Here is a 113,984-nt window from a genome sequence, read left to right as displayed (position 1 = left end):
GACGGTGATGGGCATCCTGAACGTCACCCCCGACAGTTTCCACGACGGCGGCGAGTACGAGGCGCTCGAGGACGCCGTCGCCCGGGCGGAAGCGATGGTCGAGAACGGGGCCGGCATGATCGACGTCGGCGGCGAGTCGACCAGACCCGGTGCAGAGCCCGTCTCCACCGAGGAGGAGATCGACCGCGTCGTCCCCGTGATCGAGCGGATCGCCGACCTCGACGTGACGGTCTCCGTCGACACCCGGAAGGCCGCCGTCGCCCGCGCGGCCATCGAAGCCGGTGCCGACGTCGTCAACGACGTCTCCGGACTCGAGGACCCAGAGATGCGCTTTGTCGCCGCGGAGTACGACGTGCCGCTGATCGTCATGCACAGCATCGACGCGCCGGTCGTCCCCGACCGCGACGTGACCTACGACGACGTCGTCGAGGACGTGATCGACCAGCTCGCGGAACTGGTGTTGCTCGCCGAGAAGGCGGGCCTCGACCGGGAGCAGATCGTCGTCGACCCCGGACTCGGGTTCGGCAAGTCGGCCGCTGAGAGCTTCGAACTGCTCGACCGACTCGAGGAGTTGCGCGCGCTCGACTGTCCCGTCCTCATCGGCCACTCGCACAAGTCCATGTTCGGTCTCGTCGACCGCGACGCCGGCGAGCGGGGCGAGCCGACCGTCGCCGCGACGGCACTCGCCGCCGATCGGGGGGCCGACATCGTCCGCGTCCACGACGTTCCGGAGAACGTCGCCGCCGTGAAGACGGCGCTCGCGACGCGAGATCCGCGATCGTTCGACGACGAGCAACGAGAGTAGGTCCGCGAGGTCGGGCCGATCCGATCACGACCGCGAGTCGTCTCCGTCGTTCCTCGTCTCGAGTTCGTCGACGCGACGCTCGAGGGCCTCGATACGAGTTGCACGCGCGTCTCGTCGTCTCGCCCAGGCCCATCCAAGACCGGAGACGATCGCACCGCCGACGCCGCCGAGCGGACCGGCGACGAGGACGCCGACGGTGCCGCCGAACAGGACGACGAGAAGCGAGACGAACGCCCGTACGATCCAGGGAACGTCACTCATCGGTACGATAGCTAGAACAGTCCACGTTCGTCTTGTATCTCCCGGTAGCTCTCGACGTACCGTTCGATCACCCGGTCGCGGTCGAACTCCGCGAACCGCTCGTCGTCCGTCCGGTGCTCGAGGTCGCCCGCCTCGACGATCGCGTCGACGAGTTCGTCCTCGTTCGTGACGCGAAACCCTCGTTCGCGGCCCTCGACGAGTTCGTGGGCGCTCGAGTCGACGTGGTACTCGACGACGCCGACACAGCCCGACGCGAGCGCCCACAGCAACTCGGTCGGGAAGACGCTGTGGCGGGCCGTCTGGACGAAGACGTGTGCGCTCCTGTAGGCTGCGATGCGCTCATCTCTCGTCGTCTCGCCGACGAACGTGACGCGATCGTCGATCCGCAGGTCCCTCGCCAGTCCCTCGTAGGTCTCGCGTTCGGGGCCGTCCCCCAGGATCGTCGCAGACCACTCGCGGTCGCGCAACTCGGCGAGCGCGAGCAGGAGGCTCTCGACGTTCGCCTCCTCGTCGAGGCGGCGCGCGTAGACGACGTCGGCGGCGTCGCCGGGCGGCGTCTCCCGGATTCGATCCATCTCGACTGGGTTCGGGATCACCTCGATCCGGTCGCCGTCGACGCCGAGTTCTCGCACCCACGTCTGGACGAGTCGAGACGGCGTGACGATCCGATCCGGCCGACCGGTCGCCCACTGGCGCAGTCGCCCGTCGTCGACGCCCTCCTCGCCGTACCACTCGACGACCAGCGGCGCTCGCGTGAGCGTCGACGCGCCGCTGGCGGCGAGTACCTGTCCCGCAGGCTGCGCGCTCGCGTGGATCACGTCTGGACCGATCGACCGCAGCACCGACGGCAGCCGAAGGCAAAACGAGCGACGCGACTCGAGGTCGGGCGCGACGCCGTGGTAGACGACGTCGTCGCGCTCGAGGCGACGCTCCTCGCCGGTCCAGAACCGGGCACAGAGGACGTGAACGTCGTGTCCACGCGCCGAGAGCCCCGAGATCACGCGCTGTAGACGGACGTTCGTCTCCGTTTCGCGGTGGTGGACCGTTTCGAAGGAGACGAACGCGATGCGCATGTGGTGTCGGCACGCAGTCGCGGGTTAAAAAGTCACTTTTTCCGGTTCGGCGTCGGCACCCGTCGGGAACTTACTCGTCGTCTTCGTCGTCATCGTCGTCGTCGTCATCATCGTCGTCGTCATCATCGTCGTCGTCATCATCGTCGTCGTCATCATCGTCGTCGTCGTCGTCTTCGTCCTCACTAGCAGGTGGTCCAGCATCGTCGGGCGGGCCGGCGTCGTCGGGCGGCCCGGCGTCGTCCGGTGGCCCGACGCCCTCGTCCGGTAGCTCGACGTCGTCCGGCAGACCCGTCTCTTCCGCGAGGTCGTCTCCGTCGGGCAACTCGAGTTCGTCGAGTACGTCCTCGCCGTCGGGTACGTCGACGTCGAGGCTGTCGTCCGCTGACTCGTCGACTGGCGAGTCGTCGCCGTCTCCCGGCTCGTCCGCTTCGTCGGGCGCTGTGGCACTCTCGGCGTCCGCTTCGTCGGACGCTTCGGTCGTCGGTTCGTCGTCCGTCGGGCGCTCGCTCGTCCCGTCTTCGCCGGACTCGTCTGCATTCCCGATGGGGTCGTCGTCCGCGGCTGGCTCGTCACCGCCGCTATCCGCGCCGTTTCCAGCCGCGTCGTCCTCGAGTCCAGCGTTCGGATCGTCGTCGGCCGACGTGCTCGACGGAGGCGGTTCGTCGTCGGACGCCTCCGACGGACCGGTGCCCGTCCACACGTCCGGTCCGACGAACGCCGCAACCCCGCCGAACGTCACGAGGATGGCGACCACGATGGCGAGTACCGCCATCGTCGACGGCTCCTGGTACTCGTCGCGTCGCATTGCGTCTCGCTCTCTTTCCCGCGCTGGAGGCGCTTTGTTAGGCACGGCCCACAGCACCTGGTCGGCGGCCCTATGGACCGAAGGCCCGGCCTGCAGCGCCGACGACCGACGGCTCGAGACGAAACCGTTACCATTTCGAGTCGATATCTCTGTGTCATGGGCACGTACGACATCGAGCGATACCTGAACGTTCGCAGCGCCTACGGCGCGTCGTTCGGACCGGACGGCGACCGACTCTCCTTTCTGATGGACACCACCGGCGTCCCGCAGGTCTGGACGCTCGAGTCCCCGCGCGGGTGGCCCGAACAGCGAACCTTCTACGACGAGCGCGTGACGTTCGCGTCGTGGTCGCCCGAGCGGCCAGAGCTCGCGTTCGGCATGGACGAGGGCGGCAACGAACGCGCACAGCTGTTCCGGCTGGACGCCGAGTCCGGCGAGATCACGAACCTCACGGCGATGCCCGACGCCAAGCACCGCTGGGGCGGGTGGGACCACGACGGCGATCGGTTCGCGTTCACCTCGAATCGTCGCGACGAGGCGGTCTTCGACGTCTACGTCCAGGACCGCGACGCCGTCGGCGACGAGGCCGACCTCGTCTACGAGGGCGACGGCTGGCTCACCGTCGGCGGCTGGAGTCCCGACGACTCCCGACTGCTGGTCTCGCAGGCCTACTCGAACTTCGACCAGGACCTCTACGCGCTCGACGTCGAGACCGGCGAGCTGACCCACCTCACGCCCCACGAGGGCGACGTCCGCTACCAGAGCGCGAACTGGTCACCCGACGGCGACGGGCTCTACCTCGTGACCGACGAGGGCGCGGACACCCTTTACCTGGCCTACCTCGATCTCGAGACGCTCGACCTCGAGACGGTCGTCGACGGGAACGGGTGGAACGTCGACGGGATCGCGCTCGACGACGAGATGGGCCGGTTCGTCTACTCGCGAAACGTCGAGGGGTACACCGAACTGACGGTCGGCGAACTCGACGGCGACGATCCGACCGCGTTCGAGATCTTCCCCGAACCCGGTCTCCCCGGAGGCGTCTCCGGCGGCGTGAGCTTCGATCCCGACGCCGAGCGCTTCGCGGTGTCGACGACCGGCGACGACGTCAACGCGAACGTCTTCGTCGTCGAGATCGAGACCGGCGAGACCGAACGGTGGACCGCCGCACCCACCGCCGGCATCCCGCCCGAGACGTTCCGCGAGTCAGACCTCGTCCACGTCGAGAGCTCCGGCGTCGACGGGCAAAGCTCGTCCGCTCGCGGGACGTCGTCCCGTGCTGCCCTCGAGGTGCCCGGCTTTCTCACCCTCCCCGAGAAGTGCGACGCCGGGTCGACGCCGGTGATCGTCGACATCCACGGCGGCCCCGAGAGCCAGCGCCGGCCGTCGTTCTCGAGCGTCAAGCAGTACTTCCTGAACCGCGGCTACGCCTACTTCGAGCCCAACGTCCGAGGCTCGTCGGGGTACGGCAGCGAGTACGCGAGCTTAGACGATGTGGAAAAACGGATGGACTCGGTCGCCGACATTCGCGCCTGCGTCGAGTGGCTCCAGGCCCACGACGCGATCGACCCCGACCGGATCGTCGCCTACGGCGGCTCCTACGGTGGATTCATGGTGCTCGCGTCGATGACCGAGTACCCCGACCTGTGGGCCGCCGGCGTCGACGTCGTCGGCATCGCCAACTTCGTCACCTTCCTCGAGAACACCGGCGAGTGGCGACGCGAACTGCGCGAAGCCGAGTACGGGTCGCTCGAGGACGACCGGGAGTTCCTCGAGTCGATCTCGCCGATCAACAACGTCGAGAAGATCGAGGCCCCGCTTTTCGTCCTCCACGGCGAGAACGACCCCCGCGTGCCGGTCGGCGAAGCGGAACAGATCGTCGAGGAAGTCCGCGAACACGGCGTGCCCGTCCGAAAACTGATCTTCGAGGACGAGGGCCACGGCTTCTCGAAACTCGAGAACCGTATCGAAGCCTACTCGGCGATCGCCGACTTCCTCGACGAGCACGTCTGATAATGATGCCTGTGGCTGGTTGCCGACGTAGCCGCAAGACGGTTCGCGGTTGCGGTGGTAACGACTCACAGCCATCGTTATGAGCGCTCGAGTGGTCTCTTCGTGAATCGACCCCTCACTACTCCGCCGTTCTCGTTGCGATGTCGTGATATACCTTCTCGCGTGTATCGTGGACACACACCATCAGAAAAATATACAGCACACCAACATGATTTGGCAAGTATGTCTGCTATCCAGACATCCGCCCTGACAAAACGGTTCGGCGACGACGTCCTCGCCGTCTCCGACCTCGACCTCACCGTCGAGTCGGGGGAGGTGTTCGGCTTCCTCGGCCCGAACGGTGCCGGCAAGTCGACGACGATCAACATGTTACTCGACTTCGTCCGCCCGACTGAGGGGTCGGCTACGGTCCTCGGCTACGACACCCAGGAGGAGATCGAGGCGATCCGAGACCGAATCGGCGTCCTCCCCGAAGGTGCGACGCTGTACGACCGGCTCACCGGACGCGAGCACGTCGAGTGGGTCATCGAGACCAAAGGAACCGACGACGACCCGGACGCAATCTTAGAGCGCGTCGGCCTCTCGCCCGACGACCGTGCCCGCCCTGCAGGCGGCTACTCGAAGGGGATGAGCCAGCGTCTCGGCCTCGGAATGGCGCTGGTCGGCGATCCCGACCTGCTGATCTTGGACGAGCCGTCCTCCGGTCTCGATCCGACCGGTATCCAGGATATGCGCTCGCTGCTGCGGTCGGAAGCCGACTCCGGCACGACCGTCTTCTTCTCGAGTCACATCCTCTCGGAGGTTGAGGCAGTCTGTGACCGCGTCGGGATCATGAACGAGGGCCGACTCGTCGCGCTCGACTCCATCGAGAACCTCCAGGACGAGGCTGTCGGCGACGCCACCATTCAGATCGAACTCGAGTCGATCCCCGACTCGCTCGCCCTCGAGTCGATCGACGGCGTCCGCCAGGTCTCGCTCGAGGACGACGTCGTCACCGCGACCTGCGTGGCTCCCTCGGCGAAAGTCGACGTCGTGCGCTACCTGGACGACCGGGCGACCGTGACCGACATCCTCTCGGCTGACACCTCGCTCGAGGAGCTGTTCAACCAGTACACGGGTGAGACGGCCGAGTCTCCAGACGAGATGCAGCCGGAGGAGGTGGTTGCATGAACGTCGTCTCGGTCGCAAAACGGGACTTCCTCGACGTGCGACGGGCGAAACTCGTCTGGGCTCCGATGGTGTTGTACGTCCTCTTCATGCTCCTGTTTTACTGGGGCCAGAGCAACTCGACGAACCCGGACTTCTACATGATCCTCTGGGGTCTCGCCGGGCTGGGTGGTGCGCTCGTGATCCCACTCGCCGCGCTCGTCGCGGCCTACCTCTCGATCGCGGGCGAGCGCGAGTCGGGCAGCATCAAGTACCAGCTGAGCCTCCCGGTCTCGCGGACGGACGTCGTACTCGGGAAACTCCTCGCGCGGGCGGCCGTCGTCGCCGTCGCGTTGCTCGTCGCGTTCGCCGTCGGCGACGTCGCCGGACGGCTGCTCGTCCCCGACATGACCGTCGAGTACGACGTCTACGGCGCGTTCGCCGTGCTCACGCTGCTGTACGCGCTTTCCTACGTCGCCGTCGCGGTCGGCATCTCGGCGGCCACCTCGAGTCGCTCGCGGGCGATGAGCGGTGCGATCGGCTTTTTCTTCGTGTTCAACATCGTCTGGAACTTCCTGCCGATCGGTCCCGTCAGGATGGCCGAGTTCGTCCTCACCGAACTCGGCGTCAGCTACAGCGACGCACTGCTGGATCTGATCTTCAGTCTCAGCCCGACCGGAGCCTACCTCAACGGGATGAAACTCGTCTTCCCGGACAGCTTCCGTGCACTTCAGTCCACGACGACCGCGAGCGACGTCTTCTACGTGCAGGGCTGGTTCATGCTCGTGATCCTCGCCGGCTGGATCGTCGTCCCGCTGGCGGTCGGGACGTGGCAGTTCGGACGGACCGATCTCGGGTAGTCGGTCGACGCACCGCCCGAAACGGCTTCAGGAGATGACACCGGTTTTCTTCGCGACGTCTCGAGCGGCCCGTTCGTCCATGCCGTCGCCGAGGATCGTGTACCGGTCGCGAATTTCGTGGCAGGTCGACAGCGCCGCGACGACCGTCTCGTCGTCGATGCCGAGTTCGGCCGCGGTCGTCGGGGCGTCGATGCTGTCGAGTGCGTCGCGGATGTCCCGCCAGATCCCCCGGTCGCCGCCGTGGAGGTAGGCGGTCATGATCGACCCGATGCCAACCTGGTGGCCGTGCAGAGCCGCGCCGGGTTCGAGCCGATCGAGCTGGTGTGAGAAGAGGTGTTCCGCGCCGCTTGCCGGTCGCGACGAACTGGCGATGCTCATCGCGACGCCGGAGGACATGAGCGCCTTGGTCACAACCCAGGCCGACTCCTCGAGTCCCGGCCGGATGAGGTCGGCGTTGTCGACGAGGATTTCGGCGGTCATCTCCGAGAGCGCGGCGGCGTACTCGGAGTACTCGACGTTTTTCAGCCGGTGGGCGAGCCGCCAGTCCATCACGGCGGTGTAGTTCGAGATGATGTCCGCACACCCCGCCGTCGTGAGCTCCCACGGCGCGTTGGCCAGGATTTCGGTGTCCGCGACGACGGCGAGTGGCGGCTCGGCCGCGACGCTGTGTCGAGTGTCGCCCTCCGGTACCGAGCCGCGGTTGCTGACGATGCCGTCGTGACTCGCGGCCGTCGGCACCGAGAGAAATCCCATCCCGAGGTGGTGGCTCGCCATCTTCGCGATGTCGATTGCCTTTCCGCCCCCGATCCCGACGAGATAGGCGACCGCCTCGGTTTCGGCGGTCTCGATCACTCGCTCGACGGCGTCGAAACTCGCCTGCTCGACCGTGACGACGGCGGGTTCGATGCCTGCCGCTTCGAAGTCGGCGGCGATCGGATCGGCCGCGACCGCTCGAGGCGTCGGACTCGTCACGAACAGCGGTCGGCCCTGCAGGTGGAGGTCGTCGACGACGTCGACGGTCTGGGACAGGACATCGTGTCCGACCACCACGTTTCGCGGGAGCCGAATCCACGTCGACTTCTCGAACATATCTCTGAGGATGGCAGCCGCGATATAAAGGCGTTCTCGTCGCCGGAACCGATCGCGTTCGGATGAGACTCGAGCGTCTCACTGTCCGTCTCGAGGCGAACAGGTGGCACGCTGCGTCGAACTCCGGTGCGGTCGGCCACGCGACCGCCAGGGCCGCGACCGGACGGATCGTCAGTGCATGGGCCGTCTGGTCGCGTCTTCGTACAAAAATCCTGGTACCCTTCCGAGCGTCGACTGCAGTGTCGAATCGGCCCGCCCCGCCGGATTCGATCCTGCAGTTCATACTGCCGGACAACACGGTTCAGCCATCGATCGCACTCGAGACGCTGTCGCCAGCGGCGACAGCCGGCGAGACACGATCGAGTATTCACTGACTGTTGTCCAGTAGTATGAGGACCACTGGAGGTACGGCAGGCAGGATCAGTCCGTTCGCTCGTCGTCGAACTCGAGTGAGACCGAGTTGATACAGTACCGTTTGCCGGTCGGCTCGGGACCGTCGTCGAAGACGTGTCCGAGGTGGCCGCCGCAGTTCGCACACAGGACTTCGGTGCGGATCATCCCGTGGCTGGTGTCGCGGTGCGTCTCGATACGCTCGTCGTCGACGTCGTAGAAACTCGGCCAGCCACACCCCGACTCGAACTTCGTGTCGGCGTCGAACAGCGTCGCGCCACAGCCCGCACAGGCGTAGGAGCCGTCGGCTTCGTGGTCGACGTACTCGCCGCTGAAGGGCGGTTCGGTGCCGGCCTCGCGGAGGACGCGGTACTCCTCGTCGGAGAGTTGCTCACGCCACTCCGCGTCGCTCGCCGGAAGGTCGTCGGACTCCGGACTCATACGACCGCGTACGGTCGAGAGGCGTAAGTGTCTGTCTGCTCTCGTCGTCGGGGCGCTCGACTCGTCGGCTACCTGCCGGTGATGACGTTCGTACTGTTACAGTTCGGACACTGGGTCATCCGACCGAGCCCCGGTACGTCGATCCGAACCCAATCGTTGTCGCCACACGGGGCCTCGAAACCGCAGTTCAGACACCGAGACATCTCGACAGTGGTCGATTCGCTGGCCATACCCAACATCATGTTTCGTGGTACCATAGAACTTTTCACAGGATTTCGCTCCCGTCGCTCGAGCGATACACCCACAGAAGCGCGACCAGCCCGAAAAGCACCAGCGTGTACGCGCTTGCAGCCAGCAACGCGTCTGTGGCGGTGGCGTACTCGCCAGTCCGAAACGTGATGATCTTCCGGACCATCGCGATGATGCCGGTGTAGGTGACGAGCACGACGATCCGGCTCGTGTTCGATTCCTCGACGTATGCGATGACCGTCTGGTATACCTCGACGATGATCAACAGGAGCAAGCCTGTGTCGATGAAGCCGATCACGACCAGTGGATCCGTGATCGCGCCCGTCATGGTGGCCCGGACGATCTGTAATACGAGATCGCCGACGCCGATCGCGAACAGGACGGCGAATACGGCTGCCGCGAAGATCTCGACGGCGTGAACGAAGCACCCGATCCGTTCGATCGACTGCTCGGCGCGATCCGTCACAGCGTCGTCGGTCTCGGCCATCGGTCTCGAACGGAGAGCAGGCCCGGTACAAACTACGCGTTGTGGTACCGAGCAATGTTGTCTCTACCGTCGCGCCACTACCGACTGGCTTCGAACGTTACCGGCGATTGCGTTCTGTCTCGACATCCAGATCAGTACGGGCGGCCCGAACGGTGACGACGCGCTGGGTCGTCTGGCGATCGGTCCGTCGACCGATCGTCGAACTCGAGCGTCGACCCCTCGCTCTCCTCGCGGACCAGCACCTCGAGTCGTTTCACGCGTTCGATCGCGCGCTCGTGGCTCGGCCTCGCGACCGTCGGCGCGAACGAGCGGATCCAGAGCTCGATCGTCGTGATTGCTGGGTTGTCGTCCGGCACGTGTGACCTCCGTCAGTCTGTCCACGGACGCCACAAAAAGCGTTGCTGGCACCCTCACGCTCGATTACGAGTTCGATCCGACCGGCTCCGATCACGGCGACGCTCGTCCGACCGGCGGCCCACTGTCGCCATCTCTGTCGAATCGTCTGACAAAAACGATAGTTTCTAGAAAAGAACTTTGAGCGTGGCTCGCGTCATCGACCCACATGGCCGAACGAAGAACGTACGAGTTCGAGGGTGCGACGCCGTCGGTCCACGACGAGGCACACGTCAGTCGCGAGGCGACGCTGGTCGGCTCGGTCACCGTCGAGGCGAACGCGAGCATCTGGCCGGGCGTGGTCTGTCGCGGCGACGTCGGCTCCGTCGTCGTCGGCCGATCCGCACACGTCGGGGACAACGCGACGTTGCACGCCTCGACGCTCGGCGAGCACGTGATGTGTGGTCACGGTGCGGTCCTCAACGACGCCGTCGTCGAGAACGAGTCGCTGATCGGCTTCAACGCGACGCTCAACTCCGGGGTACACGTCGGCGAGGGAAGCATCGTCGCCTCGGGAACGACCGTGCCCGAGGGGTACGACATTCCGCCACACTCGTTCGTCAGGGGCGTCCCGGCGTCGGTCACGCCGCTCTCGGAGACGACGATCGACCCGGACGCGATCTTCGAGGAGTACTCCTCCGGCGCGTACACGAACCTGGCCGAGCGACACGGCGAACTGTTCGAGTGAGCGACGGCGCGCTGGAACGAACGGCCGGCTACGGCCGCCCTCATACTACCAGACAACAGTCAGTGAATACTCGACAGCGTCTCGAGTGCGATCGATGGCTGAACCGTGTTGTCCGGCAGTATCACTCGAGGTAGGTCATCGCCTCCTCGTCGGACACCTGGCCGAAGTTCCGGTAGAACTGCCCGACCGCGCCGAAACTCCGCGGTCGCTCGAGTGCGACGATCTCGTCCGCCTCGGTCGAAATCTCCTCGAGCGAGTCGGGTGGACCGACCGGAACCGCGAGGACGACGTGGTCGGCACCGGCCTCGCGGACCAGCCTGAGACACGCCCGCGCGGTCGCACCCGTCGCCACGCCGTCGTCGACGACGACCACCCGTTTCCCCTCGAGGTCGGGGACGTGACCGTCGTCTCGGTAGCGTTCGGCCTTCTCACGTGCGTATTCGGCCTCGTTCTCTCGTTCGCGCTCGAGGTAGTCTTCGGGGACGCCCAGTCGCGCGATGAGGTCGTCGTTGCGCCAGACGCTGCCGTCGCTCGCGACGGCCCCGACCGCGAGTTCGGGGTTGCCCGGCGCGCCGATCTTCGACGCCACGACGACGTCGAGGTCGGCGTCGAGTTCGTCCGCGACCGGTCGGGCTACCGGGAGCGCACCGCGCGGAATCCCGAGGACGACGTCGGCCTCGACGTCGCGACGACCGAGGTCCTCAGCGAGCCGTTCGCCGGCTTCGGTTCGATCAGCGAACATGATCAGCGACTACGACGCCCATCACCTTTGTTGTTACACGCCACGTGTCGTTCCCGACGGGACGAGACGACGAGATCGGCGACGCCCGGGGATTAACCGGCTGCGAAGCGAACACTCGACGGTACCGATGCTGGTCCTCGGCGACGCTCACGCTTCCGACCCGGAGAACCGCAACGCCCTCCTCGCGGCCTACGAGGCGGTCGACCCCGACGCCGCGTTGCACGTCGGCGACCTCGAGTACTACGACCTGCCAGCGCCGACGTGGTTCGTCGCGGGCAACAACGAAGACCTCGACGTCGTCGACGCGCTGCGGGACGGCGACGAGTCGCCGGACGTCCGGAACGCCCATCTACTCGCCAGCACGGCGGCGACGGTCGAGGGAGTGCGCGTCGCGGGTCTCTCGGGCAACTACGCCCCGACGAAGTACGACTGCTCGCGGTCGGAACTCGAGGGCGACCGGCGGCGACACTTCACCCGTGAGGACGTCGACCGGGCGGCCGAACTGGACGGCGTCGACGTCTTTCTCACCCACGAGGCCCCGACGGGGCTGCTCTCCTACGGCTACGACCCCGGCTGTGAGCACGTGAACGGCCTGCTCGAGGCCACAGCGCCCGACCTCTGTCTCGTCGGTCACCACCACAGACACCGCGAGGCAGAAATCGCCGGCGTGCGGGTCGTGAGCCTCGCGCCAGTCTGGGAACGGTACTACACGCTCGAGCCCGCGGACCTGGCACTCGAGTCTCACCCGACGCCCGAGTAGCCTCGCGCCGTCGAAACGCGTCCTCGAGTACTGCACGAAAACCCGACTTTCGAGGGATGAACGTCGGGAAGTTTGTCTGTCAGGTAAATTCGCAATACGACTTTATTCGAGATCGCGTCGGAGCTAGATCTATGGCGAAAGCTGGTACTCACGCGGGGGCGGACGCGTTCGGCGAACTGCCGGAAGCACAGGTCAGAGCGTTCAGGGGACTGTTCCGGGGTGAGGTGCTCACGCCCGACGACGACGAGTACGACGAGACGCGACGGATCTGGAACGGGATGATCGACAGGTACCCGGCGATCGTCGCCCGGTGTCGCGGAACCGCCGACGTGGTTGACGCGGTGACGTTCGCCCGGGAGTCCGACCTGCCGGTCGCGGTTCGCGGCGGCGGCCACAACGTCGCGGGCAGCGCGGTGTGCGACGGCGGCATCGTCGTCGACCTCACGGAGATGAACGGCGTGCGCGTCGATCCGGAAACGCAGACGGCTCGAGCGGCGGGCGGCGCGACCCTTGGGGACGTCGACCGCGAGACGCAACTGTTCGGCCTCGCGGCACCGCTCGGCGTCGTCTCGGAGACCGGAATCGCGGGGCTGACGCTCAACGGCGGCGTCGGCCACCTCCGGCGGAAGTACGGTCTCGCCTGCGACGCCCTCGAGTCGGTCGACGTGGTCACCGCCGACGGCGAGGTTCGCGTCGCGAGCGAGGACCGGAACGCGGACCTCTTCTGGGCGATCCGCGGCGGTGGCGGGAACTTCGGCGTCGTCACGTCCTTCGAGTACCGCCTCCACGAGGTCGGCCCCGAGGTGGTCGCGCTCTTTCCGTGGTATCGCGGCGACGACGCAGTCGAGGTGCTGACCCGGTTCCGCGAGTGGGCCACGGACGCGTCCGACGAGGCGACCGTGATCGCGTTCACCGCGTTCGTGCCCGAACTCGAGGAGTTTCCGGAGTCGGCGTGGGGCGAGCCGGCGGTCGCGTTGCTGGGCTGTCACGTCGGCGACGAAGACGACGCCGACGCGGAGTTCCGTCCGCTTCGGGAACTGGCCGAACCCATCGTCGACCTCAGCGGGCCGATGACGTACGTCGACCTCCAGCAGATGCTCGACGAGGACTACCCCGACGGCCGGCGCTACTACTGGAAGTCGGTGTACGTCGACGACCTCACCGATGACGTCGTCGATCTCGTCGTCGGCCACGGGACGAAGAGCCCCTCCGAGCTGTCGACCGTCGACCTCTGGCAACTCGGCGGTGCGATCGACGACCTCGAGCCGACGGAGACGGCGTTCTGGCACCGCGGCAGGCGCTACATGCTCACGTTCGAGGCGAACTGGGACGACCCCGACGGCGACGACGAGAACGTCGACTGGGTCCGCGAGGGCATCAGTCAGGTGCGAGCGTTACCCGCCGTCTCGGGCGGCTACGGTAACTTCCCCGGCTTCAACGAGGACCCGGCGCGCACCGTCTTCGGGGACAACTACGACAGGGTAGTCGAGGTGAAAACCGAGTACGACCCGACGAACACGTTCCGGCGCAATCAGAACGTCGAACCGCGCGGTGACTGAGCGTCGCTCGTCCTCCGTCCGACAACGGCCGCGAGCAGGCTACGGCCCGACGAGTACCACGGTGGCGACCCCGAGCAGCAGGCCGAACGAGGTGTTCGTGAGCAGCCACGACTCGAGCGACAGACTCGAGGTGAGTACGAACGTCGTGCCCGCGAGCACCACGGCGACGACCGGGACGACACCGCGTCCGAGGGCCTTCACCCGTCGTCCCACCCTCGCGAGCGCGTCGAGCCGACCGGCGTACATGGCAAGCCACCCGAACCCGAAGCCGACGCCGATCGCCCACGCCGAGACCGACTCCGCCCGTGCGAGCGCCGATCCGACGGAAAACAGTCCGAGCAGGACGGCGACGAGCACGAACACCGAGATCGGGTCCTCGAGCGGCGAGCTGGTCCTCGACATGTCTCCGTGTCACTAGACCGGAGGAACGAACAAAGCGATTCGGACCGTTCTCAGAACCGACGAAGAGTTACGGACGCACGCTCATGGATCTGTATGGCGAGCGACGAGATCTCTCACCCGCTTTTCGCGGCGCTGTACGACAGAATGGGGGCGATGGAACGGCTGTTGAAACCACACCGGGAGTACCTCGCCGCTGATCTCGAGGGGCGCGTCCTCGAACTCGGTGCCGGGACGGGCAACACGTTTCCCTACGTCGCGCCCCCGGCGGACGACTTCGAGTACCACGCGATCGAACCCGACCCGCACATGCGAACGCGAGCGCAAACGCAGGCGAACGAGACCGGACTCGCGGTCGACCTCCGCGGGGCGCGGGCGGAGTCGCTACCCTATCCCGACGACGCCTTCGACGTCGTGCTCTCGGGGATGGTCTTCTGTACGGTCGACGACCCCGCCGCCGCCACTGACGAGGTCGCCCGCGTCCTGAAACCCGGTGGCGAGTTTCGCTTCCTCGAGCACGTCCATGCCGACGGCTGGCGAGCGACCGGGCAGGCGGTGCTCAACCCACTGTGGGAACGCGTCGCCGCGGGGTGTCAACTCGACCGCCAGACGGTCGAACGATTTGTGGCCCACGACGCGTTTCGCGTCGACGAGGTCGAACGCCTCGAACTGGGCGTCTTCCCGGCGACGCCGTTCGTTCGCGGTCGACTGTACCGACGGCGAGGCGGCGGCTTCTCGAGGGAGTGACGTGCGGACCGGTACGAGTCACGTGTTCGTCACTCAAATACATTGGTGATCGTTCACACGTGTCTGTGTGTTCCCGGCAGAACGATACGTCAGTAGGTGGTACTTTCCTATTATGATGGTGATCGGTGTCGGCAAGCGATGCGCCGACGACACCAGACGCGACGACGATTCCTGAGCAGCACGGCCGCGACCGGACTCTCTCTGGTCGCGATCGGAACGGTGACTGCGAGCGGGCAGACGCGCTATCTCGTCACTGCGAGCGGAGCAGACGTTCGGAGTCGACTCGAGCGCGAGGGCTTCGAGGTGACCGCCGAACTGGCCGACAGGGACGTACTGCTCGTCTCCGGGCCCGAAGACGCCGAGAGCGACCTCCAGCGGATTCGTGGGGTTCGCGCCGCTGCCGCGGACGTCCGGTTCGAGGTCGACCTGCCGGAACTGCGGGCGGCTCCGGACGAGTCGACACTCGAGGAGATAGACGATCTGTACGACCTCCAGTGGGACAAGCAGGTCCAGGACGTCCTCGAGGCACACGAGTACGCGACGGGTGTGGGAACGACGCTGGCGATTCTCGATACCGGGATCTACTCGGATCACCCCGATCTCGCGCCGAACGTCGACGAAGAGCGGAGTCGACTGTTCAAAGACGGTCAGACGGTCACGGACGGGGAACCGACGGACGTAGACGGCCACGGAACGCACGTCTCGGGGATCGCGGCCGCGACGCCCGATCAGGGTGCCGACGGGTACGGGACGGGCATCGTCGGCACCGCCCCCGACGCGACGCTCGTCTCGGCCCGGGTGTTCTGGTTCGAAGAGATCGACGGCGAGGAGGTGCTCACGACCACGACCGCCGACATCCTGCGGGCGATCGACTACGCCGCCGAAATCGGTGCCGACGCGGCGAACATGAGCATCGGGACGCCGCCGCTCCCGCCGCAGGTCAACGCCGAGGGGATCCGCGTCGCCTACGAGCGGACGATCCAGCGCGCCACGAGTCTGGGCACCGTCATCGTCGCGAGTGCGGGTAACTCCGACGCCAACCTCCAGCAGGGCGGGTTCTTCACCGTTCCCAACAGCACCGCAGGCGCGATGAGCATCAGCGCGACCGGACCGAACGACCTGCGAACGTTCTACTCGAACTACGGCACGAACGAGATCGACGTCGGCGCGCCGGGTGGCGGATACGAGACGCTCGAGAAGTCGCTGGCCGACGACACGGCGTGGCCGTACCCGACGAACCTCGTCCTCTCGAGCGTGCCGCCGGAGCTCTACGACATGCCGTACGACCACTTCGCCGGCACGTCGATGGCCGCCCCGCAGGTGACGGGGCTGGCCGGACTCGTCCGCGAGCGACGGCCGAGTGCGAACGCAAACCAGGTCGAGCAGGCGATCAAACACGGTGCCGAACTCGGGACCGGGCAGAGCGATCCGGATCTCGGGGCGGGTCGAATCAACGCCGCCAGAACCGTCGAACGGCTCTGATCGCGTCACCGACCGAACCGGATTCGTCACTGCTCGAGGCTGTCCGTTCGACGACGGACGGAGGCGAACGGACGGCGTCGCCTCGAGTGGTTTTATGCGCTCGCGGACTGGCGTCTCCGGTATGAGCGACGACCGACTGCGAATGACGCCCGGCCCGACGGAGATCCCCGACGACGTCCGGGAACGGATGAGCGAACCGACCTGGAACCCCGACGTCGAACCCGAGTTCGTCGAGTTCTACCGCAAGTTGACCGACAAACTCGAGGCGATCTACGGGGGCGACGACGTCGCGATCCTCGGTGGCGAGGGCATCCTCGGCCTCGAGGCGGCCGTCGCGTCGCTCGTCGACGAGGGCGACCGCGTGCTCTGTCTCTCGAACGGCATCTACGGCGACGGCTTCGCCGACTTCGTCGACCTGTACGGCGGCGAGGCGGAGACCTGCAAGTCGCCCTCGACGGGGCCGCTCGACCTCGAGGCGATCGAGGAGACGCTCGCAGACGGCGCGTTCGACGTCGCGACGATGGTCCACTGCGAGACGCCCACCGGCACCCTGAACGACCTCGAGCCGGTCCTCGACCTGCTCGCCGAGCACGACGTCCTCAGCATCGTCGACGCCGTCTCCTCGCTCGGGGGCGCGCCGGTGCCGACCGAGCAGATCGACGTCTGTCTCGGAGCCTCCCAGAAGTGTTTCAGTGCGCCGCCGGGACTGACTGTCCTCTCGGTCAGCGACCGCGCCTGGGAGCGCATCGAGGAGACCGAGACGCGCTCGTTCTACGCCGACCTCGAGCCCTGGCGCACTGCCGCCGACGAGGGCTGGTTCCCGTACACGCACCTGACGTCGAACCTGGTCGCGCTCGACGCCGCGATCGACCGCCTGCTCGAGGAGGGACTCGAGGCGGTGTTCGACCGCCACGAGGAAGCCGCGCGGGTGTGCAGAAAACGAGCCCGCGAACTCGGCCTGTCGCTGTACCCCGAGAGCGACGACCTCGCCTCGCCGACGGTGACGGCGCTGCATGTCGAGGGGCGGGCAGCCGACCTCCAACAGCGGGTCCAAGCGGAGCACGGGATCGTCCTCTCGACGGGGCTCGCCCACCTCGAGGACGACGTCCTCCGCGTCGGCCACATGGGACACAACGCGAGGGTGGAGCGCGTCGAGCGGACGATGGACGCGCTCGAGGCGGTCCTCGAGTAGTCAGGCAGGCGGTACGCGGTCGCATACCACTGCGGCGGCGGACAGTAACCCGTTTAGGCGACAGGTGCCGAGAGAGGGCAATGAGTTACCGGATCGGACTCGTCGGCAAACCCTCCGTCGGCAAGTCCTCGTTTTTCAACGCGGCGACGATGAACGACGTGCCCGAAGGGGCCTACCCGTTCACGACCATCGACCCGAGCGTGGGCGAGGCGTACGTCCGCGTCGAGTGTGCAGCGCCCGAGTTCGACGAGGAGTGCACTCCGAACGTCGGCTTTTGCGATCACGGGATGCGGTTCGTGCCGACGAAGCTCGTCGACGTGGCGGGGCTGATCCCCGGCGCACACGAGGGGAACGGCCTCGGCAACCAGTTTCTGACCGACTTAAACGAGACAGACGTGCTCGTCCACGTCGTCGACTTCTCCGGGAAGACGGACCTCGAGGGCGAACCCACCGAAGGGCACGACCCCCGGGAGGACGTCGCGTTCCTGGAGGAAGAACTCGACCAGTGGTACCTCGACGTCCTGGAGAAGGGGATCGAACGCTACTCGTCGGGCTACACGACCGAAGACGACGCCATCGAGGAGGAACTCGCCGAGCAGATGAGCGCGTTCAAGACGAACGAAGACGAGATCAAACTTCTCATCCGCCGGGTGGACGTCGGCTTCGACCCCGAGGAGTGGGACGAGGAGGACAAACTCGAGCTCGCCCGCGAGATCCGCAAGGCGACCAAGCCGATGGTGATCGCGGCGAACAAGATGGACACGCCCGAGGCACAGGAAAACTACGAGGAGATCACGTCGGATCCCGACTACGACCACCTGACGATCGTCCCCTGCAGCGCACACGCCGAGAAGGCGCTCAAGTCCGCCGAGAAGGCGGGCGTCGTCGACTACCGTCCCGGCGACGACGACTTCGAGATCACGGGTGACGTCTCCGCCGATCAGGAGCAGGGCCTCGAGCAGATCCGCGACTTCCTCGCCGAGTACGGCGCGACGGGCGTCCAGGCGGCACTCGAGACGGCGCTTTTCGACGTGCTCGGCGTGACGCCGGTGTTTCCCGGCGGCGCAAACGGGCTGGGTAACGAACGTGGCGAGGTGTTGCCCGACTGTTACCTGATCCCGCCGGAATCGACCGCCGAGGACTTCGCCTACAGTCTCCACTCGGACATCGGCGACGGCTTCCTCCACGCGATCGACTGCCGGACGAACCGCCAGCTGGGGAAAGACTACGAGGTCGAGCCGCGAGACGTGATCGAAGTCGTCACAACGAACTAGTCGGCGGCGTCGCATCGAACGGCGGTACAGGCCGGAGGTCGGTCACGCTCGATCCCGATCACGATCGACGAAAGCGGCGTTCCACTCGTCGATGAGATTTTGCAGCCGGTTCGTCTGTCCGTACGAGAACGTCGCAGGCGAACGGTCGGTCGGCGATCGATCGGCCATCGGCGTCGACAGTCGTTCGTTCGCGGGCGATTCGGGCGTCGATTCGGTCTGGGTTGGCAAGTTTCGGGTGCTCATCGTCGGTCGCGTTGGTGTCGTGTGAAGATCGTCGGGCGGTGCGCTGCGAGGAGAGTCAGGCTGCTACGTCTACGTGTACGACCGACATCTGTACCCGCACGTTCTGCCCCATATATAATAAAAGTTCATGTTTTACCCAGTGGTGACACGTACTACCGTCTGTCACGAATCCGACGGTGCACTGCTGGCCGATCTCGAGTCGAAAATCCTGTCTGCAGGCCGAAAACCGGAATTCGCGGTTCGATCCCTCGAGAACCGTATCGTGTCAAGCGCTAGCGGCCCCCACCAATCACTTAAACGTGTGCTCCACGTAGATAGCGTGTGAGTGAAGAATCCGAGCGGAAGAACCTCCGCATGCCTTCCAGCGACGAACTGTTCGCTGTCGTAACGGAACACAACGGCGGCAACCACGTCCGCGTTCGCTGTGAAGACGGCAAGAACCGCATGGGACGAATCCCCGGTCGAATGAAGTACCGAACGTGGATCAACGAGGACGACGTCGTGCTCGTCGAGCCCTGGGATTTCCAGGACGAGAAAGCCACCATCGAGTGGCGCTACACGGGCCAGGACGCCGCCCAGCTGCGTCGCGAAGGCCACATCGACTGATTCGACGCCTTTCTGGTAGTCGCTTGCACTAGCGCAGCGATCGTCGATTCTCGACCTCGAGACCACGATTCGAGTAGCGTCGTCGACGGTCGAGCATCGTCGACGGATACAGCGAAAACGGCTACTCCGCCGGCTCTTCGGGCTGTCGTTCCGTCGCATTCTCGCTGACGACGACCGACTGGATCCGGGTACCCTCGACGTCCTTGACGACGACGACGTAGCCGTCGACGTCGACCTGGTCGCCGGCCTCGGGGGCACGACCCAGTCGATCCAGCACCAGCCCGCCGATCGTCCTCACCTCGTCGCTCTCTATGTCGGCGTCCAGGGCGTCGTTGACGTCCGAGAGGGAGACGGCCCCGTCGATGGCGTAGGTGCCGTCCTCGAGCCTGTCGATCGACGGCTCGCCTTCGTCGACGTCGAACACGTCTCGAATGTCGCCGACGAGCACCTCGACGACGTCCTCGATCGTCGCGATCCCCTCGAACGAGCCCCACTCGTCGATCACCGCCGCGAGCTGGCACTCCTCGTCCTGGAACTCCCTGAGGAGTTCGTCGAGGCGGCCAGTTTCCGGGACGATCGCGACCTCGCGAGCGACGTCACCGGCAACCACAGAATCGGCGTCGCCACCGACCTCACTCACTCGCAGAACGTCCTTGACGTCGACGAAGCCGACGATCTGGTCGTCGTTCTCGGCGTCCAGGACGGGATACCGGGTGTGACCCGCCTCGACGACGAGCGCACGGAGTTCCGACAGGGGAAGGTCGGACGGGACGCTCACCACGTCCGGACGTGGGATCATGACGTCGCGAACCGTCGTGTCGTCGAGTTCGAAGACCCGTTCGATGATCTCGACTTCCTCCATGTCGATCTGCCCTTTTCTCCCCGACCGCGTCAGCACCATCAGGATCTCCTCTTCGGTGAGGGTCTCTTCGGTCTCGGAAGCGGGGGAGACGCCGACGAGTCGCGTAAAGAAGTTGGCAGTGCCGTTGAAGACGATGATACCGGGAACGAACAGGTAATAAAAGAGCTTCATCGGTGGCGCGACGAGGAGCGCGATCCGTTCGGCTTCCTGGATGGCGATCGTCTTCGGCGCGAGTTCCCCGAACACGACGTGCAGGAACGTGATGACGCTGAAGCCGACCGCGAAGGACACGAGGTGGATGACGCCCTCGGGGAGTACCGGCGCGAGCACCGGCGTGAGAAGCGCCGCCACGGCCGGTTCGCCGATCCACCCGAGACCCAGCGAGGCGATCGTGATGCCGAGTTGCGTGACCGCGAGGTAGTCGTCTAGATTCTCGACGGCTTCCGCGAGCGTGTCCGCACCCGCCTTCCCCTCGTCGACGAGCGTCTCGACCGACGTCGAACGGATCCGGACGAACGCGAACTCGGAGGCGACGAAAAAGCCGTTCAGGAAGACGAGAAAGAGCGCGACGAGCACTCGAGTGATCGAGAGCGCGACGTCTACCATCCGTTCCTCCGTCGCCGCTGCAGATCGTTCCGGACGCGAGACCGGAAGGCGCTCGTCGCGTCACCGACGGTGCCAACGCGACGACCCTCCACGTGTAGACTGCTATCGGGCATACGTGACAGTAGCGAGTGAACTCAGAAAACGATAGCGCCTCGAGTCCCGTTTTCGAGGGCGACGACTCGATCCGTCGTGAGTTCGAGCGACCCCCAAGAACGAAGCGACTGCTCGCGGTAGGTCGTGGGTCGGGTGATCGAGGTGGAACGAACGCGGAGACGAATGCTTCGAACGGCGGCCGTCGCGGGATTCGCGGGCGTCGCCGGCTGTACGATGCCGTCGACGACGCAGGACGACGCGGACGACTTCGACACCGTTCGCGTTCCCGACGACCAGCCGACGGTACAGGACGGCGTCGACGCCGCCGGGGCCGGCGACCTGGTCCTCGTGGAGCCGGGAACCTACGAGGAGACCGTCGACGTCACGACGCCGGGGCTCACGATCCGGGGCATCGACCGCAACGACGTCGTCCTCGACGGCGCGTTCGAGCGAGCCTACGGGATTCACGTCGAGGCGGACGGGGTCGCCCTCGAGAACATGACCGCCCGCCACTACACGGGCACCGCCTTCTACTGGACGGACGTCGAGGGGTTCCGGGGTAGCTACCTCACAGCGTACAACGACGGGACGTACGGGATCTACGCCTACCGATCTCGAGACGGCCGATTCGAACATAGTTACGCCTCGGGCCATCCCGACGCCGGCTTCTACCTCGGGCGAAACCACCCGTTCGACGCAGTCGTCTCGAACGTGGTCGCCGAGTACAACGACATGGGCTACTCGGGGACGAGCGCGGGCGGGAACCTGACGATTCGGGACTCGACGTGGCGACACAACAGGGTCGGAATCGTCCCGAACACGCTCGACGAGCGCGACTCGCCACAGCGGTCGGCACACGTCGTGGGCAACGAGGTGTACGAGAACGACGAACTCGACGCCCCGTCGATCTACGCACCGTTCGGCGCGGGAATCCTCGTCTGGGGCGGTCGGGAGAACCTGATCGAGGACAACGAGGTCCGCGACCACGAGCACTTCGGAATCGTCGCCCAGCACAACGTCGTCGAACCGGCGGGGAACGCCGTCCGGGGAAACGACGTCTCGGGATCGGGAACGGCGGACCTCGCACTCGGGACGCCCGCCGGCGACGACAACCGGTTCGTCGACAACGAGTTCTCGAGCAGTCTCCCCGAAAATATCGAACGCGACGCGAGCGACGGCGACGAGCGAGTCACCGAGGTGTTCGAGAGACAGGAGCGCCGCGCCGAACGCGGCGACGTCCCCGTCGGTGACTGGCGCGAGGCGCCGATTCCCGACGACCGGCCGACGATGGCCGATCCGGAGGCACCGCCCCGTCCCGCCGACAGGAGTACGTCGTGGGAGGAGTAGCCGACGGCACGTCGCTACCGCTCGAATCCGTACCGACCGATCAGCGGGACGAACCGCACCCGCCCGTGTGGTGTCCGCTCGAGTCGCCCGTCGGCACGCTCGACGAGGTGGAGTTCGTGTGGCCCCTCGCGAGGTCCAAGCGGGATCACCATCGTCCCGTCGTCGGTCAGTTGGTCGCCGAGCGGATCGGGTACCGACGGCGCGACGGCCGCCACGCTGATCCGGTCGAACGGGCCGGCGCGAGGGAGCCCCAGCGAGCCGTCGCCGACGATCACCGTCACGTCGCCGTACCCGGTCCGCTCGAGGGCGTCCCGCGCCCGCGTCGCGAGGTCGGGGAACCGCTCGAGGGAGAAGACGCGCTCCGGGCCGACGATCTCGGCCATCACGGCCGCGTGATAGCCGCTTCCCGTCCCGACCTCGAGGACCCGGTGGCCCCGATCCAGTTCGAGCAGTTCGGTCATCTGGGCGACGAGGTGTGGCGCGGTGACGACCTGTCCCCGGCCGATCTCGAGCGGCCGGTCCTCGTAGGCCCGGTCGCGGGCCGACTCCGGAACGAACTCGTGGCGAGGGACCGCCTCGACCGCCGCCGCGACGCTACTCGAGTGGATTCGACCGGTTCGCCGGAGGTGGTCGACGAGGTCGCTGCGCGCTCGCGACGTGCGCTCGTCGTCCATACGCGACCCGACGAGGACCACGAGTATCCTTCTTCGGGGCGAGATGCCAGACACCGATCGAGGGCGAGTCACGACGTAAAGCGAGGAGTGAGGCAGGCGAACCGTTATCCCGACGCTGTCGTGACTCCCGCACACGCTTCGATATGCATCTCGACCAGCAGTCACAGGACGCCGACTGGAACGGCACCGTCCCGAGCGCACACGACGCGAGAGTCGTCGCGCTCGTCGTCGTGATCGCCGCCGTCGCGGCGTCGTTGAACCTTCCCTACGGCGGGCCGGTCGTGGCGGTCGTCGCCTTCGGCGTGCTCGCCGGCGGCGGAATCGGGAGTCACCTCCTCGGCGAACGCCGGCTTCGCCGGCTCACCGACGGACTCGTCGAACGGTGGGCGGCCGCAGACGCCCAGATCGACGACGTCACGCGAACGTCGACCGGGCTCCGAACCGAGTGGGTCGTGCACACGGCCGAGGGACCGATCACCGTCAGTGGACTCGCACTGGCACCGATTTCGAAGCTCTCCATCGAGTGGAGCGGAACGGGCGACACGTTCTCTGCCTCGAACGTCGAACGGGATCTCGACCGGATCGCGGCGGAGTGGCGTCGCGAGGTCTTCGAACTCTAGCGACGAACGGATACCGTCGACTGTAGTCAGTTCCGCCGTACCCGCGACCCGTCCGGCAGGCTCCGGGAGACGGGGACAGCAGACAGTATATACGTCACCAACCCGTACTCTCTGGGACGATGGTGGTGTCACGAGCCGAGATCGATCGGCTTCGCACGGAGGCGGACACCATATTCACCCGCATCGAGACCGTCACGGACGCTCTCGAGCGCGCCCGAAACGAGTCGGGCGACCACTGGGAGACCGGCGAACTCACGCTGGCGCTCGAGACGCCGACCGGCGACGAGATCGAGGTCACGCTGGATCTCGACCGGGATGCCGCCGAGAACGCCCAGCGACGCTACGAACGCGCGTCCGAACTCGAGGACAAACTGGAGGAGCGAGAGGCCGTCGCGGGCGAACTGGCGCAGGTTCCGCCCGAACCGCTGGCATTTCTGATCTGTTATCACCTCAAGGACGTCAAAGGCGACTACCCGCGGTCGATGGCGGGCCACCTGAACGCCGACCGCGAGCAGACCGCCGAGACGTGCACGGAACTCGAGGACGGCGGCGTGATAGAGCGCATCGAGTCCGGGATGCTGAAACGGCGAGACGTGAAACTCAAGCGTGCACTCGAGACCCACCAGCACCACACCTACTATCGTCTCTCTCGCGAGGGCGATCACCTGCTGCGCTTTCTCGACGAACGCGAGGGCAAGGAGAACTTCCTGCGGTGGATCGAGGACGCCAGGACGCTCGCTCGTCGCCTCTCTCGTGGCGGCCCCGACTCCCGCGGATGACCGCGAACGAACTCGAGATGGACTTCGAGTACGTCCGGCGGCTCTACGCGGCCATGCAGCGGGTCGGCCTCGTGCGAACCTACGAGGGGTCGATCATCAAGGGCACCGAGCGGAAACTCAAGCCGAAGACCGAGACCCACCGCAAACACACCTACTACGTGACGACAGACGAGGCGGATCGGATCCTGCGCGACCTCGAGGACGAGTGACGCCCTCTTCCGTCCTCCTCGAGTGAACCGGCCTGGATCGTCGGAACACCCATTAGCCAGTCGGCCGACGCGTCTCTCGATGAGCGACGAACTGCCTCCGATCGGACTCGGAACCTACCAGAACACCGATCCCGAGGTCTGTGCGGCGAGCGTCGAAACCGCGCTGAACCTCGGCTACCGGCACGTCGACACCGCCGAAATGTACGAGAACGAAGCCGCCGTCGGCGAGGGCATCGCCGCCGCTGACGTCGACCGCGAGGACGTCTTCGTGGCGACGAAGCTCCACTCGAGCAACCTCGCGTACGACGACGTCCTCGAGTGCGCCCGCGCGTCTCGTGACCGACTGGACGTCGACGTCGTCGATCTCCTGTACGTCCACTGGCCGCTGCGGACGTACGACACAGAAGAGACGCTCGCGGCGTTCGACCGGCTCTACGACGAGGGCCTGATTCGCCACGTCGGCCTCTCGAACTTCACGCCCGAACTGCTCGAGGAGGCACTCGACCACCTCGACGCGCCGCTTTTCGCACACCAGGTCGAGTGTCATCCGCTGCTCCAGCAAGAGGAGCTGCGCGCGTATGCTCGCGAGCACGGCCACCACCTTGTCGCGTACTCGCCGCTGGCGAAGGGGTCGGTGGCCGAAGTTCCGGAGCTGGTCGAGATCGCCGAGAAACACGGGGCGACGCCGGCGCAGGTCAGCCTCGCGTGGTTGCTGTCGAAAGACGAGGTCGTCGCCATCCCGAAAGCGACCTCGGAGGCCCACATCCGGGAGAACCGCGAGGCGCAACAACTGTCGCTGTCCGACGAAGACCTGGCGCGGATCGACGCCATCGACCGCGAGCGACGGCAGGTCGACTTCGAGGACGCGCCGTGGAACTGATCGGGTGCCGGCGACACCGAAAACGCCGACGACGCTCGACGATGCTCGGTCACGTCCCGTCGAGTGCCAGCCGTAGCCACCAGTATACTTGTCTTCCCGGGCCGTCGTCCGAAGCGTGACCGACTCGAGTTTCGAGACGTTCGACCACGAATCGCACATGCGTCGGGCGTTCGGACTGGCGCGTGAGGCCGTCGCTCGCGGCGACCGACCCTTCGGCTCCGTGCTCGTTCGCGACGACGAGATCGTCATGGAGGCGTCGAACCGCGTCGTGACCGAAGACGACGTTCGCCGCCACCCCGAACTCCACCTCGCGTACCGCGCCCGGCGGGAACTCGAGCCCGAAACACGCGCCGAGACCGTCATGTACACGAGTACCGAGCCGTGTCCGATGTGCGCCGGCGGGCTCCGGTATGCCGGTCTCGGGCGGATCGTCTACAGCGTCGGTGGCGACGAGATCGCCGCGTTCACCGGGCGGGAGACACAGGTCCGCGCCAGGGAGATCCTCGAGGGCGTCACCGACGTCGTCGGGCCGGTGCTGAACGACGACGGGCGGGCGATCCACGAGGAGTTCGACTGGTGAGCGCGGACGCGACGGGAACTCGGACGGCTCGAGTCACGTCCGTCGCCTGTACCAGACTCGTTCGCCGACGGGCGTTTCGTCGGGCTCGAGGTCGAGCCGACGGACGAAGAGGTCCCGAAGCTCGAGCGAAACGATCAGCGTCACTCGCTGTCCGTCTGGTGTCGAAACGTCGACGGCACAGTGGCCGTCGCGGTCGTCGACGCGCTCGATCGTTCCGACCTGCCACGCCTCGAGGTCGTGCGTCGGTCGTTTCGCGCGGATGCGGTCGTACTTCACCGTCGTAGAGAGGACGGCCGTCGTCGTTACAGCGTCGGTTCCGCCGGCCAGGGTTCATACTACCGGACAACAGTCAGTGACTACTCGATCGCGTCTCGACGGCTGTCGGCAGCGACGACAGCGTCTCGAGTGCGATCGACGTCTGAACCGTGTTGTCCGGCAGTATCAGTCGCGATCGGCACTCCGTCCGAGCCCCGGAATCGCGACCGCCTGCTCGAGTTTGCCCATCGCGAGCGCCGTCGTCAACACCAGCGCGAGGTAGAACAGGGCCACGATGACGTAGACGTCCGTGAACTGGAACGTGTCCGAGCCGATGTTTCGGGCGCGGCGGAACAGTTCGGGAACGGTGATGAACGCCGCCAGCGAGGAGTACTTGATGAGGTAGACGAACTCGTTGGTCCACCCCGGAATCGCGAAGCGAAGTCCCTGCGGGAGAACGACGTACCGGATTCCCTGGAGCTTCGAGAGCCCGATCGAGCGCGCCGCGGTCAGCTGTCCGGGGTCGACCGACTGCAGGGCGGCCCTGATGTACTCCGCCTGATAGGCCGAGGAGTTGATCGTAAAGCCGACGATGGCGACGAAGACGGCCGCTCGCGGGACGCCGCCGCTGCCGACGACGCCGAAGCTGTCGATAAACCCTGCAAGCGGCAGCCCGAAGTAGAGGAAAAATAGCTGGGCGAGCAGGGGCGTCCCCCGGATGAGTTCCGTGTACGCGAGGGAGATGCGACTGAGGACGGGCCCGCCGTAGACCCGGGCGACCGACAGCGGAACGGCAATGAGCAGGCCGAAGAACATCGACAGGACCGTCAGGTAGACTGTGACGAACGCGCCGGCGGCCAGCTGTGGACCGATCGTCGTCGCGAACGCCGCGAGGTCGAACAGCCAGGCGAGCCACTCGAGCAACACGCTCGCGGGGCCGAGCGACGCGGCGACGTCGGCGACGCCGTTGGAAGCGGCCTGGAACGGTTCGGCCGGGAGCCACGGCTCGCGCTGGCGGACGCCCAGTTCCGACTGGACGAGATTCGGCGCACCGAGGGCGGTGAACAGCCGGTCCAGCAGCGTGTTGTGGGAGGCCCAGCGGGCAAGCAGCCACGCCCAGAAGACGACGCCGACGACACCGACCACGAACCGCCGACGCCCAGGGAGTTCGCCGACCGCAGTCTGGTCTACGTCCGTCGTCGTCATTGGATGCCAGCCAGTTCGCCGAGGAACGCGCGCGTTCGCTCGTGTTCGGGGTCTTCGAACAGCGTTTCCGGTGGTCCGCGCTCGACGATGCGACCGTCGTCGAGGAACGTGATCCGCGAGGCTGCCGATCGGGCAAAGCCCATCTCGTGGGTGACACACAGCATCGTCGTGCCCTCGTCGGCGAGGTCGCGCATCACGCTCAACACCTCGCCGATGAGTTCGGGGTCGAGCGCGCTCGTCGGTTCGTCGAAGAGGATAAGTTCCGGCTCCATCGCCAGCGCGCGGGCGATGCCGACCCGCTGTTGCTGGCCACCGGAGAGTTCGGCCGGGTACGACTCTGCCTGGTCGGCGAGGCCGACGCGCTCGAGGTAGTCGTCGGCCGTCGCCTCGGCCTCCTCGCGGGGCATGCCGAGCACCTGACGCAGGCCGAGCGTGACGTTCCCTCGAGCAGTGCGGTGGGCAAACAGGTTGAAGTCCTGGAACACCATGCCGACGCGACGGCGGAGTTCGTTCTCGTCGAGAGCGTGGATCTCCTCGCCGTCGAGGTAGATCGCCCCATCGTCGATCTCGGTGAGACGGTTGACACACCGCAGCAGCGTCGATTTGCCGGAGCCGCTGGGGCCGACGATCACTTCGACGTCCTGTCGTTGCATCTCGAAGCTGACGTCGTGCAGTACCTCCTCGTCGCCGTACGACTTGTCGACGTGTTCGACGCGTAGTAGAGTCATTCGTTTCCTCCAGGAACGGCGTAGACCTCGTTGAGGTAGTCGAGCGTGCGATTCGTGGTGAACGTGAGCACGAAGTACACCGCACTGATAGTGATGAGAACCTCCATGACCGCGGTACCGCGACCGGGCTGGAGGTAGAGCTGTTCGGCCCGCGTGAGCAGTTCGGCAAGGCCGATCGCGAAGGCGACGCTCGTGTCCTTCAGGACGATCGTAAACTCGTTCTGGAAGCCGGGAATCGAGCGTCGAACCGCCTGCGGGAAGATGACGTGCTGGATCGCCTGCCGTTCGCTCATGCCGATCGAACGGGCGGCCTCCATCTGTCCCTCGCCGATCGACTGGATCGCCCCGCGGAACACCTGCGCCTGGTAGGCTGCACTGCGCAGGCCCAGCGCTAGCGTCGCCGCGACGAACGCCTTCAGGTCGACCTCCAGCAGCGGTACCGTGCCGAGTCGGGGGAGAGGCAGCCCGAAGAAAAACAGCACGATCAACACGACGATGGGCGTCCCCCGCAACACGACGCCCGCGGTGCTGACGGCCGCTTGCAGTCGTCCGGAGCCGTACACTTCGATGGCTCCGGCCGGGAATCCGGTGAGAAAGCCCAGTCCGAGACTCGTCGCGGTCAGCAGTACCGTGACGGCTGTCCCGAGAAGCAGGAACTGCCAGTTTTCGAGCACGAACTGCCAGTCACTGGCTTGCAACAGGACGGGGTCCATCTATCTCACTCGAACCACTGATCGACGAGGTCGTCGTACGTCCCGTCGTCCTGGACCTCGGCGAGTGCGTCGTTTACGTCCGCGAGTCGGTCGTCGTCCTGTCGCATACCGAAGCCGAACACTTCGCCGGTCTCGATGACGAACGCGACCTCGACCGCCCGGCTGTCGGCGAAGTTGTTCGCCACCGGAACGTCGACGACGACGGCGTCGACGTTGCCGTTCTCCAGGTCCTGGACGGCGAGCGTGTAGTTGTCGTAGCGGCGGAAGTCGTCCCCGGAGACGGTTCCCTCGTCGACGAGGGTTTCGACCTGTCCCTCGCCGGTCGTGCCGGACTGGGCACCGACGCGGACGCCCTCGAGGTCGTCGACGCTCTCGGGGGCGAAGTCGCCGTCCTCCGTGACGAGGACGGACTGATCGGACTCGTAGTAGTGGTCCGAGAAGGCGATAACCTCCTCGCGATCCGGCTCGATCGTCATCGCCGCAGCGATGAAGTCGATGTCGCCCTCGGTCAACGACGGGATCAGCGAGTCGAACTCGATGTCGGTCCAGTCGCCGACCTCGTAGCCAGCACGCTCGATGACTTCCTCCGCGAGGTCGACGTCGAAGCCGACCAGTTCGCCGTCCTCGGTGAACTCGAACGGTGGGAAGCCAGACGCCGTCCCGGGGACGATGACGTCGTCACCGCTCCCGCCGAGACAGCCGGCGACGGCAGCGGACGCTCCCGCGACGCCGACGGTCCGCAGATACGCGCGACGATCCATGCTAAACCTTCGTTCCATACCCGTGCGTTGTCCGAGCCGGTTTTCAACGTTTCGACGTGAGTTCGATAACCACACGCGAATCGACAGTATCAGTGAACGTTCGTCGAATCAGATCACGAATTATAATTAATATAAGCAGCTTGAAGAGACCGCGTGGCAGTTCTCGAGGTCGGTCGGACGACGCCACCCCTCGTAACGATGGTTGCGAGTCAGTTCCGGGACACCCGTGACCCGTCGTGCGGTTGCCCTGGTACACAGTCGCGACCATCATTGTCACTCGAGCGGCGAAGACGTACGGGTCGTAACCGACCGGTTACCAGGCGGTGCGAACGAAGTGGGCTGATCAGGACGCCTTCAGAATCCGCCCCACCGGATGGACACCATCACGACGACGATCGTCAGTTGAAAGACACCCTGGACTCCGCTGAGCTTCGCATTTCGCATTCCGTACCGGCTGATGACGTCCGGATCGGGATCGGCAGCCGTCATCTCGAGGTAGATACGGGCTTCGCCGGGCAGCAACACGCCGAACCCGAGTACGGTGAGGACGGTGACGATCACGAGTGCGACCGCGATCGACGGCGTCGTGAGCGCGAATTCGGGCAGCGTCGCGGCGAGGTAGGCGACGTGGGCGACCACCGCGACCCCGAAGACCGCCTGCCACCGTCGGTCGCGAAACGCGTCGAACTGCGCGCCGATCAGGAGGAGTGCCGGAACGACGGCGAACGTCGAAAACAGTGCGATCCACGACTGTGCGTGGGGAAAGATCGCGAGCCGTATCGCGAGTGTGATCCCACCGAAAATCGTGACGAACGCCAGCGTCGGCATCAGAAACGTCATCTTGGGCGTGAACCGCTCGAAGACGCTGGCGCGTTCCGAAACCGCGAGACTGCCGAGGACCGGCCCGAGAACCATCGCCATGAACAGGTCGATCCCCGTCCAGAGCACGCCTGCCATGACGTGGACGTAGGTGTGGAGCTGGATCGATCCGAACTGGATCGCGTACAGCAACGCCGCGACCGGAGCGACGACCACGCCGACGGCAAAGGCCGGATTCGCTTGGTTCCCCATCCCCTGAACCGTACCAGTGACTGTCGTTGCCATCGAACTCAACACGTCGCGGAACGGACAAAAATGCTCGCGTGCGGCACGGGCAGAGCCCGACCGCTCGAGCCCAGCGAACGCCACCCGAAGCGGTGACGCGTCTCTCGAGTCGATCGTCGAAAGAAACGAAGGGACGCGATGCCGTCTCGAGACGGCAGTACGACCTCGTTATATGCCGTTATACGCGGACGACGTTCGTCGCGCGCGGGCCTTTGGGGGCCTGTTCGATGTCGAATTCGATTTCGGTCCCTTCCGTCAGATCCTCACCGCCAACGTCCTCCATGTGGAAGAACACGTCGTCGTCTGCATCGTCCGTCGAGATGAAACCGTAGCCGCCAGTGTCGTTGAAGAAATCAACCTTACCGTTTGCCATTGCAATTAACTCGAGACCGGGTACACGCTTAAGAGTTCCGCATTCGTACTCCAAAACAGTATCTTCGAGTCCGATCGTTTTTATAAAATCTGTTTTTGTGAACATTCGACTACAATCGTTGGGTCGTGGCGGCTGTGAGTTCCGATTCGTCACAACGCGTGGGAACTCTCGCAGAAGCCACACTTCTCGAATCGAATTCGTGGCCGGCCGCAGGGGGCTACCGACGGCCTTCAGGGGCCGGACGACGTCCGACGAGACTATGCGTGTACGCGAAGAGTTACTAGTTGTGAATTCTAACGAGGTTCGCCGGCAGTGGGCAGAGCGGTCTGGAGAGTACTCGCCGGAGTATTACGCCTACTACGGTCCGGACGAAACGAGCGAGACGATTCGCGCTCTTCTCGAGCGGTTCGTCGACAGGGACGCAACCGTCCTCGAACTCGGCTGTAGCTCGGGCCGGCACCTCTCGCACCTCTACGAACACGGTTTCGAGAATCTGGCCGGGATCGAGGTCAACGACGACGCGTTCGACGTGATGGAAGAAACCTACCCCGACCTCGCCGCCGACGGAACGTTCTATCTCGAGGCGATCGAAGACGTCGTCGGCGACTTCGACGACGGCCAGTTCGACGCGGTCTACTCGGTGGAGACGCTCCAGCACATCCACCCCAACGCCGAGTGGGTCTTCACGGACCTGGTCCGGATCGCTGACGACCTCCTCATCACGGTCGAGAGCGAGCGCGAACGCGAGACTGACGCGGCCGAACCCGACGTGAAATACGTCAACGACGACGTCCCCCTGTACTACCGCGACTGGCATCGCATCTTCACCGACCTGGGCTTTCTCGAGGTCGACACCAGGTCGGGCAAGCGGGATACCATCCGGACGTTCCGCTCGGCGCAGGATCGCTCCACCCGCTGACCGGCGCGAACGGCCGGCGAGGCGAACGTCTCGACCTCGAGTGATCTGAAGCGTCGAAGCAGAACAGTTCGTGGGGCGTCCGACGACCTCGGTCAGTCGTCCGCAGCGGGGACGTCGTCGAGGGTGTCCGCACCTGGGGAGTCGTCGGCGTCGTCCGTACTCGCGTCGTCGTCGACGGCGTCCGCATCGGAGGAGTCGTCGGCCACGCCGGGAGCGACACCGCCCGCGTCCGCACGCGGGAAATTGTCGATAGTGTCCTCGCGGAACGCCGACTCGTCGAACTCGTACTCGCCGTCGAGGAACTCGACGATCTTGTGGGTGTCCCGCATCGCGTTCTTGAGACACGTCGAGGCACCCGGCGACGGCGTGATGTTGAAGATGATGTCGTCGCCGACGATCTTCGCCTCGCCCATGTCCAGCGACTTGTTCTTGAGGTCGACGATCTGCGGGCGGACGCCACCGTAGCCTTTCGCACGTTCGATGTCCTCGAGGTCGACGCTCGGGACGACCTTCTGGACGTGCGGGAGGAACTCCTTCGCGCCGACCTTCGGGACGTCGTAGACGAGGTTCCGGAGGACGTACGGCAGGAGGATGCGGTCCGCGAGGATGTTCCCGTAGCTCAGGAACGACGCGGCGTTCAACCCGAACACGTCGAGGAAGTCCTTGACTGTCGAGAGGCGACCGCGCTCGAGGGCGGGGACGAGTTTCGCGGTCGGACCGAACCGGGTGATCGAGGAGTCGTGGACGTCTGCGTCGCCGTGGACTGCGGCGAACGGGAGCTTCTTCATCTGGAGCGTGTAGACTTTCCCGTTCAGGAGGTCGTCGGCGAGGAAGAAACTGCCCGCGACCGGGAGCAGGACCTTGTCCTGCCCGTAACCGAGTTCCTGTGCGATCTGGAGGCTGTGGGAGCCAGCAGCGACGACCGTGGCGTCACAGTCGAACCGGCCGCGGGTCGTCTCGATCGTGTAGCCGTCGAGCGTCGGCGTGATGTCCGTCACTTCCGTTCCGGTGTAGACGTCGACGCCGTCGACCGCCTCCGCCTGTTCGACGAACGATTTGGAGGCCTCGCCGTAGTCGACGACGTAGCCGTCCGGCGTCTGGAGCGCGAGCAGGTCCTTGCTCGGGTCACGACCCTCGACGACCTTGGGCTCGAGGTCGGCGATCTCCTCGCGGCCGATCGGCTGAAGTTTCGGGAAGAGGTCGCCAAAGCCCTCCTCGTCGTAGCGGCGCTCGAGTTTCGCGACCTCCTCGTCGCCGACCCCGAGGACCATCTTGCTGCGCTTTGCGTGCATCTCCCGGTCGGGGTCGTAGTTCTCCAGATAGCCCGCCAGGAGCTCTGCGCCCTCTTTGACCTCCTCGGCCTTCTCGAGGGTGTAGTTGGTCTCGATGTCGCCGAAGTGAAGCGTCTGGGAGTTGTTCGTGTGGTGGGAGTTGATCGCCGCGATCTCGGATTCCTTCTCGATCAGTGCGATGGAGTCGATGTCGGTAAACTTCGCGGTCGTGTAAAGCAGGGACGCACCGCTGATACCGCCCCCGACGATCACGAGGTCGTACTTGCCAGACATGGTTGTTTTTCGGTAGCTATCTCGACCACTGCGCTCCTGACGGATAACTCATCTTCTTTCGATCGCATTCTCGATAATCGACGAACCGGCTATCGACGGCCGGAGGATCGAACGGAAATCGGGACACGGGAGGCGGTTCGACGGGACGACAGCAGGTCAGTCGAATAACGTGTGGTGTTCACGTATAACATTCTCGAGGCGACCGATCGGGCCGGTCGAGGCGGACCGAGGTGGCTGCTCGAGTCGGCGTGCGTCGACCCTCCAGGACCGTGCCTCTACTACTCCATCTCGGTGCGGCCAACTGGAAGTGACGCCCAGACTGCAACGCAGGAATCGGTGGCCTCGGCACTCGAACCAGTAACTATTACCGACTCATGAAACTATTTATAGGAGATGCGTCGATTCTCGCCCAAATCGATAGACATCGCAGGGATACACATCGAGATGCTCCCTATGTTGTGGAATGCTCGACGGCTGCCTACAACTGAACTCGCTTCCCAAACGAAGTAACTCAGATTGCGCGCTTTTTGAACGAACACGCACTCGAACCAGTAACCATTACCGACCTACAAAACTATTTATAGAAGAATGCTCGATTCATACTTAAACCGATAGACGGCGCGGCGGTCTACTCAGGGGTCCTCTGTAGCAGAAGTGTCGATAGCATCGCTAATCCTGATAATTGATTCAGAAAGCTGTTCCATGATGTTGCAGTAGGCCTCGCGGTAGTTCGCCGTATCAGGAGAGATGCCGAATGAGTCCATTCCTCGCTCCCATTTACTAGACGCACTCCGATGGTCTGCTACGACCCTCAGGTCATATACTCCGTTTATTGGCTCAAACACTTCTCCCGCCTCCTCATTACCCAGATGGTCAGCTGCAAGTTCAAACAAGGCTGATTTCGACCCCTCGACATCCTCCTTCCGTTCCTCGGGGAGAATTTCTCGAATACTCTCCGTATCAATTCTCTCAAAAAACACCTTATTTAGTGCATCCATGCTGTCTAAAAGGGCATCTTGCTCGTTCCGTGAAGGCATAATTACGAGATGAGTTGGGTCGGACTCCTCTAAAGCTTCAAAAATTGATTTGTTGTATTCCTCTCCAACTATCTCGTTTAATGATGTAACCGCATTTAGTACCTGGTCGCTGTATGACTCTGTGTCGACAAATTCGCCCAATACAAAATTTGTAATTCCCTCCTCTGGAATACCACCGGACGGGGCAATATTATGAGTCTTCCAGTGAGGAATCTCTTGGTCAGGAATGTGCGCTAAGTCGTCAAGTAGTAACGCGACTTCGAACTCGTCGTTCCGATAAACTCGTTCAGAGAAGATATCCTTCCAAGCAACGTCCCCTCCTTGCCGAGACCACCAATTCACATGTCCGTCATCGGCCTGGATGTATTTTTCCAGCACGCTCATATCGAAGAAGTAGTTGGATAGCGATTTGCCGTCAGACCGATTTCGTAGCAGTCTCATGAATGGTCTCTCAATGGTGAACCAAGTGTGTCGCTGGGGATTGGCGGATCGCCGGAATCGATAGATTCCGCGATCCGCACCGAGAACAGTACGCATCTCCGCCAGCAACTCGTAGTCCAGAAGCTTGAGAACCGTCTTCTCCGTCGCCAACTCGCTGCACAGCAACAACAGATCGAACAACTTGAGACTCGCCTCAAGAGGTACGAAAACCCAAACACACCACCCAGTAAGCAGGGTGGTGCGGCTGGATCACCTGGCAACGACGACAGCGACGAGGAAAAGGACGAAAACCAGGAAGACGACGCTGGCGGCGACGCTGACGCCGCCAGCGACTCATCCCCAGGACGTAGCGAAGGTCACGAAGGAACAACTCGACCGCCACCTGAACCAGAGGAGACTATTCGAGTCGATCAGGGATATTGTCCAGATTGTGAGCAAAGCCTCTCTAACCCGGACAGCTACGTCTCACGAACTGTTATCGACATTCCTCTTCCCATTCCAACCACTGTCATCGAGTACAAACTCGGCAAACACCGCTGTTCCTGTGGAAACGAGGTCGTTGCTGAACATCCTGACTGCCCGGAAACCGGGCGGTTTGGGCCGAATATCATGGCCCAAACCGCCCTCGGTAGGTTCCATCAGCGACTTCCGAACCGTAAACAGGCGGAGCTGTTTGATTGGGAACTCGATATTCCCATCTCTCATCGGACGATCTACAACCTGACCAAGCGGGTCGCAGACCGGCTGCGACCCGCGTATGACGATGTCAAAGCCCGTATTCAGGAAAGTGACGTCGTCTACTGCGATGAAACGGGATTTCCTGTTGACGGAGAGCAACACTGGGCGTGGACGTTCGTTACTGACGAAGAGGTGCTGTTCTGGGTTGATGAGAGTCGTGGAAGCCAGGTGTTAGAGGACGTCCTCGGCGAGGAATTCGCCGAGGACTCGACGCTCAGCTGTGACGGTTGGTCAGCGTATCCGAGCTATCACACGAAGCTCCAGCGGTGCTGGGCACATCTGTTGCGGGAGGCGGAGTACGTTGCTGAACGGTACGAGGAAGCAGAGAAGTTATCTGCGGAGTTACACGCTCTCCATGACGATTTAACGGCGTTCGACAAGGAGGATCCATCCGCCTCCGCCCGCGAGCAGAAGCGGGCGGAGGCGTCGTTACATCTGGAAGGCCTGATCAGGGAAGACTATGAGGCACAGGAGGTCCAGAAGCTGATCGAGAAGATCAGGAACGGGTTAGGCCACTGGCTGACGTTCGTCACAGAGCCAGACGTCGATTCGACGAATAATCGCGCAGAGCGCGCTCTGCGCGAGCAAGTTGTGCTGCGGAAGATGTTCCGGACCCTCCGCTCAGCCGAAGGGGTCCAGATTCACGAGACGATCACGACCATGTTAGCCACGTGGAAACGGCGAGGACTAGATCCGCCTGAACAGCTCCAGTCCATCCTCGGTGGGAAAGAACTCAGTTCAGGATGAGAGGTATCACTGATCGGTGAATCCTGGTCACGCTATCCAACTACTCGAAGAAGACCCAGTCATAGAAGCTCATTGCCTCTTCTAAGCTCTGTGCCCCATGTGCTGGACGTTTTAATCCAGCATCCTCAAACCCGCGCTGGTTTTCCACATCATCCGGTGAGTAGGAATCCCCACGAATTGTTCTAAAGGGAATTTGTCGATTCTGGCTAGCCTCTTCCTCTGCACTCCGGTTTGCTGAAGAAGGCAAAATCGCATAGAAACAATGTAATTCTATATGTGGATATCGCTCATCTAGCCCATCAACATACCGTGAGAGCTTCTTTGCTGGAAATCCATCTACTTCTAACTCGGTCCAACCGTCATCGTCGATGTCGACTTCTATAGTTGATTCGCGGAGACTCCGTGATTGAAAATATGCTAGAACGAGCGCTGCATTTCGAGCATCAAGATAGTCTAATAGATATCCGGTCTGGATATCCATTGACAGTAGATTGTCTGTAATGAATCCAGATTGTTCCGCCCGTTCCTCCCAAGCATCCTCATCAAACCGGATGACATGGTCGTCAGTTTCATGGGAGCGAAAATTCCTCAGACCATCTTCTACGAGTGTGTGGAAGCTCAGAATTCCGTGCTCGACTCGAGGCGCATCATACCGGAGTTTCGTGAGAAAACGGCGTGCTTCTACTCCGTTGACGGACTTCGTAGATTCGTCGTCCCAGTGGTCCCCCTCTTCAGAACTCCAAGCAGGAGTTCCTCCTGAGAATATCAGGCGAGGGGCTTGCGATTTGGGGTCCCCATCAAGGAATTCATCAATATCGTCTAAGTCAACTAGCACAGGCTGGACATTGTATGCTTGCCGGAGTCTGCCGTAATCTGTCTCAAAGCTCTTGTCGCCTGATTGATATACGCGCGTCCAATTTCCCAAGATAGGCGAAAACGAACTTGCGTCTTCGAATTCTAGCCATCGAGAAAGGGCATCACGAGGCACGGGAGACGAACGAATGGAGAACATTGCTATAGATGACCACTATCGTACGAGCCTATTAGAATCTTTTCTGGGAATCTACAGAGAAGGAGCCTTGCCGCTGGCTACCTACGACATCAGGTGATTCGAGCTAAGGCCAGACAGATATCTCGTCTTTACTTTCAGTTCGGTCAGATTATCTTTATTAAGGGAGGTTGACCAATCACTATTGGACAAATATGCCATTTGGATTCATCGGGCAGAACTTAGGAACCATCTTAACCGGCTTGTCGATGATGGTACTCGGAGGATGGCTCTATGAAGCGAGAGACGGGTTCTTCCTATCTGGTGGTTCGTTCCGGAACAAGTACGAGTCCCTCATCATTCTGCTCGTTTCTGTAGTAGCTGTCTCGATGACTACACCCTTCATTGAGCAGTTCTGGTCGTCAATCGTTAATCAATACGGGTCAACCAGAATTCTCGGTGTCGGCCTCATCTTGGGGATGATTGCCGTCAATGATGCTGCTGAGTGGACATTCACGGATGCCAAATCGTTGTCCGTGTACGTTTTGGGTATCATCTTTATTTTCAAGCCAGGGTTAATTCAGGGGATGCTATAGAGAACAATGTCGTCCGAGTTCCCGTCTCACGAGATACTTAATGCCCAACGTGGTAGAGAGTTCGCTGCGTATACAGCAAACCTAAGCCTGTTCGAGAAGGAACATTTCTCGAACATATCTGAGTGGCTCTCAGAGCAAAACCTTGCTCCGAGGTCAGAAACTGCGTATCTTGCTACCTTCTCCTACATTGCAGGAGGATGGACGACCGTGACTCCGTATGAGATAGTGGCCAATCAGGGAATTACTAGTCTTGTCGACGCTGTCTCAGCTGCTGAACGCGGTGACCTAGATGATTTCTCAGCCTACAATACCAGACACTCGCACAGAAAAGTGAATGCTTCCTACGTCGCTGAATCATTCCAATCATTAAATTCTCTATCGGTTGCAGGAGAACAAGTAGAATCGTTTGACGAGTTCTTTGAGACTCTTCGGTATCGAAAAAACAGCCTCCTTGATAATGGAGTCGATGATTCAGAAGCTGCTCACAAGACGTTCAAAACTGCATGGAACTCTTTGAAGTCCATTTCGTACTTCGGACCTCTATCAGCGTTTGACTGGCTAGAAGTGGTCGTATTCGTCCATGGGGACGAGTGGATTGCTCCAAAGGAGATTCGGCCAGAGTACTTCGATACTGGGAGCAATCCATCAAAGGGATTTGAGGCAATATTTGGGAGCGGGATTGAGTCAGAAGAGGCGACCCAGTATACCGATATTCTCGAAGATTATGCGTACAACATTCTCGGGAAAGATATGCCAAGTGCAATGTTCGATATGGAGTCTGCACTTTGTGTCTTCTACAAGGACTTGGATGAGGTTGAAGAATTAGTGAAGGAGACATCTACAGTCGATACAGACTGCCTTCCAAACCGTAGCGACGACTGCTAAGAATTCTGCGAATCTGCTTTGATGCAGAATGTAGATACGGAAATAGCTTTGACCAAGTTCTGAGGGTGTATCATTATGATTGACCCATCTGATGAGTACTGGAATATCAACCTTGAGTTAGAAATCGAAGGGGTATCTCGACCCGTGCAGTTTTCTATCACGGAAGCAGGGCTACTTGAATTGAGGGTAGATTCAAGCTTTGAGTATCAGCAGCATCCTAATGAGGCCTATCACCAAGTCAAGGGGCAGACTGACGACGGGAGTGAAATCATTTTAAAGAATGTATTTGCTAAGAAGATTAGTGCACAGCATGTTACAGGGAAGCCTTCTGAGTACGAGATAGTTGAGTTAGAGGGCCCATCAGAAGCGACAATTGACGGATGTGATGGTTACACATTTGTAGATGAGTCGACGACATTTGAATTCGACCTTCTTTGTTTCAATCCAGACATCGGGACCTCTCAGACAGATGCAAGGACGTTAATTAAGAGAGTGGACTGGGAAGCTACTGCAATAAACCTTGCTACGACGGATGAAAGAATTAAATTCATCAAAACCCACAAAACACCGGTTCTTACGGCGAAAATTCAAATTGAGCAAGAGGTCAACGGAGACATTGAACGTCAATTACGAACGGCAAAACGAAAGCTGCTTAAGATACTTGAGCTACTCTCATTTGTCCAAGGTGTCAAAGGAGCGCCAATAAAGGCAGAATTGGTACAGGTAGATGGAGAATCTATTGAGACCCACGAAGAATCACTTGACTTCATTCGTGTATTCAATTCACGAGGAGCCTGCGATATTGGCGGTAGTTTTACTAGTCATCGTTTAGTCCACCCAATCTTCCAGACGGATTACTTAGAAGAAGTCTACGACTCGTACACTGCCTCCGTGCGAAATGACTTGCGATTAAAACAGATTATCGGATACTATGTTGATACAATTAATTCAACCCGTACGGTAGAGGGTGAGTTTATGACCTTGGCAAATGCCATTGAGCTGTTCGCTCTTAGAAATGCAGGAGGGAACACACCTTCAGGCGGAACAAAGGCAAAAATAGAGAAACTTGTCAACGACCTCCAAGTAGATGTGACTGATTTAGTTTCAATCTCTGGCACCTATGACCCTAAGATGGGAAATACTGTCCCGGAGTATTTTTATTATAAATCTCGGAATTATTTAGCTCATGGCGCTCCAGATGTCAGCTCAAGTGACCTCTGGGACGATTACCGAGCAACCCTAGTTCTGCTACAAAGAGCGATTCGGAACCAACTCTTCGGTGGAGGTAACTGTCCAGACTATGTCAAGGATATTGAACCGATGGAACTAGTTTAATATTAGATATTCAAAACAAGTTACCGGCCGTAGCATAGGGTTGATAAGTCTAATATTAGACTAAATTACCAATGAGCAAATACATCGGTGTTGACTGGGCTTCTAATGGTTGGTTTGCTTTCTGTCTAACTGATAGAGACGACGCTAATATGGACTTCTATCCCTCGATATACAACCTTTGGCACCATCAGCGTGATGCGGATAGGCTACTCATCGATATCCCAATTGGGCTGAGTTCAAATGGAAAAAGAGCGTGCGACATCGAAGCAAAACAAGCTCTCGGCTCAAAAAGAGGGAATAGCGTCTTCTACACACCCATACGCGAAGGTGTCGAAGCTCAGAACATCAAAGAGGCAAAACAGGCCCAGAAAGCCCTAGATTTCAGCGTACAAAACCAGGCGTGGGCTATCGTTCCTCGAATCCAAGAAGTCGACGAGTTCTTTGAGATGTTCGCGGGAAAAATAGGGGATACCGATATCAGGGAAACACACCCCGAGATTTGTTTTTGGGCTCTCAACGATGGAGAACCCATGACGCACGGGAAGAAGACAGAGGAAGGAATCGAAGAGCGACTCGGCTTACTCTCGAACCATCTTACTGATGCCCGTGGTCTCTATGAGGAAGCTGTGGAGACATTCACAGAGCCTGAGTGGGCTCCGGTAATCGGGAAGAGTGGACGAGACGATATTTTAGATGCGATGGTCGCAGCACTCACCGCCAGAGAATGCGGGGAGAATCCACCACGGCTTCCGAAAGAATCCAGCCCAGAATACGATGACGTTCGGGGAAGAGAGATGGAGATTATATTCTGGCCCAATATCGATTAGCTTGGAATACTCAGTTCTCGTGCCCTTTCGGGATTCTCTTGTATTCGTTCGAGGTCCTGCTGATTCACGATACTCTGGGCCAAAGTGAGTAATTCTCTCCCTCGAAGTTCAAGCCACGTTGTCCCAAGTTGGCTCCGCTCAGACTCGGTTGCAGGAATCCAATAGCAGTCCCCGATGTACTCTCTGCTCCCCTTAGACGCGAATGCAAATGCAGCCGTCTCTTCCGGCAATGACGTCAACGCTTCCTGAGCAGCAATCAGATACTTGGTTCCCAATGCGACGAAGACCAAGTCATAGCCTTCGGCAAAGATTTGCCGGAGGTCTTGAGGGATATTCTTCTCTCGACTGACGGCAGCTACCAACCCGTTGTTGGTCAGCTCCTCTGCGTCTAGCCCAAATCTTTCTGCTCGTTCTCGAACCTGCTCGATTTCGTTAAACGTGCACTCATAGGAGGGAATCTCTGTACTCGAGGCAAGCACCCCAAATCCGGCGGAGATGATACGCCAATCGACGTTGGCGACCTCCGAAAGCCGTTCTAAGGCAGACTGGATATGGCCGTGTTCTCTTCCCGTATACATCTCAGCCGCCGAAGCGACAGACTCGGGGAACTCCTCATTCAATGCCTTCCTTGACTTCTCGTCGACTCGTCTACAGTCAGCTACTGCGTCGTATCGCTTGCTGCCAGAACAAGGTGAGACGACCAGTACGTCCGGTTCCATAGTTCCCGATGTCTCCCGATGAATCGTATATCCTACGAGATGACCGTGCTATCAAGTTAAGTTGTTCATCACCAAAGGAACCTCTATGGACCTGACACGCAACAAGAAAATCAGAAAAGCATGGCCTGGAGGTGGCTATGCAAGCGTCTACAGGTACAATCTAAGCGACGAGAAGGGCGATGAAATTCTCACCAGACTCCGGAACTCGGTTGACTCCGACTCTAATGACTACGACCAGCATCCTCAATCAGTTAGCCGAGAGTACTGGGTAAAGTACTACCTCGAGGAATTCGGTGGTGAAATTGGCATCAACATTCACGCCAATCTCGATAAGAAAGTATCCGGAAAGCGTGGAGACTACGAAGTAGTTCACGACAGCGAGCAGAAAGTACTCGAAGTTGAGAAAGACGTTAGCGATTTCCTCAAGCACGGCCACTCAACGGACGGGAAATCTGGATGGAGTGACCCCGCGAGCATCGACCTCGTGTTTGCAGCCACCGACAGGAACGAGCAAAAGTCCGAAATCGATGTTCCTGTCATTGTCTCTGCCGAGCAGGACTACGAGAATGTCGACGCTCCCGCGTTCTCCCAATGGTACGACCGGGTGAATGATATCAAATCAGCCAAAGAAGCCCTCTATTATCATCTCCTCAACGCGGTCTATAGCCACTATTGCAAAGGCGTACCGAGTCTCCCAGATTTTACTCGTCTCGCCGGGGACCTCGATGAGTATAGTCTAAAGATGAACCGACGCTATCTTACTGCGATTCACTCGGTGATGGGGGACCACGCGAAATTACACACCGATTCAGTGCTATTCGATTCAGATACCGAATCAATCCGAAGTGACGATTCGTTCTCTGATATACAAGGGAGGGTTATAGACTCAGTCGAGGAGTCGTACTCCGAAGGGAAGAGTTGGGATTGTCCAAAATGTAATCAGCCGACGGTAGCTCTCGGTCAGAACCGGTTCACGTACGAACCAGATATGCAGGAAATGACCGAGGGGCAGTTTGCTGAGCAAATTGCAGCCCAACAAGGAGGATTCTTTGAAGAAGGAATACACGGAGAGACGCTTACTGTCTCGTACTGCTTCGGCTGCCTCGTCGTTGGTGCGAAGGCTCCTCGAGATTCAGAAGCAATGTACATCGACAACACAGAACCATTTCAATTGCCGAACGAAGAGAACTGAACAGATATGACGAGAGAAGAGGATATCGAGCGTCTGTATTGGCTTCTCGAAGAGCTAGAGGAAACAGTCGGAGGCAAACAGAAGCTCAAGGATTGCACTGGCTACATGGACTGGCCCGACCGGGGCGTCTACATCTTCTTCGCACCGGACGAATACCGAGAGTCTGGCGACCAACTTCGAATTACTCGCATCGGGACTCATGCCGTCTCCGAAGGAAGCAGTACGTCACTTTGGAACCGACTTCGGACGCACCGGGGAGCGATGCGCGGAACCTACGAAGGAGGTGGGAACCATCGAGGCTCGGTATTCAGAAAGCGAGTTGGTGAGGCCTTCGTAGAGCGTGACTCCTTGCACACCGAGTATCCCCACTGGGGCGAGGGTTCGAGCGCGAAACGGGAACGGCGACTCAGCGAACTCGAGATGGAGCAGCGAGTGAGCGACTATCTTCGGGACCTGCCGTTCCTCTGGCTGAATGTCGACGATGAACCGAGCGCCGATAGCCAGCGGGCCTACATCGAGCAAAATACGATTGCACTCCTCAGTAACTACCAGCGAGACGCCGTTGATGCTCGCTCAGACGACTGGCTCGGCAAACACAGTCGGAGCGAGAAAATCCGCAAATCGGGACTGTGGAACGTGAATCACGTCGATGAGGACTACGACCCTGCATTCCTTGATGATGTGAGTGCGGCTATCGAGAACACGGAATCGGTATAGCGTAATCAACAGTCACCAACGGGAGTATTTTAGTGCTGGGTCACGCCAGTATCGGGTCAATGAGTTTTCAATCTAAAACCATCGCCAATGCCATTCAGGAACTCAATACGGCGACCTTCGTCCCTGCTATCCAACGGGAATTCGTCTGGACCGAAGAACAAATCATCCAACTCTTCGACTCCATCCTCCGAGACTATCCAATCGGTTCCCTCCTCTTTTGGCGGGTTCGGGGCGACCTCGCTCAAGAGCAAATCAAATACAAGTTCGTTCAGCACTACGTCACTGACCCCGTCCACCCGGAGAGCTTAGGAAACGTCCACCACCGTAACCCTGAGGTCGAAGACTACGAGGACGTCCCCAACGGGGTTCAGTTAGTCCTCGACGGCCAACAGCGACTCACCGCGCTCTACATTGGATTACAGGGAACGCTGACGACCAAGCAAAAACACCGCCATCGGACCAATCCGAACGCATGGGACCGAAAGCAACTCTATCTCAACGTTCTCTCTGACCCCAACGAGGTTAGCGACGACGACCTCAAGATGCGGTATGAGTTCGAGTTCAAAACTGACCCCGAGATGTCCGAGAACGAATATTGGTATCGGGCTAAGGACATCCTCGAACTCAACGAATACGATGGCATTCACGATATCACCGAAGAGATTGATGCCGAACTCTCTGAGCAGGATATCGACCATCCCTCGCAGTGGAAGTTCATCAACAAGAATCTCACTGCCCTCTATCGCGCTGTTCACGAACGCAGTCTCATCAACTACGACGAGAAAGAAGAGGACGACTTGGGGAAGGTTCTGGATATGTTCATCCGGACAAATCGCGGCGGAACCCAACTCAGTACCTCCGAAGTCCTGCTCTCCATCGCAACTGCTCAGTGGGCGAATGGAGACGGTGCGGACGCCATCAATGCCCGAGAGGAGATTACAGAGTTCATCGACGACCTGAATCGTCGACGCCAGGACGCTGGGTTTAGCTTCGATATCGACTTCGCGCTTCGCAATCTCCTGATGTGCTCCGACCTGCCGACCTCTGAATCAGTCCGTCACTTCAACCAGTCGAACCTCCAGAGGATGAAGCAGACTTGGACAGACAACGGAAAAATGCAGCAGGCAGTACGAAACGCCGTTGACCTCATTGTTGACTTCGGTCTTGACTCTCGCAGTCTCACGAGTCGGAATGCCCTCGTTCCGGTTGCATATTTCTTCTATATCAACGACAATCCGAACCTCGAATGGAGTAGCGGTCACGAGGAGATTTCGGCTAGAGAAGAGATTCACCAATGGCTCTGTACGTCAATTCTCAACGGCACGTTCTCTGTCGGTCGAGGAGCCATCGAACGAGCGCGGTCACTAATGCAGACTGCGCCTGCTATGACGTTCCCCGGCGACGAGATTCACCGTGAACTACGAAGCGATGGGCGTGTCTCCAGATTCGACCGCGACCTACTGGAACTGCAACTCGACAGCCTCGAATACGGGAGTCGAAAGACCTTCTCGTTCCTCTCGCTGCTTTACCATCCCGGACCAGCCCGGAGTAACACACGCCATGATGTCGACCACATCTTCCCACAGGACCAGTTCGATACGGAAACGCTGGTTCAAGACTACGGACTAGACCCTGTTGAGGCAGACCGATATGTGGAACTCAAAGACCGAATCGGCAACCTCCAGCTTCTCAACGAGAACGAAAACCGCTCAAAGAGTGGCCATTCCTTCCTTGACTGGCTGGAATCCCAGGATGACTCTTACTTCGAGAAGCATCACATCCCCCAGGACGAGGACCTCCACCGCTTAGAGGACTTCCCCGAATTCATCGAGAAGCGCGAAGAACTCATCATTGAAGACCTGTTGAATAAATTTGGCCCCGAGGAGACTCAAGACGCGTAATCTCAACCGAGCAGTATCATTAATATCCTGACAACCATCCGACCAAATGGCGATTCTCGATGACTGATGCACCATTAGCGCCCCGTCGACCGATGGACGACAACAAGGGATTAGGCGAAGGAATGACCAGCGTCGATATCTACTGTCACCGCCAGCACAAAGGCCAATGGCAGCAAGAAGCCGACGAACAGGGAATCAGCCTGAGTCGCTATCTAGTTGAACTCGTTCAAGAAGCTCGCTGGCAACGCCATAACAACGGTTGAGACGAAGCAGTCCGAACCATCGTTTTCCTCTAAAATAGGGACATAGACCGCGTTTCTACCGGTAATATCTTTAACCTAACAGCCCAATTACCATTTGGAGATTATAGCATGACAGAGACGTCTATGGACAGCCCTAGCGACGAACGGGACTTTCAAACGCTTCACGAGAACACGACCCGAGCAGAGCTCTTCCCCGCCAAACAGCACAAAGAGGAATGGTGGGAAGAAGCTGAACACGAAGGGTCCAGCCTTAGCCGTTACCTCTACGACCTGATTCAAGAAGCCCGGATGTACCGAGACAGCGGCGCACCCTTCATCCAAACACAGGACCAGACAGTCAAGCAGCTCCAGAACAAAATCGACGACCTCCAAGCCCAACTCGAAGAGGCTCGACAAAGTGGCGGTGGTCGAACCCACCTCAGTATCGATGACCTCGTCACTCGTGTTCTGAACGAGCGGTATCAATCACTAGACGAACTCCTCGAACGAATCTCCGCTAGCGACGATGTCGCTCAACACCTCCAACGACAAATCGAGAATCGACTGTACTCCTTAGCCGAAAACGGACAGGTTGAATATCAGCGTGGGCACGGCTGGCGGCTCAAGGAGGGGAACTAAGATGCCAGCCGAACCTGGCTCCTCGAAAATCTACGAGAACAAGCACGACGAGGTCAACTACTTCCTTAGCCGCAAGGAGGCCTCCGGCCGCAGCACTCGAACACTCAATTCGTACAGTCGCGTCCTCCGTGAGTTCTTCCACGACCAGTTCCCCGACCTCGAACCCGGCGAGGTCGAGATTCGCCACGTCGAAGACTACCTAATGGCGCTCACGAAACGGGATGTCTCCCAAAACTCGAAAAAGAAGTATCTCGAAGTCCTTTCCAGCTTCTACAACTACACCCTGAAACGCCCCCAATTCGAGGATATCACCAGCAATCCTGCCGCGGTCGTAATGGAGGAAATTCCCCGAATTCGTCCAGACCGTCCCGATTGCGCGACGTGGGAGAACGCCTGCAAACTCATCAACGCTATCCCCGACCCGAGAGACAAGACCGTCGCCATCATCCTCGCCAAAACCGGCGCTCGACTACTAGAAGTCCTCTCCATCGAAAAGGACGACGTCGACCTCGAGAAGGGATTCATTCGACTCCGAGAGCGAAAGGGCGGCAAACAGACTGTCGTCCCCATCGATGATGAGACAATCTACGCTATCAATCGCTACCAGTTCATCAATGTCGATTCTGATTCGCCCTACCTCTTCACGAGCAACAAAGGAGGACGCCTCAGTAAAGAGCGGATTCGACGGGAAGTAAAGGAAGCTGCCGACCGCGCCGGTGTCGCCCCCAAGGAGGAACGGCGGTTCGAGAAGAAATTCACCCCTCACACCTTCCGAACGGTATTCACGACCCTGATGCGGAAACAGGGGATGAAGCCGTACATTCTGAAATACATCCGTGGGGACGCCAAGACCGAGACGATGGATATCTACACTCGCGTTGACCGGGATGAAGCGAAAGAAGAGTACCTGAACTGCATCAAGGAAATCGGACTGTAGAGGGCAGAAGCATGGTCGAAGTCATCATCTACAGAGACCCGTGGGAGGACCCCGAGGAGGTAGCCCGAGTTACCATCGAGGGAGAGGTGATAGGCGAGACATCGACGGCTGAATCCCTTCGAGAGCGAATTAGTGACGATAACGACCCAATCATCAGCGAGTACACCGATGGCCGGGAACTCCTCCGCTACATTGCTTCGTCATACTCGAACGGCTACGTTATGGCAGGCTACGATAGTGAAGAATCCCAGCGAATCGTTGAGGACCTGAGCGATGAAGCATATCGGGACTGGGTTCGGGATACTGGGCTCGACACTCGACTCTGAATCTCGAAGACTGTACGCTGATGGTAGTCTCTCAACTGCTCACACATTTCTGAGCGAATCGAATAGATTGACTCTCGGTCGTCCTTGAACGGCTCTCTCCCCTCGATAGGTAACACTCAGTCGCTATGCTGACTTGGACCGTGGAGTACCGAGATTTTCTCTATCAATCAATGGATGTCCCCTGGTGTGCGTGATTGCTCTAGAGAACGGGTTGTTGTTCTCGATGATGACTGATATTCGATTGATGGTGGTCGCGTTCTCCATCCTCTCAGCTTGGACCTCTACGCCATCTCAAACCAAGAGAGGCTGAATCAGTCCGCTGCTCGGGAGTCTTATGATGGAACAGGGCGATTACTGAATACGGTGATTCGACGTGGCATTGCTCTTTCTGGGACTCAACGAAGACCGAGACGGCTGGGACGTCCTTGGGAAGGTAGTTGATGGCGAGATAGTCGAGGACCCGACCGGCGAGCTTGAGGAGACCGTACAAGGGGCGTACGATTTGGATGATGAAGACCACCTGAGGCGAGCGTTCAATAATCACTACATCAACGCCGTCCCGCTGGCCGAAGAGGAGGTGTAGACCGATGCAGATTCTTTTTCAGATGTACCACGCTGGCGAGCTACACGACCTCGGAATTATCGAAGACGGTGACGTAGTCGAGAGCATTGAGGAGGGGTTTGAGGATTGGATTCGTTGGGAGCTGAGTCAACCAACAACCCCTAACATTGCTGACCCTGAGGGAATTCTGGAAGCGTATGAGGGACCGAATCTAATCGCGATGCGCGTCGACGAGTGACTATCCCTGATATAGTATAAATAGAGGAACCCACAGACACGCACCTTCAGAAACGTTCTCTCGTGTGTTCTCCGCATCTGTACGGGATATCCACGGTGTACAGTATCTAGAGAGTAGAGTTATTATCGTGTCACAGTCACCGAGAGACTAGATTCGATGCCTAAAAGCAACGGAGGCGGAATCCTGTTTGAGACGTTTGTCAATGTCGTTAGGGCATTCGGCGAGCTTGATGGTGAAGCTAGAACGAAGGAGATAGTCGAATCAGAGCACACGACTCGAGGAGACCGTCAAGTCCTGAACGTGCTCCAAGAACTCCAGCGGATGGGATACACTAGATATGAGCAGCGCGGGATGAACAAATACTGGATAGCAGACAAGCGGGAGCTAGACGCGTTCTATATAAAGGAAAAAGAGTATCTAGACGAGCTACTGGAGAATGAGGAATGGACTGAGCAAAAGAGAGAACATATGTTACGCAAGCTCAGAAACAATTCTAGTCCCGAATCAGAGTGAGGAGAGTCATAGAAGCAAGGTGTACGAGTCCCCCTCTTTCTAGACTATTATAATAATATAACTATGCATTTCGTCACCTCGGCGCAGTATACCGGTTTACTGGATATGGCGAGTTCCAGTTTCTAGAAAGTGCGTTCCCACGTTCTGATTAGTGCAGATATCGCGCGGGAGCACCCACATTTAAAATGCAGAGTTAAATCCAGGAATTTTTCTTACATTATGAGTTTGTAACCTTTGGAGTAGAGGTGAGGGGCATTCCAAAGGTTACAAGCGAATATCCAAACGTTTGGGTTGCAAAAGCGCCGCAATACTTATACAATTGTGTGTTTAACAAGTTTCGCTATGATTTCCATAGTAATTCAATGCTGCTGGCCGCATCGCACGGTACCCACCTCAGACAGGAGGGCCGAATAGTGCACAAGTCACGGTGGGACCGCTATCTCATCCGTCGGTGGACGCAGATACAGACCGACGGCGAGCGGCGGTACGGTGAAGACAGAGCCGACAACGACCCGGTAGAAGACGAAGAAGCAACAGTTGAGCGATTCGAGGCGAAATGTCAGGAATACCAGGAACGGGACGCGAGCGACGAGATGAGCAACGTCACAACGACGGATATCAACACGGGCGAAGAACTCCCATACTACACCTGGGTCCCGTACAAGGGCCTACGAGGAGGTCGAGGCTGGAGAAATACCCGAACCGGAGAGGTCCGCTACGAACTCAGAAAACCGGGACCGCAAGAACCCAGTATTTCGGAGGGATACCAGAAAGGGATTTGAACGGACAAGAGTAGCAACAGACACCAGGTCCGCATTCCCGTGCCGTACGGACGGTTCTTTTCTCGAATGATAGGGAACCCATGAAAGCGAAAGAACGCATTCTCTAGTCCTCTCACGGTACGCTCGTCGCCATCATAGAACTTCTCGCGTTGATTACCGTCAAAAGAATTGGTTCCTATCGCAGTCGGACTATCCCAATTTTGCTTTCCCAGGACTCCCCCGACTACCGAGCGCCATGGTGTCACCATCTCGTTCGAGGACCCCGTCTTCGATGAAGCTCTCGACGCGTTCCTTTGCGACTCCCAATTCGATTCCAGTCACATGGTGAACGTGTAATACGAGCTGATTGAAATCGAGGTCGTCGGTGTGACGATGAGTTTTCTCGGATGCTCTCTGAACGAGCCTCGGAGCATCGATAGAAATCGTGTCCTCGCCTGCCGGAAGCTTGGTGACACCGTCTCGCTCGATATTTCTAGCGAACACTAGCCACTCTGGAACTTCTTGAGGGTCGAGGTGGTCAACGCCCTCAAAATAAGTCCGCCCAGCGGCAGAGAGAATTCCATCTTCGATTGAACCCTTGACGATATAGGTTGCTGCAAGACGCGGAATCTCTTCTTTCTCGATGATGCGCTCGACGATATCAGGATAGGTGTGCGGGCCAGTCCAATTCCGCTGTTCCGGAAGAACCTCTCGCCACCAGTATTCTCGACAGGGGGCAATCATTAGAATGTCCCCCTGAGCGACCGCGATACTGCAGTCTCGAAATTCGCTCCAGCGGTCTTGATGTGATGCCAATCGTCTGTCGTGCAGTTGGTTGATTTCATGGGATGTTTCCTTACGAGCAACGCTCAGAGATTTCTCTATGTGCTGTCTGAATCCGTTAGCATCCGCTTGTTGTCGAGTCTCTGAGTTGCTCTCTTTCACGCGGTTGCAAGTCGTTCCGCAACCCATCCTACTCTATGATAGCATATACAATAAGTATTACGCCGTAATAGAATGCGAAACGGTTTGTCCAATATATGCTGATTCAGTAGCTTCATTAGACCCACCGTAATAGAATATCGCATGGCATCTGACGACGAACGAGAACGCGGCATCCTCAGCACCAAAGACCGCAACTACCTCGGCAGCGGTGCTGGAATCGCGCCGAAAAGCTCCGCAGAACGAGTTGCCCGGTCCCGAATCCGAAAGCGACTCTACAACGCATACATAGATTTCAGACTCATCAACAGCGAGTTAGAAGAACGCGACCGGAGAAGCGTGTTCGAGGACTTACCCGATGACCGAGATTTCCATCGAGGAATCATCGCCGCACTCGAATTCACATACCTCGCTCTAAAAGAACAGAACCTCGATTTCAAAGACTACCTGGAGGAAGCGGTCACAAACGCAGAAGAGAAGCTAGCGCGAAAGGAATCCGAAAATCGCGTCGAGGTAGATGTAGAGTTCAACATCGAAACGAGGCTCGTCCTCGATGAAACGCGAGACATCAGTGAGTACAGCGATGAGGAAATCGGTGAGCTACTGATGAACGGCGAGATTGATGGCGAAATCGCAGCCCACCTTCTGCAAGAGCGACACAGCGACGGTAAGAGCAGAGATATCGTGTAATCGATGCTGCAAGCATTAGTTCAGTACCTCTGGCAAAGATTTGCCGTAGGTCTTCATCAGTTGTCTTCTCACGCAGTCCTCACAGCATTCGATAGAAATGATTCAGGCAGGTAGAAACAGATTTTCAGCGCCGAGTACGGGGACCTCCGTACAGTCTTCGACCCTCGAAGCGTGAATCAGTCCTCAGAACTCCCCTCCTCGTAGCCAGCTTCGTATTCCTCGCGTACCGTCCTCGACGCCTTCTTTGAGACCATGATGATGCCCTTGTTGAATCGACGAATAGCGATGTAGATGTAGAGCAGGAGGAGATACGGCCAGAGAAATAGTCCGATGACCGCATAGACGACGAGTTTGAGGAATCGGTACTCTATCGGGCCGATGTGGATGCCACCAATTTGGATGCCGCTTGTTTCACCTTGCTGGTCGCTGTTTGAATCAGCCATCATAGTCTCCCGGTCAAAGCCGTCGCTGCTTACTAGCGACGACAGTAGGACCTATTCAGAGAGACGGCTGAAACAAATATCAAACTACTTACTTCAATCTCGAGCTTGGCTTCTGGACGTCCCTTTGGAATGGGAATGCAAGTCACAAGCAAAGAAGAGAATATTTGTGCTTTGAATGTAGTCAGGAAAACATGACCGACGACCCAGAGGATATTCCTGACCCCGTTAAACCAACCACCCTCCAGAAGCTCCTACGAGCATATACGCCCGAAGATAAGCAGGTCGGTGGTGAGTCAGCGGACTATCTTAAACTTCAGATTGACAATACCATTCGAGTTGTTTGGCAGGAGGCGATGAAGAAGTCTGAGGAACGTGACGCGAAACGAGTTGAAGAACAGGACGTCCGTGCTGCATTCAACGAGATATTCTATCCATACACGCTCTTAGAAGAGGCAGCGACGAAGATGGGAGAATACCAACTAGAGCTTCGACGTACTGCGAACCGGTCTCCCATCCTTGACTTGGAGGTCGACGAGGATGAGTAGCGACCCAAATCTGTTCTTTTTCAGAGACGGATATACGAATGCCGAGATGCGGTCTCGGATAAACGTTGACCATTTCCGAACCGACGGTAATTCGCTCGTTGAGTCCATCCTGGAAAAAGCAGGACTAGAGCGAGACGTTATACTTGAAAACCGGAAGTCCGAATTCCTCTCCAAAATCAAATCGTAGTTGGATAGCGTGACCAGGATTCACCGGCCAGTGATGCCTCTCATCCTAATCTGAGTTCTTGCCCACCGAGGATGGACTGGAGCTGTTCAGGCGGATCAAGTCCTCGTCGTTTCCACGTGGCTAACATGGTCGTAATCGTCTCGTGAATCTGGACCCCTTCGGCTGAGCGGAGGGTCCGGAACATCTTCCGCAGCACAACTTGCTCGCGCAGAGCGCGCTCTGCGCGATTATTCGTCGAATCGACGTCTGGCTCTGTAACGAACGTCAGCCAGTGCCCTAACCCGTTCCTGATCTTCTCGATCAGCTTCTTGACCTCCTGTGCCTCGTAGTCTTCCCTGATCAGGCCTTCCAGATGTAACGACGCCTCCGCCCGCTTTTGCTCGCGGGCGGAGGCGGACGGATCCTCCTCGTCGAACGCCGTTAAATCGTCATGGAGAGCGTGTAACTCCTCAGACAACCTCTCTGCTTCCTCGTACCGTTCAGCAACGTACTCCGCCTCCCGCAACAGATGTGCCCAGCACCGCTGGAGCTTCGTGTGATAGCTCGGATACGCTGACCAACCGTCACAGCTGAGCGTTGAGTCCTCGGCGAAGTCCTCGCCGAGGACGTCCTCTAACACCTGACTTCCACGACTCTCATCAACCCAGAACAGCACTTCTTCGTCAGTAACGAACGTCCACGCCCAGTGTTGCTCTCCGTCAACAGGAAATCCCGTTTCATCGCAGTAGACGACGTCACTTTCCTGAATACGGGCTTTGACATCGTCATACGCGGGTCGCAGCCGGTCTGCGACCCGCTTGGTCAGGTTGTAGATCGTCCGATGAGAGATGGGTGTATCGAGTTCCCAGTCAAACAGCTCCGCCTGTTTACGGTTTGGAAGTCGCTGATGGAACCTACCGAGGGCGGTTTGGGCCATGATATTTGGCCCAAACCGCCCGGTTTCCGGGCAGTCTGGATGTTCAGCAACGACTTCGTTTCCACAGGAACAGCGGTGTTTGCCGAGTTCGTACTCGACGACAGTGGTTGGAATAGGGAGAGGTATGTCGATAATCGTCCGTGAGATGTAGCTGTCCGGGTTAGAGAGGATTTGCTCACAGTCTGGGCAATATCCCTGATCGACTCGAATAGTCTCCTCTGGTTCCGGAGGCGGTCGAGTTGTTCCTTCGTGACCTTCGTCACGTCCTGGAGAGGAGCCGCTGGCGGCGTCAGCGTCGCCGCCAGCGTCGTCCCCTTGGTCTTCGTTCTCTTCCTCGTCGCTGTCATCGTTGCCAGGTGATCCAGCCACGCCACCCTGCTTACTGGGAGGTGTGTTTGGGTTTTCGTACCGCTTGAGGCGAGCCTCAAGTTGTTCGATCTGCTGTTGTTTTGCAGTGATCTGACGACGAAGAAGTCGGTTCTCAAGCTCTTTGACGACGAGTTGCTGGCGGAGATGCGTACTGTTCTCGGTGCGGATCGTGGAATCTATCGATTCCAGCGATCCGCTAACCCCCAGCGACACACTTGATTCACCATTGAGAGACCATTCATGAGACTGCTACGAAATCGGTCTGACGGCAAATCGCTATCCAACTACAAGAACTCGTCTATCCAAGGCTCATCTTGCAGGGTCGCTGAACTCATTCCCCCTCAGCGTTCATCCTGCTCTTTGGTATGCTAACTGTTCTATCTGTACTTCCGAGGTTTAGATTCGACAGTTGGTTTTCGGTCACAGAACGCCTCAGATGAGGTATGACGAACAACGTGACACGCAGTCAGGCCGAAGGACTACAGTTTCTCAGTGGCTACCGTTCAGCATTCACGACTCGGGTAGATGGATCGACATCGCCGAAAAACGAACGGACATGGCTGAACGCAGGCCGGTACTTCCGGGGCCTGCTGTGCCCCGGAAGTCCCAACACCATCACCGACATCGCCAAGAAAATGCACACCGATCGGGAACGGCTCGAACGGTTTGTCCGTGAGAGTCCATGGGAACACGAACACGTCGAGGCTGAGCTTCGGGAACGCGTTCCCAAAGCGATCCAAGGGCACGAAGCTGCACTGATCGTCGATGGTATGGGCATCCCGAAGACGGGACAGGACAGTGTTGGCGTCGCTCGTCAGTGGTGTGGTGTGACTGGAAAACTTGACAACTGCCAGGTGACGGTCAACTGCACGCTCGCCAGACCTGGCGAGCGGCAGAATGCTGACCAACTTACCTGGCCACTGGGGATGCGATTGTTCCTGTCCCAAAAGTGGACTGGCGACGACGATGCAGACTACGAGAGCCAGCAAGAACGAGAACGCTGCGCTCAGCGGCGGAAAAACACAGCTGTCTCCGCCGACATCAAACACCAGTCGAAGCCTGAGCTAGCCCTGGAACTCGTCGAACAGGCAGTCTCAACCGAGATTGATCACGGCTGTGTCGTTGCTGACAGATTCTTCGGCGAAGCCCGGAGTTTCAGACGGAAACTCCGGGCGATTTCTGAGCTATATGTCTTGGAAGTGTCGCTGACGGAGTTCCGGACCGTTTCTGAGGACACCGACCTTATCCATCCAGACGCGCATCCCAATCGGAAGCACGCTGCTCATCCCTCTGAGTTGTTCTTAGAGTTCCACTCCCAGTCACTACTGATTCCGCCGTTCTTTTTATCAATCATCTCATCCTGTAGAACCCGGTCGCTAACCGTTAACTGTGGCGTTAAACCTCGGAAGTACAGCTATGACACCCTCACCAGTAATAGAAAAGATTTTTTTGATGAAAATAGAATCCCTCAGTAGAAACTCCAACTCATGTCACTACTACGGCTTGCGATCGTCCTTTCGAGCGGGCTTTTCACCGCTGGGCTCGGATATCTGATCCGGTATCGCGGGATGGTTCACCTCATCGCCGGCTACGATCCGGAGGAGGTCGTCGACGAAACAGGGATGGCGAGGTTTATCGGCGGACTCATAATCGCCGTCGGAGCCGTCACCGCGGTCGTCGGTGTCTTGGATTATCTGGAGCGAGGTGGGGATTTCCTCTGGCACGCATTCGGTGTGTTCATTATCGTCGCTATGGCCGTGATGATCGTCGGATCGAACCGCTATACGCGATAGCGGTCGTCACGCGCTGATAGCCATCTGTGCAACGAGAACGTCCTCGCAGCAACGGTCTTCGGATGCTCCTGTCTCGCTCGCAGTGTCCTGTTCGGCACCTGCAACACCGATCGTTCCGAGGGCTCCTATCAGTGCGGTTGATCGCAGTACATCTCGGCGACGAAGGAAATCTTTGCTGTGCATACTGTCTGACTCCACCGCTATCTTGGACTGACCCCCTATTATAATTTTTGCAATTATAAGTGCTTGGGAAAGTCTCCAGAGGTGGGGTCAGGGCGACTCGCATCGGGCGCGTATCCGAGCGATACATAGAGATCCGGGCATCGGACGATCCCCGGTTCGTCGCGCAGACAGTTCCGACGCGTATTCGCACGTCCCCATTGAGCGAGAGGGCCTTCAGTTCCGCGGATCGAGAACGGTATCGTCGGACTCTCGTGGTTGTGTCACCACTTGTTATCCATCGCCAGTGCGCCGTACCGCTTTACCCACGTCCGCTATCGCTCGTTCCGTAACTGTCGTGGAATCAGCCCTGAACAGATGATCGACCCCCGAATAACACTTGCAAGTAGCCCTCGGAACACCGGTCTTCCAGCGCTGAAAGTCCAGTTCTGGTGAAACGTGTTCGTCCGAGTCACCCTGCAGCACGGTCAGCGGCAGGTCCATGTCGCAGGCGATCGAAACTGGATCGTACCCGTCGAGGCTTCGCCAGAACGAGCCGGGGAACCCTAACACGATTTCGCCAGGTTCGACGGCGTTGTCCGTGATCCGTTCGACACCGGTCCGTACTTGTTCCGGAACGGTTCCGTCCTCTCGCCGACACTGATCTTCGATGAGAGCGGGTAACGGCCGCGCATTCGCCGCGAGCGTAACCATCCCGACGGCATCAGAACTCTCCAAGGCGATCCACGGGGCGAGCATTCCACCGAGACTGTGTCCAATAAGCGTGACGGGCACGTTGGCGATCGAATTGAGTTCGTTGAGCGCAGCTTTCGCGTCCTCGACGACGACCCGTTCGACCGTCTGTTCGGCGGGCGCGATGGAACGGACTGTAGTTCGTTTATCATACCGGAGCGTCGGCACACCCGCTGACGCGAGTCCGCGAGCCACGTCTCGAAGTGGTTTACTCTCACCGACAGTTCCGTCTCGGTCCAGTGGCCCCGTGCCGTGGACGAGAACGGCAGCCCCGCCTCCGATCTCGTCCGGCATCGCAAGCGTTCCGAGAAGTCCGTCCGCAGCCGTACCGATCGTTACCTCGCGTTCGGAAAACTCGTCGTGGTCGACGTACTCCGGATCCGCGACCGACTGGGACTCCCAGTTGAGATACTGTAGTCCGGCGACGCGATCGCCATCGAGAACGATTCTGAGACGTCTCCATCCGCTCGAAAACTGCAATTCAACGACGTCTGCCTGGTGTCCCCTGACGGTCGTCTGTGTCGAAGAACCGATACGGACGAACGGGCCGAGCTGGGTTTCGAACGTGTGCCAGTCTTCGCCGAGATCCCCGGCGGAGTATGCGTTTGCGAGTTCCGTCGTACAGACTCGTTCCGCTCGCTCGAACTCCGCGTTCGTTAGCGCTTCGAGAAACTCCCGGCTCGGCTCGCGCATCATCAATCGGCGTCCGCCGCCTGGGAGATCCGATCGAGACGCTCCAGGACTTGCTGTTCGTGGTCGACGAGCGACTGGGCGTCCCTTTGCATCGTCTCGCTCAGGAAGAGATCCTCGTGGACGAGTTGCTGTTTGTTGGTTCGGATGTACTCCAGAAGCTTCTCCCGGTGTTCTCCGAGCAGATCGTTACACGCGTGACAGATCCCACTGTAGTCGCCCTCTACACCGATGCGTTCCAGCAGCTGCTGTGGACCGACGTTGTGTACCAGCCAGTAAAGGAGGTTCTCCTGACTCCGCTGTACGATATCCGGAAGAGACTGTTCGTCCAGACTTCCCAACGTCAGGTCAGGAACGTACCATTGTGCGTGGCCACAACACGCCTTCACCGTTCCATCAGGATGTACCGAAATCGTACTGATAACGTCGGAACACCCGGAATCGACGTCGTTTCGAGCAGTGAGTTCGGAGACGTCGATCTGTGCCCCCCGCCCGAGCGGGGAGACGGTATCCTCGAGAACGGTCAATTCGTCCGAATAGGCGTCCGGATGCGTTCCGAGCCGTCGTTCGAGCAGTTTGACCATTGCCTCGGCATCGTATCTTGGATTGGTGTCGCCGATAATCATCGCAACCGACGTCTGCTCGATGTCGCTTTCGAGTGACGCTTCGACGAAGTTCACGATGTTATCGGGGGGCGCATAATCGGTGTGGAAATCGTCGTAGCTCGTGTTGATTTCGTCGAGACCCGCATCGACGAGCCGATCGATCGTCTCGCGGGCCCTCTCGATATCGTGCGCCCACCACGCGTTCGTGACGATCCGTGTCCGATAGCCGCACTCGCTGGCCTGCGAAATAGCATCGAGCAACTTGTCGAAATGAAGCGTCACCTCCCCGCCCGTAAATACGACCAGCTGAAGACTTTCCAGAGAGTCGGCCTCTGACAGTGCCTTGTCAATATACCGGTCGTCCAGTTCGTACTCCGTTTCGGGACTGCTTCCCACGCTACAGTGGCCACACTCGAAATTGCACTTGTAGTCGAGGAACATCGACAGGGTCGAAACCTGCATCGTTACGTCACCCCCACGTACGTCTCCACGGCAACGGCTGCTGCCGCTGTGTGAACCGCTCCGACCGTGTTGTATACAGCAGCGGCAACTACGGCGACACACCCGGCCGCGACCGTACACATCGCAGGACCGGGGTAGTCGACATCCGCGTGCTGGGCCAAGATATCTTCCTCTTCCATCTTCCGGACTCGAGAGTTGACCCTGATTATCGTCTCCATCTGTGTTTCCGTCAGCGTGTGTTCCGACGAGTCGTTACGAAGCGCATGACGCTTATGTCTCTCGAGGAATGGGAGATTTTCCTCGGTAATGAGGCTGTCTTTTACTTCCCGTTTCAACTCATCGAGATCCGATCGACTGACGACGTCCCGTCCCAGTTCCTCGACCAGTTCCGGTGTGAAAACACCGTCCATGTACGTCACCATATTGGTTAGCAGCACTTCCTTCGGATCCAGCCCGATCTGGAAGTCAGTGTCGTGTGCGACGCTGTTTTCGTGATCTATCGCAGCTGCAGCCTCTACTGCATCCATGAACTGAAATGTATATCAATAATAAATAAATTTTTATATGACACTCGACTTCGCATGTTTAAGTAGGGTCATGCTGTAGTCAGTGACAAGGACGATGATGTCGATCACGGATCATCTGTCAGCCACTGATCTACTGGACGAGTTTGACTCTCTGTCGTACCACCAAACACAGCACGCGAAAAACTATGTCACAGATCTTGCTGCCGTAATGGTCAAGATTGCTCTATTAAAAATGCGGTACGGCGGTCCGATCATAGCTTCTTAGCGGTCTTTTTGATGTTGTGGAGAGCGAACATGAGGACGATCTCACGGAACTGACGGTACCAGAACCGCGAACGCAAGGCGGAGTGATTAGCGCAACGGATGAATACGTAGCCAGCGTGTTGCCTTGTTTTGCCGCCGATTGACGGCAACTTCAGACGTTCTCACAGGAAGGTTCCGTCAGATTAACCGGGAAATGGACGCCGTCTGGCGATATGGCATCGCTCAGACGACTAGCGCGAATGTGTCGAGACCTTGCCAAACAGCACGTTGACGATCCGGACGTACCCGCCGCGCCGGATGGCGCGGACGGGTACGCCAAGTGGACACAGATCGCGTTAATTCTGTTCCGCGTCGAACTGGAGAAGAGCCTCCGTGAGACTGAAGACTACCTCAACGAGATGCCAGGTGTTCTTGCTGTGTTCGATCTCGACGAGGCACCGCACTACAGCTCGTTCTGTCGGTGGGAGCAGGAGTATCAGATGCGTGAACTGCGCCGCCTGCTCCGCGCTTCGGCGGAGCAGGCGGGCTGGAGTGGTGAAGCTGCGATTGATGCAAGTGGCTTCCAGCGCGATCAAACCAGCTACCACTACCGCGACCGAGCGAACTACTCATTCCAGTCGATGAAGACAACGATCTTGATCGACGTGAACTCACTGGCGATCAAGGACGTTCATTTTACGACGCAGAAGGCCTGGGACGGCCACATCGGGATGCAGGTCTTCCGCCGGAACGCGGAAGACCTGCGTGTGTTGTCTGCTGACGCGAACTACTCGTGGAGCGACCTCCGTGAGGAGTGTCGCTCCGAGTCAACGCGACCGTTGATCAAGCACAGGGAGCAGACACCGTTGCAGAAGGCCCACAACGAACGAATGAACGATGACTACAACCAGCGCTGGATGAGTGAAACCGGCTTCTCGCAGTTGAAGCAAGACGACGGCGAGAAGCTCCGCTCCCGGAGCTGGCACGGCCAGTTCCGGGAGCTAACTCGCAAGTGCATCGTGCATAACCTAACGCAGGCGGCGAGTTAGGGCTCGCCGCCTGCTCCCCTTTTCCGGACGTATCCGGGAGAGGCATCGCCGTCGTCACCGGAACAACGGAGCAAGGTACCATAGTTTTGACTCATCAGCAATCGCTGTGACTGACAGCTACTGCATCTTCTGAGGTCGAAAAGCCGTCTCTAACGTCGTGAAATTGTAGATCAGCAACCCCACCCCGATGCCGTCTTGCGTTCAACAAGGCACAGCGTGTTCTCCATGATGGCGGGAGCACGTCGGTTTGAGATCGTTGAGCATCTGACGAATACGGAGTTGAACCAAGCAATCGAGGAGGCACAGAAGGTGGACGAGACGCGTCTCGTCCGGCGACTCTGTTTCGTCAAAAACCTGTACGACGGGAAGACTCAACAGCAGGCGGGTGAAGCTGTGGGCGTTTCTCAGCTAACGAGTAGCCGCTGGGCACGCGAGTGGAATGAGAGGGGTGTTGAGGGGCTACGCCCACGCTTCGGCGGTGGACGGCTGCCGAAGCTCACCCCTACCCAGTGAGCTGATATCTGTACCACTCTTGAGGACGGCCAACCGTGGACACCACGCGAGATTCACGCACTCATCAAAGACCGCTACGACGTTACCTACCACCCAACTCATCTCGCTCGGAAGCTTCGGACTTCTGGAATGCACTACGCGAAGCCACGGCCAATGGATCTCCGAAGCTCGGAGAACGCCGAGGAGATTCTCGCCGAGCGCCTCGACCAGGCGCTCGGCTCGGACGATTCTGAGTCCGAAGAAGACGATCCTGCCGTGTTCGGATTCTTTCGATGAAGCGTGGCCACAGCCGTTCGAGAACTCTCAGCGAATGTGGTCGTATGACCGTACCGTCCAGATAGAGAAACCGCTAGTAGCAGTGCCGTGGCGGTTGATCGGCTTCTACGCGCTGACTGGCAAAAGCGAGATCACGTACAAAGAGCGGCTGGTCAAGGAGACGATCGCCGAGGCGCTCGAAGAGATCCGCGAGGTCGGATTCTGCTCGTGGCCGACAACTATGGCTCTCATCACGCAAAACTCACTCAACAACGGGCCGACGAACTCGGCATCGAGTTCGTCTCATCCCGCCGTACTCATCGACATTGAACGCAATCGAACCGCTGTGGAAAGACGTCAAACGCGAGATTTCACCGACCATCTTCGAGGACAAAGATCACTTCCGCCAGTTCCTTACCAAGACGTTTCTCCGGCTGAGTCACCGACTGAGTTTTGCTGGTGATTGGAGTGAGACCTTCCTTCCCGATATTCAGGTGTTACAGTGATCACTTAGGCTTGCGTTCGCTTCGTCGTCGAGTAGGACGTCTCTGCCATCCACCGTTGCGTGTAGCTGTTCGTCTGGTTGAGCGCGTTGTGTGCTACAGCCATCGGTTTCGATCCACGATGATGAACACGATAATCGAGATCGTATGCGGACAGCTCGTATTCGGTGTGCCAGTCTTGGAAGCCGTTGTCGGCGACGACGGCCCGCAGGTCGTCCGCGTTCCGGCGGACGACCCGCGGGCCAGCCTTCGTATCGTGTTCACGCTCGATAAAACAATGCACGTCCAGCACCGCCAATGACTCTGTATCGGTTAGTGTCGTTGCTTTGACTGTCGTGACCGACCGGCTCTGCCGTTGGAGGTAGTACTGTGAAGCTTGGTCACGTTCGAAGAACGTACTGTCCAAAGCGACGTGTCCAGACGGGCGGAGTTGCTGCGCAGAGACGCGCAGCAACGCCCGCCACACGTACATCGCGTATCGGTCTAGAGAGTGGTGGAACGTCGTTGGATCAGACAACGCCTCGGGATGAATGCCGAGGCGATCGCACACCTCCGGCATAAGTCCGAGTCGGTCAACAAGTTCAGTGAACGTGTTGCCTTCTTCCTTCCGAATACAATGAGAGACGATGTGTGCTTCGTGGGGAAGCCCGCCTGACTCGGACTTCCCCGCATGATTCCCCAACGCTTGTTTTGCTACTCGTAGTGCCTTCTCAACGAGGTCAAGGAGTGCGACTGTCATAATCGGCTTCTTGACCTCGTTCTCTCAAATCAGTACTGACCAAACTCGACGCTGTCGGCCATTTTCAATAGAGCAGAACTCAAAATACTCAAACAACGGAACTGTTTCCGTAGCTGCTGCATTCAAAAACTCGTCGACCGAAGTAACGTCTTGCAGGATTGCGGTTGTGCTGGACACACTTTCCGCACCCTGCTGCTTCGTACGTGACGCGTTCTATGACACGCTCTGTCCTCGGCCAACGTCTCGCTCAGGAGATCCGCGAACTGCATGGACAATTCTCACTAAGGCCTCCTCGTTGCTCAAACCCACTCAACTAGACAGAGCCACTGATACTTAAATCACTGAGCAGCTGTAATTATATTATATTGTCATATAACATACTAACTCGTTCACATTTCAATAGATATATGGAACATACATCAGGATTGGTAATCAAGTATGGGTGCCTCTTACGGCTAGATTTACACTTATATGGTTGTAATGATAATTGTTTTGATGGCATAATTATAAATGCATAAATAGTTATTCCCATGTGTTAATTATAGATCCAGGCACTGTCTAGTTGAGTAGATCCTCAGCTAGCGTTCGGCCATCAAGCGCTTGATTTGGCCGATCGTGGTTATAGTGGTGTCTGAAGCGTCTAAGCCAGCGACGTACGCTAGCTGGACTGCCTTGCCAGAAGGAATGAAAGCGGTCGATCCGCATTGAGACGGTCCGAAACCAGCTCGACGAAGGTTTTGTCCCCCGTTCTCTACGGTGACGTGATCGCGCGGGCTGACAGAGACGTGACCGTACTAAGCGGCGATGACATCGTCGCGTCTCTCGCAGAGCGACTGGACCCAACCCGCGTTAGAGTGTGTTGTACTGTACCCGGTGTGCCTATCGCCGACGGTGAAGTCATCGACCAGATCGAATCCTTCGACACGGTGTCGGACATCCTCACCGAGACCGACACGACCGATGTCGCAGGTGGCATGAGCAAGAAGATGAAATCGCTGCTCGCAGTCGACGAACCGTTCCATGTGTTTGGTCCTGACGCATTAAACGACTTCCTTACCGGCGGATCGCCGGAAACACGTCTCGAGTAACCGCCGGACCGCAGGGTGCGGCTGAAGTGGCTTTACCCTACTGTTTCTGCTGCTGACTGTCTGCCGTTCTGTTTTCAACCGCTCTCTCGCTCGTTTGGTTAAGGACCATTGGTCTTTAGTTAAGCTTCAGTCCTCGGTTGTGTAGCGGTAGAGAGCCTCTCTTGGAGTATCGGTCGTTGTTGGTGTATCTTCTGAGCTTCGTCGATCAACCGTTCCAGCAACGGTGGCGGAGAGTAGCCAAGGTGTTCACTGAGTTCGTGAAGGATGAGCTGGGCGTGCGACCGGAAGGTCGCCGCCCAGCGTTCTGGTGGAAACACGAGATCATCATCTGCCTGCTCGGTGACCAGATCCAACAGATCACGGCTGACCAGCAGTGACAGCAACGCCGCGTACAGCAGTATCTCAACGACGTGCTTCTTGCTCGTGGTGAACTCGTCCAACGAGTATTGCGTCTTGAGTTCGCGGAATAACAACTCAACCTCCCATCTGCAGCGGTAGATCGTCGCTAGATCTGCCGGTAAGAACTCTTCTCGCGGGAGATTCGTAATATATAGATGATAGTCGTCGGCGTCCTCGTTGCGGACGCCGACGACACGGAACGTCTTCGTGTCCCACGACTGCGTCCCTGCATACTCTCTGCGCTGGAATTCTGCTTCGACCTCGACATCGATATACTGCCGATAGAGGTCATCAACCACGTCGTGGATTTTCTCACCCTCCAAGGGAATGGCGTCGCCACGCCATTCCCGTAATTCTCCGGTTATCACCGGGTTCACGTTTGATTTGAGCCGACTCACGAAGTAGCCGTCATTCTCGTCGATCAGTGCGAAACGGCGGTACTTGATACTCACAGACATAAGTACGTAAAGACATCTGGCACGTTGATCTCGTCCAGTGCACAGAGAGCAGCATCACGAAGTTCGTCAAGCGTTTCGAATAGGCGGTTGCCGAGTGATTGATCGAGTTGTCGCCAGCACTCTTCCGCGGGGTTCAGCTCTGGTGAACCCCGCGGAAGGTAACACAGTTCGATCGGAGTACCTTCAACGAACTCTTGGACTCTGTTCGCCGTGAAATACGAGGCGTTGTCGAGGACAACGCAGATTTTCTCGCCGAACTCGGTCTGGAGAGCGTCCAGAAAACGAATCGTCGTGTCGCTGTTGAAGTTCTCTTCGCAGGGGAGAAAGAACGTCTCATCAGTATCGCTGACTGCACCGAGAAGTTTGATGCTGTCCCACGCGCCCGTCACCGGGAGTGACGGGCGCTCACCCTTGGGAAACCATGCGTGAATCAGTGTCGAGAGAACCTGTCGCGTCTGATCAATGGCTAAGATCGTGTATTCGTCGTCCAGGTTGTCGCGCTTTTTTTGAACCCGTCTTGCCATGCTTCCTGTGCTCTCTCATCGGATTTGTGAAACTCCGGCCGGGCTGTCTTCCAGGACAGCCCGGCCTCGGTCATCAATCGTCGAACGTGACGCTCACTGTACTCAACGTCGAATTCCTCGGCGAGATAGTGACGAGCTAGTGGAACGGACCACGCAGGCGCGTCAAGTCCAACTTCCTCTGGAGACTTGTGAAGCGCTTCAACGAACTGTTCATGTTCTTTGTCGGAGAGTTTTGAGGGCCTTCCTGAACGGTGCTCGTCGTAGACGACCTCCTCGAACGGCTCGTCGGCGAGCCGTTCGAGTCGATCAAGCCACCGCGAGAGCCAGCCAGCAGTGTATCCATAGCGTTCAGCGACCTCTTGTAGCGTTGCACCGTCTTCTTCAAGGTAATTGATCGCCGCCATGAGCCGTTGTGATGGCTTTTTTCCCTCGACCTCCGCCAAGACCTGGCGGAGGTCTTCGGTAGAGACGTTGTCGAGAGAGGTCATATCGGAGTAACGTGCTTTTCTTTGAAATATTTTTGGCTGACAGTATGATTCCTTCCTGTTTATACGACTGAATCAACCCGAGATCTGCCGAGTGAGGCCTTGAGACGTATTCTACCCCACCGTCCACACAGCACAACAATCTGCTTCCTAAAAGCGATCGATATTGATCGCCTAGTCCTTTGACGCGCTTGCTTGGACTAACTTGGTGGGAATGAGACTACTGCTGAGTTGAGTCTCATACCCTTTCCAGTGAGAGATAATAAGTAGAGCAGTCGCTTCCGGTGCCATAACACGTTCAACAACGTTCTCCTCACTTAAAGACCGAGCGTGGTATTCCACCATGGTAATAACCCCTTCATTTATTTGTTCAATATTCTCGTCACGAATCCCACGAGTGAAGGTCAAGATTGCGTTACCATACAAAGCGGAAACTCCTGGTTTTTCCTTATTGACTGCAACAAGTCCTTCAAGCAACCACTCGCGAATATCGTCCAAGACAGTGTCCGCCAAACAGCCCGAGAAATAATACCGGTCATCATCAGGATCGCCAGGCTTGACATCTACTGTTTCAGTTATTTCGGTGATCTCGTGGGCGAACGCCTGTGTCGAATCCGGATCACCAGCAAGAGAAGCGTTATACAGGCCACGGGCAAGCGTCAGCGTCGTTGGGACTGTCACGTCACTTTCCTCAGCACTTCGTTGATAGTATTCTGCTGCCCTTCGAAAGTGGTCTTGTGCCTGCTCTATCCGACCCACATATATGGACAATATACCTGCGCTATTATGTTTGCTTGCTAACCCAGAAAAGAATGTAGAGAAATCTTCTCTGACCTTCTCTTCCTCATACAATCGTTCGTGTTTCTTAGCCCGAGATTGATACCGCTCAAGCTGTTTGATGGCACGGTCGTGTTGCTCCTCTGTGAATTCGACCATTGTTCTATTCAGTTGCCGCTAATTCTACGATAGTTACCCTATCAACCCCTGCAACATCTTCAAGACTAATATCTGTGTCATTGTTTCGGGGTTTCCGTAACGTCCTGTGACTTGCTCCCTCAACATCTCTCACTAGCACGATCTCCTTAGTGACGTTGTTGGTGGCAATTGCGGTATCTATCTGGTCTACGAGTTCCGGATCAATTCTGTCCTCATCTTCCAATTTTTCGAGGCTATTTCTAATCCAGTCATTGTGAAGTTGAGCATCACCGTCGTAAGCATCTGTATCCAATAGATTCTTCCCAACGGCCTTAGTGCTAGTAGTGGTTTTCGCCTCAATGATTAACCATTCACCATCGTCATAGGCGATGATGTCAGGTCCAATTTCACTTTCATCACCTTCTTTAAATCCTTCTTCCGGCCATTCGAGATCAAGACCACGCTCCTTAATGAGTTCAACGCTGATGTTCTCACCGATGCTTCCGTCGGTGATGTCCGCAGGATCGTCCGCATACGTCTGGACTACTGCCTGCCGGTTGTCGACACATCGAAGCTCGGTCTCTACCGGGTTGGTCGTCTCCTCATATATCCCGTGGAACGCCTTGTATCCACTTGGAGCAGCGACGAACTCACCGTGTTTGGTCGACTGGACTGACATGTCGACGTCACCCTCTTCGAGCGCACATCGTGGAGTGTCTTCTCTGATCTGTTCAACTGTGTAATCGACAATCTCTCCGCCAGCTTTCCGAATGACGAAGTGAATCCCCTTCTCAGCGAGCTTGTAGATCTCGTATTTGTATCGGGGATCCTCAAGTACCTCGTCAGGCCCGTCTTGAATTGTTTCCTCAATTTCTTCTTCGGAGACTTCTTCTTCACGTTCTTCGTTGACCTCTTCACTGATCTCTTCGGAGACTTCCTCCTCTTCGACGGTCTGCTCCGCGAACAGGGCTACACCCTCGTAGATCCATAGGATGACTTCGTTCTCGCCGGTATCTCCAATGACAATCTCGTAGTCCCCAACCGTTTGGGTTCCACCGGGAAGATTGAAGGTCTCATCGACATCGTTGACGTCAGTGATACCAGGTAATCGCCGGATCTGTTCCCATCCGTGTCCCCGATTACCGTAAGGATCGTACTCTGAGTATTCGGCACCGTTGGGGAGGAGAATCTCGAGTTCGCTGCCCGTCCATGTTTGGAGGGGTTCGGTCACTGGAACGGGCTGGATGTATTCTTCTCTGGCGAACTCGCCATCTGCGGAGCCCGATGTCTCGGCCATGAGGGCGAATCCGGTGCCAGCGACGGCGGCACCGCCGAGGGCGACCGCGGCGGTCGATGCGCTAACGGTCGTCACCGTCGTCGCGCCCGCGTACTCTGGTCGTGCTAATGCGCCGACGGCCAACGGTGCTGCCGCAGTGGTCGTCTCTGCCACACCAGCGGTGGCCTCCGCGACACCACGGTCAACGTCGTGACTGACAGCGGCCCGATTGCCATCATCGTCAGTGATGGTGATCTTGACCTGTTCGGGTGTGATCTGTCCGGTCTCATCACCGAAGGCGGCGTTCACGTAGACGCCATCTTCGTCTTCGAGATCGGTGAGTGAATCTCCCCTGTAGGTCTTCTTTCGCCACCCAGTATCGATGAGTGGAACCCACGTGTCGACATACTGGTGAATTCGGATCTCTTCAATTTCGTCCGCTGCACCGGTCGGGCGAGCAACAACAAGGAGATCATCTCTTGTCGTTCTTACCGTCGTCGGGAACATCGTGAGATCGTTTATATCCCACGTCTGGTATTCGAATTCAGGCGGAAGTGTCTCTTCGTTAGGTGCCGGGTCAACGGAATCGATCAGGCCGTCCCCAGACGTATCCTGAAGGTACGGATTTGAGTCCCATATGTCGACTTCATCGTGGTCCGAGACACCATCGCCGTCGGTATCGTAGTACGCGGGATGTGCCTTGGCGCTGGTCACTCGTGCAGACAACTTCGTCTCGTTGTTCTCCTCGAATATCTGGTACTCGACGTCGATCGTCTCATTGTCTTTGAGTCCATCACCGCTCGTATCGGTCAGCACGGGGTCGATCTTAATACCCGGATCGGCATCGCGTAGCCCGCGCTTATCGTATACATAATCGAGCGGTCCGTACGTCGGCATTGGCGGATCGGCATCAGCGACCGCATCCGGAATTCCGTCGTTATTAGAGTCCGTGAGTGCAACCTCGCTCTGATTCTCAGCGATGCGCTGGAAGGTGTCGGGAAGGTCGTTTGAATTTGTGACGTGATAGTAGTCTCCTCCTGTCGTACTGGCGATCGTTTGAAGTTCGTTTTCATCAGCACCACTTCCCAGACCGACGGTGCTAATTTCGATATTCTGCTTGGCAGCCTTCTCTGCGACGCCGACAGGATCAGGACCAATATTTGTGTGACCATCCGAAAGAAGAATGATGACCTGCTTCCGATCGTCGTTACCGTTTTCTTCTAGTTCAGTTAGCGCCGTATTCAGCCCTGCACCAGTGTTGGTACTTCCACCAGCGGAGATGCTGTCGATACTAGTATTGAGCTGCTCGGTGTCGTCTGTCAACTCGTGGATCAGCCTTGATCCAGAGGCATAACCGGCGAGTCCCGCCCGGTCGTCCTCGAGAAGCGCGCCGACGAATCGCTTGCTAGCCTTACGGGCATTTTTAATTCGCGAACCGCTCATCGACCCGCTCTCGTCGATGACAAGCATTAGATCGACCGCTCCAATACCTGTTCCTTCCTTCGGTTCCTCGGCGAAATGATGGTCCTCGAGCGTGATTGTGGCAGTTCGAAAGTCCTCCCACTCATCAACGCGGAATACAGAGAAAAATGAGAATGAATCAACCGTTGCCGTCGCTGTTCCCGTTTCAGGATCGATCTGTGTGTCGACCCGTTTCCAGCCCCGTTCACTGGCCGGATCCCAGGTGTATATCGAGACATTCTCGTCCTCTTGAACGTCGTCCAACAATGGAATCGTAACGGTGGCTTCGTTAATCTCCGCACGATTCTGAATCCGGACAACTGGGCCAATACGAACGTCATCGAGTTCGGGTGGCACCTGGTGATTTGTGATGTGAATGTCACGCTCCTGGATGCCTTCACCACCTGTCTCGACCGTCACGCCCGACTCGTCGTTCGTGACTTCAATTTCACGGAATTCACCGGGTTCCGGTGGCTTTGTCGGAAGCTCGTTCTCATCGATCGATATTTCGATTGTCTCGGCAACACTCCGGTGGGTGTCAGACACTGACGTAGCTTCAACTGTCACTGTCACGTTTCCGGGGTCGGCACCGAGATCCAGGGACGTCCCCCCAGATGCGACCGACGCGTTGTCGTAACTGGTTCGAAGGTCAATTGGGTCTGCTGTCCTATCAGAACCGTTTTCGGCCGTAATCGTTACCGAGGCATCTTCATACAGGAAGGTCCGAGCATCGATGAGTTCCACGAAAATAGGAACATGCACCTCCCCGTCTTCCCTGTATGCCTGTCCTCGAGTCACGAACAGTTCAGGATTAGTTGCGCCTTCGACCCGCTCAAGCGCCTGAATAGCATGTTTAGCAGCGATTCGATACTGGTTCAGTGCATTTTCTCGAGATTGAATCGTTGACGAGAGGTCGTCTCTCGGTGGCCCGCGTCGGGGCGGCGTATCCGTTAGCGCCTCATCGCCTCGCTCTAGCGCATCGATAGCGTTCTCCAGTTTTCGTTCAGTGCTTTTTCGTTGACCAGGGTTGTCGAAGGCATCTTCATTCGCCTCGAGTGCGTTAGCGGCAGTCCGAGTCAGCAGCCGAGCGGTGAGATTGCCCGAATCGAGAATAATCTCGCTCGTCGTGTTAATCGCTGTATCGTTTACGTCGTGTTCGGTAACCAGCGTGGATAGCGACTTTTGTGCATCGATCTTATGATCGAACGACGTCCTCGATTCGACGTATATTCCTTGACGATACGACGCTGCCGACGCGTTTATCGCTCGAGCAATTTCCTCTGTATCATCTCCACTCACGCCCACTTCATCAAGCGTCTCAATGGCGAGCTGGTGAAGTTCGACCGTCGAATTCGCCTCGTAGTCGATTTTGGGAGGCTGAATGTCAATCTCGTCAACATTCAATGGTTGGTCACTGTGATGACCTGACGGATTTCCCTGTTGGTCTGGTGGACCATTCCCTTGTTGGTAGATTCCAGTGGTGATATGCTCCGGTACATCTCGTGAACCAGGTGCGCCAGCTGCATACCCGGCATTGATTGGCATTGCAACCAGCGAGAAGATCAGTAATACCGCGAAACTGATCGCAAAAAAATTTGATTTACTTTTCATTTACACTGATACGATATGATCAACATATATTAATTTTTAGTAATGAGGAGAAACTATCACCAAACGAAATATCACAAAAGGATATGATTATTGCTCCCACACAATGCAAGAGTTTCAAATATCGGTACTTCCCGAACGTCGCTTCGTGAACTGTGCTGAGTCATGGACGAACAGAGCGAATGCCGGTGTGGTAACTGAGTGAACAGGAAATAGAATCCACGGATGAGGAGAAGTGAAGTAAGAAGGCTGAGATACGCTGTTCTAGGCGAATGCTGTTGCTCACCAGGAGCTTGCCCACGGCCGCGGGCTGGCGTCAGCCCGCGGCCGGCGCGTATGCTTCTGGCACACCTGTTCCGTTCATCTCGATCTCCCAACTCCGCTCTAGCTCTTCCTCTAATGCATGTCTGATCCAGTCAGAGAAGGTCTTGAACGTGAATTCCTCGGGCAGGTCGCGCCCGCCCCGCTGGGGGCGGGCGACGACCGCCCATCGAAGCACAAGCCAGAGGTTCTCCAACAGGAATCCAACCAGGACGAACGCGAAGCGGATGATTGGGTCTTGTGTCGTCGTTACCACTCGTGCTTGGCGAAATACACGGTAGCTCGTTTCGATCGCTGACCGTTTTCGATAGAGCCGTTCGACTTGTTTCGGCGTGCGATCGGCCAGATCGCACGCCACATAGCCTCGAACGACCTCGCCGCTTTTCCCGCGATCTCCGGCGTGATATGATACAGCGACCGCGAGCGGGAATTCCAGTTCCCGCTCGCGGCCTTTGTACATCCGATAGGTTGTCATGTACGAGCAGTGCGTATCCAGCTTCTTCCTCATGCGCTTGCCCTTCTTTTGGACGGGAACGACAGTCGCAGCAATCTCCCGTGAGCGGCGCAGAATACGTTCGTTGTAGAAGCCACGATCAGCCAACAGAAGCTCTATCTCGAAGGGATAGGCTTCGACGCGGTCGAGGACGCGCTCGACCGCGTCGGCCTCTTTCTCATCACTACGGACGTACGTCATCGCCAGCGTCACTGGCTTTCCGTTCGAGACGAGATACGCCGTGCAGTACCGGTGGCACGTCGTTGTTCCGTCTTTCGCGTGCATGCGGCAGAGTTCACCTTCTTCATCGGCGTACGTTCCGTGGTAGGGGTTATCGACGAAGTCAATGGAGACGATCCTCGACCGATCAGGGTCGAGGATCGTCATCGCCACCTCCCTGAGAAGGCGGTTAGCAACCCGCTCAAGCCACTCTCGGTTGAGCGTATGGAGCCAGTCCATGACAGTATCATCACAGGCAGCGTTGTCGTTGTCCTTGCACGTCTCCCAGATGGACGTCTGATTGACTGCTGCAAGAATGACAACAACCCAGATATCGCCGGGATCGAGGGGCGAGCCCTCGATCCCTGGCAAGGGGAGCTGGCAGATGACGTCTTCCGCTAAATCTTTCACGTCCGAATCCGAAAGAACACCGTCTGGCTGAGGGATACTGAACACATTCACTCAACCAGACATCTTCCTCATGAGACCAACGCTTTAGCTCCAGCTCTCACACCAGTCGGGAAGTACCGATACTCGCTCAACTTCCGGCCGAACCAAGATTTCGCATACACCTCCTGATCGTGTGTGTCTGCCCAGGCTTCGTAGACCTTGTAGAGTTCGTCTTTTTCGATCTCGGCGTGTTCCTGTTCGATAAGGCAGTCCTCAACAAAAGTTCCGAAATCGACGTCCTGTGATCTATCTGCGGGACGGCTTTCGAACTGGTCCTCTGAAGGATCAGTAACAGTTGGTTCACGCTCAGGCCCAGGGTGAGGAGGTGAGTTAGACCTATTAGACTGCTCCTGTTCGGCAGAGCTGAGACAGTGCTCAGTGGCTAGCGATTCCTTTCCCTCGACGAGGACCTTGAGAGATCGTAGTTGCCCATCACGATAGATCCGCATTGCGCCGCTATCCTTCTCGAGTACAGCAACCACAGATAACTCGAGAGGTTCATCCGATTGTGCCGTGACCGTGTTGGGGACGAATGGCTCACGAATCGGCACCCACTCTTGTTCGAACGCTGATCTGCTTTCGTAAATATGGCGTTTGGTCGGCTCGTAGACAACGTACTCATCGGCAGTTCTGTCGTAGCTATATACCGCAGGGACATCGCTTCGTGAGAGCGAATCGAACGACGAGACGGTCATGAACTCAGTTCCCGTTCCGTCCTGCAACAGATACGCTCCACCTTGCCGAGTCCACACAGAGCGTCTCGAGTCACCAGTCGCCGGCCGAACTGCAGTCACACCATCTCGAGCGTTCGCACCACCATCGAACGTGAGGTGCGAATCCATCGTGTATAATCGAACGTCGCCGGACTCGAGTTCGTTGACTGGCGAAGAAAGGATATTCTCCAGACGGGCAGCAGCCTGCAGTTCGTCGTCACTGTCCTCAGAAGAGGCAACGACGAACAGTGGGACGTGGTCAGCGTCTCGAGCCCGGTGGAAGTTCCGAAGGATCTTCACCGGTTTGTCGACCGTCGTTGATTCGACCTCGATATCAAAGATGTGCTCACAGTCGGGATGTACCGCTCGCCCATCGGGTTTCTCGCTGCCATCCTGCGTAAAGACGGTGACATCGAACCCCTGCCGAGAGAGTTCCCGCTCGGCGGCGAACAACAATGTATCGTGAAGATTGCTGCCCGACGATCGGACGTCACCCGTATCAGGTTCGGTCACCGCTTCGCCCTCGTCGGTCAACCGGACGACGATCTCACCGTGTTCCTGGTTGAGCGTGACCTCGAGCAGGCGGGAACGATCCCGGATTTCTCCAAGCTCTTCGATCGACGGTGGTGACGCATCGGCAGCCTCGAACTGTGTTCGAAGTGCTTGGTCAACCGGCTGTACAGGGACCCATCCATTCTCTTCGCGAACATCCTGTCGGAGTTGGATCGTCCGCACTGCGTTTGCGAGAGCGATATCGATGTCTTCGGACACTAATTCGAACGTCTCGCGAACAGCATCCGGAGTCCGACTCGTGGGAGGCGATTCAGTTACAGCACCGTACTCGGTATCCGCTCGCTCGTGAATCTGCTTGAGTGCGTTCTGAAACGCCTGCTCCTCGTGGGTAGTCAAGGGATCATCACTCTCGGGATGGCCTGGTGGGATCGGTAGCGGGGCTAAACTAAACGGCTCTGGGCCAGTCTCACCGAACGTCGGACTCGGTAAGCGGACGATCCACTCACCACGTGGAAGTGACCGGATTCGATTGGCGAACTCGACGGGGTCCATATCCTCGTGGGCCATCACCTTCGCAATCTCGTTGTCGACGGCGATCTTGCCGATGATCGGGCTGCCGACGTCGTTCAGAACGTTCAGGTAGACCTCACGGCCACCTTTGACGTCGAGTTGCTCGGGAAACTGCAGTGAGAGGCCAACAGACAGTCGGAAGCTCCGTCCCTTCTCCAACAGCGTGTTCATCACGTCAGAGACAGCCAAACTCGAGGCCTCGTCGATGATCAGGTTGACCACGTAGTCATCTGGTTTCTCCTGCAGATCGTCACCACGCTCTCTCAGCGCGTTGTAGAGCTCCGTCAGGATCACACCCGTCATCGCCTTCGCGGATTCATCGCGAAGGCCACTGAGGTCGAACAGGATCACCGTGCGGTCGTCAAGGACATCGCGGAAGTCGAACTGCGGTTCAGTGTTGTTGAACACACGACGGAGGTGCTCATCCTGGGAGATGTAGTCGAGGCGGTTACTGACGCCGCCCATTACAGTCGCAAACGTATTTGGATCGAGCTGGAGCTGGCGGTGTATCCGTCGCTGGACCTGTGGATGACTCGAGCGTGGTGCTGCTCCTTCATCGGGCTCTGGTGGTCCGGCACGCCAGAGTTGGTCGACGACGTACTCGAGTTGGTCGTGGGCAAAGTAATCCACACTCTCACGGTAGCGGCCGTTCTCACGGCCATACTCGTCATCGTAGAGCGTTTTGATGAGATACTTGATGAGCGTTGGCGCGACGACTGCTCGCTCGTAGCGCTCTTCACCCATCACCATCTTCAGAACCTCTTCGTAGTGATCCGCTTTGTTCTGGATCGCGTCGATACGGCGGACCCCGTTCTTGAGCTGGCGCTCGATATTGAAAAAGGCAAATCCGGGGAGAACATCGGGAATGGGGAAATGTAAGACGTTCTCCTCGAGGTCATCGACACCGAATCGACGAGCGTGGGCTCGCATGTAGTCCCCACAGAGTCCGTCGCCTTTTGCGTCGATCAGGATAACCGGGCCGTCGGTCTGCTCGTATAGCGAGAGTTTGTCGTTGGTCAGCGATTTCGACTTTCCGCCGCCAGTCGTTGCCGCGCGAACGTAGTGGGTCGGCAGCAACGACGGTGGAATACAGACCGGCTGGTCTTCCGGTTCCCCATTCTCATCGATCGCATACCCGATTGCCATGCCCTCTCTGAACCCATCCATTAGATCTGGATGCGGCCGTGGGAGCGGATTCCGAGAGCGTTGCTCAGAGCGTGCACCACGGCTCCCTTCGACCGTCAGATCCTGTGATGACGGGACAACAGTGAGGTTTGCGAGTTCATCGGCGTTCAACACGAGATCAGGGCGGCATTTCCCTCGTCCCGTAACCAGCTCTCCATTGAGCACGCGTTCGAGGACCGCTCGGGCATGTTTTCGCTTCGTTCGATTCAACACGCCCTTCGAGCGGAGTCGGTGTCCTTCGAGTTCGTAGAAGGGACCATCTAAAGCGTTCAGCGATTGAGCGAGTTGGTCGAGTTGGGTTTCAACACGCTCGGCTGTCTCGCCATTATCGGGGATTGGAAGCGCGACTGCTCGAGCATTGACGGTGAAGGTTCGTTTTGGGTGTTTCGCTTCGATCCGTTCGATTCGGTTTCGGGCTTTCGTTCCGATATTACGCTGACCATCTTCTGGGTCGACATCGCCGATCTCGAACAGCGGGCCGATGTAGCGTTGTCCGAACGTATCTCGCCCATCTCGAAGGTCTTCGATTCGCAACTCCGCGTCGGCGGCCCACTCGGCTCTGCGCCGCCAGACCACCTGGAACGCGATCGGGTACTCGAGTTCGGTGAGGTGATCGATCAGTGTCGCGAGTGGGGGTTGTTCGGTATCGTACTCGGTTGGATCCGGATCCCAGTTCGCGAACGATTTGATCGTCGTCATCCAGTCGCGTTTGCGCTCGGCCCGACCATACCACTGGACACCGATCGGTTCGACCTCCTCGAGTGACGGTCGGGCGAAGATGGTCTCTGACTCTGGGGTGGGTGGCGTTCCTCCATCAAGCGCTGAACCCCTGTCTTCGGTAGACTCATCAGAGGTGTACTCGAGAACCGATTCATCAGCACATTCGACATCGACGGGTTCCGTCTCGAGGTCAGCAAACTCGGGCCCGTCGTCGACGGTCGACCGACCGCCGTCAGTTCTCTCGACCGTTTCACGCTCTTGGTCAGCCTGTTCACCGACGATTGGAGAGTCCAGCAACTGTTCGGCCGCAAGCCGCTCGTGATACTCCTCGGACGTGTATTCGACCGGCTGAATGAGTTTTCGCTCGAGATCCAACTCACATCGATCGATGTCGAACGTTCGCGGGTAGATCGTCTTGAGCCGTTTCTCGAGAGTTTCGAGCTGTGCTGGGTGGTCAACACCGTAGTAGAACTCGACTGGCTCGTCTTCCCCTTCGCTGACCGCGAGGAATTCGAACGTCGGTGGGGAAGTATCAGCAAACGGGTTTAGTCGGTCCGACAACCCCCGTACATTCGGGTTCGTCAGTTTGTGCAGGCTCTCGAGTGCGGACGGAATCTCTGCGGTGTGAAGTTCCTCAGAGGTTGGTATCACTCGGATGTACTCACTCATCGGATCGGTCACCTCTATCAGTCCACGTTAGAACCTCGTGAACTGTGTCTCGCTGCTCTTCAGGGCTCGTCTCGTCTGTTCGCGTGTCTTCTGCGGGTTGTCGTCCATCTCTTTCAGAAACTCCAGGGAGCTCAGCTCGAGATTGCTCTTTGGCGTCGAAGTCGATCACCGTCTTCTCTTTCTCGAGTGCGTGGACCTCGATTCCACGCCAGTCACCGTCGACGCCGACGAGCGCTTCCGAATAACCGATGTCCTCACTCCCGGGGACAGCATCCTGGACGAACCGCATCTGCGCCGAGTTCAGTCCAAACTCATTCGCCCAGTGCTGGTCCATCCCATCGAGATGATGGAACTGCTTGATTGCGCACTGATCGAGGATCGCCTCTGATTCGGCGTGCTGGAAGAACTCGTCGACGGTCTGGGTGATCATCCGGATCGAGAGATCGTGATGGCGATGATGGCGAAACACGATCTCGAGGTACTCGAGGCTCGCTGCATCCTGCATCAAGTACCGAGCTTCGTCGATGACGAACACGACCTCCTTGTCCGTCTCCTTCGCCCGTTCGTAGACCAGCGTGATCAACAGCTGCATGATGAGGCTCGTACTGCCACCGAGGCTGCCCTCCTGCTGGGCCAGATCGAGGTAGACCACCTTCTCGTCCCGAAGGTCGAACTCGGTCGGCCGCCCGAGGTTTTCGTAGCGCCCATCCGCTGCAAAGGAGCGTAACTGGTCGATCAACCACGTCGCATCCGACTCGATTTTCTGCGCTTCCTCGTCCGTCCGAACGACGAACCTTTCCGGGTTATCGACCATCTCCTCGAGGATATCGAGAACGTCTCGCATCGTCGGGCTCTCGTTGTGATGCGTCGCGATGTCGTCCGTAATGCCGTTTCGAGCGTATGCTTCTTCGATGGCCGTCTCGAGCGTCGTTCGTGTATCACCGAGCTGGATGCCACGGAGGGCGAAGTAGTTCGAGAGGAAGCTCATCACGCTGTCGAGCTTTTCTCGGTAGGGACTGGCGTCCTCGCCCATCGCTCGTTGAATGCGTTCGGGTGTCGGTTTGATCTCGAGTGGGTTCAGTCCCATATCGCCACCAACCGTAATCCGCGTTCCGCCGAGGGCTTCGGCGACACCGGCCCAGTTGTTCAGCGGCTCGAGGATGATTCCGATTCGGTCCTCGCTTTGCTCGATCGATCGGATGAAGTTCTGCTTCGCGCCAAACGACTTTCCGGAGCCAGGATCGCCGACGGTGAACATCGCATAGCCGTTTTCCCGCGCAAACGGATCGATCACGACGGGGCTCTCGTTTTTCCAGTGGATGCCGAATTCGACGCCGCCATCTTCGAGAATCGTCGCGTTGTGTGGGGATGCCAGCAACGCTCCGATAGCGCCACCGAGGGCGATGGCTTCTCGACCGAACGGATTCGGCCCGATCGGGGCCGCAGCCTGTACCGCAAGATCTTGCTTACAGATGGCCGTCTTCGGCGAAAGCCCGGCGGGTTGTTCACGGAGTCGACTGCGAATCGCCCGGACCGATTCACGAAGCCCGTCTTTCGTCTCTGCTCGAACGGTGACGAACATTCCCTGGTCGAAGACGCGGCTGCCGTGTTCGACCGCCTTGTACGTCGACACTGCTTCGTTGGCTCGTTCCTGAAGGTAGGCGCCACGAACGCTTTGTTCGAGGTCCGCATCGACCTGAAGGTCGTCGGCGACTCGCTGGAGTTCGTCACGGGCGTGCTGCTGATTCTTCGGCGTGATATGGACGGTGAGATCGAATTCGACGTCGGTGAGTTCGAACAACTCGTTCAGATACCCATCCTTGGGATAATCAGGATAGTCGGCGATGTACAGCGTCGACGTCCACTGCTCACCGACCTGTGCGGCTCGCGTCTCCCACGTGATCGCCGATGGAGCGACAACACTCTTGTGGCGTTCGGCAATGTCCTCGAGGAGCTGTCCTTCGACGTCGCCGGCCTCGAGTGTCTCCTCGTCGAGGAGGTCTGAGAGGTCGACTTCTTCGACGTCGTGTGCTCGAGCCCGGTAGATCTTCACGCCAACGCCAAGAAGAACAGCCAGCAGGATCAGTCCACCAGCGATGGAGACCGGCTCGAGTGAAGTCATACCTCGCTCGAGGTCGACGAACGAGACGGCGATGACAGGAGTCGTGCTACTCATCGTCGTTCCTCCGCTGGTGGCCGATAATTGGCTGTTCGCGAACGGCGTTGCGTGCGTCGTCGTACTCGTGTTCCTCGCCGTTCCAGAAGTCCATCGCGAGGACGAACAGTTCGACAGTACTCATACGGCGAGCCGACCATCCTGGGGCCTTCTGTATCAGTTCCGTCTGGACCGCTCGACAGCGCTGATCGAGCCTGTTGAACATCTTCGCACGGACCTCTGCGTCGCTGAGGTCCTCCCGCCGGGTGACAAACGGATTGAACAGGAAGCCGATGACCGGTATCGTGGTCAGTTTCTCGGCTGGCGAGCGTTCGTCACGGTAGCGATCGTACACCTCGAGTGGGTCGACCTGGACGCCGATGAAGTAGCGAATCTGCTGGGCGCCGTCGAGTTCTCGAGGTCGCTGTTCACGATACTCTGCCAGGAGTTCCTCGAAGATCGGATTCTCGGTGACGTCTTCGTCGGTGAGTCGGTCCTCGATCTGCATGATGAGGTCTGCGACCGGAAACGATCGAGTCGTCGCGTGGAACTTGAGGCGGTAGTCGAGTTCCTTGTTTGCGAACTCCGCGGCGACGTCCTGAACGTGCGCCCAGTCACCACTCATCGCGAAGTCCATGTTCCCCGGATCCACCTCGAGAAACGCTTCCATCGTCCCGTCGGTTCGCTGGATCGCACCGGCACCAGGCCATGCCCGCTCGATTTTGGTCAGGTCCTGCGTTCGCTCGTCCGGTGCAAAGGGTGTGTAGTTGATCACCCCGCCCTCGGTCGTCGTCGAATCTGGCTGTTCTCGAGCGTGTTCGGTCTCGTCCGAGACGCTGTAGGTGATCCGCGGACGCTTGCCGTAGTAGCGATAGACGTCCAGGAGCCACGTCGACGCCGAAAGATGGGACGGACTGGCGTAGACTGCGGCGACGCCGAAAACGACGCCGACGAGGGAGAGCGGAAAGACAAGGGTATCAATCCCGGTCAGACCACCGAGTAGGAGTCCAGCAATCGGGAAGCCGAGCAGGACGTATACGTCACCCTCGTCGACGTTGACGATCGGAACGCGATTCTCCTCGCCCAGTTCGTCCATGATCCGTCGGGACGCTGCTTCTCGATCTGCCATGGTCAGTAGTATCCAGGATCGTTCTCGGTGCGTCGGTACTGTGGCACGCCGCGCTGGCCGTAGGCGTCCGACACGACGTTATCGTGAGCGGTCCCTCCGTGCTGCTCACCGGGGTCACCGCTGGATTGGGTGTTCGACGAGTGCTGCTGTCCACCCAATCGCTGGCCAGCGACTTGCCACGCAGCCGCTTTCGGTCCCCAGCGAGCAGCTGTCGTGGCTGCGAGTGGACCAGCCACTTTCGCGGCCCCAACCGCTGCACCGATCGTGACTGCACCTTTCGTCGCACCGCCGATGACTTTCGCCGTCAACGGACTCGCGTAGGCGAAGAGTTTCCAGATCAAGATGAGTGCGAATACTGGGAGTGATACGCCGACGAGGTAACTCAAGAACGAACTATCTGGCGCGAGAGCTGAGTCGGTCCCCGACCCAAACAACAGATCATATCCTCGGAACAGGATAGCCACCGGAAGCGGCATGATCGCTAGCGGAACGAACTTGACACAGATTTGCTTTGCAATCCGCGAAACGACTGGAAGGTGGCCAAACGCAACTGCAACCCCGATCGGCATCGCATACAGGTAGACGTAGAGCAGGATTTCCCGAATGAAAAAGAGCGCCTGTATAATCCACATGGCAATCCCACCAATTACTGCCATTAGCAGCGCGAGCGCCGGATTTGAAATCGAAGCTGTGAGAAAATCTACCATCCCTCGAACGAGGGCATCTATACCTGGGACAAGAGCTATCGAAAATCCATTCACGAGGTAGAGAACTAAGACCGCAACCCAGTACCAAGTCACGATCAAGAAGGCACCTGTCCAGGCTGTTCTTCGGGCTTTTCGTGCCTCGTAATTGCTACTGAAATTGAAAATTCGAACGGTGTGCCTTGCCTGCACAAAAATGACGAGTAACAACAACGAGAGAAGCATAATCTCACCTGTGACGAGTGAATCGTGTAGGTCAACCCAGGGTTCATTCGTCGGAGCTCCGAAGACAAAATTCCCGTCCGTTTCTGGGACAGGCGTCCCAAACAGTTCCTCAGTAATTGAATCGTATCCATCAACCAGACCGTTCTGAAACCACTCAATGATCGTCTCAATAATATCCTCGAACCAGCGGCGACCGAATTCTGAGAGTGAGCTCATGAGGCCACCTCAATGTCGATATCACACTCGATCAGATTTTCACCTGTGTACGTTACTGTATAAGTTTCAGAAGGAGACCCCTCTTGGACAACCGTCTCAAGTATAACCTGAAACTCTCCTTCAGTAGTGTCCGAAGAACAGGATATGTTTGGATCAACCGAGTAGAAAGGCATCTGTTGGCTATAGATTGTGGTTTCATCACCGGCAGTAAGTTCGACTGTGTCAGCATAGCGATTGATATCACTATCTGTATCGGCGATTCCACTCTCGTCGAAGCCATCAGGTGTGGGTCGCGGTACATCGCCGCTAAAAATCAGACGTCGAACCTCGTCTGGACCACTCCCTGTATTCTCGAGAGTAAGAATGGCTTCAGTTTCGATTTCACGCTCACTTGCCCCCTCGAACATCTCGTCTGGATGATTTCGACCGAGTCGAAGATCTGTGATCTGGACGTCTGGTTCGATCAGTATCGACTGTGTTGTCTGCTCGGTATCGTCCTCGAGTGCGACGACATCGTATTCACCGGGCTGGTACCCGGTTCCGATCTCGATCGTCTCACGGCCGACGCCTGTCGAAATCGACCGCTCGGCGAATAATTCGCCATCTGGATCGATCACGTTCACCTGATCGATCGATGCCTCGTCTGTGAACTCGAGGACAAGCTCCGTCCCGTCGACGAAGATGTTCGTAAAGACACCGTCACCACCAGGATTGGTTGTGTCGGATTTGGGGTCATCGTTTTCACTACCGCTCAAACAGCCACTCACGGCGACCACTGCGCCGGTCACGATTCCACTTAGGACGGTACGTCGGGGTTGGGAGGTGTGTCGAATCATGGTCGTGGATTGTGTTCGTCTGGGATGTGCAGGAACGAGCCGAGCTTTAGGCCCGCGTATAGCGCTACCAGGAAGGGAATCGAGAGCCAGAGGACGTCAACGAAGAACGTAAACCAGCCACTCGCCGTCGTTAGCGGATGCCACGAGACACTCGCTGTCTCGCCCACGTATGCGGGGTCGTGCGTCCGCCACGAGCCGGGATGGTATTCTGCAGTGTGGATTCCGGGCTGTGTCACAGTCACCGTCGCGATGCCAGAGGCATTCGTCTCGACGCGCTCGCCAGCGATCGTGACATACCCATCACGCGGCTCGACACCGATCGGCGCAGACCGAGGGTTGTCCTCGAACGGCTGCTCGAGCATGATCGGATCGCCAGTCTCGGCATCGCGAAGTTCGATTTCGATCGTTGCTGCGGATTCATTTTGCTCGAGAATCTCGACCGAGAGGTCGCTCTCTCTGATTTCACGCTCAGTTCCACCATCCGGTTCGACGAGTTCGGCAGTCGTGTCACGGACGATGCCCTGAACCTCGAGGTGGTCCCGATCGACCTCGCCGTAGCGGATCGCAAGGCCGTACGAACGAGTATAGGGGTCGTCGACGACATCGACCTCGACGTTTTCGTGAAGTGTTGCGTTCGGCGGGGGACTCTCGAGTCCCCATACTTCGTCGATATCTGGACCGTCGAGAATTGGATCGGCACGAGGGCCAGTCTCTGACGGATACGCCCGGACGTAGACTGGGAGTGCATCCGAGTTGACCACCTTTCGATCAGTCGCCGACGACTGGATAAGCGAATCCCAGGCCGTGTCTCGAGCCGTATAGTACCGCCAGACGCCACGAACCGTCGCGTCACCATCCTCCGTCAGGACGTACCCGTGCCACGGCTGTGCCTGGTAAATCGCGACGCCAGCATCGTCATCAGGATACTCGGCAGCGTAGATCGAAGCCGTCAGATCGTAGACGTAGACCTCGAGGTCGCTCGAGACTGTCAAGGTGGTCGATCGAGTCTCATTCTGCGTGCTCGTCCGATTCCCGACTCGCTCCGTAATCGATCGTGCGAGGTCGACCTCGATGTCCGCCTCGAGGGTGAGCGTCGACGTGCCGCTTCCCTCGAGTGCGTACTCGATCGTCGGCGTGTGCTGGCCCTCGTGTTCGGCGAGCACCTCGCCGTCTTGCTCGAGTCGGACCTCGTCAATCCCGTGATCGAGAAGTGACCACTCAACGGTCTGGTTGCCACTGTGATCGTCGTCTGGAACGCGCACTCGGTAGTCGATGAGTCCTCGAAGCTCGCCGTCTGGAGCGACGTACAGCGGCGTTTCATCATCGTTCAGGTGGACGATTGTCGACGGCTGAACGGCGAAGATCGTCGCATGGGCGTCGGCAATCGCGAGCGAGTCTGCAGTCTCGGCGTGTTCTGGATACACTGACGTGTTGCTACTGCCGGGCTCGAGCGACTCGAAGTCGTACTCAGTCCAGATCTCAGCAGTCTCTGGGGGTTCGGCGAACGAAATGTCCGTACAGTTGGCTAACGCGTGGAGATCAGTTCGGTTCTCGCCATAGTGGTCGTAGTACTCCTTATCGCTGAGACACTCATCTGCGTCTTTCGACCAGAGCGTCGCGGTCTCGTTTTCGTCAAGTTCGCTCTCGTCGGTACCAGGTCGAGGTGGCTGGTCGCCACTCACTGTTCCACTGGCGGCTACGAGTCCGCCGACGAGCACGATGACACCGAGTGTGTGGACCAGCTGGCGCATCTTGTCTATGACTCCCGAGAGTCTGTAGTCACTAGGCGTGATTACCACGGCACTAGATCGACGCACTCGGCGAGGGGAAGCCCCATCGTCGAACCGGCAACTGTGTAGAGCGGTCCAAGTACCAGCAGGATCACCGCGGATTTGAGGGCAGTCCGCTTGTGCTGTTTCAGCCCCTTCTTTTGTTCAGGATTCACAGTGAACATTTCGGCAAGCGAGTCCGCCTGCCAGACTACGACGAGCCCGGTGATTCCAAGTGCCGTTGTGATCTGGAAAAAGCCCGAAATCATACCTGGCAACTGCTCGGCTTCACAGACAATGCCATCCTCGGCAGCGGCTGGTTCGATTGCAACGAGACTAACCAAGACGAGTACAAAAGGTACTTGCCGAACGAGACGCCGTGACCACGGGTTCCATTCGGGAACTGCCTTTGCAGCGATCTCGTCGATTACTGGTTGCATAGGTGGGATTGGAGTGCATAGTGGTTGGGAATTCTATACATCAGGCTGTCATGACGGTAGAGAACATATAATAATTCATTGGTTTAGTTCTAGAATGTAGTTTATGCTAATAACACTTGGTGATTGTAGCGGATGAGGCGACAACGAGTACAACAAACCGACGAAGAAACTGGTTACAATCCCGTACTGGGGTTTCTCTCAGTAGTGTTCAAATAACTCCGCTTTGCACGTTAGCCCCGGTGGTTGAGTGAATGAAGGGGTGGTCAATCTCGGTCATCGACGACACGATCATCGTTGTCTCGAACCAACGAGAGAAGGTTGTAGACGGCTTCTTTCAGGGAATGTTCGAGGTTCGCTCGAAACGATGACGCTTTCGAGCGAACCGTCCCCAAGGCACTCGAATCGGAATCAAGACGAACGAGACTGTAGGCAGCCGTCAGAAGGTGCCAGTGGGAGTGATTAGCGCAACAGATGAATACGCAGCCAGCGTATTCGCCGTGATGACAGGAGGACGTCGGTTTGAGGTCGTTGAGCATCTGTCGAACACGGAATTGAACCAAGCTATCGAGGAGCCATAGAAGGCGGACGAGACGCGTTTCGTCCGGCAACGCTGTTTTGTCAAAACCTGTACGATAAAGAAGACTCAACAGCAGGCGGGTGAATCTGTGGGCGTTTCTCAGCCAACGAGTAGCCGCTGGGCACACGCGTGGAATGAGAAGGGTTTTGAGGGGGCTACGCCCACGCTTCGACGGCGAACGGCCGCCGAAACTTACCCCCTACCCAGTGGGCTGATATCTGTACCACTCTTGAGGACGGCCAGCCGTGGACACCACGCGAGATTCACGCACTCCTCAAAGACCGTTACGACGTTACCTACCACCCAACGCATCTCGCTCGGAAGTTTCGGGCTTCTGGAATGCACTACGCGAAGCCACGGCCAATGGATCCCCGAAGCCCGGAGAACGCCGAGGAGATTCTCGCCGAGCGCCTTGACCAGGCGCTCGGCGAGGACGATTCTGAGTCCGAAGAAGACGATCCTGTCGTGTTCGGATTCTTTCGATGAAGCGTGGCCACAACCGTTCGAGAACTCTCAGCGAATGTGGTCGTATGACCGTCCCGTCCAGATAGAGAAACCGCTAGTAGCAGTGCCGTGGCGGTCGATCGGCTTCTACGCGCTGACTGGCAAAAGCGTGATCACGTACAAAGAGCGGCTGGTCAAGGAGACGATCATCGAGGCACTCGAAGAGATCCCCAAACAGAATTCGCGAGGCCGGATTCTGCTCGTGGCCGACAACTACGGCTCTCATCACGCAAAACTCACTCAACAACAGGCCGACGAACTCGGCATCGAGTTCGTCTTCATCCCGCCGTACTCGCCGACATTGAACGCAATCGAACCGCTGTGGAAAGACGTCAAACGCGAGACTTCACCGACCATCTTCGAGGACAAAGATCACTTCCGCCCGTTCCTTACCAAGACGTTTCTCCGGCTGAGTCAACGACTGAGTTTTGCTGGTGACTGGATTGAGACCTTCCTTCCCGATATTCAGGTGTTACAAGTAATCACTCAACGCCGGCGTTCGTCCAACAGTATCTTGACGAAACCTATGATGGCGAGTACTCACTCCCGAGTTGCCGGCGGTTGCTCAAAGAAGCGGGATTGAGCTGTCAAAAACCACGCCGTACAGCCGCCGAATCCGATGCTGACGAGCAAAAAACGTTCCGCGAGCAGTTCAAAAAGCACGGCGGGACATGGACGCCACAGTAGTCTGTATCGATCAACCCAAGAAATCCGCGCAAGTTGACCCGCGTGCAGCGCGGAAACCCGGCATATTCACCTGAACTAGATCGGTCGAAGAGTGCTGGAGACAGCTACAATCGTCACTTAGCAACCGCTCTTTCGAGTCACTCGACGATCCCACGACAGCGAATGATATGGCTTTTGATCAACTCTCTATACCAGATATGAGTAACTACTTCTAACTTCTACTAAAGCACAAGTGGTTCTGGTACGGGTACTAACAGCTGAACTATCTACCGGCATTGTTCAGATTAGCTGGTTCCAGCAGGATGCGTCGCTCTGGAGCCACGTTTCGACGGTGTCTGGATCGGCACGTCTGAAGCAGTTTCCAAACTGTAAGGTCAGTTGTTTCATATCTTAGTTGAGATGTTTGACTGCGTTCCGATTTCCGTGTGTCTCGTGGCGAAATCGGAGCCTGTGATCGTGTAATGCAGCCTTCAACCACGGGACTGAATCGACGAGAAACACGAGGTTGACGTCGTGTTTCTCACGGAGTTCACTGAGAAACAACGGCGTTATCGAAGTCATTTGCGTTAGATACAACCGAACGTAGAGAAATTCATTGGTTTCGGGACCGACAGCGGCGTACAACCAGTACCGCTGATCGTCGAGTCGGATCACGGTTTCGTTGAGCGCGGCGTGATCCGGCTGTTTCCCGCCGGTCGGCTGTAACTCGGCTTTCTGTACCCAGTTATGGACGGTCGAGCGTGTGCGCTCGACACCGAACCTCTCTAATACGAAAACAGTGTTTAAAAGTGGTAATTCAGCCAGATGAAGGCGGATACTCAACCGGATTAGTTCGCGCGGTGTCGCTTCTCGCTCCACAAAGTCTACTTGAATGCCGCCGCTAGACTCGATGAGGCGATCGATTTCTTGCATGAACCACTAGCAAATCGCGCCGCCTCACCCTTCATCCTAATCTGAACAGCGCCGGTTGGCACAGCCCGGAATCTTCCTGTTCGACCGCGAGAGCGGACGGTTCACACCGAGAGAACAGGAAGACTGCAAACCATAATATCCCAACACCGAGCGAACCGGGGGGTCGCGATGTACGCGAATTGCTACGAAAGGCGCTTGCGCCTTTCGGCACGACGAGACAGCTTGCCGTCTCGAGGCAATGACCGGGGTTCGAATCCCCGTCGGAGCACTTCTCCCCGACGCCGTCTCTCGATTTTGGACGTAGCAACACGCCACGTCCAACAATGTCCAAAGGCAAGTTAGAACACCAGATCGAACACCCCGACGCAGTCTTGCGGTTTTCGTTTTGCCACGGCAAGCGAAAAGGGTACTTGAATGAGGTGGACAGATGCCCGATTTGAGCGGGATAAACGTTGTAACCGCCAAATCCCGGGCGTTCCTCAACGAGCGCCAGACCGTCGACTACCAAACACAGCGTGAGGCCTGCCTCAACTGGTTGCTCACGTTCGGGAAAGATCCCGACCGTGTAGAGGGATACGCGCTCGGGACGGTCAAGCCCAGGGCGGCTCGCATGGACCAGTTCTATCGGTTCGTCTGGGAAGAAGAAGGCCGGTACACGGCGGAGATTACCCACGATCACGCGGACGCGTGGATGACGGAACTCGCAGGCACGGATTCGAGTACCGCTCACAAGGATTGTTGCCAGAAAGCGGTGAAGATGTTGTTCAAGTGGCGACACCACGAGCACGGACTGGAGGAGTGGACGCCCGAGATTACGTTTTACACCCGAGATTCTGCGTCGAACCCGCGGGACTACCTCTCGCGCGAGGAGCGCGTCAAGATTCGTGAAGCGGTGCTGGAGTACGGCAGCGCACCCAGTTACAGCGACCTCTCACCGGAGGCGCGCGATCGGTGGCGGATTCACCTGGCCCAGCGGTTCGGAAAACCGAAGTCTGACGTCACCCCTGCCGATTGGGATCGCGCGAACGGCTGGAAAATCCCCTCGCTCGTCTGGGTTTCGATGGATGCCGGACTCCGTCCCATTGAGGTTGAGCGCGCGATAACATCGTGGGTCGACCTCGACAATCAACTCCTGCGAATTCCGAAGGAACAGTCATCGAAAAACCGGGATAACTGGCTCGTCGGCCTCAGGAGTCAGACGGTCGAGTATCTCGAACGGTGGTTAGACCAGCGAGACACGTACGCCCGGTACGATGAAACGGAGACCATCTGGCTGACGAATCACGGAAACCCGTACTCGTCGCAGTCGCTTCGCTATCTTCTCCATCGACTCTTTGAGGAGGCGGGAATTCCCACCGAGAACCGCCGGGTGTCGTGGTACACGATTCGCCATTCTGTAGGAACGTACATGACCCGTGAAGAGGACCTCGCGGCAGCGCAGGCACAACTACGCCACAAGAGCGAGCAGACGACGATGAAGTACGATCAGACCCCCGTCGAGGAACGTCGCGACGCGCTCGATAGGATGGGATAAATTGGGTATATGACTAGCAATTGGTCAGCAATTTATCGTGAAACACGGGAGGAAGAACGAAACATTCCTACCGATATCCAGCCTGCACCCCGATTATCTTCAGAATTTTCGCGCGATGGGTTTTAATATGTGTATCTCAGACGACCAGACATGAAGGTGATTCCGGTGTCGGGAGAATGATATGACATTCTCCCGATGACTACATGGGTACGTCTAATCAACAATCGAATAACAATCAACGGTATGAATACGAACTCACGCCACGGCAGGAAACCACCTACGAGTCCATAATGGACGACTTCGAATCCTGGCTTCGCGAGTGCGGTCAGAAGCCAAAGGAAGAGAAGCCACTCGCAGCCGATACGGTTGACAACTACCTCAGCCGTGTCGACAAGTACTATCGACTCACCTGGAACGAAGTCGGGTACGTCTCGTATCTGGAACACGAGCACGCGGACGCAGTTGCGACAATGCTGAAGAACGACGAAATCCGGAAAAGGAGCGGTGAGCCGTACGCGGAGGCGACGAAGCGAAGAGAGATGGACAGTCTCTCTAAGTACTTCTACTGGCTCTACGACGAACGTGGGGAGAAGCTCTGGGAATGTGAGGTCAACTTCGACGAGAAAACCTACAACATTCCCGACTACTTCTCGATAGCTGAACGGCAACAACTCCGGGATGCCGTTCTCGATTACGGGTCCGTTCCCGCGTACAATGACCTCACGCCGGACGAACGTGACCGCTGGAAGGCCCACATCGCCCAGAAGTTGGGCAAACCCAAATCGGACGTCAGCCCGGACGACTGGGAGTACCTCAACACCAACTACAAGTGGGTCTCCTTGCTGTGGACCGCGCTCGATGCCGGACTTCGACCCTGTGAAGTCAAACGGGCCAGGATGTCTTGGCTCCGGCTCTCCAAGGGTGCGCTGTTCATCCCTAAGGAGGAAGCGTCGAAAAACCGAGACCACTGGGAGATTGCCTTACGGAGCGAAACGGTCGACGCTCTACGGGAGTGGAAGCGCCAGCGGGAGAACATCGCCAAATACGACGACACGGAATCGATCTGGCTAAACCGTAAGGGCAATCCGTACAACTCCAAGACCCTCAACTACTTCCTGGGGAAGCTCCTCGACGAAATAGAACTCGACGACGAGAACCGGGACCTCAAGTGGTACGCCCTTCGCCATTCGACCGGCACCTATCTCGAAACAGAGATGGGACTTTCCGCGACCGCCAATCAGCTGCGGCACAAAAACCTCCAAACGACGAGACGGTACACGCACACTCCCGTAGAGTATCGGCAGGAGGGCCTCGAGAGTATCTAGCTGGTATTCGAGGCTATTGAACCCGTATTGTGATAATTAGCTAAATTTCAGGCCTACAGATTCTCTTCCCGTCAGCTAATTCTTAATATCTCATCTCGCCGTCAACACAATCCCTCCTTCTCCCAAACACCTTAGCAATACAACATATATAATATTATATATGCAAGAGCCAAAAGAAATCGGACGGATTGGACCACACGAGATGGTATATGCAGAACACCGTGAGCGTGTTGTTTACTTTTGCGCCTGGTGTGACTTCGAAACGACGAGAAAATTCATGCTACAGCACTATGACTGCGAACGGGACCGGTACAAGGATAAGGCCCGATATTCTGCTTCGTAGGATCGCTAGACGAGGCTTGATTCCAGTGTTTTCACTTACTTCTCCGTTCGGTGGAAACCGATAGCCTGCGGCCGATTCTACGGATATCTAACCGACCGACGAAGATTGTAGACGGCACATTTGAGCACCATCTCGCGGAATTCGAGGTGCCAGCTGCGCGCACGCACGGCGGAGCCGAGCGTGCGCTTGATCGACGAGAAGACGGTTTCAACCATCCAGCGACGGTTATACCAGCGGCTACTCATTCGGGCGTTGTGCGCTCGATCAAGCGAGGAGTAGATCCGATGTTTGATCAGCGGTCGGATGCGGTCTGCACGGAGATCGTCTCGGAACGGCTTTCCGTCATACGCACGATCAGCAGCGAGTGACCGCAGGTCCTCGGCGTTTCGCCGAGCGACCTGCGGACCAATCTTCGCGTCGTGTTTCTTCGTGGTCGTGCAGTGAACGTCGTAGACGTACAGCGTTCTCACGTCGACGAGAGCAGTTACTTTGAGCGAGCGAACGCGGTAGTGCGCTCGCTGAGCATAGTATCGTGAGGGCTGGTCACGGTCGAAGCCGGTTGAGTCAATTGCGGCGTGACCAGTGCGTTTCTCGGCTGATTCGCCGAGAAACGCACGGTACGTCTCCATTGGGATCGTCTCCAACCAGTCTCGAAGCACAGTGAAGTGAGGAAGCCGCGTCAGGCCGATTTCGTCGAGAATGCCGGGCATTTCGCTCAGGAGATCGATTGTCTGGCGGTAAGACTTCCCGAGTTCGATTCGCAAGGCTTGCAGCGTAAGCATCGCCCAGTCGGCGAACCCGCCACCCCCTTCGGGGTCGGCGGGTTCGTCTGGGTTCTCGACAACGTCTTTAGCTTTCGTGACGCATTCTCGGGTGAAGAGGCGGATTTCGGATGTCAAACCAATCTGCCTCTTCGCTTTCTACGGAGATAACGTGATTGAGGCGGTGCCGTCTAGCGATCCTACAGAGCACGATATTCAGTTAACTGATTCTCGCGGAATCGTTGAAATATCATAATAGCCACACTCCAGATAGAGAATCCAGCCTTTATATTGAGAATTGGTCGACGACGTAGTACCGTTTCTGTACGAGTTACTCGTGGTGGTCTTCTACTAATTCCTCAACCCGCGGGCCTATCCAATTTTGGTTACTCTGGAGGAGGTGCACACGGTCGCGGAGTTGTGCGAGTTCCTCTTTCAATTCTTTTATACTCTCTGCATTGTCTGCAGGTTCGATTTTGGCCCGCTGACGCTTGGATTCAACGATTAGTCCTTTCTGAATTTCCTCGCGAGCGTCATCCGTGAGTTTGGCTATCGTGATTGGTGCTACGCCTTCGGGTGTGGCTGTTGGGTCTCGTTCGGTTGCGATGAGTCCAAGTTCCTCCAATTTTCGGAACCGGTATCGGACGCTGGAATTGTCGAGTCCAGTCTCGCGTCGTATTTCCGTGGTCGAGGCACTGCCATCGTGCCGTTCAATCGCATGTATGATATCCCGGCAGTCCAGGCCAATTGTAGTCATAGTAACAAATGGTAAGGATTCACATATTGGTGTTAGGGTCGTAAAGAAGAGTCCGTAACGGTCGAATTACGTCAGTAACGTTCGGTCAGTAGTACCGTCAGGAAGTGTCAGCAATGGATTCGTCCGACACCCTCTCATTAGAGAGGGGTGGTGAATTGACTCATGACAAGTGCTTCTGAAGCGGAATACCGCAAAATAACCAAGCTAGCTACCCTCGTGAGTTGGGTGGCTCACACTTATTGGACTCGTAGGTATCTATGGAGTGCGTGTGGATCACGAACGGGAGTACGATTTATCGCGCCGATCGTCAACCCGTTGAACGCGGCCTGCCGCGGAGGATATCGACCGACGGACGTGTACCTATTAGACAACCCGGTCATCAACGAGGTTACCGACGCGGCCGTCTAGATGATTCGGAAGAATACGACCTACCGTGGACTGCTTGACGAACTGATTGAGATGCCACGCATTCGTCGCGTCCTTGGATTAACCGAACTACCTACGCCATCCACGCTCTATAAGGCGTTCAACCGGCTTGATATGACCGTATGGCGTGTCTTATTGAACCTCTCAGCGATGCCGCTTGTCAGAAGAGGCGTCGTTGGGATTGACGCACCCGATTTAACCGAAGTCACGCCTCAACACACTACACGAAACGATCCAAACTCACGATTCAGCAACTCAAAGTAACACTGCTGGTCGATACGAACGCAATCGTTGATCTACACGTGACGTTCAAACTCTAATCTGAACAGCGCCCAACGCGACGACCATATCAGGCCGATCCGGCTTCCCGTCGCTCAGTTCGCGAATATGATGCGCATGGAGGTACGTTCGTCCGGTTTTTGCTCGTGAACGGCGCGGGCTCTCCGCAGCCCTCGCAGACCCTATCGGCGCGCACCTTCACGTATCGGCTGTACGGCCTCGGAGCGCGTGTATTCTGGCGTGGAATCGGACTGATGAGGACCTGGGTAGATCGTGCCCGACAGGCTTAGTCTTCGAGGATGTCCACGTCGGGGTCAAGCGCGTCGCGGATCGAGTCGCCGAGGATATTGAGACAGACAATTGTCGTCGCGAGGGCGAGCGCGGGGAAGACCGTCACCCACCAGACGTCGATAAAGATGAGGTCGCGGCTGTCAGCGAGCATGTTCCCCCAGCTCGGCGTTGGGGGCTGTATGCCGATCCCGAGGAAGCTCAGCGCGGCCGCGAGGATCATCGCCGACCCGATCCGGTAGGTGAACATTACTAAAAGCGGGGAGAGGACGTTCGGCAGGATTTCGCGGAGGAACACGTGGGCGTGGGACGCTCCTTCAATCCGGGAGAGCAACACGTAGCTTTTCCCCTTCTCCTGGAGTACCGCCCCACGCGTAATGCGGGCGAACCTGGGTGTGTAGATCACACCGATGATCATGACCAGCTTCCAAAAGTTCGTCATTTCGACGGGGCCGACTGAGATCGGGTCGCTCCCAAAGATCCCCATCACGGCGATCCCCATCACGATGGCGGGGAACGACATAATGACGTCCATGCTCCGCATGAACATCTCGTCCAGCCACTCGCGGTCGGTGTAGGCGGCAGCGCTTCCGATCACTGTCCCGAGCGTCCCCGCGAACAACACGGACAAGACGCCGATGGCGATCGAGTAACGGCCGCCGACGACCATCCGTGACAGCACGGATCGGCCGAGCTGGTCGGCCCCGAGCAGGAACTCCGACCCTGGCGGCGCGCGGATCGACGCGTAGTTCTGCTCGATCGGCCCACGGGAGAGCAGCATCGGCCCGGCTACCGTCATAAGCAGGACGAACCCTAGCAACGCGAGCGCGACCACTCCAAGCAGGTCGTGCCGAAAGTGGTGCAGGAGCGTCTGGAGCTCGGTCCTGTACTCTTCGGTTTCGGATTCGAACTGTGCACTCCGCTCTTGGACGACATCCGGCTCTGTATTGCGTTCGGTCCTCATATCAGTCACCCCTCACCCGGATCCGCGGATCAAGATAGTAGTACAGGACGTCCACGACGAGGTTCGCGGTGACGAAGATGATTGCGATGATCAGCACTGCCCCCTGAATGATGGTGAAGTCGCCATCGAATACGGCATTTACGAGGAGGCGCCCCAGTCCGGGGATCGCGAACACAATCTCGGTGATGACGACGCCCGAAATCAGAATCGAGATGGACATCCCGATCGTCGTCAGGGTTGGGATCACCGCGGGCTTCGTGATGTCTTGGAGCACAATCTTGTACTTAGGAACTCCCATCGCCTTCGCGGCTTTCACGTGCTCTTTGTTCATCATCTCAAGGAGGTCACCCCGGAACATCCGCATGACGATCGCAGTAAACAGGAACCCGACTGTATACGACGGCAATAGGATGTGTTTGAGGTACGTTCCGACGCCTTCACGCAGCGGAACGAACCCGCCGGCCGGCAGCCACTCGAGGTGGACGGCAAAGATCAAAAGCAGGAAGATGCCGACGACGAAGTCGGGGATCGAGATCCCCAGTACCGCGTACACGCGGGCGATGTGGTCCTGGATCTTGTTTCGGTTGAACGCGGAGATGAATCCCAGCGAGCTGGCCAAAATAACCATCCACACGACGCCGAAGATGGCGAACTGCCCCGAGATCAGTATCCGGTCGTACAACAGGGTGCTCACCTGTTGGTCCTTGACGAGTGACTGGCCCAGGTCGCCGGTGAGTGCGCTCGTCAGCCAGTCGACGTACTGCACGTACAGCGGGCGGTTCAGCCCCATTGACTCCTCCAACTGTGCGATCGCCTCTGGGTTCGTCGTCTGGAGCCTGGCGATTGCCGGTGACTGCGGTGCAAACGCGACGAATATGAAAGCCAGCACTGACACCCCGAATAGTATGGGGATCGTAAGCAATAGTCGCCGAACCAGGAGCGCTTTGAGATTTCGTGCCATGTTTTTACCTCGGAAAACTGTCCGCTATATCGGGATAGTTACCACCATTGACAGCTACCGGTATGTAGCTTTCGGTCTCGTTACTCATCATGCTTGTGACACGCAGAGCAGTGGTTGTCTCCCCGGATCGGCCACTCCGGGTTCGAACTTTCCTCGGTGAGTTCTGGATTAACGTCCTCACAGACGCTTCCGATGTACTGCGGACACCGGGTGCTGAAGCGACAGCCGGTTGGCGGGTCGCTCGGGTCGGGGAGTTCTCCCGAGAGTTCGACTCGGTCCATGGTGACGCTCGGATCAGGTACGTGGATCGATGACAGCAATGCCCTCGTGTACGGGTGTGCCGGGTGCTCGAACACGTCTTCGGTGTCCCCTTTTTCGACAATTTCGCCCATGTACATGATGTGAACCCGGTCGGAGATGGTGCGGACGACGCCCAGGTTGTGAGAGATGACCAGCAGCGAGACGCCCATCTCGCTGGTCAACTCGTCGAGCAGATTGATGATCTTTGCCTGGACGCTCACGTCTAGGCCGCTGACCGGTTCATCGGCGATTAGCAGCTCTGGATCGCTCGCAAGTGCCCGCGCGATAGCGATGCGCTGTTTCTGCCCCCCGCTGAACGTTCCAGGATGGCGGTTCTTCACGCTCGGATCGAGCCCGACCTTCGTCAGCAGTTCGTCGATCCGCTCGTCCGGGTCGTTGTCGCCGTTCAGTTTCAGCGGCGTCGCTAGAATGCTTCCGACCGTCTTCTTCTGATTCAGCGACTCCGAAGAGTCTTGGAAGATCAGCTGGATCGGGCTCGTCCTGACTTTCTCGGGGGTCATCGGTTCCCCGTTAAACCTGATTGTCCCGTCAGTCGGCTCGTGGATGCCGATCAGCGTCTTCGCGACGGTGCTCTTGCCACAGCCGCTCTCGCCGATAAGCGCCAGTGTCTCGTTCTCCGCGAGGTGAAATGACACGTCCTCAACGGCCTGGATTGTCTTCTGCTCGCCGAAAAGGCGATCGATGCGACCGCCGCTCGTGAAGTACTTCTGGAGGTGCTCAACCTCTAGCACAGCGGTGTCTTCCCCGGCGTCGTCCATGTCAAGCGTTGTCTTCGACATTGGTCACCTCCTCGCGGAAATGGCATGCAGTCCGGTGCGTTTGGTCGTTCAGGACGGTCTCCGTTCCGGGAGCTTCCTTCCAGCACTGCTCGTCGGCGAACGAACACCGGGGTGCGAAGTAACACGCATCCGGAAGATCGATCGGCGTCGGCATGGTCCCCTCGATCGTCGGAAGCTGGCCGCGCCTCGTCTCGTTAGGTCGCGGAACACAGCCCACGAGATCCCGCGTGTACGGGTGTCCTGGCCGCTCGAACACGTCGGTTACGTCCCCTTCTTCGACTAGCTTCCCGGCGTACATGACACCGATCCTGTCGCAGTGGTGGGCGACAACCCCCATGTTGTGAGTAATCAGTAGAATCGTCAGGTCCTTGCGCTTTTGTAAGTCCTCGAGTAGATCGAGGATGTTCGCCTCGATCGTAACGTCCAGATTCGACGTCGGCTCATCGGCGATCAGAATCGATGGGTCGCTGATCAGCGCCATAGCGATCATCACTCGCTGGCTCATCCCGCCGCTAAATTCGACTGGGTAGCTTTCGAGCCGGGACTCTGGGTCCGGAATGTCCACCCGTTCCAGGGCGTCGATGATCTGCTCGGTCTCCTCTGCTTTGGAGTAAGTCTCGTCCGCGTGACTCCGCAGGACGCGGCGGAGTTGTTGTCCAACGGTCAATACTGGGTTCAGCGCGGCCTGCGGGTCCTGAAAGATCATCGAAATTCCGTTCCCGCGGATCGTCTGCATCTCAGATTCAGGGACAGAGAGGATGTCACGGTCACCGTAGACGACCTGACCGCCTGTGATCGAACCCGGATCCTCGATCATGCGCATGATCGCGCGCCCGACGGTGCTCTTTCCAGCACCCGATTCGCCAACGAGGCCGTACATGTCTCCCGCCTCAATGTCGAAGGACACGTCGTCGACGGCGAGTAGCGAGCCCCGTTCGGTTGCGTATCTCACTGAGAGATTCTGGACATTCAACGATCGCATTACTACGACACTGGATGCATGCCAATATAAAAGCATTGGTGAGAATGGGAGTCGGTCCTCGGAGGCCTCCGCCAGTGCGCGACTAAGTGGAATCGGGCCGTTCCCAGTGCGAGACGTCTTCGGTACGCTCGCGCTCGCGGAGCTTCTGTTTCTGTACTTTCCCCGTCGGCGTGTATGGGAAATCCTCGACAAACTCCACGTATTCGGGGATTTTGAACGAGGAGAGTTCGCCTTCGACGGCGGCCAGGACGTCTGCTGGTTCGAGGTTGGCATCCGATTTCTTTCGCACGAGCGCTTTCACCACTTCTCCGTAGAACTCGTCTGGCGTCGGAATGATCGCCACTTCGTCGACCCCGTCGAGCGATTTGATCACTCCTTCCACCTCGTGAGAGGAGATGTTCTCACCGCCGCGGCGAACGATGTCTTTCTTCCTGTCGACGAAGTAGACGAACCCATCCTCGTCGATCCGGCCGTAGTCGCCAGTGTAGAGCCAGCCGTCGCGGATCGCCTCGGCCGTCTGTTTGGGCTGGTTGTGGTAGCCGTTCATCAACCCCGGCGAGCGCATGATGATCTCCCCTTTCTCCCCGGTCGGACACTCGTCGCCATTCTCGTCGACGACGCGGATTGCTTTCTCCGCCGGCGGCAGACCGACGCTCCCGACACTACGCTTCGCCGGGTCGGTCGGGTTCAACATTAACAGCGGATCCTCGCTCAGGGAGTATCCCTCGACGACGCGCAGATCGAAGCGGTCTTCGAACGGCTCGATCAATTCCGGCGGGGTGCCAGCTGAAAACACTAGTTCAACCGGGTTGTCGGCGTCGTCGTCCGTTTCGGGCAGGTTGTCGAGCATTTTCAGCATACTCCCCATCGCGTTGAACTCCGTCGTGCCGTGTTCCCTGCACCACTCCCACCAGCGCGATGAGGAGAACTTCTCATAAAGGACTACTTTGGCGCCGGCAGCGGCCGCGCCCAGTGTCGTGTAGATCTGAGCGTTCGCGTGGAACAGCGGCAGCGCCGTCAGCAACGTGTCCTGGTGCGTGAGGCCCATCCGCTTCTGGAAGTCGATCGCACTCGTCGTCCACCCGTTGTGTGTGCCCTCGACCGCCTTTGGGGGGCCGGTCGTGCCGGATGTGTATACGTGGACTGCGACATCGGACGACGCGCCGACGCCAGGTTCGTACTCGACCGGTTCGCAGGCTGACGCCCGGTCGGGGAGGGAGTCGTACTCGCCCCCGTTGTCGACAACGAGAATGCGCTCGACGCTAGAATCGCTTGCCGCCTGCTCGGCCACGTTGAGCAGGCCGCTCGTCGTCACCAGCACCCGCGGGTTCGACAGGTCGAGCGAATGTTCGAGTTCCCGCGCCGTGTACTCCGGGTTGGACGGTGCGACTACTGCATCGAGGTAACATGCCCCAAAAAAGGCGAACAGAAACGGCGGGCTGTTGGGCAGAAACAGGCCAATCCTGTCGCCGGCCTCGACGCCGTACGACGAGAGCGCGCTGGCGTACCTCTGCGCTCGAACCCCGACTTCGCGGTAGGTGTACGCCGACTCGGGGAAAGTGAGAAATGTCGCGCCCGGTGTTTTGTCTATTCGCCGCTCCAGTAGTGTCTCGATCCGCATATTTCCACCGGGGTTCTCAGAGAACTTATATATTTCGCCCCCAGGGGTAGCGATGTCCGTCGCCTCAGCTCGGCGGGACGGCGGTGCCGGCTATACATCGATGACGACTTTTCCGACGTTGTTTGCGGTCTGTGCGTGAACGAGCGCGGCCCCCGCATCCTCGAGCGGGTACGTTTCCGCGATGATCGGATTCACGTCGCCAGTGTTCAGAAGCTTCGCGAGGCGGGAAAGCGCCTGCTGGTGGATCTCGGGTGAGGACATGATCGACGAGAAGCGAAGATCGACGCGGTTGAGCATCGCGTCGAGCGCCTCCGTTGGCGACAGCACGACGGGGTCACCAGTTCCGATGATGGCGACCGTGCTTCCGCGTCCGGCGACGTGGACGTCTGCAGCCAGGTTTGCGTGTGCGTGCGTCTCCAGAATGACGTCGGCGATCTGTCCGTCGAGCGCGTCCTGAAGGTCTTCGGCCAGGTTGTCGGATCGGTAGTCGACGCCGACGGCACCAAGTCGCTCGACGGTGTCGATCGGCTCCCCGGCTCTGGCCGTCGCGACCACGCGACAGCCTGCGGCAACCGCGAGCTGGACGGCGATGTGTCCGACGCCGCCGGTCCCTCCGTGAATCAGACAGGTGTCCCCGACGGTGATGTCGCCCTGGTCGACGAGCGCCTGCCAAGCAGTCGCACCGACGAGTGATGCCGCCGCCGCGTCGGCAAACGTGACTCCATCCGGAATCTCCGCCAACCGGTCAGCTGGGACGGCCGCGAATTCGGCGTACGTCCCGGGGTCGTTCCAGCCGAACCCCGTGCCGTACACCCTGTCGTCGGGATCGAACGCGTCGACGTCCTGGTCGACGCGGACGACGCGCCCAGCCAGGTCGGTCCCCATCGTCTGTGGCAAGGACTGTTTCTGCGGTAACGCCCCCTCGCGGAGTTTCGCGTCGACCGGGTTCACCCCGATCGCTTCGATCTCGACCAGCACCTCGCCATCGCCGGGTTCCGGCCGCTCGACGGTTTCGAGCGTCATCTCCGATTCGTCTCCGAACTCGTAGTACCTGACCGCGTCCATAGATACCGTTCGTCAAGGGGGGATAAAAAAATTCACACTGAGTGTTTCCACCGTGGGACTCGACGGGGGCACACGAACCCGTACCCGAGCTCTTCGATGTCACCTCTCCCCGACAGAATATAAATACTTCCTGCTCGTCTTTGGTACATGAGGATGCTTGTTCCCAAAGAGTTCGAGTACGCGTACGGCCCGAGCACCGTTCGGTACGGCGCCGGTTGCGTCGATACTATCGCGGACGTTCTCGCTCGGGCGGGCGTCGAGCAGGCGCTAGTCGTCACTGGGACGACGGTCGGGAAGACGCCCGCGGTGATCGATCCCGTCGTCAAAGGCGCCGGCGACCGTCTCGCGGGCATCTTCGCGGAGACGACGCCGGAGAAGTCGATCGACACCGTGTTAGCGGGGGTCGAGCAAATGACGGAACTGGATGCCGACGGGCTCGTCGCAATAGGCGGCGGCAGCAGCATGGACGTGGCACGGGCGATGAGCGTCGTCGCTGCCGAAGATGGCGAGCCACAGTCCTTTCACGCGCGCGTCGGTGCGGACGGGGCGGTCAAGTTTCCCGCACTCGACGAACCGAAACCCCCGGTGTTCGCGGTCCCGACGACGTACTCAGGTGCCGAACTGACCAGCGCCGCGGGCGTAAATTATCCCGGGACCGACGGATCCGTCCGGGAGGGACCGATCTACGACCCGAAGGTCGTTCCCCAGGCGCTGTTTTACGATCCAGAGCTGCTCGCGACGACCCCGGCTCGCATCCGCACCGCCTCGGCAATGAATGGGATGGACCACGGGATCGAGATGCTGTACTCCAGGCACGCGAACCCGCTCACTGATGCCGTCGCGATTCACGGGCTGCGCATTCTCGACGACGCACTGCCGCAACTCGTCGACGCCAACCACGAAACCCTGGGAGCGGCCGCCGTCGGCGTGTACCTGGCATCCTACGGACTGATCGACCCGGTCGCAAACGCCAACAAGTATAATGTCATCCACGCATTCGGTCACATCATCTCGCGACAGTACCCGATCCAGCAGGGCGCCGTCCACGCGGTCGTCGCCCCTCACGTCCTCCGGCACCTTCTTTCGCGCGACGTCATCGATGTGCGACCAATCGCTAGAGCGTTCGGCGCTACCGGCGCTACAGATCCGGCCGCTGCCGTCGTCGAGCGCGTCGAGGCTATCCGCGATGCGCTTAATCTGCCCGTTAGCCTCGAACCTATCGAAGGGCTCGAACGGGACGCCATCCCCGAAGTCGCGAACGCGATCACGCAGGACGTCGGGCTGCAGAACGGTCCGGCCGGGTTTCAGCCGACGGCTGCCGACTTCGTCGAGATTCTCGAAGCGGCGTGGTGACAGCGACGGGGGCCCAACCCTGCTTCGAGCAGTGTTGGCGTGGTCGTCAGTAGGTGAGCGGGTCGAACGAGAGCTGCTGACCCGCTCCGGCCTCCTCAGCGTGCTGGTACAACATGTTCGCGACGGCGACAGTCTCGATACCCGTTCCGCCGCTGTCGAAGACGGTGATCTGCTCGGAGTCTGTCCTGCCTGGGACCTTCCCGGCGACGACCTCGCCCAGTTCTGCGTGGACGTGCGCGTCGGTGACGATGCCTGCGTCCTTTGCGGCGAGAAACGAGCCGGCGTCTTGGAACGCCCGGGCGCGTAGGTCGGGCACGTACCGTGCGCGAGCGATGGTCTCGGCGTCGAGTTCCCGACTGTACGGCGAGTACTGGCCCATCGCGGTAACATGGGTCCCCGGTTCCAGCAGCTCCCCGTCGAAGACGGGCTCGGGCGAATGCGTCGCGGTGATGACGATGTCGGCCGCGTCCAGCGCCGCCGCGGGCGAGTCGACGGCCTCGACAGCGGCGTCCAGCGCCTCGTCGAACTCCGACGCGAACGCAGTGCGGTTCTCGGGCGTCGGCGAGTACACGTTTACCGCGTCGAGTTCCCGGACGTGCGCGGCAGCCCTCAGCTGTGCGGCCGCCTGCCCGCCGGAGCCGAACAGCGCGAGCGTGGCCGCGTCTTCGCGGGCGAGCGCGTCGATGCCGACCGCGCCGGCAGCGGCAGTCTTGGGCGGATTCATCGCCGCGCCGTCGATCAGCGCGAGTGGCTTTCCGCTCTCGGCGTCGAACAGCGGGGTGAGAAACCAGGGACCGCCAGAGGTGAACCCAGCGGCGTACACGTACCCCCCCATCACGCCCTCCCGCGGGAGGAGCGCGAAGTAGCTATCCAGCTTCCCGACGGGGTCGTCCCGCCGGAGCGAGAGCCGGGGTGCCGCGTCGCCGCCCCTACCCCTGTCCTCAAACGCGTCGGTCGTGGCCTCGATGCAGCGTTCGGGGTCGAGAAACTCGGCGATGTCGTCTCCCGCGAGAAACAGTGGCGTCGCTTCAGTTGGAGCCATACCACGGCAGACATGCCGGAACTATAAAAATTCCACCGACAGACGGCGACGGCTCGTCCGGTCGTCTATCCCTGCCAGCTGATTTCCCGGAGGGCCTCGCCGGGGTTCTGGGCGCGCGGGTGATGCCAGACGTTGTCGAGTTCCGCGCGGTAGGCCATCATGCTGTCGACGACGCCGAACACCAGCATCGGCATCTCCTCGGCGAAGATTTCGTACGCCTCGCGGTAGTTCTCGCGGCGTTGCTCGGGGTCGGCGACGGACCGGCCCTCGATCATGCTCTCGATGTAGGCGTTGTACGACTCTGGATCCTGTTCCTCCCAGGCCATGCTGAAGTTGGCCCACCGACCGTTCTCGTGAATCGACTGCCAGGCCATGTTGTCCGGGTCGTCGTCGTTGCGGTACTCGCCGATGTTCGAGGTGAAGTTCCCCTCCGCGATGTCACCGTACATGGCGGAGTACTCGCTGCTCTGCAGCGAGAGATCGACGCCGATTTCGCTCCACATCGTTTGAACGACCTGGGCCATCGTCTCGTAGGTTTCGAGCGTCGCGGCGTGCATCGTGAGCTCGAACCCGTCGCCGTAGCCGGCCTCTTCGAGGAGCTGCTGGGCGTCCTCCGGGTCGTAGCGGTTCCTCTGGTCGATATCCTCGTAGTAATACCACGAACCCGGTCGCCCGACGGTCGACGTCGGCGTCCCGAATCCTTCGTATGCCGTCTGAATGAGCGCTTCTGCGTCGACGGCCTTCCGGAGGGCACGCCGCACGCGGCTGTCGCCCAGCGGCTCGACGGTGTGGTTCAGCGCCGAGAACAGGAACATCGGCGACGCGCGGGTGTCGGTCACGACATCGTCGTTGTTCTCGAAGTCGACCAGCGTCGCCGCGTTGATGAACGGGTCGAGGTGAAGCTCACCGGTCTCGAGGCGGGCCGACCGCGTACTCGCCTCGGGGAGGATATCAACCTCGACGCGCTCGAAGTTGGGAAGCCCCTCCTCGTGGTAGTTGTCGTACCGTTCGAGGACCAGCTGGTCGCCTTCGCTCCATTCGACGATCTCGTACGGTCCACTGCCGCCGGGGTGCCCCTCCGTTCCGAAGCTGTCGGGGCCGACTTCCTCCCGCACGTTGGGGTTCGCGAGCGGCATGTAGTACGCGACATACTCCTCGAGCGGCGCCCAGGTGTCCTCGAGATGGAAGTTCAACGTCATGTCGTTGTCGACCGACGCGCGCTCCAGGCCGCCGGCGATGAACGTCTGCTGACCCTGAGCTGACTCGGTGTCGGGGTCAAGCCAGTAGTTGACCTCGTCTGCGAGGAGTTGCGCATTCACGGTGTCCCCATTCTGGAACTCGATCCCGTCGCGGATCTGGAACTGGACGAGCGTCTCATCGTCCTCTTCGAGCCACTCCCAGTCCTCCGCGAGGTCGCCCGTGATGAACTCCTGCTCTTCCTCGGCGTCCCACGCGACTTTCAGGAGTGAATTGTACGCCAGGAACTTCCAGGCGTGTCCCGTCGTCTGGGTGATATCTCGGGGATCGAGCGTCTCGAGCGTCGCCTCGGAGGTGTAGTAGAACGTCTCTTGACCGCCTCCGGTGTCGTCGTCGTCGCCACCGAGACAGCCGGCAATCATGACTGATCCGACAAGTCCACCGTACTTGAGCAGCGACCGCCGATCCGTTGCCTGTTGTACCATAGCGTGACAATTACTACCATATTATAAATTTCTTTTGGTCATTTCGACAAAGTCAGTAATACAACTGGGTATCCGATGCGCCCAGACCAATCGCGGCTCGCGTCGCCGTTGAATTCCGGTGCCCTGCCAGTCCGGGGTAACATTAAATGCGAGTGTCGAGTTCTATTCCACATGGACGACCACCTGCCGACGAAGGAGCCTATCGGCGTTTATCCGATGTCTGAACCGACTGACTCGGAGTCCTTGAGTACGACAATGCCCTGGATCGACGTCCACCAGCACACGCAGTCACTCACCTGGAACGAGCGAGAGGCGTTCGACATCAGTGGGTGTCGTGCGACGGTGATGATCGGCGCAAGTTACTATTGGTCGCCGTACCGTCCCGTCTCTGCCGAGGACGTCCGATTCCTCTGGGACGACGCGATCCGCCGGGCGGCCCGGTTCGACGACGCGCACTTCTACGAGCAGTACGTCGCGATCGGTATCCACACCTGGTCGAGAGTCACCGACCCGGAGTCGGCGCTCGCTCACCTCCCTGATTACTGTGATCTCGACGCCGTCGTCGCCGTCGGCGAGATCGGGATCGACTCCTCCCAGCACACCCACCAGTGGGACCTGGACGAACAGCGCGCGGTCGTCAGAGAGCAGTTCAGCATCGCCGACGAGGCCGGACTCCCCGTCATCGTTCACACGCCGGGTGGGAAAGACACCGTTAGCGATCAGTACACAGACTACTACGAGGAACTCGACGCGGACTTCCCGGCGGCGCACTTCGAGCCCGAGACCGCAAAGCGCGCGGCGCTCGGGATCGACCTCGAACTCGTCGACGATGTCGGCATCCCCGAAGAGCGCGTGCTCATCGACCACGCCGACGAGACGATCGTTGCGGACGTCCTCGAAACGACCGACTGTTATCTCGGATTCAGCATCGGCTCCCCCTGGTTCAGAGGTGTCAACGCCGACCTCGTCGCCACCGTCATCGAGGAGTACGGCTCCGAGCGGATTCTCGTCGACACCGACATGCTCGGGGCGATGAAACACGACCCCTACACGATGAAGCGCCTCATTCTGGACCTTCGGCGGCTTGGAGTCTCTCGTGCCGACATCCGGAACGTCGTCTACGAGAATCCCCGGGACCTGCTCGATCTCTGACGCGGCGTCCCGGTTGCGAACGTGCCTTCGAGCGCGTCTACGATCTCGCGCCGTCGAGGCCATTGCCGAAACAGTTTTCTACCCCCTTTGTCATGTGAACACACGGTAAATGACGACTCCGAGTTTCGACAAGCAGCCGACGGTAGCACCGCCTGTACGCCGCGAACATTCCGCCCGTTCATGGGACCAGACCGGGGGGAATGAACGATGAGCGACGTTATCGAGCAGCTCGTATCGGACCTCGAGAAAATGGGGATCGAGTACGCGTTCGGATTCCCCGGCGGGCGAGTCATCGAGTTCATCGAGGAGCTTTCCTCCTCCGAGATCACATTCATTCGGGCGCGAGACGAGCGCGAGGCGAGTTTCATGGCGGAGGCGTACGGACGCGTCCACGGAAAGCCGGCTGTCCTGACTGGCCAGGGGCCGTGGATCGGTTCGACCGGTGCCCAGGGAGCGATGGAGGCGCACTTCGGCTCCTCGCCACTCCTGATAATCACGGATGCGTCGGAGCGCGGTGACTACGCGCCGCTGTCCCCCTACCAGCAGTCGCGGGGTGACTACGGCGGGATGTCCCTGCCAAAGATCTTCGATTCGTTCACAAAGGAGTGGTGGTACGCGAACTCCGGGCCCGACGCGATCCGGTGTACCCAGCTCGCGTACAAACACGCGACCGCCGGGCGCCCGGGGCCAACGGCGGTGATACTCGACGGCTCCGCCGTGAGCGCCGATCTGCCGGAGGATTCGATTCCGCAGCTGTGGGACCCGGCAAGTCAAACGCGGAACTGGCGGTCGCGCCCGCTCGAGGAAGACCTCGACGCCGCCGTGTCGGCGCTCGAAACCGCCGATCGACCAGTCATTATCGCGGGCAACGGCGTGCACGCGAGCGGTGCACATGAGGAGCTTGCGGCCGTCGCAGAGGCTTACGACTGCGTCGTGACGACGTCGTTTCTCGGGAAGTCGACCATCGCGGAGACGCACGACCTTGCCGGCGGCGTCATTGGTGCATTCGGCCAGGAGGGGGCGAACCAGCTCGTCAGCGATGCGGACGTACTCTTGGTCGTCGGTTGTCGCCTGAACCCCAACGACGTCAACTGGGGTGCGCCTTCGTTCATCCGCCCGGAGGAGCAGACGATCATCCACGCGGACATCGACTCCCGGAATGCGGGGTGGGTCTACCCTGCCGACGTCGGGCTGATCGGGGACGCTGCCGAGTCCCTTCGCGAGCTCGTTGCCCGGGGAGAACGGACAGATGACGGCGCCAGCAAGCGTGCGACGGAGGCAAAGGCGTCGTTCGAACCGGACGCTGACAACGCGGAAGAACTCGTCCCGACGACCGCAATCAAAGCCCTCGAATCGGTCGTCGGCGAGGAAACGTACGTCTGCTCCGACGCCGGTAACAACCGGATGTGGCTGTTCAACTACTTCGCGTCGACGTCGCCGCGGACCTTCTTCGGCCCGGGTGGACTCGGCGTCATGGGCTGGTCCTCGCCGGCGGCGGTTGCGCTGGCGTTGACCACTGAAAACGACGTCGTGAGCGTTTCCGGTGACGGCGGGTTCGCGATGACGATGACCGCCGTCGAGACCGCTGTCGAACTGGACGTCGCGCCGACGTTCCTCGTGCTCAACGACGCGTCGCTAGGCTCGGTTCGTGACTTCGAGACCCACCGGGGCAGCATTCACGGCGTCCGGTTCGACCGGATCGAGTACGCCGAGACTGTCGAGTCCTTCGGCGCGAACGGCGTCTCGATCACGGAGCCGTCCGCTCTCGAACCGGCGCTGGAAGACGCCCTGGCTAGCGACGTTGCGACCGTGCTGGACGTCCGCATCGAGGGCGAGCACGACGTCTTCGGCGACGACGGACTGCAGTCCTCCTTCTACCGGACGATGAGTGGCGGCCTCCACGAGTGATCATCCGGGCTCACTTTCGGGGCACTGAGCGCTCAGTGCCCGCGCTCACGCTCGACCCGGTGTCGCAACATACCACAGAGTGTGGATGTGAGACGGCGGCGGGAACATCTGTGCGGTCCCGCCACCGGCGTCAGTCAGAACAGGTTGACAGTGGACAGCGTCTGTTTCGGGTTACTCGGAGACGGCGTTTTCGTCCATGCGGACGACCTTGTCGTTCATGTCGTCGTAGACGAACGCCGCGGGGAACTCGCGGTGGTCGTATACCCCTTCGGTCTGCCCGACGAGTTGCTCGATCCGCGGCACCCGCGGCCGGCGGAGCACGCCGATATGGGTGTGTGGCCCGTCACCGACCACTTCGACCTTGTTCTCGGCGCCCGCAGGAAGATAGATGAGGTCGCCGGGTCCACCCTCGATGGACTGTTTGTTCCCTTCGTTGTCCTTGTAGTGCCAGACGCAGCGCCCTTCGGTGTTGATCAGGATCTGGTACATCTCCGGGCTGTGCGTGTGCCACGGGATGACGTCGCCGGGTTGACCGGTCGTCCACGTGATGATGTTGTCGTTCGTGAGGACCGGTGTCCGGATCGCGGCTGCACCTTCGTCCTCCTCGTCCATGTCGCCCGACTCGTCGATTATCGGTGCTTCGTCGACGTTGATACGGTACGCCTTCTGTTTCGGCAGCGCAGAGTAGTCTATCTCGACCATTCCACTACATCGTATCACCTCTGGGTATATATACATTTTGATATTGTCAAAAATTTGATGGGTTGGCGCAGCTCTGACCGGGGCGCCTGCGGCGGTGCGGACAGTGCCGGCAGTTACGCGTTCTGTGAGTGTGACAGCGGTTTCAGTCAGATCGTCACTCCTTGCAGGGAGGGACGCGTGCGGCTGGCGGATCTCGACTCGCCGTGGGAATCACTCGGTTGAGACGGCATCCTCGTCCATGTGACGGACCTCGTCGTTGTCTGTATCGATCCGCAGTCCGACGTGGGAGTCGGATAGTTCCCAGGGATCGTACGTGTTCTCGGCGTCCCCCACGAGCTGTTCCACGCGTGGGATCGGCACTTTCGGATAGACGCCCATGTGCGTGTGGGATTCGTCACCGACGACTTCGACCTTATTCTCCGCGCCGCCTGGAAGGTACACGACGTCACCCGGCCCCGCTCTGATCGACTGCTCGTCGCCCTCGTTGTCCTTGTAATGCCAGATACACTCCCCTTCGAGCGTGACCAGCACCTGATAGAGGCTCGGCATGTGCGTATGCCACGGAATGATGTCTCCCGGCTCACCGGTCGTAAAGGTGACGTGGAAATCGTTCGTGATGACGGTTTCCCGTATCTCCTGGCTGTTCTCCTCCTCCGAGATCGATCCCGGCTCGCCGATCACCGGGCAGTCCTCCGCTTTTACCTTGTAAGCCTGCTGCTCCGGGAGGACGCTATAGTCTTTCTCGCTGACCATGCAGTTTGTCAATCATTCTCCCACTTTAAAAGGGTTTCTGTAACTCAGTATGTAACCCGTTCACGAAACTTTTCTCAGGTAGCTTTCCGTCATCCGTTACGTTATTGTCTGTCGCTCTCGTGACTCTGCCTCGCCTGCTGTTCCAGTGTTCTGTCGATCGGATGTTTCCGGGTACATACGCGAGTGGTTGTTCGTATAGCCACTCCCTCCGTGCAAACAATCATAAAAAGCACCCTGATACCACGGGTCAATTGATATAATTCTTAGGCAATGACGGACAAGTTTGGCCAACTATTTGATACTAGATTGTGTGATTATCCCACTTATTGATCCGTCGTCGACCACAAACTGGGGTAGTCCCGGAAACTTTGCGTGTTTTCACACCTTTTCCGCAGCTCGATGGATTTTGTCAATGTCCTTTGTTACCGAACAACCATCTCGTACTCCCGAAATTTCCAGACAGAGACTCCGAGAGTGCTACTCGCGGCTTTTATACACCAATATTTAGGGTAAATAAGTGCGTTCAACGATTATTCTCCGAGAATTGTCTCGTCACCGTTCGGTCACACCGAAATAGTCATACATGGTTATTCACAATGGACTAAGCAAGGATGCCAAACGAACGACGAACGGTAAAATCGGACGAAAGGCTGTTCGAGATCTTGACGGCGGTCCGTGAGCACGACGGTATTCGCATCACCGAAATTGCGAACGAGGTTGACCTCGCCAACAGTTCGGTCCACTCGCACCTGCTCACGCTAGAACAGGCCGGGTACGTGCGCAAGACGCACGATGGATATCACCTCGGATTGAAGTTCCTCGAGTACGGGACGGAGGCACAGCGACAGCAGGAACTGTACGCTTTCGGGAGAGATGTGATTAACGAGTTAGCGACTGAGACGGGCGAAAAAACGTGGGGCGTCGTCGAAGAGAACGGACAGGCAGTGTACGTGTACGGCGCCCAGGGGGACCGATCGATCAAAACCTACACGAGCATCGGTCACCAGACACATCTCCATCATCTCGCTGCAGGCAAGGCGATCCTTTCACAGTTGCCAGCCGATCGGGTTGAGGAGATCATCGACTCCGAGAGGCTTCCCCAGTACACACAGTACACGATCACCGACCCGGCCGACCTCAAAGCGGAACTCGAGGAGGTGCGGGAGCGCGGCGTCGCATTCAACCTGGAGGAGTCAGTCGAGGGTCTGCACGCCATCGGTGCGTCCGTTCAGGGTGAGAACAGGATACACGGGGCGATCAGCGTCTCCGGGCCGGCACACCGGCTTTCCGAAGAACGCCTCCAGACGGAGCTGAAACAGAAGGTCCTCGGAGCGGCGAACGAACTCGAGATCAACATTCGCGCACACCCCGACAAGGGTCCCCTGTTCGAAAGTGACCAGCGGTGATCGCGACTCCTCGGGATAGGATACCGATCTCCCGGCGGCGCGGTCACATCCTCATTGCGACCAGGTGGCTCTGCCAGGCACTGCCCGTCGGCAGGGGTAAGATGGGGATACTCGTCGAGTGCGGTAGCGTCCTCTGGCAGCAACGCGACGACGAGGTACTCGCCGTACCCGTCGAGGTACTCGACGAGCGTCGCGATCCGGTCCGCGTTGATCGCCTCGACGGAGTCCGGCAGCATGAATGGGACCGTCTCGTACACGTCGTGGGCGAAATACCCCGAGAGGGCGAATATCAGGCCGGTCACTTCCCGATCGGCCGAACGCACAAGGTCCTTTACACGCGTATTGGCGTAAATTGCTGAGTCTGCGGAACTCGATCATCCGCGCAACCGACACGGGAAGCCTGCTGTGACGGGAGCCGGATCGACCGCGGCGTCCCTCCGTCTTCATCTGGGCGATCAATCACCGTACAGGTAGCCATGTGGAAGCGTTATCGACATGACGGAAGGCGTGAATCCGACGCTGAGGCCCTCTAGCGCGGTCTGGTAACGCTCGGATGTGGGCAGAAGACGCCCCGCCTCCTTCCGCTGTTGGAGGTTTGCGATCGAGCACTGGCCATCACAGTCGACCGTCTCGGTGGTGCGAGTAGCGCCACCGCGTGAGCACCTACGAACCCCAGAGGTGATGGTAGGAACCGGTGTGTCTGGAGGACCCGCACCGGGCTGAGAGACTTCCATGCTCCCCGTCGGAGTCACGACAGCCTCGCATCTGCGCCAGCACGGGCTCCTCGCCATCCGTGGGCCGAATCACCTCCTGCCAAACCAAATCACGAGGTCCGAGCACGAGGCGAGCGAGAGGATGGTGGGCACGGGACTTGATGCCCTCGTCCAGCACAAAGTCACAGCCACTTCCGCGGCCACGATGTACACACCGTCGCTGCGCCACGCGGGCCGTTACTGGTCTGCTTTGTGCGGAATCGGCGCTGGGATTCCCATTCCCTCTCTGTAATGACCCTACGCTGTGGTGTGCGCCCCGTCATGTGCGAAGTTGATCCCGGCTCGGGGATGAGTAATGATATGACCAGCGCCACAGACGATGGGAAGGGACCGTCGCGCCTGGCGATGACCGCTGCTCGCAAACGGTGGCTTGAGTCACCACGTGTGGTTCGGTACCCCCGTTTAACGCAGTTGCTCCCCCTCAGAAAATATCACTATTAGAATTTATTCGCGGCTTCAAGTTCGACGTCACCAAAATGACTGCAATCGTAGATCTACACCATTCTTTCACATAATGGTGCTCGAGGAAAAACGATAGCGAGCCCGCACACGGACCGCATCTCGCACCGTCTCGGTTACGATCGATCGACGAGAGGTTGACGCTACCAGATGTCAGCCGCCACACCGAGCGCCTCGAGTGCGTCACCGTCCAGGGACGACTTCCGGACCACCTCGAGAAGTCGAGGCTCCCGTCGGTCACGTCACGTGTTCATTGCAAAAGAACATCGTCAGTGTTCCGTCCGTTCACACCAGTTCGAAGACGTGGATCGGCCAGTCCTCCTCGTAGGACAGGTCGAAGTCCAGATCGATATCGACTGATTCGGGATCACGGACTTGGAGTTCGACGCGGTCCCCGATGGTGACGTCCTCGAGCGAGGCGTCGACGCGACCCGTAAGCCGAGCCGAGGAGTCGAGTTCGACCACTGCGACGGTGATCGGCGCCAGGTGGTCGAACGCGGACGGGGGGCGGTTGACCGACGTGTACGAGATCACCTCGCCGGTCCGGGGCTGTTCCTCGATCGTGACCGCCCGGCTGCCACAGCCGTAACAGGCCGGCCGGGGCGGGAGCATGTGTTCGTCACACTCCGTACACCGGGCGGCTACCAACCGGCCCTCCGCTAACGCGTCGAAGAAGCCGGGCAGGGTGAACGGCGAGTCGGCGGTGATGTCGTCCGGTGCGAGCGGTCCCGTCGTCGTGGAATCGGTGTCTGTCATCGGTGGATTACTCTCTTCGGTCATTGTGCTTCGAGGACGGTCGCGACGGTGTGGGCGTCCGCGACGCCACCTTCGTTGATGAGCAGCGCGGTATCGGCGTCGGTCACTTGCCGTTCTCCGGCCCGTCCGGTGAGCTGTTCGTAGGCTTCGACCGCCTGCAACAGCCCGGTCGCCCCGATCGGGTGGCCACGGGCCTTCAATCCGCCGCTGGTGTTGATCCGGACGTCGGTCCAGCCCGCCGACCGGTCCCCGGGATCTTCAACGGTCTCGATTCCGCGACCCTCGGGGGCGAACTCGGCGGCCTCGGCCAGCAGTGCCTCGCAGACGGTGAAGGCGTCGTGGACTTCCGCGACGTCGATATCGGCGGGGTCCACGCCGGCGTCCTCGTAGGCGGTCGAGGCAGCGACGTTCGCCCCCTCGACGTACGTCAGGTTGCGCTCGGCGACGGCGAGGTTGTTGGCCGCCGAGCCGACGCCCGCCACCCGGACCGCATCCTCGCGATCCAGCAGATCGCTCGCGACCTCGTCGTTCGCGACGACGACGGCTGCGGCACCGTCGGTAACCGGCGCACAGTCGTACAGCTTCAACGGCGGGGCGACGTCGACCGCGTCCATGACAGTCTCGAGGTCGACCGCCTCCTGGAACATCGCCCGGGGATTAGACGCCGCGTTCCGGTGGTTCTTCACCGCGATCTTGGCTAGGTCTCGTTCTGTCGCGTCGGTTTCGTGGAGGTATCGCTGCGCGAGCAGGGCGTACGTGGCGGGCGCGGTGATCCCGGACCGCTGTTCTAAGGCCCGCTCGAAGGCGGCACCGAGCGCGTTCGTGGCACCTTCGGTCCCGCCGGCGGTCATCTTCTCGACGCCACAGGCCAGCACTGCGTCGTGGACGCCCGCCCGGACGTCTCGGACTGCGTTCTTGAGCGCGAGCGCACCGGCGGCCGCACACGCCTCGACACGCTCTGCGGGGACGTTCCGCAGGCCGGCCCATTCGGCCATGAGCGTTCCCTGCATGATCTGATTCTCGTACCGTTCGGACTGGGCGCCGACGTACAGCCCGTCAACGACGTCGGCCGGATCAGGCAATTCCTCGAACGCCTCGGCCAGTGCCTTCGAGAACAGGTCGCGGCCGGGCAGGTCTGTCCTACCCAGCGGGGAGGCACCGACTGCGACGATATTAGCTGTGGACATCCTCTACAAATTGTCAATCATTGTTATTAAAGGTTTGGTCGTGGGGCCGTCGGACTGTGGCTCTGGTCGTCGCGACCGAGCGGTCACTGCGCATCGCCGGTTGGTCGATCGCTGGAGCAGCTCGTTGAGGAAAGACCGGGACACTGGATCAGCGTATTAACTCAGAACGCGAAAGTTTTCGGGATCTAATACGGCGTATAATTCTTCCGGCTATTGGCTTTCATCCGGGATCTCAACTGGATCTGATCGTGCCGCTGAGTACCTTCGCAGCGGTCAACACTGGATCCCAGGTCGGACTGAACGCCGGTGCGTACGCGAAGTCGAACTGTTCCAGTTCCCCGACGGTAACGTCGGAGTGGAGCGCCGCGGCAACGGAGTTGATCCGCTGGGCCACGCCTTCCTCGCCGACCATGCTCGCGCCGAGCAGACGGCCGCTATTTTCGTCGGCGACGAGAGTTACGGTGAGTTCCGTGCCGCCCGGATAGTAGTGTGCTCGCGAGGGCAACTCCAGCGTTTTCCGCACCGGATCGAATCCGGCTTCGGCCGCACGTTCCGGATCGACGATTCCGGTTCGAGCCACCTCGAGATCGAACGCTTTCAGGGTGGCCGTCCCCGCGATCGGGCCGGTTCGCGTTTGGTTCCCGGCAAGCGTCGCTCCGATCGCCCGTCCGTGTCTGTTGGCGGTAAGCGCGAGCGGAATGTGGTCCGGCTCGCCGGTGACGACGTGTGTCGCCTCCGCGCAGTCGCCCGCTGCATAGACATCGTCCACGTTCGTCTTTCCGTAGCTATCGGTGGCGATCGCTCCGGACTGCCCGAGATCGACGCCAGCCTCTTCCGCGAGGTCAGTCCGCGGATCGACTCCTGCTCCCATGAGGACGAGATCGACCATGACGGTATTTTCAGGCGTGTCCACGCCGACGACCTGTCCGTTCTGTCCCTGGAACGCTTCTACGGGCGTCTCAGTATGCACGGCGACACCCTTCTCGCGCAGGTGGTCTTCGACGACGCGCGCAGTCGGTTCTCCGAACGGATTCAACACGTGAGACAGCATCTCAAAGAGGTGGACGTCGAGCCCTCGTGCGTGGAACGCTTCTGCCATCTCGATGCCGATGTATCCCCCGCCGACGATCCCGACAGATTCCGGTTCAATTCGCTCCCCGTCGTGTTCGAGTCCATCCTCGAGGACCTCTTTGACCTGCCGTCCGGCGTTCATCGACTGTAACGTGAACACGCCGTTGAGATCGATCCCCTCAATCGGGGGCGTGAGTGCACCAGCGCCCGTCGCGATCAAGAGGTTATCGTAGCGAAGTTCGAACGTTTTACCGTTCGATTCGGCAGTAACGGTTCGGTCGTCGGTGTCGATCGCGGTCGCTTCGGTACCGGTCCGCAGGTCGATGTCGCGTTCTTTTCTGAACTCCTCCGCTTCCATGACGACCAGATCCTCCAGATTGTTGATATCACCTTTCACATAGTACGGGAGTC

General features: G+C 58.9%; 109 protein-coding genes and 12 pseudogenes (2 of these 121 running past the window's edge). 58 read left to right on the top strand and 63 right to left on the bottom strand.

Annotation, left to right across the window (positions count from 1 at the left end; genetic code table 11):
- Positions 1 to 805, top strand: partial view of a dihydropteroate synthase gene (folP, locus tag MU558_RS04955; RefSeq protein WP_246972470.1) — the final stretch only. The gene continues 1,643 nt to the left of window position 1, outside the view; the window shows 805 of its 2,448 coding nt (coding positions 1,644–2,448); its start codon lies beyond the left edge, outside the window; the stop codon is at positions 803 to 805.
- A 24-nt stretch (positions 806 to 829) separates the two neighbouring features.
- Here folP and MU558_RS04950 read toward each other — a convergent pair whose 3' ends face one another.
- The 3 genes from MU558_RS04950 to MU558_RS04940 form a co-directional block, all read right to left on the bottom strand.
- Positions 830 to 1,066 carry a hypothetical protein gene (locus MU558_RS04950; RefSeq protein ID WP_246972467.1) on the bottom strand — a complete coding sequence of 79 codons (237 nt, stop codon included), beginning with the start codon at positions 1,064 to 1,066 and terminating at the stop codon, positions 830 to 832.
- Positions 1,067 to 1,077: 11 nt separating this feature from the next.
- Positions 1,078 to 2,139 carry a glycosyltransferase gene (locus tag MU558_RS04945; protein WP_246972465.1) on the bottom strand — a complete coding sequence of 354 codons (1,062 nt, stop codon included), beginning with the start codon at positions 2,137 to 2,139 and terminating at the stop codon, positions 1,078 to 1,080.
- Between the two features lie 70 nt (positions 2,140 to 2,209).
- A complete protein-coding gene (locus tag MU558_RS04940) occupies positions 2,210 to 2,944 on the bottom strand; it encodes an ICP22 family protein (protein ID WP_246972462.1) in 735 nt (244 codons plus the stop codon).
- A 156-nt stretch (positions 2,945 to 3,100) separates the two neighbouring features.
- On the opposite strand from MU558_RS04940, the gene MU558_RS04935 reads away from it, so the two are divergent.
- From MU558_RS04935 to MU558_RS04925, 3 genes are all read left to right on the top strand, one after another.
- Complete coding sequence (locus tag MU558_RS04935) at positions 3,101 to 4,957, top strand: S9 family peptidase (protein WP_246972459.1); 1,857 nt, start codon at positions 3,101 to 3,103, stop codon at positions 4,955 to 4,957.
- 222 nt (positions 4,958 to 5,179) lie between these two features.
- On the top strand, positions 5,180 to 6,127 hold the full coding sequence (locus MU558_RS04930; protein ID WP_246972456.1) for an ABC transporter ATP-binding protein: 948 nt from the start codon (positions 5,180 to 5,182) through the stop codon (positions 6,125 to 6,127).
- Entirely contained in the window at positions 6,124 to 6,963 is an 840-nt protein-coding gene (locus MU558_RS04925) for an ABC transporter permease subunit (protein ID WP_246972455.1), read from the top strand. The genes MU558_RS04930 and MU558_RS04925 overlap by 4 nt, the downstream gene beginning before the upstream one ends.
- A 27-nt stretch (positions 6,964 to 6,990) precedes the next feature.
- Here MU558_RS04925 and MU558_RS04920 read toward each other — a convergent pair whose 3' ends face one another.
- The 4 genes from MU558_RS04920 to MU558_RS04900 form a co-directional block, all read right to left on the bottom strand.
- Positions 6,991 to 8,052 (bottom strand): NAD(P)-dependent glycerol-1-phosphate dehydrogenase, encoded by a 1,062-nt coding sequence (locus tag MU558_RS04920; protein ID WP_246972453.1) that lies wholly within the window; start codon positions 8,050 to 8,052, stop codon positions 6,991 to 6,993.
- A gap of 420 nt (positions 8,053 to 8,472) precedes the next feature.
- The gene (msrB, locus tag MU558_RS04915) at positions 8,473 to 8,883 is read right to left on the bottom strand and encodes a peptide-methionine (R)-S-oxide reductase MsrB (RefSeq protein ID WP_246972450.1); all 411 of its coding nucleotides are present in this window, start codon (positions 8,881 to 8,883) and stop codon (positions 8,473 to 8,475) included.
- A 265-nt stretch (positions 8,884 to 9,148) separates the two neighbouring features.
- Complete coding sequence (locus MU558_RS04905) at positions 9,149 to 9,619, bottom strand: phosphate-starvation-inducible PsiE family protein (RefSeq protein ID WP_246972446.1); 471 nt, start codon at positions 9,617 to 9,619, stop codon at positions 9,149 to 9,151.
- A gap of 131 nt (positions 9,620 to 9,750) precedes the next feature.
- Positions 9,751 to 9,975: an HTH domain-containing protein gene (locus MU558_RS04900; protein WP_246972444.1), complete on the bottom strand. Its 225-nt coding sequence runs from the start codon at positions 9,973 to 9,975 to the stop codon at positions 9,751 to 9,753.
- 206 nt (positions 9,976 to 10,181) lie between these two features.
- Between MU558_RS04900 and MU558_RS04895 the strand changes: the two genes are divergently transcribed.
- Positions 10,182 to 10,700: a gamma carbonic anhydrase family protein gene (locus MU558_RS04895; RefSeq protein WP_246972442.1), complete on the top strand. Its 519-nt coding sequence runs from the start codon at positions 10,182 to 10,184 to the stop codon at positions 10,698 to 10,700.
- A gap of 121 nt (positions 10,701 to 10,821) precedes the next feature.
- Here MU558_RS04895 and MU558_RS04890 read toward each other — a convergent pair whose 3' ends face one another.
- The gene (locus MU558_RS04890) at positions 10,822 to 11,442 is read right to left on the bottom strand and encodes a phosphoribosyltransferase (RefSeq protein WP_246972440.1); all 621 of its coding nucleotides are present in this window, start codon (positions 11,440 to 11,442) and stop codon (positions 10,822 to 10,824) included.
- 127 nt (positions 11,443 to 11,569) lie between these two features.
- Between MU558_RS04890 and MU558_RS04885 the strand changes: the two genes are divergently transcribed.
- Together MU558_RS04885 and MU558_RS04880 are read left to right on the top strand one after the other, a co-directional pair.
- Entirely contained in the window at positions 11,570 to 12,202 is a 633-nt protein-coding gene (locus MU558_RS04885; RefSeq protein WP_246972438.1) for a metallophosphoesterase family protein, read from the top strand.
- A gap of 131 nt (positions 12,203 to 12,333) precedes the next feature.
- The gene (locus MU558_RS04880) at positions 12,334 to 13,761 is read left to right on the top strand and encodes an FAD-binding oxidoreductase (protein WP_246972436.1); all 1,428 of its coding nucleotides are present in this window, start codon (positions 12,334 to 12,336) and stop codon (positions 13,759 to 13,761) included.
- A 39-nt stretch (positions 13,762 to 13,800) separates the two neighbouring features.
- Here MU558_RS04880 and MU558_RS04875 read toward each other — a convergent pair whose 3' ends face one another.
- Positions 13,801 to 14,163: a hypothetical protein gene (locus MU558_RS04875; RefSeq protein WP_246972433.1), complete on the bottom strand. Its 363-nt coding sequence runs from the start codon at positions 14,161 to 14,163 to the stop codon at positions 13,801 to 13,803.
- Between the two features lie 93 nt (positions 14,164 to 14,256).
- Here MU558_RS04875 and MU558_RS04870 point away from each other — a divergent pair, with 93 nt between their 5' ends.
- From MU558_RS04870 to MU558_RS04855, 4 genes are all read left to right on the top strand, one after another.
- Positions 14,257 to 14,907: a class I SAM-dependent methyltransferase gene (locus MU558_RS04870; RefSeq protein ID WP_246972430.1), complete on the top strand. Its 651-nt coding sequence runs from the start codon at positions 14,257 to 14,259 to the stop codon at positions 14,905 to 14,907.
- 138 nt (positions 14,908 to 15,045) lie between these two features.
- Positions 15,046 to 16,389: a S8 family peptidase gene (locus MU558_RS04865; protein WP_246972427.1), complete on the top strand. Its 1,344-nt coding sequence runs from the start codon at positions 15,046 to 15,048 to the stop codon at positions 16,387 to 16,389.
- Between the two features lie 121 nt (positions 16,390 to 16,510).
- Positions 16,511 to 17,581 (top strand): pyridoxal-phosphate-dependent aminotransferase family protein, encoded by a 1,071-nt coding sequence (locus tag MU558_RS04860; RefSeq protein ID WP_246972425.1) that lies wholly within the window; start codon positions 16,511 to 16,513, stop codon positions 17,579 to 17,581.
- 80 nt (positions 17,582 to 17,661) lie between these two features.
- A complete protein-coding gene (locus MU558_RS04855; RefSeq protein WP_246972422.1) occupies positions 17,662 to 18,855 on the top strand; it encodes a redox-regulated ATPase YchF in 1,194 nt (397 codons plus the stop codon).
- 42 nt (positions 18,856 to 18,897) lie between these two features.
- Here MU558_RS04855 and MU558_RS04850 read toward each other — a convergent pair whose 3' ends face one another.
- A complete protein-coding gene (locus tag MU558_RS04850) occupies positions 18,898 to 19,098 on the bottom strand; it encodes a hypothetical protein (RefSeq protein ID WP_246972419.1) in 201 nt (66 codons plus the stop codon).
- A gap of 321 nt (positions 19,099 to 19,419) precedes the next feature.
- On the opposite strand from MU558_RS04850, the gene eif1A reads away from it, so the two are divergent.
- Entirely contained in the window at positions 19,420 to 19,704 is a 285-nt protein-coding gene (eif1A, locus tag MU558_RS04845) for a translation initiation factor eIF-1A (RefSeq protein ID WP_265781570.1), read from the top strand.
- A 121-nt stretch (positions 19,705 to 19,825) separates the two neighbouring features.
- Here eif1A and MU558_RS04840 read toward each other — a convergent pair whose 3' ends face one another.
- Positions 19,826 to 21,172, bottom strand: a complete 1,347-nt coding sequence (locus MU558_RS04840) for a hemolysin family protein (RefSeq protein ID WP_246972416.1) — start codon at positions 21,170 to 21,172, stop codon at positions 19,826 to 19,828.
- Positions 21,173 to 21,448: 276 nt separating this feature from the next.
- Here MU558_RS04840 and MU558_RS04835 point away from each other — a divergent pair, with 276 nt between their 5' ends.
- Positions 21,449 to 22,612, top strand: a complete 1,164-nt coding sequence (locus MU558_RS04835; RefSeq protein ID WP_246972412.1) for a right-handed parallel beta-helix repeat-containing protein — start codon at positions 21,449 to 21,451, stop codon at positions 22,610 to 22,612.
- Positions 22,613 to 22,626: 14 nt separating this feature from the next.
- On the opposite strand, the gene MU558_RS04830 is transcribed toward MU558_RS04835, so the two are convergent.
- Positions 22,627 to 23,286 (bottom strand): protein-L-isoaspartate(D-aspartate) O-methyltransferase, encoded by a 660-nt coding sequence (locus tag MU558_RS04830; RefSeq protein ID WP_246972409.1) that lies wholly within the window; start codon positions 23,284 to 23,286, stop codon positions 22,627 to 22,629.
- Positions 23,287 to 23,429: 143 nt separating this feature from the next.
- Between MU558_RS04830 and MU558_RS04825 the strand changes: the two genes are divergently transcribed.
- From MU558_RS04825 to MU558_RS04805, 5 genes are all read left to right on the top strand, one after another.
- Positions 23,430 to 23,906, top strand: coding sequence for a hypothetical protein (locus MU558_RS04825; protein ID WP_246972407.1), 477 nt, complete (start codon positions 23,430 to 23,432; stop codon positions 23,904 to 23,906).
- A 119-nt stretch (positions 23,907 to 24,025) separates the two neighbouring features.
- Positions 24,026 to 24,685 (top strand): DUF2250 domain-containing protein, encoded by a 660-nt coding sequence (locus tag MU558_RS04820; protein WP_246972405.1) that lies wholly within the window; start codon positions 24,026 to 24,028, stop codon positions 24,683 to 24,685.
- The gene (locus MU558_RS04815; RefSeq protein WP_246972403.1) at positions 24,682 to 24,894 is read left to right on the top strand and encodes a DUF2250 domain-containing protein; all 213 of its coding nucleotides are present in this window, start codon (positions 24,682 to 24,684) and stop codon (positions 24,892 to 24,894) included. The genes MU558_RS04820 and MU558_RS04815 overlap by 4 nt, the downstream gene beginning before the upstream one ends.
- A gap of 79 nt (positions 24,895 to 24,973) precedes the next feature.
- Complete coding sequence (locus MU558_RS04810; protein WP_246972401.1) at positions 24,974 to 25,774, top strand: aldo/keto reductase; 801 nt, start codon at positions 24,974 to 24,976, stop codon at positions 25,772 to 25,774.
- A 115-nt stretch (positions 25,775 to 25,889) separates the two neighbouring features.
- Positions 25,890 to 26,354, top strand: a complete 465-nt coding sequence (locus MU558_RS04805) for a nucleoside deaminase (protein WP_265781569.1) — start codon at positions 25,890 to 25,892, stop codon at positions 26,352 to 26,354.
- A gap of 33 nt (positions 26,355 to 26,387) precedes the next feature.
- Here the strand turns inward: MU558_RS04805 and MU558_RS04800 are convergent, their stop codons facing one another.
- The 7 genes from MU558_RS04800 to MU558_RS04770 all read right to left on the bottom strand — a co-directional run bounded on the left by MU558_RS04800 (position 26,388) and on the right by MU558_RS04770 (position 31,494).
- Positions 26,388 to 26,630 (bottom strand): DUF7861 family protein, encoded by a 243-nt coding sequence (locus MU558_RS04800; RefSeq protein ID WP_246972399.1) that lies wholly within the window; start codon positions 26,628 to 26,630, stop codon positions 26,388 to 26,390.
- Positions 26,631 to 26,795: 165 nt separating this feature from the next.
- Complete coding sequence (locus tag MU558_RS04795) at positions 26,796 to 27,815, bottom strand: amino acid ABC transporter permease (protein WP_246972397.1); 1,020 nt, start codon at positions 27,813 to 27,815, stop codon at positions 26,796 to 26,798.
- The gene (locus MU558_RS04790) at positions 27,812 to 28,543 is read right to left on the bottom strand and encodes an amino acid ABC transporter ATP-binding protein (protein ID WP_246972395.1); all 732 of its coding nucleotides are present in this window, start codon (positions 28,541 to 28,543) and stop codon (positions 27,812 to 27,814) included. Before MU558_RS04790 ends, MU558_RS04795 begins: the two co-directional genes overlap by 4 nt.
- Entirely contained in the window at positions 28,540 to 29,256 is a 717-nt protein-coding gene (locus tag MU558_RS04785) for an amino acid ABC transporter permease (RefSeq protein ID WP_246972392.1), read from the bottom strand. The genes MU558_RS04790 and MU558_RS04785 overlap by 4 nt, the downstream gene beginning before the upstream one ends.
- Positions 29,257 to 29,261: 5 nt before the next feature.
- Positions 29,262 to 30,035 carry a transporter substrate-binding domain-containing protein gene (locus MU558_RS04780; protein ID WP_246972389.1) on the bottom strand — a complete coding sequence of 258 codons (774 nt, stop codon included), beginning with the start codon at positions 30,033 to 30,035 and terminating at the stop codon, positions 29,262 to 29,264.
- 336 nt (positions 30,036 to 30,371) lie between these two features.
- Entirely contained in the window at positions 30,372 to 31,088 is a 717-nt protein-coding gene (locus MU558_RS04775) for a hypothetical protein (RefSeq protein WP_345781512.1), read from the bottom strand.
- Positions 31,089 to 31,299: 211 nt separating this feature from the next.
- A complete protein-coding gene (locus MU558_RS04770) occupies positions 31,300 to 31,494 on the bottom strand; it encodes a cold-shock protein (protein WP_246972383.1) in 195 nt (64 codons plus the stop codon).
- Between the two features lie 286 nt (positions 31,495 to 31,780).
- Here MU558_RS04770 and MU558_RS04765 point away from each other — a divergent pair, with 286 nt between their 5' ends.
- Positions 31,781 to 32,413 (top strand): class I SAM-dependent methyltransferase, encoded by a 633-nt coding sequence (locus tag MU558_RS04765; protein WP_246972381.1) that lies wholly within the window; start codon positions 31,781 to 31,783, stop codon positions 32,411 to 32,413.
- Between the two features lie 92 nt (positions 32,414 to 32,505).
- Here MU558_RS04765 and MU558_RS04760 read toward each other — a convergent pair whose 3' ends face one another.
- Positions 32,506 to 33,978: an FAD-dependent oxidoreductase gene (locus MU558_RS04760; protein WP_246972379.1), complete on the bottom strand. Its 1,473-nt coding sequence runs from the start codon at positions 33,976 to 33,978 to the stop codon at positions 32,506 to 32,508.
- Positions 33,979 to 34,610: 632 nt separating this feature from the next.
- Entirely contained in the window at positions 34,611 to 35,399 is a 789-nt protein-coding gene (locus MU558_RS04755; protein WP_246972376.1) for a hypothetical protein, read from the bottom strand.
- A gap of 84 nt (positions 35,400 to 35,483) precedes the next feature.
- Between MU558_RS04755 and tnpC (MU558_RS04750) the strand changes: the two genes are divergently transcribed.
- A complete protein-coding gene (tnpC, locus tag MU558_RS04750) occupies positions 35,484 to 36,941 on the top strand; it encodes an IS66 family transposase (protein WP_246966203.1) in 1,458 nt (485 codons plus the stop codon).
- Positions 36,942 to 36,981: 40 nt separating this feature from the next.
- Here the strand turns inward: tnpC (MU558_RS04750) and MU558_RS04745 are convergent, their stop codons facing one another.
- The gene (locus MU558_RS04745) at positions 36,982 to 37,776 is read right to left on the bottom strand and encodes a hypothetical protein (protein WP_246972374.1); all 795 of its coding nucleotides are present in this window, start codon (positions 37,774 to 37,776) and stop codon (positions 36,982 to 36,984) included.
- Between the two features lie 368 nt (positions 37,777 to 38,144).
- Between MU558_RS04745 and MU558_RS04740 the strand changes: the two genes are divergently transcribed.
- From MU558_RS04740 to MU558_RS04725, 4 genes are all read left to right on the top strand, one after another.
- Positions 38,145 to 38,525, top strand: coding sequence for a hypothetical protein (locus MU558_RS04740; protein WP_246972372.1), 381 nt, complete (start codon positions 38,145 to 38,147; stop codon positions 38,523 to 38,525).
- Positions 38,526 to 38,531: 6 nt separating this feature from the next.
- Complete coding sequence (locus MU558_RS04735) at positions 38,532 to 39,410, top strand: ADDT family thymidine hypermodification transferase (protein ID WP_246972369.1); 879 nt, start codon at positions 38,532 to 38,534, stop codon at positions 39,408 to 39,410.
- A gap of 75 nt (positions 39,411 to 39,485) precedes the next feature.
- Positions 39,486 to 40,745, top strand: coding sequence for a hypothetical protein (locus tag MU558_RS04730; RefSeq protein ID WP_246972367.1), 1,260 nt, complete (start codon positions 39,486 to 39,488; stop codon positions 40,743 to 40,745).
- Between the two features lie 71 nt (positions 40,746 to 40,816).
- On the top strand, positions 40,817 to 41,572 hold the full coding sequence (locus tag MU558_RS04725; protein WP_246972365.1) for a DUF429 domain-containing protein: 756 nt from the start codon (positions 40,817 to 40,819) through the stop codon (positions 41,570 to 41,572).
- Here the strand turns inward: MU558_RS04725 and MU558_RS04720 are convergent.
- Entirely contained in the window at positions 41,569 to 42,291 is a 723-nt protein-coding gene (locus MU558_RS04720) for a hypothetical protein (RefSeq protein ID WP_246972363.1), read from the bottom strand. The genes MU558_RS04725 and MU558_RS04720 overlap by 4 nt on opposite strands.
- A gap of 85 nt (positions 42,292 to 42,376) precedes the next feature.
- Between MU558_RS04720 and MU558_RS04715 the strand changes: the two genes are divergently transcribed.
- The 11 genes from MU558_RS04715 to MU558_RS04665 all read left to right on the top strand — a co-directional run bounded on the left by MU558_RS04715 (position 42,377) and on the right by MU558_RS04665 (position 50,340).
- Positions 42,377 to 43,483 carry a hypothetical protein gene (locus tag MU558_RS04715; protein WP_246972360.1) on the top strand — a complete coding sequence of 369 codons (1,107 nt, stop codon included), beginning with the start codon at positions 42,377 to 42,379 and terminating at the stop codon, positions 43,481 to 43,483.
- A gap of 6 nt (positions 43,484 to 43,489) precedes the next feature.
- Positions 43,490 to 44,200 carry a GIY-YIG domain-containing protein gene (locus MU558_RS04710; RefSeq protein WP_246972356.1) on the top strand — a complete coding sequence of 237 codons (711 nt, stop codon included), beginning with the start codon at positions 43,490 to 43,492 and terminating at the stop codon, positions 44,198 to 44,200.
- 59 nt (positions 44,201 to 44,259) lie between these two features.
- Positions 44,260 to 46,101 (top strand): DUF262 domain-containing protein, encoded by a 1,842-nt coding sequence (locus MU558_RS04705; protein WP_246972353.1) that lies wholly within the window; start codon positions 44,260 to 44,262, stop codon positions 46,099 to 46,101.
- Between the two features lie 92 nt (positions 46,102 to 46,193).
- On the top strand, positions 46,194 to 46,364 hold the full coding sequence (locus MU558_RS04700; RefSeq protein ID WP_246972351.1) for a hypothetical protein: 171 nt from the start codon (positions 46,194 to 46,196) through the stop codon (positions 46,362 to 46,364).
- 108 nt (positions 46,365 to 46,472) lie between these two features.
- Positions 46,473 to 46,982, top strand: coding sequence for a hypothetical protein (locus tag MU558_RS04695; protein ID WP_246972349.1), 510 nt, complete (start codon positions 46,473 to 46,475; stop codon positions 46,980 to 46,982).
- A 1-nt stretch (position 46,983) separates the two neighbouring features.
- Positions 46,984 to 47,919 (top strand): site-specific tyrosine recombinase/integron integrase, encoded by a 936-nt coding sequence (gene xerA / locus MU558_RS04690; protein ID WP_246972347.1) that lies wholly within the window; start codon positions 46,984 to 46,986, stop codon positions 47,917 to 47,919.
- 11 nt (positions 47,920 to 47,930) lie between these two features.
- A complete protein-coding gene (locus MU558_RS04685; protein ID WP_246972345.1) occupies positions 47,931 to 48,245 on the top strand; it encodes a hypothetical protein in 315 nt (104 codons plus the stop codon).
- 373 nt (positions 48,246 to 48,618) lie between these two features.
- A complete protein-coding gene (locus tag MU558_RS04680) occupies positions 48,619 to 48,828 on the top strand; it encodes a hypothetical protein (RefSeq protein WP_246972343.1) in 210 nt (69 codons plus the stop codon).
- A gap of 4 nt (positions 48,829 to 48,832) precedes the next feature.
- Positions 48,833 to 49,045 (top strand): hypothetical protein, encoded by a 213-nt coding sequence (locus tag MU558_RS04675; protein ID WP_246972341.1) that lies wholly within the window; start codon positions 48,833 to 48,835, stop codon positions 49,043 to 49,045.
- A gap of 156 nt (positions 49,046 to 49,201) precedes the next feature.
- Positions 49,202 to 49,558, top strand: coding sequence for a hypothetical protein (locus MU558_RS04670; protein ID WP_246972339.1), 357 nt, complete (start codon positions 49,202 to 49,204; stop codon positions 49,556 to 49,558).
- 362 nt (positions 49,559 to 49,920) lie between these two features.
- The gene (locus MU558_RS04665) at positions 49,921 to 50,340 is read left to right on the top strand and encodes a hypothetical protein (protein WP_246972337.1); all 420 of its coding nucleotides are present in this window, start codon (positions 49,921 to 49,923) and stop codon (positions 50,338 to 50,340) included.
- 189 nt (positions 50,341 to 50,529) lie between these two features.
- Here the strand turns inward: MU558_RS04665 and MU558_RS04660 are convergent, their stop codons facing one another.
- On the bottom strand, positions 50,530 to 51,264 hold the full coding sequence (locus MU558_RS04660; protein WP_246972334.1) for a hypothetical protein: 735 nt from the start codon (positions 51,262 to 51,264) through the stop codon (positions 50,530 to 50,532).
- Between the two features lie 141 nt (positions 51,265 to 51,405).
- Here MU558_RS04660 and MU558_RS04655 point away from each other — a divergent pair, with 141 nt between their 5' ends.
- A complete protein-coding gene (locus MU558_RS04655) occupies positions 51,406 to 51,951 on the top strand; it encodes a DUF8102 family protein (protein ID WP_246972332.1) in 546 nt (181 codons plus the stop codon).
- A gap of 176 nt (positions 51,952 to 52,127) precedes the next feature.
- Here MU558_RS04655 and MU558_RS04650 read toward each other — a convergent pair whose 3' ends face one another.
- Entirely contained in the window at positions 52,128 to 52,394 is a 267-nt protein-coding gene (locus tag MU558_RS04650) for a hypothetical protein (RefSeq protein WP_246972330.1), read from the bottom strand.
- 191 nt (positions 52,395 to 52,585) lie between these two features.
- Between MU558_RS04650 and MU558_RS04645 the strand changes: the two genes are divergently transcribed.
- Complete coding sequence (locus MU558_RS04645; RefSeq protein WP_246972329.1) at positions 52,586 to 52,939, top strand: hypothetical protein; 354 nt, start codon at positions 52,586 to 52,588, stop codon at positions 52,937 to 52,939.
- A gap of 227 nt (positions 52,940 to 53,166) precedes the next feature.
- Here MU558_RS04645 and tnpC (MU558_RS04640) read toward each other — a convergent pair whose 3' ends face one another.
- Complete coding sequence (tnpC, locus tag MU558_RS04640; RefSeq protein ID WP_246971934.1) at positions 53,167 to 54,624, bottom strand: IS66 family transposase; 1,458 nt, start codon at positions 54,622 to 54,624, stop codon at positions 53,167 to 53,169.
- Between the two features lie 230 nt (positions 54,625 to 54,854).
- On the opposite strand from tnpC (MU558_RS04640), the gene MU558_RS04635 reads away from it, so the two are divergent.
- Positions 54,855 to 55,886 (top strand): IS701 family transposase, encoded by a 1,032-nt coding sequence (locus tag MU558_RS04635; RefSeq protein WP_246972327.1) that lies wholly within the window; start codon positions 54,855 to 54,857, stop codon positions 55,884 to 55,886.
- Positions 55,887 to 55,898: 12 nt separating this feature from the next.
- Entirely contained in the window at positions 55,899 to 56,204 is a 306-nt protein-coding gene (locus MU558_RS04630) for a DUF3784 domain-containing protein (RefSeq protein WP_246972325.1), read from the top strand.
- A gap of 453 nt (positions 56,205 to 56,657) precedes the next feature.
- Here MU558_RS04630 and MU558_RS04625 read toward each other — a convergent pair whose 3' ends face one another.
- From MU558_RS04625 to MU558_RS23310, 4 genes and pseudogenes are all read right to left on the bottom strand, one after another.
- Complete coding sequence (locus tag MU558_RS04625) at positions 56,658 to 57,809, bottom strand: alpha/beta fold hydrolase (protein WP_246972323.1); 1,152 nt, start codon at positions 57,807 to 57,809, stop codon at positions 56,658 to 56,660.
- 2 nt (positions 57,810 to 57,811) lie between these two features.
- On the bottom strand, positions 57,812 to 58,873 hold the full coding sequence (locus tag MU558_RS04620; protein ID WP_246972321.1) for a radical SAM protein: 1,062 nt from the start codon (positions 58,871 to 58,873) through the stop codon (positions 57,812 to 57,814).
- A gap of 2 nt (positions 58,874 to 58,875) precedes the next feature.
- Complete coding sequence (locus tag MU558_RS04615; RefSeq protein ID WP_246972319.1) at positions 58,876 to 59,400, bottom strand: hypothetical protein; 525 nt, start codon at positions 59,398 to 59,400, stop codon at positions 58,876 to 58,878.
- 251 nt (positions 59,401 to 59,651) lie between these two features.
- Positions 59,652 to 59,750 (bottom strand): annotated as a pseudogene (locus MU558_RS23310) (IS5/IS1182 family transposase); the annotation flags it as partial.
- A 126-nt stretch (positions 59,751 to 59,876) separates the two neighbouring features.
- Here MU558_RS23310 and MU558_RS04610 point away from each other — a divergent pair.
- The 5 genes and pseudogenes from MU558_RS04610 (at position 59,877) to MU558_RS23385 (ending at position 61,966) form a co-directional block, all read left to right on the top strand.
- Positions 59,877 to 60,692 (top strand): IS5 family transposase, encoded by an 816-nt coding sequence (locus tag MU558_RS04610; RefSeq protein WP_246972318.1) that lies wholly within the window; start codon positions 59,877 to 59,879, stop codon positions 60,690 to 60,692.
- A gap of 228 nt (positions 60,693 to 60,920) precedes the next feature.
- Complete coding sequence (locus tag MU558_RS04605; RefSeq protein WP_246972315.1) at positions 60,921 to 61,205, top strand: helix-turn-helix domain-containing protein; 285 nt, start codon at positions 60,921 to 60,923, stop codon at positions 61,203 to 61,205.
- A gap of 6 nt (positions 61,206 to 61,211) precedes the next feature.
- Positions 61,212 to 61,346 (top strand): annotated as a pseudogene (locus MU558_RS23390) (winged helix-turn-helix domain-containing protein); the annotation flags it as partial.
- A gap of 12 nt (positions 61,347 to 61,358) precedes the next feature.
- Positions 61,359 to 61,481, top strand: a complete 123-nt coding sequence (locus tag MU558_RS23125; RefSeq protein ID WP_265781568.1) for a hypothetical protein — start codon at positions 61,359 to 61,361, stop codon at positions 61,479 to 61,481.
- Between the two features lie 116 nt (positions 61,482 to 61,597).
- Complete coding sequence (locus MU558_RS23385; protein WP_377071117.1) at positions 61,598 to 61,966, top strand: transposase; 369 nt, start codon at positions 61,598 to 61,600, stop codon at positions 61,964 to 61,966.
- 13 nt (positions 61,967 to 61,979) lie between these two features.
- Here MU558_RS23385 and MU558_RS04600 read toward each other — a convergent pair.
- From MU558_RS04600 to MU558_RS04590, 3 pseudogenes are all read right to left on the bottom strand, one after another.
- Positions 61,980 to 62,702 (bottom strand): annotated as a pseudogene (locus tag MU558_RS04600) (transposase); the annotation flags it as partial.
- Between the two features lie 75 nt (positions 62,703 to 62,777).
- Positions 62,778 to 62,879 (bottom strand): annotated as a pseudogene (locus MU558_RS04595) (IS5/IS1182 family transposase); the annotation flags it as partial.
- Between the two features lie 381 nt (positions 62,880 to 63,260).
- Positions 63,261 to 63,425, bottom strand: a pseudogene (locus MU558_RS04590) (IS6 family transposase); the annotation flags it as partial.
- Between the two features lie 14 nt (positions 63,426 to 63,439).
- On the opposite strand from MU558_RS04590, the gene MU558_RS04585 reads away from it, so the two are divergent.
- Positions 63,440 to 63,790, top strand: a complete 351-nt coding sequence (locus tag MU558_RS04585; RefSeq protein ID WP_246972313.1) for an amino acid kinase family protein — start codon at positions 63,440 to 63,442, stop codon at positions 63,788 to 63,790.
- A 119-nt stretch (positions 63,791 to 63,909) separates the two neighbouring features.
- Here MU558_RS04585 and MU558_RS04580 read toward each other — a convergent pair.
- The 6 genes and pseudogenes from MU558_RS04580 to MU558_RS04555 form a co-directional block, all read right to left on the bottom strand.
- Positions 63,910 to 64,632: pseudogene (locus MU558_RS04580) on the bottom strand (IS4 family transposase); the annotation flags it as partial.
- 5 nt (positions 64,633 to 64,637) lie between these two features.
- A protein-coding gene (locus tag MU558_RS04575) for an IS630 family transposase (protein WP_425607623.1) occupies positions 64,638 to 65,659 on the bottom strand; the annotation gives its coding sequence in 2 pieces (ribosomal slippage) (positions 64,638 to 65,155 and positions 65,155 to 65,659; 1,023 coding nt in all).
- 171 nt (positions 65,660 to 65,830) lie between these two features.
- Positions 65,831 to 66,592: a hypothetical protein gene (locus MU558_RS04570; protein ID WP_246972308.1), complete on the bottom strand. Its 762-nt coding sequence runs from the start codon at positions 66,590 to 66,592 to the stop codon at positions 65,831 to 65,833.
- Positions 66,593 to 66,596: 4 nt separating this feature from the next.
- Positions 66,597 to 70,919: a VWA domain-containing protein gene (locus tag MU558_RS04565; RefSeq protein WP_246972306.1), complete on the bottom strand. Its 4,323-nt coding sequence runs from the start codon at positions 70,917 to 70,919 to the stop codon at positions 66,597 to 66,599.
- A 313-nt stretch (positions 70,920 to 71,232) separates the two neighbouring features.
- Positions 71,233 to 72,405, bottom strand: a complete 1,173-nt coding sequence (locus tag MU558_RS04560) for an ISH3 family transposase (RefSeq protein ID WP_246972190.1) — start codon at positions 72,403 to 72,405, stop codon at positions 71,233 to 71,235.
- A 23-nt stretch (positions 72,406 to 72,428) separates the two neighbouring features.
- Complete coding sequence (locus tag MU558_RS04555) at positions 72,429 to 74,546, bottom strand: ATP-binding protein (RefSeq protein ID WP_246972305.1); 2,118 nt, start codon at positions 74,544 to 74,546, stop codon at positions 72,429 to 72,431.
- 66 nt (positions 74,547 to 74,612) lie between these two features.
- Here MU558_RS04555 and MU558_RS04550 point away from each other — a divergent pair, with 66 nt between their 5' ends.
- Positions 74,613 to 75,074: a hypothetical protein gene (locus MU558_RS04550; protein WP_246972304.1), complete on the top strand. Its 462-nt coding sequence runs from the start codon at positions 74,613 to 74,615 to the stop codon at positions 75,072 to 75,074.
- Between the two features lie 795 nt (positions 75,075 to 75,869).
- Positions 75,870 to 76,145, top strand: coding sequence for a hypothetical protein (locus MU558_RS04545; RefSeq protein WP_246972303.1), 276 nt, complete (start codon positions 75,870 to 75,872; stop codon positions 76,143 to 76,145).
- A 616-nt stretch (positions 76,146 to 76,761) separates the two neighbouring features.
- On the opposite strand, the gene MU558_RS04540 is transcribed toward MU558_RS04545, so the two are convergent.
- From MU558_RS04540 to MU558_RS04510, 7 genes and pseudogenes are all read right to left on the bottom strand, one after another.
- The gene (locus MU558_RS04540; protein WP_377071367.1) at positions 76,762 to 78,891 is read right to left on the bottom strand and encodes a VirB4 family type IV secretion system protein; all 2,130 of its coding nucleotides are present in this window, start codon (positions 78,889 to 78,891) and stop codon (positions 76,762 to 76,764) included.
- Between the two features lie 46 nt (positions 78,892 to 78,937).
- Positions 78,938 to 80,053: a TraC-like domain-containing protein gene (locus tag MU558_RS04535; protein ID WP_246972301.1), complete on the bottom strand. Its 1,116-nt coding sequence runs from the start codon at positions 80,051 to 80,053 to the stop codon at positions 78,938 to 78,940.
- Between the two features lie 2 nt (positions 80,054 to 80,055).
- Positions 80,056 to 81,198 carry a TrbL/VirB6 family protein gene (locus tag MU558_RS04530; protein WP_246972299.1) on the bottom strand — a complete coding sequence of 381 codons (1,143 nt, stop codon included), beginning with the start codon at positions 81,196 to 81,198 and terminating at the stop codon, positions 80,056 to 80,058.
- On the bottom strand, positions 81,195 to 81,986 hold the full coding sequence (locus MU558_RS04525) for a hypothetical protein (RefSeq protein WP_246972297.1): 792 nt from the start codon (positions 81,984 to 81,986) through the stop codon (positions 81,195 to 81,197). The genes MU558_RS04530 and MU558_RS04525 overlap by 4 nt, the downstream gene beginning before the upstream one ends.
- Before the next feature lie 44 nt (positions 81,987 to 82,030).
- On the bottom strand, positions 82,031 to 83,785 hold the full coding sequence (locus tag MU558_RS04520) for a DUF8186 domain-containing protein (protein WP_246972294.1): 1,755 nt from the start codon (positions 83,783 to 83,785) through the stop codon (positions 82,031 to 82,033).
- Between the two features lie 41 nt (positions 83,786 to 83,826).
- A complete protein-coding gene (locus tag MU558_RS04515; RefSeq protein WP_246972291.1) occupies positions 83,827 to 84,243 on the bottom strand; it encodes a DUF7985 family protein in 417 nt (138 codons plus the stop codon).
- A 208-nt stretch (positions 84,244 to 84,451) separates the two neighbouring features.
- A pseudogene (locus MU558_RS04510) lies at positions 84,452 to 84,695 on the bottom strand (IS701 family transposase); the annotation flags it as partial.
- A 341-nt stretch (positions 84,696 to 85,036) separates the two neighbouring features.
- On the opposite strand from MU558_RS04510, the pseudogene MU558_RS23380 reads away from it, so the two are divergent.
- From MU558_RS23380 to MU558_RS04500, 4 genes and pseudogenes are all read left to right on the top strand, one after another.
- A pseudogene (locus MU558_RS23380) lies at positions 85,037 to 85,171 on the top strand (IS630 family transposase); the annotation flags it as partial.
- A gap of 12 nt (positions 85,172 to 85,183) precedes the next feature.
- Positions 85,184 to 85,306, top strand: a complete 123-nt coding sequence (locus MU558_RS23120; protein WP_265781567.1) for a hypothetical protein — start codon at positions 85,184 to 85,186, stop codon at positions 85,304 to 85,306.
- Between the two features lie 34 nt (positions 85,307 to 85,340).
- Entirely contained in the window at positions 85,341 to 85,907 is a 567-nt protein-coding gene (locus tag MU558_RS04505) for a transposase (RefSeq protein ID WP_246972289.1), read from the top strand.
- Positions 85,793 to 86,226 (top strand): annotated as a pseudogene (locus tag MU558_RS04500) (winged helix-turn-helix domain-containing protein); the annotation flags it as partial. The gene MU558_RS04505 and the pseudogene MU558_RS04500, both read left to right, overlap by 115 nt.
- A gap of 64 nt (positions 86,227 to 86,290) precedes the next feature.
- On the opposite strand, the pseudogene MU558_RS04495 reads toward MU558_RS04500, so the two are convergent.
- Positions 86,291 to 86,923, bottom strand: a pseudogene (locus MU558_RS04495) (IS6 family transposase).
- A gap of 427 nt (positions 86,924 to 87,350) precedes the next feature.
- Between MU558_RS04495 and MU558_RS04490 the strand changes: the two are divergent.
- Positions 87,351 to 88,457: a tyrosine-type recombinase/integrase gene (locus MU558_RS04490; protein ID WP_246972286.1), complete on the top strand. Its 1,107-nt coding sequence runs from the start codon at positions 87,351 to 87,353 to the stop codon at positions 88,455 to 88,457.
- A 290-nt stretch (positions 88,458 to 88,747) separates the two neighbouring features.
- Complete coding sequence (locus MU558_RS04485) at positions 88,748 to 89,782, top strand: tyrosine-type recombinase/integrase (RefSeq protein WP_246972284.1); 1,035 nt, start codon at positions 88,748 to 88,750, stop codon at positions 89,780 to 89,782.
- 420 nt (positions 89,783 to 90,202) lie between these two features.
- Here MU558_RS04485 and MU558_RS04480 read toward each other — a convergent pair whose 3' ends face one another.
- Both MU558_RS04480 and MU558_RS04475 read right to left on the bottom strand, forming a co-directional pair.
- Positions 90,203 to 91,024, bottom strand: coding sequence for an IS5 family transposase (locus MU558_RS04480; RefSeq protein ID WP_246972281.1), 822 nt, complete (start codon positions 91,022 to 91,024; stop codon positions 90,203 to 90,205).
- Between the two features lie 193 nt (positions 91,025 to 91,217).
- The gene (locus MU558_RS04475) at positions 91,218 to 91,643 is read right to left on the bottom strand and encodes a winged helix-turn-helix domain-containing protein (RefSeq protein WP_246972278.1); all 426 of its coding nucleotides are present in this window, start codon (positions 91,641 to 91,643) and stop codon (positions 91,218 to 91,220) included.
- A gap of 411 nt (positions 91,644 to 92,054) precedes the next feature.
- Between MU558_RS04475 and MU558_RS04470 the strand changes: the two are divergent.
- Positions 92,055 to 92,377: pseudogene (locus MU558_RS04470) on the top strand (IS5/IS1182 family transposase); the annotation flags it as partial.
- A 257-nt stretch (positions 92,378 to 92,634) separates the two neighbouring features.
- Here MU558_RS04470 and MU558_RS04465 read toward each other — a convergent pair.
- From MU558_RS04465 to MU558_RS04440, 6 genes are all read right to left on the bottom strand, one after another.
- Complete coding sequence (locus MU558_RS04465) at positions 92,635 to 93,600, bottom strand: ABC transporter permease (RefSeq protein WP_246972275.1); 966 nt, start codon at positions 93,598 to 93,600, stop codon at positions 92,635 to 92,637.
- A gap of 1 nt (position 93,601) precedes the next feature.
- On the bottom strand, positions 93,602 to 94,561 hold the full coding sequence (locus MU558_RS04460) for an ABC transporter permease (protein WP_246972273.1): 960 nt from the start codon (positions 94,559 to 94,561) through the stop codon (positions 93,602 to 93,604).
- An 80-nt stretch (positions 94,562 to 94,641) separates the two neighbouring features.
- Complete coding sequence (locus tag MU558_RS04455; RefSeq protein WP_246972271.1) at positions 94,642 to 95,661, bottom strand: ABC transporter ATP-binding protein; 1,020 nt, start codon at positions 95,659 to 95,661, stop codon at positions 94,642 to 94,644.
- Positions 95,642 to 96,613 (bottom strand): ABC transporter ATP-binding protein, encoded by a 972-nt coding sequence (locus MU558_RS04450; RefSeq protein WP_246972269.1) that lies wholly within the window; start codon positions 96,611 to 96,613, stop codon positions 95,642 to 95,644. The genes MU558_RS04455 and MU558_RS04450 overlap by 20 nt, the downstream gene beginning before the upstream one ends.
- 112 nt (positions 96,614 to 96,725) lie before the next feature.
- Positions 96,726 to 98,264 carry a class I adenylate-forming enzyme family protein gene (locus tag MU558_RS04445; RefSeq protein ID WP_246972268.1) on the bottom strand — a complete coding sequence of 513 codons (1,539 nt, stop codon included), beginning with the start codon at positions 98,262 to 98,264 and terminating at the stop codon, positions 96,726 to 96,728.
- A 90-nt stretch (positions 98,265 to 98,354) separates the two neighbouring features.
- Complete coding sequence (locus MU558_RS04440) at positions 98,355 to 99,329, bottom strand: quinone oxidoreductase family protein (RefSeq protein WP_246972265.1); 975 nt, start codon at positions 99,327 to 99,329, stop codon at positions 98,355 to 98,357.
- A gap of 153 nt (positions 99,330 to 99,482) precedes the next feature.
- On the opposite strand from MU558_RS04440, the gene MU558_RS04435 reads away from it, so the two are divergent.
- On the top strand, positions 99,483 to 100,682 hold the full coding sequence (locus MU558_RS04435) for an iron-containing alcohol dehydrogenase family protein (RefSeq protein WP_246972263.1): 1,200 nt from the start codon (positions 99,483 to 99,485) through the stop codon (positions 100,680 to 100,682).
- A 46-nt stretch (positions 100,683 to 100,728) separates the two neighbouring features.
- Here MU558_RS04435 and MU558_RS04430 read toward each other — a convergent pair whose 3' ends face one another.
- On the bottom strand, positions 100,729 to 101,724 hold the full coding sequence (locus MU558_RS04430) for an ornithine cyclodeaminase family protein (protein ID WP_246972261.1): 996 nt from the start codon (positions 101,722 to 101,724) through the stop codon (positions 100,729 to 100,731).
- 65 nt (positions 101,725 to 101,789) lie between these two features.
- Entirely contained in the window at positions 101,790 to 103,406 is a 1,617-nt protein-coding gene (locus MU558_RS04425) for an ABC transporter substrate-binding protein (RefSeq protein WP_246972260.1), read from the bottom strand.
- A gap of 243 nt (positions 103,407 to 103,649) precedes the next feature.
- Here MU558_RS04425 and MU558_RS04420 point away from each other — a divergent pair, with 243 nt between their 5' ends.
- Together MU558_RS04420 and MU558_RS04415 are read left to right on the top strand one after the other, a co-directional pair.
- On the top strand, positions 103,650 to 104,558 hold the full coding sequence (locus tag MU558_RS04420; protein WP_246972258.1) for a TatD family hydrolase: 909 nt from the start codon (positions 103,650 to 103,652) through the stop codon (positions 104,556 to 104,558).
- Positions 104,559 to 104,765: 207 nt separating this feature from the next.
- Positions 104,766 to 106,466: a thiamine pyrophosphate-binding protein gene (locus MU558_RS04415; RefSeq protein WP_246972256.1), complete on the top strand. Its 1,701-nt coding sequence runs from the start codon at positions 104,766 to 104,768 to the stop codon at positions 106,464 to 106,466.
- A gap of 171 nt (positions 106,467 to 106,637) precedes the next feature.
- On the opposite strand, the gene MU558_RS04410 is transcribed toward MU558_RS04415, so the two are convergent.
- Both MU558_RS04410 and MU558_RS04405 read right to left on the bottom strand, forming a co-directional pair.
- Positions 106,638 to 107,168 carry a cupin domain-containing protein gene (locus tag MU558_RS04410; protein ID WP_246972254.1) on the bottom strand — a complete coding sequence of 177 codons (531 nt, stop codon included), beginning with the start codon at positions 107,166 to 107,168 and terminating at the stop codon, positions 106,638 to 106,640.
- A gap of 210 nt (positions 107,169 to 107,378) precedes the next feature.
- Entirely contained in the window at positions 107,379 to 107,921 is a 543-nt protein-coding gene (locus MU558_RS04405) for a cupin domain-containing protein (RefSeq protein WP_246972252.1), read from the bottom strand.
- Positions 107,922 to 108,532: 611 nt separating this feature from the next.
- Between MU558_RS04405 and MU558_RS04400 the strand changes: the two genes are divergently transcribed.
- Complete coding sequence (locus MU558_RS04400; RefSeq protein WP_246972250.1) at positions 108,533 to 109,327, top strand: IclR family transcriptional regulator; 795 nt, start codon at positions 108,533 to 108,535, stop codon at positions 109,325 to 109,327.
- A 95-nt stretch (positions 109,328 to 109,422) separates the two neighbouring features.
- On the opposite strand, the pseudogene MU558_RS23305 reads toward MU558_RS04400, so the two are convergent.
- The 4 genes and pseudogenes from MU558_RS23305 to MU558_RS04375 all read right to left on the bottom strand — a co-directional run.
- Positions 109,423 to 109,638, bottom strand: a pseudogene (locus MU558_RS23305) (archaea-specific SMC-related protein); the annotation flags it as partial.
- Between the two features lie 1,206 nt (positions 109,639 to 110,844).
- Complete coding sequence (locus tag MU558_RS04385) at positions 110,845 to 111,315, bottom strand: Zn-ribbon domain-containing OB-fold protein (RefSeq protein ID WP_246972248.1); 471 nt, start codon at positions 111,313 to 111,315, stop codon at positions 110,845 to 110,847.
- A 20-nt stretch (positions 111,316 to 111,335) separates the two neighbouring features.
- Positions 111,336 to 112,502 carry a thiolase C-terminal domain-containing protein gene (locus MU558_RS04380; protein ID WP_246972245.1) on the bottom strand — a complete coding sequence of 389 codons (1,167 nt, stop codon included), beginning with the start codon at positions 112,500 to 112,502 and terminating at the stop codon, positions 111,336 to 111,338.
- Positions 112,503 to 112,734: 232 nt separating this feature from the next.
- Positions 112,735 to 113,984, bottom strand: partial view of an FAD-dependent oxidoreductase gene (locus MU558_RS04375; protein WP_246972243.1) — the 3' portion only. Its footprint extends 130 nt past the window's final position; the window shows 1,250 of its 1,380 coding nt (coding positions 131–1,380); the start codon falls outside the window, past its right edge — the gene reads right to left on this strand; it ends in the stop codon at positions 112,735 to 112,737.

It is taken from the genome of Natribaculum luteum (assembly GCF_023008545.1).
GTDB classification, from domain to species: domain Archaea; phylum Halobacteriota; class Halobacteria; order Halobacteriales; family Natrialbaceae; genus Natribaculum; species Natribaculum luteum.
Note: the sequence above shows the minus strand (reverse complement) of the source record. Positions and strands in the feature narration are given on the sequence as shown.

Excerpts from the sequence above, each read along its gene's own strand:
- MU558_RS04950 (WP_246972467.1), bottom strand. The coding sequence starts at position 1,066 with ATGAGTGACGTTCCCTGGATCGTACGGGCGTTCGTCTCGCTTCTCGTC.
- MU558_RS04945 (WP_246972465.1), bottom strand. The coding sequence starts at position 2,139 with ATGCGCATCGCGTTCGTCTCCTTCGAAACGGTCCACCACCGCGAAACG.
- MU558_RS04940 (WP_246972462.1), bottom strand. The coding sequence starts at position 2,944 with ATGCGACGCGACGAGTACCAGGAGCCGTCGACGATGGCGGTACTCGCC.
- MU558_RS04935 (WP_246972459.1), top strand. The coding sequence starts at position 3,101 with ATGGGCACGTACGACATCGAGCGATACCTGAACGTTCGCAGCGCCTAC.
- MU558_RS04930 (WP_246972456.1), top strand. The coding sequence starts at position 5,180 with ATGTCTGCTATCCAGACATCCGCCCTGACAAAACGGTTCGGCGACGAC.
- MU558_RS04925 (WP_246972455.1), top strand. The coding sequence starts at position 6,124 with ATGAACGTCGTCTCGGTCGCAAAACGGGACTTCCTCGACGTGCGACGG.
- MU558_RS04920 (WP_246972453.1), bottom strand. The coding sequence starts at position 8,052 with ATGTTCGAGAAGTCGACGTGGATTCGGCTCCCGCGAAACGTGGTGGTC.
- msrB (WP_246972450.1), bottom strand. The coding sequence starts at position 8,883 with ATGAGTCCGGAGTCCGACGACCTTCCGGCGAGCGACGCGGAGTGGCGT.
- MU558_RS04905 (WP_246972446.1), bottom strand. The coding sequence starts at position 9,619 with ATGGCCGAGACCGACGACGCTGTGACGGATCGCGCCGAGCAGTCGATC.
- MU558_RS04895 (WP_246972442.1), top strand. The coding sequence starts at position 10,182 with ATGGCCGAACGAAGAACGTACGAGTTCGAGGGTGCGACGCCGTCGGTC.
- MU558_RS04890 (WP_246972440.1), bottom strand. The coding sequence starts at position 11,442 with ATGTTCGCTGATCGAACCGAAGCCGGCGAACGGCTCGCTGAGGACCTC.
- MU558_RS04885 (WP_246972438.1), top strand. The coding sequence starts at position 11,570 with ATGCTGGTCCTCGGCGACGCTCACGCTTCCGACCCGGAGAACCGCAAC.
- MU558_RS04880 (WP_246972436.1), top strand. The coding sequence starts at position 12,334 with ATGGCGAAAGCTGGTACTCACGCGGGGGCGGACGCGTTCGGCGAACTG.
- MU558_RS04875 (WP_246972433.1), bottom strand. The coding sequence starts at position 14,163 with ATGTCGAGGACCAGCTCGCCGCTCGAGGACCCGATCTCGGTGTTCGTG.
- MU558_RS04870 (WP_246972430.1), top strand. The coding sequence starts at position 14,257 with ATGGCGAGCGACGAGATCTCTCACCCGCTTTTCGCGGCGCTGTACGAC.
- MU558_RS04865 (WP_246972427.1), top strand. The coding sequence starts at position 15,046 with ATGCGCCGACGACACCAGACGCGACGACGATTCCTGAGCAGCACGGCC.
- MU558_RS04860 (WP_246972425.1), top strand. The coding sequence starts at position 16,511 with ATGAGCGACGACCGACTGCGAATGACGCCCGGCCCGACGGAGATCCCC.
- MU558_RS04855 (WP_246972422.1), top strand. The coding sequence starts at position 17,662 with ATGAGTTACCGGATCGGACTCGTCGGCAAACCCTCCGTCGGCAAGTCC.
- MU558_RS04850 (WP_246972419.1), bottom strand. The coding sequence starts at position 19,098 with ATGAGCACCCGAAACTTGCCAACCCAGACCGAATCGACGCCCGAATCG.
- MU558_RS04840 (WP_246972416.1), bottom strand. The coding sequence starts at position 21,172 with ATGGTAGACGTCGCGCTCTCGATCACTCGAGTGCTCGTCGCGCTCTTT.
- MU558_RS04835 (WP_246972412.1), top strand. The coding sequence starts at position 21,449 with ATGCTTCGAACGGCGGCCGTCGCGGGATTCGCGGGCGTCGCCGGCTGT.
- MU558_RS04830 (WP_246972409.1), bottom strand. The coding sequence starts at position 23,286 with ATGGACGACGAGCGCACGTCGCGAGCGCGCAGCGACCTCGTCGACCAC.
- MU558_RS04825 (WP_246972407.1), top strand. The coding sequence starts at position 23,430 with ATGCATCTCGACCAGCAGTCACAGGACGCCGACTGGAACGGCACCGTC.
- MU558_RS04820 (WP_246972405.1), top strand. The coding sequence starts at position 24,026 with ATGGTGGTGTCACGAGCCGAGATCGATCGGCTTCGCACGGAGGCGGAC.
- MU558_RS04815 (WP_246972403.1), top strand. The coding sequence starts at position 24,682 with ATGACCGCGAACGAACTCGAGATGGACTTCGAGTACGTCCGGCGGCTC.
- MU558_RS04810 (WP_246972401.1), top strand. The coding sequence starts at position 24,974 with ATGAGCGACGAACTGCCTCCGATCGGACTCGGAACCTACCAGAACACC.
- MU558_RS04795 (WP_246972397.1), bottom strand. The coding sequence starts at position 27,815 with ATGACGACGACGGACGTAGACCAGACTGCGGTCGGCGAACTCCCTGGG.
- MU558_RS04790 (WP_246972395.1), bottom strand. The coding sequence starts at position 28,543 with ATGACTCTACTACGCGTCGAACACGTCGACAAGTCGTACGGCGACGAG.
- MU558_RS04785 (WP_246972392.1), bottom strand. The coding sequence starts at position 29,256 with ATGGACCCCGTCCTGTTGCAAGCCAGTGACTGGCAGTTCGTGCTCGAA.
- MU558_RS04780 (WP_246972389.1), bottom strand. The coding sequence starts at position 30,035 with ATGGAACGAAGGTTTAGCATGGATCGTCGCGCGTATCTGCGGACCGTC.
- MU558_RS04775 (WP_345781512.1), bottom strand. The coding sequence starts at position 31,088 with ATGGGGAACCAAGCGAATCCGGCCTTTGCCGTCGGCGTGGTCGTCGCT.
- MU558_RS04770 (WP_246972383.1), bottom strand. The coding sequence starts at position 31,494 with ATGGCAAACGGTAAGGTTGATTTCTTCAACGACACTGGCGGCTACGGT.
- MU558_RS04760 (WP_246972379.1), bottom strand. The coding sequence starts at position 33,978 with ATGTCTGGCAAGTACGACCTCGTGATCGTCGGGGGCGGTATCAGCGGT.
- MU558_RS04755 (WP_246972376.1), bottom strand. The coding sequence starts at position 35,399 with ATGAGCGTGCTGGAAAAATACATCCAGGCCGATGACGGACATGTGAAT.
- MU558_RS04740 (WP_246972372.1), top strand. The coding sequence starts at position 38,145 with ATGCCATTTGGATTCATCGGGCAGAACTTAGGAACCATCTTAACCGGC.
- MU558_RS04735 (WP_246972369.1), top strand. The coding sequence starts at position 38,532 with ATGTCGTCCGAGTTCCCGTCTCACGAGATACTTAATGCCCAACGTGGT.
- MU558_RS04730 (WP_246972367.1), top strand. The coding sequence starts at position 39,486 with ATGATTGACCCATCTGATGAGTACTGGAATATCAACCTTGAGTTAGAA.
- MU558_RS04725 (WP_246972365.1), top strand. The coding sequence starts at position 40,817 with ATGAGCAAATACATCGGTGTTGACTGGGCTTCTAATGGTTGGTTTGCT.
- MU558_RS04720 (WP_246972363.1), bottom strand. The coding sequence starts at position 42,291 with ATGGAACCGGACGTACTGGTCGTCTCACCTTGTTCTGGCAGCAAGCGA.
- MU558_RS04715 (WP_246972360.1), top strand. The coding sequence starts at position 42,377 with ATGGACCTGACACGCAACAAGAAAATCAGAAAAGCATGGCCTGGAGGT.
- MU558_RS04710 (WP_246972356.1), top strand. The coding sequence starts at position 43,490 with ATGACGAGAGAAGAGGATATCGAGCGTCTGTATTGGCTTCTCGAAGAG.
- MU558_RS04705 (WP_246972353.1), top strand. The coding sequence starts at position 44,260 with ATGAGTTTTCAATCTAAAACCATCGCCAATGCCATTCAGGAACTCAAT.
- MU558_RS04700 (WP_246972351.1), top strand. The coding sequence starts at position 46,194 with ATGGACGACAACAAGGGATTAGGCGAAGGAATGACCAGCGTCGATATC.
- MU558_RS04695 (WP_246972349.1), top strand. The coding sequence starts at position 46,473 with ATGACAGAGACGTCTATGGACAGCCCTAGCGACGAACGGGACTTTCAA.
- xerA (WP_246972347.1), top strand. The coding sequence starts at position 46,984 with ATGCCAGCCGAACCTGGCTCCTCGAAAATCTACGAGAACAAGCACGAC.
- MU558_RS04685 (WP_246972345.1), top strand. The coding sequence starts at position 47,931 with ATGGTCGAAGTCATCATCTACAGAGACCCGTGGGAGGACCCCGAGGAG.
- MU558_RS04675 (WP_246972341.1), top strand. The coding sequence starts at position 48,833 with ATGCAGATTCTTTTTCAGATGTACCACGCTGGCGAGCTACACGACCTC.
- MU558_RS04670 (WP_246972339.1), top strand. The coding sequence starts at position 49,202 with ATGCCTAAAAGCAACGGAGGCGGAATCCTGTTTGAGACGTTTGTCAAT.
- MU558_RS04665 (WP_246972337.1), top strand. The coding sequence starts at position 49,921 with ATGCTGCTGGCCGCATCGCACGGTACCCACCTCAGACAGGAGGGCCGA.
- MU558_RS04655 (WP_246972332.1), top strand. The coding sequence starts at position 51,406 with ATGGCATCTGACGACGAACGAGAACGCGGCATCCTCAGCACCAAAGAC.
- MU558_RS04650 (WP_246972330.1), bottom strand. The coding sequence starts at position 52,394 with ATGGCTGATTCAAACAGCGACCAGCAAGGTGAAACAAGCGGCATCCAA.
- MU558_RS04645 (WP_246972329.1), top strand. The coding sequence starts at position 52,586 with ATGACCGACGACCCAGAGGATATTCCTGACCCCGTTAAACCAACCACC.
- MU558_RS04635 (WP_246972327.1), top strand. The coding sequence starts at position 54,855 with ATGACGAACAACGTGACACGCAGTCAGGCCGAAGGACTACAGTTTCTC.
- MU558_RS04630 (WP_246972325.1), top strand. The coding sequence starts at position 55,899 with ATGTCACTACTACGGCTTGCGATCGTCCTTTCGAGCGGGCTTTTCACC.
- MU558_RS04625 (WP_246972323.1), bottom strand. The coding sequence starts at position 57,809 with ATGCGCGAGCCGAGCCGGGAGTTTCTCGAAGCGCTAACGAACGCGGAG.
- MU558_RS04620 (WP_246972321.1), bottom strand. The coding sequence starts at position 58,873 with ATGCAGGTTTCGACCCTGTCGATGTTCCTCGACTACAAGTGCAATTTC.
- MU558_RS04615 (WP_246972319.1), bottom strand. The coding sequence starts at position 59,400 with ATGGATGCAGTAGAGGCTGCAGCTGCGATAGATCACGAAAACAGCGTC.
- MU558_RS04610 (WP_246972318.1), top strand. The coding sequence starts at position 59,877 with ATGGCATCGCTCAGACGACTAGCGCGAATGTGTCGAGACCTTGCCAAA.
- MU558_RS04605 (WP_246972315.1), top strand. The coding sequence starts at position 60,921 with ATGGCGGGAGCACGTCGGTTTGAGATCGTTGAGCATCTGACGAATACG.
- MU558_RS23125 (WP_265781568.1), top strand. The coding sequence starts at position 61,359 with ATGGATCTCCGAAGCTCGGAGAACGCCGAGGAGATTCTCGCCGAGCGC.
- MU558_RS04570 (WP_246972308.1), bottom strand. The coding sequence starts at position 66,592 with ATGGTCGAATTCACAGAGGAGCAACACGACCGTGCCATCAAACAGCTT.
- MU558_RS04565 (WP_246972306.1), bottom strand. The coding sequence starts at position 70,919 with ATGAAAAGTAAATCAAATTTTTTTGCGATCAGTTTCGCGGTATTACTG.
- MU558_RS04540 (WP_377071367.1), bottom strand. The coding sequence starts at position 78,891 with ATGACTTCACTCGAGCCGGTCTCCATCGCTGGTGGACTGATCCTGCTG.
- MU558_RS04535 (WP_246972301.1), bottom strand. The coding sequence starts at position 80,053 with ATGGCAGATCGAGAAGCAGCGTCCCGACGGATCATGGACGAACTGGGC.
- MU558_RS04530 (WP_246972299.1), bottom strand. The coding sequence starts at position 81,198 with ATGAGCTCACTCTCAGAATTCGGTCGCCGCTGGTTCGAGGATATTATT.
- MU558_RS04520 (WP_246972294.1), bottom strand. The coding sequence starts at position 83,785 with ATGCGCCAGCTGGTCCACACACTCGGTGTCATCGTGCTCGTCGGCGGA.
- MU558_RS04515 (WP_246972291.1), bottom strand. The coding sequence starts at position 84,243 with ATGCAACCAGTAATCGACGAGATCGCTGCAAAGGCAGTTCCCGAATGG.
- MU558_RS23120 (WP_265781567.1), top strand. The coding sequence starts at position 85,184 with ATGGATCCCCGAAGCCCGGAGAACGCCGAGGAGATTCTCGCCGAGCGC.
- MU558_RS04505 (WP_246972289.1), top strand. The coding sequence starts at position 85,341 with ATGTGGTCGTATGACCGTCCCGTCCAGATAGAGAAACCGCTAGTAGCA.
- MU558_RS04490 (WP_246972286.1), top strand. The coding sequence starts at position 87,351 with ATGCCCGATTTGAGCGGGATAAACGTTGTAACCGCCAAATCCCGGGCG.
- MU558_RS04485 (WP_246972284.1), top strand. The coding sequence starts at position 88,748 with ATGGACGACTTCGAATCCTGGCTTCGCGAGTGCGGTCAGAAGCCAAAG.
- MU558_RS04475 (WP_246972278.1), bottom strand. The coding sequence starts at position 91,643 with ATGACTACAATTGGCCTGGACTGCCGGGATATCATACATGCGATTGAA.
- MU558_RS04465 (WP_246972275.1), bottom strand. The coding sequence starts at position 93,600 with ATGAGGACCGAACGCAATACAGAGCCGGATGTCGTCCAAGAGCGGAGT.
- MU558_RS04460 (WP_246972273.1), bottom strand. The coding sequence starts at position 94,561 with ATGGCACGAAATCTCAAAGCGCTCCTGGTTCGGCGACTATTGCTTACG.
- MU558_RS04455 (WP_246972271.1), bottom strand. The coding sequence starts at position 95,661 with ATGTCGAAGACAACGCTTGACATGGACGACGCCGGGGAAGACACCGCT.
- MU558_RS04445 (WP_246972268.1), bottom strand. The coding sequence starts at position 98,264 with ATGCGGATCGAGACACTACTGGAGCGGCGAATAGACAAAACACCGGGC.
- MU558_RS04440 (WP_246972265.1), bottom strand. The coding sequence starts at position 99,329 with ATGGACGCGGTCAGGTACTACGAGTTCGGAGACGAATCGGAGATGACG.
- MU558_RS04435 (WP_246972263.1), top strand. The coding sequence starts at position 99,483 with ATGCTTGTTCCCAAAGAGTTCGAGTACGCGTACGGCCCGAGCACCGTT.
- MU558_RS04430 (WP_246972261.1), bottom strand. The coding sequence starts at position 101,724 with ATGGCTCCAACTGAAGCGACGCCACTGTTTCTCGCGGGAGACGACATC.
- MU558_RS04425 (WP_246972260.1), bottom strand. The coding sequence starts at position 103,406 with ATGGTACAACAGGCAACGGATCGGCGGTCGCTGCTCAAGTACGGTGGA.
- MU558_RS04415 (WP_246972256.1), top strand. The coding sequence starts at position 104,766 with ATGAGCGACGTTATCGAGCAGCTCGTATCGGACCTCGAGAAAATGGGG.
- MU558_RS04410 (WP_246972254.1), bottom strand. The coding sequence starts at position 107,168 with ATGGTCGAGATAGACTACTCTGCGCTGCCGAAACAGAAGGCGTACCGT.
- MU558_RS04405 (WP_246972252.1), bottom strand. The coding sequence starts at position 107,921 with ATGGTCAGCGAGAAAGACTATAGCGTCCTCCCGGAGCAGCAGGCTTAC.
- MU558_RS04400 (WP_246972250.1), top strand. The coding sequence starts at position 108,533 with ATGCCAAACGAACGACGAACGGTAAAATCGGACGAAAGGCTGTTCGAG.
- MU558_RS04385 (WP_246972248.1), bottom strand. The coding sequence starts at position 111,315 with ATGACAGACACCGATTCCACGACGACGGGACCGCTCGCACCGGACGAC.
- MU558_RS04380 (WP_246972245.1), bottom strand. The coding sequence starts at position 112,502 with ATGTCCACAGCTAATATCGTCGCAGTCGGTGCCTCCCCGCTGGGTAGG.